The 112,400-nt window shown below is 69.8% G+C and carries 113 protein-coding genes and 4 tRNA genes (2 of these 117 only partly in view); 88 read left to right on the forward strand and 29 right to left on the reverse strand.

Features of this window, described 5'->3' with window-relative positions; genetic code table 11:
* Positions 1 to 71, forward strand: partial view of a zinc metalloprotease HtpX gene (gene htpX, locus M8C13_RS11445; RefSeq protein ID WP_252480507.1) — the 3' end only. The gene continues 805 nt to the left of window position 1, outside the view; only the last 71 of its 876 coding nucleotides appear in the window; its start codon lies off the left edge, out of view; the stop codon is at positions 69 to 71.
* On the opposite strand, the gene rfbA is transcribed toward htpX, so the two are convergent.
* Entirely contained in the window at positions 65 to 955 is an 891-nt protein-coding gene (gene rfbA, locus M8C13_RS11450; protein ID WP_252480508.1) for a glucose-1-phosphate thymidylyltransferase RfbA, read from the reverse strand. The two genes, htpX and rfbA, sit on opposite strands and share 7 nt — an antisense overlap.
* A 128-nt stretch (positions 956 to 1,083) precedes the next feature.
* Positions 1,084 to 1,575 (reverse strand): YajQ family cyclic di-GMP-binding protein, encoded by a 492-nt coding sequence (locus tag M8C13_RS11455; protein ID WP_252480509.1) that lies wholly within the window; start codon positions 1,573 to 1,575, stop codon positions 1,084 to 1,086.
* A gap of 142 nt (positions 1,576 to 1,717) precedes the next feature.
* On the opposite strand from M8C13_RS11455, the gene M8C13_RS11460 reads away from it, so the two are divergent.
* The 3 genes from M8C13_RS11460 (at position 1,718) to M8C13_RS11470 (ending at position 3,729) form a co-directional block, all read left to right on the forward strand.
* Positions 1,718 to 1,798 (forward strand) — tRNA-Tyr (locus M8C13_RS11460).
* A gap of 168 nt (positions 1,799 to 1,966) precedes the next feature.
* Positions 1,967 to 2,476 carry a sigma-70 family RNA polymerase sigma factor gene (locus M8C13_RS11465; RefSeq protein WP_252480510.1) on the forward strand — a complete coding sequence of 170 codons (510 nt, stop codon included), beginning with the start codon at positions 1,967 to 1,969 and terminating at the stop codon, positions 2,474 to 2,476.
* Positions 2,473 to 3,729, forward strand: coding sequence for a hypothetical protein (locus tag M8C13_RS11470; RefSeq protein WP_252480511.1), 1,257 nt, complete (start codon positions 2,473 to 2,475; stop codon positions 3,727 to 3,729). Before M8C13_RS11465 ends, M8C13_RS11470 begins: the two co-directional genes overlap by 4 nt.
* Positions 3,730 to 3,792: 63 nt before the next feature.
* Here M8C13_RS11470 and M8C13_RS11475 read toward each other — a convergent pair whose 3' ends face one another.
* Positions 3,793 to 4,323, reverse strand: coding sequence for a hypothetical protein (locus tag M8C13_RS11475; RefSeq protein WP_252480512.1), 531 nt, complete (start codon positions 4,321 to 4,323; stop codon positions 3,793 to 3,795).
* A 346-nt stretch (positions 4,324 to 4,669) separates the two neighbouring features.
* Here M8C13_RS11475 and M8C13_RS45050 point away from each other — a divergent pair, with 346 nt between their 5' ends.
* Positions 4,670 to 5,506, forward strand: a complete 837-nt coding sequence (locus M8C13_RS45050; RefSeq protein WP_305883947.1) for a DivIVA domain-containing protein — start codon at positions 4,670 to 4,672, stop codon at positions 5,504 to 5,506.
* On the opposite strand, the gene M8C13_RS11495 is transcribed toward M8C13_RS45050, so the two are convergent.
* Together M8C13_RS11495 and M8C13_RS11500 are read right to left on the reverse strand one after the other, a co-directional pair.
* Positions 5,503 to 5,754 (reverse strand): hypothetical protein, encoded by a 252-nt coding sequence (locus tag M8C13_RS11495; RefSeq protein WP_252480513.1) that lies wholly within the window; start codon positions 5,752 to 5,754, stop codon positions 5,503 to 5,505. The two genes, M8C13_RS45050 and M8C13_RS11495, sit on opposite strands and share 4 nt — an antisense overlap.
* A gap of 122 nt (positions 5,755 to 5,876) precedes the next feature.
* Positions 5,877 to 6,650 (reverse strand): aldo/keto reductase, encoded by a 774-nt coding sequence (locus M8C13_RS11500; RefSeq protein ID WP_252480673.1) that lies wholly within the window; start codon positions 6,648 to 6,650, stop codon positions 5,877 to 5,879.
* Between the two features lie 443 nt (positions 6,651 to 7,093).
* Here M8C13_RS11500 and M8C13_RS11505 point away from each other — a divergent pair, with 443 nt between their 5' ends.
* The 6 genes from M8C13_RS11505 to M8C13_RS11530 all read left to right on the forward strand — a co-directional run bounded on the left by M8C13_RS11505 (position 7,094) and on the right by M8C13_RS11530 (position 11,381).
* The gene (locus M8C13_RS11505) at positions 7,094 to 9,739 is read left to right on the forward strand and encodes a bifunctional diguanylate cyclase/phosphodiesterase (protein ID WP_252480514.1); all 2,646 of its coding nucleotides are present in this window, start codon (positions 7,094 to 7,096) and stop codon (positions 9,737 to 9,739) included.
* 94 nt (positions 9,740 to 9,833) lie between these two features.
* Positions 9,834 to 9,906: transfer RNA gene (locus M8C13_RS11510), tRNA-Thr, on the forward strand.
* 74 nt (positions 9,907 to 9,980) lie between these two features.
* Positions 9,981 to 10,054: transfer RNA gene (locus M8C13_RS11515), tRNA-Met, on the forward strand.
* A 150-nt stretch (positions 10,055 to 10,204) separates the two neighbouring features.
* Entirely contained in the window at positions 10,205 to 10,369 is a 165-nt protein-coding gene (gene rpmG, locus M8C13_RS11520; protein ID WP_252480515.1) for a 50S ribosomal protein L33, read from the forward strand.
* 104 nt (positions 10,370 to 10,473) lie between these two features.
* Positions 10,474 to 10,947, forward strand: a complete 474-nt coding sequence (locus M8C13_RS11525; RefSeq protein ID WP_252480516.1) for a MaoC family dehydratase N-terminal domain-containing protein — start codon at positions 10,474 to 10,476, stop codon at positions 10,945 to 10,947.
* Positions 10,944 to 11,381: a MaoC/PaaZ C-terminal domain-containing protein gene (locus tag M8C13_RS11530; protein ID WP_252480517.1), complete on the forward strand. Its 438-nt coding sequence runs from the start codon at positions 10,944 to 10,946 to the stop codon at positions 11,379 to 11,381. Before M8C13_RS11525 ends, M8C13_RS11530 begins: the two co-directional genes overlap by 4 nt.
* 77 nt (positions 11,382 to 11,458) lie before the next feature.
* Here M8C13_RS11530 and M8C13_RS11535 read toward each other — a convergent pair whose 3' ends face one another.
* Positions 11,459 to 12,661: a pyridoxal phosphate-dependent aminotransferase gene (locus M8C13_RS11535; protein WP_252480518.1), complete on the reverse strand. Its 1,203-nt coding sequence runs from the start codon at positions 12,659 to 12,661 to the stop codon at positions 11,459 to 11,461.
* A gap of 212 nt (positions 12,662 to 12,873) precedes the next feature.
* Here M8C13_RS11535 and M8C13_RS11540 point away from each other — a divergent pair.
* The 5 genes from M8C13_RS11540 to rplA all read left to right on the forward strand — a co-directional run bounded on the left by M8C13_RS11540 (position 12,874) and on the right by rplA (position 15,619).
* Positions 12,874 to 12,946, forward strand: a tRNA-Trp gene (locus M8C13_RS11540).
* A 34-nt stretch (positions 12,947 to 12,980) separates the two neighbouring features.
* Complete coding sequence (secE, locus tag M8C13_RS11545) at positions 12,981 to 13,379, forward strand: preprotein translocase subunit SecE (protein WP_252480519.1); 399 nt, start codon at positions 12,981 to 12,983, stop codon at positions 13,377 to 13,379.
* Between the two features lie 71 nt (positions 13,380 to 13,450).
* On the forward strand, positions 13,451 to 14,257 hold the full coding sequence (gene nusG, locus M8C13_RS11550; protein WP_252480520.1) for a transcription termination/antitermination protein NusG: 807 nt from the start codon (positions 13,451 to 13,453) through the stop codon (positions 14,255 to 14,257).
* Positions 14,258 to 14,375: 118 nt separating this feature from the next.
* The gene (gene rplK, locus M8C13_RS11555) at positions 14,376 to 14,810 is read left to right on the forward strand and encodes a 50S ribosomal protein L11 (RefSeq protein ID WP_185000499.1); all 435 of its coding nucleotides are present in this window, start codon (positions 14,376 to 14,378) and stop codon (positions 14,808 to 14,810) included.
* Between the two features lie 92 nt (positions 14,811 to 14,902).
* Positions 14,903 to 15,619: a 50S ribosomal protein L1 gene (gene rplA, locus M8C13_RS11560; RefSeq protein ID WP_252480521.1), complete on the forward strand. Its 717-nt coding sequence runs from the start codon at positions 14,903 to 14,905 to the stop codon at positions 15,617 to 15,619.
* 64 nt (positions 15,620 to 15,683) lie between these two features.
* On the opposite strand, the gene M8C13_RS11565 is transcribed toward rplA, so the two are convergent.
* On the reverse strand, positions 15,684 to 16,319 hold the full coding sequence (locus tag M8C13_RS11565; RefSeq protein WP_252480522.1) for a hypothetical protein: 636 nt from the start codon (positions 16,317 to 16,319) through the stop codon (positions 15,684 to 15,686).
* Positions 16,320 to 16,375: 56 nt separating this feature from the next.
* Here M8C13_RS11565 and M8C13_RS11570 point away from each other — a divergent pair, with 56 nt between their 5' ends.
* The 14 genes from M8C13_RS11570 (at position 16,376) to M8C13_RS11635 (ending at position 29,585) form a co-directional block, all read left to right on the forward strand.
* Positions 16,376 to 16,912 (forward strand): DUF6886 family protein, encoded by a 537-nt coding sequence (locus tag M8C13_RS11570; protein WP_252480523.1) that lies wholly within the window; start codon positions 16,376 to 16,378, stop codon positions 16,910 to 16,912.
* Positions 16,913 to 17,138: 226 nt separating this feature from the next.
* A complete protein-coding gene (rplJ, locus tag M8C13_RS11575) occupies positions 17,139 to 17,705 on the forward strand; it encodes a 50S ribosomal protein L10 (protein ID WP_252480524.1) in 567 nt (188 codons plus the stop codon).
* A 61-nt stretch (positions 17,706 to 17,766) separates the two neighbouring features.
* Positions 17,767 to 18,153: a 50S ribosomal protein L7/L12 gene (rplL, locus tag M8C13_RS11580; protein ID WP_252480525.1), complete on the forward strand. Its 387-nt coding sequence runs from the start codon at positions 17,767 to 17,769 to the stop codon at positions 18,151 to 18,153.
* A 247-nt stretch (positions 18,154 to 18,400) separates the two neighbouring features.
* Entirely contained in the window at positions 18,401 to 19,525 is a 1,125-nt protein-coding gene (locus tag M8C13_RS11585; protein WP_252480526.1) for an ABC transporter ATP-binding protein, read from the forward strand.
* On the forward strand, positions 19,522 to 20,310 hold the full coding sequence (locus M8C13_RS11590) for an ABC transporter permease (protein WP_252480527.1): 789 nt from the start codon (positions 19,522 to 19,524) through the stop codon (positions 20,308 to 20,310). Before M8C13_RS11585 ends, M8C13_RS11590 begins: the two co-directional genes overlap by 4 nt.
* Positions 20,310 to 21,149: an ABC transporter permease gene (locus tag M8C13_RS11595; RefSeq protein ID WP_252480528.1), complete on the forward strand. Its 840-nt coding sequence runs from the start codon at positions 20,310 to 20,312 to the stop codon at positions 21,147 to 21,149. Before M8C13_RS11590 ends, M8C13_RS11595 begins: the two co-directional genes overlap by 1 nt.
* The gene (locus M8C13_RS11600) at positions 21,146 to 22,510 is read left to right on the forward strand and encodes an MCE family protein (protein WP_252480529.1); all 1,365 of its coding nucleotides are present in this window, start codon (positions 21,146 to 21,148) and stop codon (positions 22,508 to 22,510) included. Before M8C13_RS11595 ends, M8C13_RS11600 begins: the two co-directional genes overlap by 4 nt.
* On the forward strand, positions 22,507 to 23,532 hold the full coding sequence (locus M8C13_RS11605) for an MCE family protein (RefSeq protein WP_252480530.1): 1,026 nt from the start codon (positions 22,507 to 22,509) through the stop codon (positions 23,530 to 23,532). The genes M8C13_RS11600 and M8C13_RS11605 overlap by 4 nt, the downstream gene beginning before the upstream one ends.
* Positions 23,529 to 24,512, forward strand: coding sequence for an MCE family protein (locus M8C13_RS11610; protein ID WP_252480531.1), 984 nt, complete (start codon positions 23,529 to 23,531; stop codon positions 24,510 to 24,512). The genes M8C13_RS11605 and M8C13_RS11610 overlap by 4 nt, the downstream gene beginning before the upstream one ends.
* A complete protein-coding gene (locus tag M8C13_RS11615) occupies positions 24,509 to 25,696 on the forward strand; it encodes an MCE family protein (RefSeq protein ID WP_252480532.1) in 1,188 nt (395 codons plus the stop codon). Before M8C13_RS11610 ends, M8C13_RS11615 begins: the two co-directional genes overlap by 4 nt.
* On the forward strand, positions 25,693 to 26,874 hold the full coding sequence (locus M8C13_RS11620) for an MCE family protein (RefSeq protein ID WP_252480533.1): 1,182 nt from the start codon (positions 25,693 to 25,695) through the stop codon (positions 26,872 to 26,874). The genes M8C13_RS11615 and M8C13_RS11620 overlap by 4 nt, the downstream gene beginning before the upstream one ends.
* Positions 26,874 to 28,130 carry an MCE family protein gene (locus M8C13_RS11625; protein ID WP_374213058.1) on the forward strand — a complete coding sequence of 419 codons (1,257 nt, stop codon included), beginning with the start codon at positions 26,874 to 26,876 and terminating at the stop codon, positions 28,128 to 28,130. Before M8C13_RS11620 ends, M8C13_RS11625 begins: the two co-directional genes overlap by 1 nt.
* A 17-nt stretch (positions 28,131 to 28,147) precedes the next feature.
* Positions 28,148 to 28,696 (forward strand): hypothetical protein, encoded by a 549-nt coding sequence (locus tag M8C13_RS11630; protein ID WP_252480535.1) that lies wholly within the window; start codon positions 28,148 to 28,150, stop codon positions 28,694 to 28,696.
* A gap of 13 nt (positions 28,697 to 28,709) precedes the next feature.
* Positions 28,710 to 29,585, forward strand: coding sequence for a hypothetical protein (locus M8C13_RS11635; protein ID WP_252480536.1), 876 nt, complete (start codon positions 28,710 to 28,712; stop codon positions 29,583 to 29,585).
* On the opposite strand, the gene M8C13_RS11640 is transcribed toward M8C13_RS11635, so the two are convergent.
* From M8C13_RS11640 to M8C13_RS11655, 4 genes are read right to left on the reverse strand one after another with little or no spacing between them, the layout of a single operon-like run.
* A complete protein-coding gene (locus M8C13_RS11640; RefSeq protein ID WP_252480537.1) occupies positions 29,586 to 30,593 on the reverse strand; it encodes a hypothetical protein in 1,008 nt (335 codons plus the stop codon). It lies immediately after the preceding gene.
* Positions 30,590 to 30,898 (reverse strand): hypothetical protein, encoded by a 309-nt coding sequence (locus tag M8C13_RS11645; RefSeq protein WP_252480538.1) that lies wholly within the window; start codon positions 30,896 to 30,898, stop codon positions 30,590 to 30,592. Before M8C13_RS11645 ends, M8C13_RS11640 begins: the two co-directional genes overlap by 4 nt.
* Positions 30,898 to 31,344, reverse strand: a complete 447-nt coding sequence (locus M8C13_RS11650) for a YbaB/EbfC family nucleoid-associated protein (RefSeq protein WP_252480539.1) — start codon at positions 31,342 to 31,344, stop codon at positions 30,898 to 30,900. The genes M8C13_RS11645 and M8C13_RS11650 overlap by 1 nt, the downstream gene beginning before the upstream one ends.
* Positions 31,341 to 32,471 carry a DUF6346 domain-containing protein gene (locus M8C13_RS11655; protein WP_252480540.1) on the reverse strand — a complete coding sequence of 377 codons (1,131 nt, stop codon included), beginning with the start codon at positions 32,469 to 32,471 and terminating at the stop codon, positions 31,341 to 31,343. The genes M8C13_RS11650 and M8C13_RS11655 overlap by 4 nt, the downstream gene beginning before the upstream one ends.
* A gap of 461 nt (positions 32,472 to 32,932) precedes the next feature.
* Between M8C13_RS11655 and M8C13_RS11660 the strand changes: the two genes are divergently transcribed.
* The 4 genes from M8C13_RS11660 (at position 32,933) to M8C13_RS11675 (ending at position 44,123) form a co-directional block, all read left to right on the forward strand.
* Positions 32,933 to 33,298, forward strand: a complete 366-nt coding sequence (locus M8C13_RS11660; protein ID WP_252480541.1) for a hypothetical protein — start codon at positions 32,933 to 32,935, stop codon at positions 33,296 to 33,298.
* Positions 33,299 to 33,323: 25 nt separating this feature from the next.
* Positions 33,324 to 35,843: a helicase-associated domain-containing protein gene (locus tag M8C13_RS45055; RefSeq protein ID WP_305883948.1), complete on the forward strand. Its 2,520-nt coding sequence runs from the start codon at positions 33,324 to 33,326 to the stop codon at positions 35,841 to 35,843.
* Between the two features lie 783 nt (positions 35,844 to 36,626).
* Positions 36,627 to 40,112, forward strand: coding sequence for a DNA-directed RNA polymerase subunit beta (rpoB, locus tag M8C13_RS11670; protein WP_252480542.1), 3,486 nt, complete (start codon positions 36,627 to 36,629; stop codon positions 40,110 to 40,112).
* A gap of 99 nt (positions 40,113 to 40,211) precedes the next feature.
* Positions 40,212 to 44,123 carry a DNA-directed RNA polymerase subunit beta' gene (locus tag M8C13_RS11675; protein ID WP_252480543.1) on the forward strand — a complete coding sequence of 1,304 codons (3,912 nt, stop codon included), beginning with the start codon at positions 40,212 to 40,214 and terminating at the stop codon, positions 44,121 to 44,123.
* Positions 44,124 to 44,211: 88 nt separating this feature from the next.
* Here M8C13_RS11675 and M8C13_RS11680 read toward each other — a convergent pair whose 3' ends face one another.
* From M8C13_RS11680 to M8C13_RS11710, 7 genes are read right to left on the reverse strand one after another with little or no spacing between them, the layout of a single operon-like run.
* Complete coding sequence (locus M8C13_RS11680) at positions 44,212 to 45,318, reverse strand: ADP-ribosylglycohydrolase family protein (RefSeq protein ID WP_252480544.1); 1,107 nt, start codon at positions 45,316 to 45,318, stop codon at positions 44,212 to 44,214.
* Positions 45,315 to 47,312 (reverse strand): glycohydrolase toxin TNT-related protein, encoded by a 1,998-nt coding sequence (locus M8C13_RS11685; RefSeq protein WP_252480545.1) that lies wholly within the window; start codon positions 47,310 to 47,312, stop codon positions 45,315 to 45,317. Before M8C13_RS11685 ends, M8C13_RS11680 begins: the two co-directional genes overlap by 4 nt.
* A 6-nt stretch (positions 47,313 to 47,318) precedes the next feature.
* Positions 47,319 to 48,311 carry a type VII secretion system-associated protein gene (locus M8C13_RS11690; RefSeq protein WP_252480546.1) on the reverse strand — a complete coding sequence of 331 codons (993 nt, stop codon included), beginning with the start codon at positions 48,309 to 48,311 and terminating at the stop codon, positions 47,319 to 47,321.
* 3 nt (positions 48,312 to 48,314) lie between these two features.
* Entirely contained in the window at positions 48,315 to 49,319 is a 1,005-nt protein-coding gene (locus tag M8C13_RS11695; RefSeq protein ID WP_252480547.1) for a nucleoside hydrolase, read from the reverse strand.
* Positions 49,312 to 57,870: a hypothetical protein gene (locus M8C13_RS11700; protein ID WP_252480548.1), complete on the reverse strand. Its 8,559-nt coding sequence runs from the start codon at positions 57,868 to 57,870 to the stop codon at positions 49,312 to 49,314. Before M8C13_RS11700 ends, M8C13_RS11695 begins: the two co-directional genes overlap by 8 nt.
* Before the next feature lie 44 nt (positions 57,871 to 57,914).
* Positions 57,915 to 58,232 (reverse strand): hypothetical protein, encoded by a 318-nt coding sequence (locus M8C13_RS11705; RefSeq protein ID WP_252480549.1) that lies wholly within the window; start codon positions 58,230 to 58,232, stop codon positions 57,915 to 57,917.
* Complete coding sequence (locus M8C13_RS11710) at positions 58,232 to 58,750, reverse strand: YbaB/EbfC family nucleoid-associated protein (protein ID WP_252480550.1); 519 nt, start codon at positions 58,748 to 58,750, stop codon at positions 58,232 to 58,234. The genes M8C13_RS11705 and M8C13_RS11710 overlap by 1 nt, the downstream gene beginning before the upstream one ends.
* Before the next feature lie 410 nt (positions 58,751 to 59,160).
* Between M8C13_RS11710 and rpsL the strand changes: the two genes are divergently transcribed.
* The 30 genes from rpsL (at position 59,161) to M8C13_RS11860 (ending at position 78,079) form a co-directional block, all read left to right on the forward strand.
* Positions 59,161 to 59,535: a 30S ribosomal protein S12 gene (rpsL, locus tag M8C13_RS11715; protein WP_086785056.1), complete on the forward strand. Its 375-nt coding sequence runs from the start codon at positions 59,161 to 59,163 to the stop codon at positions 59,533 to 59,535.
* Positions 59,535 to 60,005, forward strand: coding sequence for a 30S ribosomal protein S7 (rpsG, locus tag M8C13_RS11720; RefSeq protein WP_252480551.1), 471 nt, complete (start codon positions 59,535 to 59,537; stop codon positions 60,003 to 60,005). Before rpsL ends, rpsG begins: the two co-directional genes overlap by 1 nt.
* Positions 60,006 to 60,093: 88 nt before the next feature.
* On the forward strand, positions 60,094 to 62,193 hold the full coding sequence (gene fusA / locus M8C13_RS11725; protein ID WP_252480552.1) for an elongation factor G: 2,100 nt from the start codon (positions 60,094 to 60,096) through the stop codon (positions 62,191 to 62,193).
* Positions 62,194 to 62,372: 179 nt separating this feature from the next.
* Positions 62,373 to 63,566: an elongation factor Tu gene (gene tuf / locus M8C13_RS11730; RefSeq protein WP_252480553.1), complete on the forward strand. Its 1,194-nt coding sequence runs from the start codon at positions 62,373 to 62,375 to the stop codon at positions 63,564 to 63,566.
* Positions 63,567 to 63,960: 394 nt separating this feature from the next.
* The gene (gene rpsJ, locus M8C13_RS11735; RefSeq protein WP_003938093.1) at positions 63,961 to 64,266 is read left to right on the forward strand and encodes a 30S ribosomal protein S10; all 306 of its coding nucleotides are present in this window, start codon (positions 63,961 to 63,963) and stop codon (positions 64,264 to 64,266) included.
* Positions 64,267 to 64,314: 48 nt separating this feature from the next.
* Positions 64,315 to 64,965 carry a 50S ribosomal protein L3 gene (gene rplC / locus M8C13_RS11740; protein WP_252480554.1) on the forward strand — a complete coding sequence of 217 codons (651 nt, stop codon included), beginning with the start codon at positions 64,315 to 64,317 and terminating at the stop codon, positions 64,963 to 64,965.
* Positions 64,965 to 65,657 carry a 50S ribosomal protein L4 gene (rplD, locus tag M8C13_RS11745; RefSeq protein WP_252480555.1) on the forward strand — a complete coding sequence of 231 codons (693 nt, stop codon included), beginning with the start codon at positions 64,965 to 64,967 and terminating at the stop codon, positions 65,655 to 65,657. The genes rplC and rplD overlap by 1 nt, the downstream gene beginning before the upstream one ends.
* Positions 65,654 to 65,953, forward strand: coding sequence for a 50S ribosomal protein L23 (gene rplW / locus M8C13_RS11750; RefSeq protein ID WP_252480556.1), 300 nt, complete (start codon positions 65,654 to 65,656; stop codon positions 65,951 to 65,953). The genes rplD and rplW overlap by 4 nt, the downstream gene beginning before the upstream one ends.
* 21 nt (positions 65,954 to 65,974) lie before the next feature.
* Positions 65,975 to 66,808: a 50S ribosomal protein L2 gene (rplB, locus tag M8C13_RS11755; RefSeq protein WP_247755555.1), complete on the forward strand. Its 834-nt coding sequence runs from the start codon at positions 65,975 to 65,977 to the stop codon at positions 66,806 to 66,808.
* Between the two features lie 18 nt (positions 66,809 to 66,826).
* Entirely contained in the window at positions 66,827 to 67,108 is a 282-nt protein-coding gene (rpsS, locus tag M8C13_RS11760; RefSeq protein WP_252480557.1) for a 30S ribosomal protein S19, read from the forward strand.
* Between the two features lie 40 nt (positions 67,109 to 67,148).
* Positions 67,149 to 67,565 carry a 50S ribosomal protein L22 gene (gene rplV / locus M8C13_RS11765; protein ID WP_252480558.1) on the forward strand — a complete coding sequence of 139 codons (417 nt, stop codon included), beginning with the start codon at positions 67,149 to 67,151 and terminating at the stop codon, positions 67,563 to 67,565.
* On the forward strand, positions 67,565 to 68,404 hold the full coding sequence (gene rpsC, locus M8C13_RS11770; RefSeq protein WP_252480559.1) for a 30S ribosomal protein S3: 840 nt from the start codon (positions 67,565 to 67,567) through the stop codon (positions 68,402 to 68,404). The genes rplV and rpsC overlap by 1 nt, the downstream gene beginning before the upstream one ends.
* Positions 68,405 to 68,407: 3 nt before the next feature.
* Positions 68,408 to 68,827, forward strand: a complete 420-nt coding sequence (rplP, locus tag M8C13_RS11775) for a 50S ribosomal protein L16 (protein WP_185000430.1) — start codon at positions 68,408 to 68,410, stop codon at positions 68,825 to 68,827.
* The gene (gene rpmC / locus M8C13_RS11780; RefSeq protein WP_185000428.1) at positions 68,827 to 69,084 is read left to right on the forward strand and encodes a 50S ribosomal protein L29; all 258 of its coding nucleotides are present in this window, start codon (positions 68,827 to 68,829) and stop codon (positions 69,082 to 69,084) included. Before rplP ends, rpmC begins: the two co-directional genes overlap by 1 nt.
* Positions 69,081 to 69,359 (forward strand): 30S ribosomal protein S17, encoded by a 279-nt coding sequence (gene rpsQ / locus M8C13_RS11785; protein ID WP_252480560.1) that lies wholly within the window; start codon positions 69,081 to 69,083, stop codon positions 69,357 to 69,359. Before rpmC ends, rpsQ begins: the two co-directional genes overlap by 4 nt.
* An 84-nt stretch (positions 69,360 to 69,443) precedes the next feature.
* Complete coding sequence (gene rplN, locus M8C13_RS11790; protein WP_209707277.1) at positions 69,444 to 69,812, forward strand: 50S ribosomal protein L14; 369 nt, start codon at positions 69,444 to 69,446, stop codon at positions 69,810 to 69,812.
* Position 69,813: 1 nt separating this feature from the next.
* Entirely contained in the window at positions 69,814 to 70,128 is a 315-nt protein-coding gene (gene rplX, locus M8C13_RS11795; RefSeq protein WP_252480561.1) for a 50S ribosomal protein L24, read from the forward strand.
* Between the two features lie 2 nt (positions 70,129 to 70,130).
* Complete coding sequence (gene rplE / locus M8C13_RS11800) at positions 70,131 to 70,694, forward strand: 50S ribosomal protein L5 (RefSeq protein ID WP_252480562.1); 564 nt, start codon at positions 70,131 to 70,133, stop codon at positions 70,692 to 70,694.
* 3 nt (positions 70,695 to 70,697) lie between these two features.
* On the forward strand, positions 70,698 to 70,883 hold the full coding sequence (locus tag M8C13_RS11805) for a type Z 30S ribosomal protein S14 (protein WP_185000420.1): 186 nt from the start codon (positions 70,698 to 70,700) through the stop codon (positions 70,881 to 70,883).
* Positions 70,884 to 70,971: 88 nt separating this feature from the next.
* On the forward strand, positions 70,972 to 71,370 hold the full coding sequence (rpsH, locus tag M8C13_RS11810; protein ID WP_247755558.1) for a 30S ribosomal protein S8: 399 nt from the start codon (positions 70,972 to 70,974) through the stop codon (positions 71,368 to 71,370).
* Positions 71,371 to 71,385: 15 nt separating this feature from the next.
* The gene (gene rplF, locus M8C13_RS11815; RefSeq protein WP_252480563.1) at positions 71,386 to 71,925 is read left to right on the forward strand and encodes a 50S ribosomal protein L6; all 540 of its coding nucleotides are present in this window, start codon (positions 71,386 to 71,388) and stop codon (positions 71,923 to 71,925) included.
* Positions 71,922 to 72,329, forward strand: coding sequence for a 50S ribosomal protein L18 (gene rplR, locus M8C13_RS11820; protein WP_252480564.1), 408 nt, complete (start codon positions 71,922 to 71,924; stop codon positions 72,327 to 72,329). The genes rplF and rplR overlap by 4 nt, the downstream gene beginning before the upstream one ends.
* Positions 72,330 to 72,363: 34 nt before the next feature.
* Positions 72,364 to 73,005 (forward strand): 30S ribosomal protein S5, encoded by a 642-nt coding sequence (gene rpsE / locus M8C13_RS11825; protein ID WP_247755561.1) that lies wholly within the window; start codon positions 72,364 to 72,366, stop codon positions 73,003 to 73,005.
* Positions 73,006 to 73,010: 5 nt separating this feature from the next.
* Entirely contained in the window at positions 73,011 to 73,196 is a 186-nt protein-coding gene (gene rpmD / locus M8C13_RS11830) for a 50S ribosomal protein L30 (RefSeq protein WP_252480675.1), read from the forward strand.
* Positions 73,193 to 73,639 (forward strand): 50S ribosomal protein L15, encoded by a 447-nt coding sequence (gene rplO, locus M8C13_RS11835; RefSeq protein ID WP_252480676.1) that lies wholly within the window; start codon positions 73,193 to 73,195, stop codon positions 73,637 to 73,639. Before rpmD ends, rplO begins: the two co-directional genes overlap by 4 nt.
* A gap of 275 nt (positions 73,640 to 73,914) precedes the next feature.
* Positions 73,915 to 75,228, forward strand: coding sequence for a preprotein translocase subunit SecY (secY, locus tag M8C13_RS11840; protein ID WP_252480565.1), 1,314 nt, complete (start codon positions 73,915 to 73,917; stop codon positions 75,226 to 75,228).
* Positions 75,228 to 75,779 (forward strand): adenylate kinase, encoded by a 552-nt coding sequence (locus M8C13_RS11845; RefSeq protein WP_252480566.1) that lies wholly within the window; start codon positions 75,228 to 75,230, stop codon positions 75,777 to 75,779. Before secY ends, M8C13_RS11845 begins: the two co-directional genes overlap by 1 nt.
* A gap of 13 nt (positions 75,780 to 75,792) precedes the next feature.
* The gene (map, locus tag M8C13_RS11850) at positions 75,793 to 76,584 is read left to right on the forward strand and encodes a type I methionyl aminopeptidase (protein ID WP_308202790.1); all 792 of its coding nucleotides are present in this window, start codon (positions 75,793 to 75,795) and stop codon (positions 76,582 to 76,584) included.
* Between the two features lie 187 nt (positions 76,585 to 76,771).
* Positions 76,772 to 77,455, forward strand: coding sequence for a response regulator transcription factor (locus M8C13_RS45395; protein WP_252480567.1), 684 nt, complete (start codon positions 76,772 to 76,774; stop codon positions 77,453 to 77,455).
* Positions 77,456 to 77,497: 42 nt separating this feature from the next.
* The gene (locus M8C13_RS11860) at positions 77,498 to 78,079 is read left to right on the forward strand and encodes a peptidase inhibitor family I36 protein (RefSeq protein ID WP_252480568.1); all 582 of its coding nucleotides are present in this window, start codon (positions 77,498 to 77,500) and stop codon (positions 78,077 to 78,079) included.
* A gap of 49 nt (positions 78,080 to 78,128) precedes the next feature.
* Here the strand turns inward: M8C13_RS11860 and M8C13_RS11865 are convergent, their stop codons facing one another.
* Positions 78,129 to 79,157 (reverse strand): CU044_5270 family protein, encoded by a 1,029-nt coding sequence (locus M8C13_RS11865; protein ID WP_252480569.1) that lies wholly within the window; start codon positions 79,155 to 79,157, stop codon positions 78,129 to 78,131.
* Positions 79,157 to 79,717: an RNA polymerase sigma factor gene (locus M8C13_RS11870; RefSeq protein ID WP_252480570.1), complete on the reverse strand. Its 561-nt coding sequence runs from the start codon at positions 79,715 to 79,717 to the stop codon at positions 79,157 to 79,159. The genes M8C13_RS11865 and M8C13_RS11870 overlap by 1 nt, the downstream gene beginning before the upstream one ends.
* A 154-nt stretch (positions 79,718 to 79,871) precedes the next feature.
* Here M8C13_RS11870 and M8C13_RS11875 point away from each other — a divergent pair, with 154 nt between their 5' ends.
* From M8C13_RS11875 to truA, 9 genes are all read left to right on the forward strand, one after another.
* Positions 79,872 to 80,060 carry a hypothetical protein gene (locus M8C13_RS11875; RefSeq protein ID WP_252480571.1) on the forward strand — a complete coding sequence of 63 codons (189 nt, stop codon included), beginning with the start codon at positions 79,872 to 79,874 and terminating at the stop codon, positions 80,058 to 80,060.
* Between the two features lie 258 nt (positions 80,061 to 80,318).
* A complete protein-coding gene (gene infA, locus M8C13_RS11880; RefSeq protein WP_029136093.1) occupies positions 80,319 to 80,540 on the forward strand; it encodes a translation initiation factor IF-1 in 222 nt (73 codons plus the stop codon).
* 55 nt (positions 80,541 to 80,595) lie between these two features.
* The gene (rpmJ, locus tag M8C13_RS11885) at positions 80,596 to 80,709 is read left to right on the forward strand and encodes a 50S ribosomal protein L36 (protein ID WP_010148647.1); all 114 of its coding nucleotides are present in this window, start codon (positions 80,596 to 80,598) and stop codon (positions 80,707 to 80,709) included.
* 182 nt (positions 80,710 to 80,891) lie between these two features.
* Positions 80,892 to 81,272, forward strand: a complete 381-nt coding sequence (gene rpsM, locus M8C13_RS11890) for a 30S ribosomal protein S13 (protein ID WP_252480572.1) — start codon at positions 80,892 to 80,894, stop codon at positions 81,270 to 81,272.
* 31 nt (positions 81,273 to 81,303) lie between these two features.
* Positions 81,304 to 81,711 carry a 30S ribosomal protein S11 gene (gene rpsK, locus M8C13_RS11895; RefSeq protein ID WP_252480573.1) on the forward strand — a complete coding sequence of 136 codons (408 nt, stop codon included), beginning with the start codon at positions 81,304 to 81,306 and terminating at the stop codon, positions 81,709 to 81,711.
* A gap of 22 nt (positions 81,712 to 81,733) precedes the next feature.
* Positions 81,734 to 82,339, forward strand: coding sequence for a 30S ribosomal protein S4 (gene rpsD / locus M8C13_RS11900; RefSeq protein WP_252480574.1), 606 nt, complete (start codon positions 81,734 to 81,736; stop codon positions 82,337 to 82,339).
* A 134-nt stretch (positions 82,340 to 82,473) separates the two neighbouring features.
* Complete coding sequence (locus M8C13_RS11905) at positions 82,474 to 83,526, forward strand: DNA-directed RNA polymerase subunit alpha (RefSeq protein WP_252480575.1); 1,053 nt, start codon at positions 82,474 to 82,476, stop codon at positions 83,524 to 83,526.
* Between the two features lie 63 nt (positions 83,527 to 83,589).
* Entirely contained in the window at positions 83,590 to 84,147 is a 558-nt protein-coding gene (gene rplQ, locus M8C13_RS11910; RefSeq protein WP_252480576.1) for a 50S ribosomal protein L17, read from the forward strand.
* Positions 84,144 to 85,004 (forward strand): tRNA pseudouridine(38-40) synthase TruA, encoded by an 861-nt coding sequence (gene truA / locus M8C13_RS11915; RefSeq protein WP_252480577.1) that lies wholly within the window; start codon positions 84,144 to 84,146, stop codon positions 85,002 to 85,004. Before rplQ ends, truA begins: the two co-directional genes overlap by 4 nt.
* Positions 85,005 to 85,025: 21 nt before the next feature.
* Here the strand turns inward: truA and M8C13_RS11920 are convergent, their stop codons facing one another.
* Both M8C13_RS11920 and eccE read right to left on the reverse strand, forming a co-directional pair.
* Entirely contained in the window at positions 85,026 to 85,751 is a 726-nt protein-coding gene (locus M8C13_RS11920) for a hypothetical protein (RefSeq protein ID WP_252480578.1), read from the reverse strand.
* Positions 85,748 to 86,977 carry a type VII secretion protein EccE gene (eccE, locus tag M8C13_RS11925; protein ID WP_252480678.1) on the reverse strand — a complete coding sequence of 410 codons (1,230 nt, stop codon included), beginning with the start codon at positions 86,975 to 86,977 and terminating at the stop codon, positions 85,748 to 85,750. The genes M8C13_RS11920 and eccE overlap by 4 nt, the downstream gene beginning before the upstream one ends.
* A 278-nt stretch (positions 86,978 to 87,255) precedes the next feature.
* On the opposite strand from eccE, the gene eccB reads away from it, so the two are divergent.
* From eccB to M8C13_RS11940, 3 genes are all read left to right on the forward strand, one after another.
* Positions 87,256 to 88,818, forward strand: coding sequence for a type VII secretion protein EccB (gene eccB / locus M8C13_RS11930; protein WP_256508917.1), 1,563 nt, complete (start codon positions 87,256 to 87,258; stop codon positions 88,816 to 88,818).
* A gap of 83 nt (positions 88,819 to 88,901) precedes the next feature.
* Complete coding sequence (locus M8C13_RS11935; protein ID WP_252480580.1) at positions 88,902 to 89,222, forward strand: hypothetical protein; 321 nt, start codon at positions 88,902 to 88,904, stop codon at positions 89,220 to 89,222.
* 2 nt (positions 89,223 to 89,224) lie between these two features.
* On the forward strand, positions 89,225 to 90,328 hold the full coding sequence (locus tag M8C13_RS11940; protein ID WP_252480581.1) for a hypothetical protein: 1,104 nt from the start codon (positions 89,225 to 89,227) through the stop codon (positions 90,326 to 90,328).
* Positions 90,329 to 90,381: 53 nt separating this feature from the next.
* Here the strand turns inward: M8C13_RS11940 and mycP are convergent, their stop codons facing one another.
* Positions 90,382 to 91,809, reverse strand: coding sequence for a type VII secretion-associated serine protease mycosin (gene mycP, locus M8C13_RS11945; RefSeq protein WP_252480582.1), 1,428 nt, complete (start codon positions 91,807 to 91,809; stop codon positions 90,382 to 90,384).
* 8 nt (positions 91,810 to 91,817) lie between these two features.
* Positions 91,818 to 93,194: a type VII secretion integral membrane protein EccD gene (eccD, locus tag M8C13_RS11950; RefSeq protein ID WP_252480583.1), complete on the reverse strand. Its 1,377-nt coding sequence runs from the start codon at positions 93,192 to 93,194 to the stop codon at positions 91,818 to 91,820.
* A 241-nt stretch (positions 93,195 to 93,435) separates the two neighbouring features.
* On the opposite strand from eccD, the gene eccCa reads away from it, so the two are divergent.
* The 5 genes from eccCa to M8C13_RS11975 all read left to right on the forward strand — a co-directional run bounded on the left by eccCa (position 93,436) and on the right by M8C13_RS11975 (position 100,430).
* Entirely contained in the window at positions 93,436 to 97,452 is a 4,017-nt protein-coding gene (gene eccCa, locus M8C13_RS11955; RefSeq protein WP_252480584.1) for a type VII secretion protein EccCa, read from the forward strand.
* Positions 97,453 to 97,465: 13 nt separating this feature from the next.
* A complete protein-coding gene (locus tag M8C13_RS11960; RefSeq protein ID WP_252480585.1) occupies positions 97,466 to 99,199 on the forward strand; it encodes a type VII secretion-associated protein in 1,734 nt (577 codons plus the stop codon).
* The gene (locus tag M8C13_RS11965; protein ID WP_252480586.1) at positions 99,196 to 99,642 is read left to right on the forward strand and encodes a hypothetical protein; all 447 of its coding nucleotides are present in this window, start codon (positions 99,196 to 99,198) and stop codon (positions 99,640 to 99,642) included. Before M8C13_RS11960 ends, M8C13_RS11965 begins: the two co-directional genes overlap by 4 nt.
* Positions 99,643 to 99,773: 131 nt before the next feature.
* Entirely contained in the window at positions 99,774 to 100,088 is a 315-nt protein-coding gene (locus M8C13_RS11970; protein ID WP_252480587.1) for a WXG100 family type VII secretion target, read from the forward strand.
* A 60-nt stretch (positions 100,089 to 100,148) separates the two neighbouring features.
* Complete coding sequence (locus tag M8C13_RS11975) at positions 100,149 to 100,430, forward strand: WXG100 family type VII secretion target (protein WP_252480588.1); 282 nt, start codon at positions 100,149 to 100,151, stop codon at positions 100,428 to 100,430.
* 56 nt (positions 100,431 to 100,486) lie between these two features.
* Here M8C13_RS11975 and M8C13_RS11980 read toward each other — a convergent pair whose 3' ends face one another.
* Together M8C13_RS11980 and M8C13_RS11985 are read right to left on the reverse strand one after the other, a co-directional pair.
* The gene (locus tag M8C13_RS11980) at positions 100,487 to 103,696 is read right to left on the reverse strand and encodes a BTAD domain-containing putative transcriptional regulator (protein WP_252480589.1); all 3,210 of its coding nucleotides are present in this window, start codon (positions 103,694 to 103,696) and stop codon (positions 100,487 to 100,489) included.
* Positions 103,697 to 103,766: 70 nt separating this feature from the next.
* The gene (locus M8C13_RS11985; protein WP_256508918.1) at positions 103,767 to 104,357 is read right to left on the reverse strand and encodes a GGDEF domain-containing protein; all 591 of its coding nucleotides are present in this window, start codon (positions 104,355 to 104,357) and stop codon (positions 103,767 to 103,769) included.
* Positions 104,358 to 104,552: 195 nt separating this feature from the next.
* Here M8C13_RS11985 and M8C13_RS11990 point away from each other — a divergent pair, with 195 nt between their 5' ends.
* The 7 genes from M8C13_RS11990 to M8C13_RS12020 all read left to right on the forward strand — a co-directional run bounded on the left by M8C13_RS11990 (position 104,553) and on the right by M8C13_RS12020 (position 110,060).
* On the forward strand, positions 104,553 to 105,005 hold the full coding sequence (locus tag M8C13_RS11990; protein ID WP_252480591.1) for a helix-turn-helix domain-containing protein: 453 nt from the start codon (positions 104,553 to 104,555) through the stop codon (positions 105,003 to 105,005).
* A 13-nt stretch (positions 105,006 to 105,018) separates the two neighbouring features.
* Positions 105,019 to 105,537, forward strand: coding sequence for a hypothetical protein (locus M8C13_RS11995; RefSeq protein ID WP_252480592.1), 519 nt, complete (start codon positions 105,019 to 105,021; stop codon positions 105,535 to 105,537).
* A gap of 17 nt (positions 105,538 to 105,554) precedes the next feature.
* The gene (locus tag M8C13_RS12000; protein ID WP_252480593.1) at positions 105,555 to 106,652 is read left to right on the forward strand and encodes an MAB_1171c family putative transporter; all 1,098 of its coding nucleotides are present in this window, start codon (positions 105,555 to 105,557) and stop codon (positions 106,650 to 106,652) included.
* A 289-nt stretch (positions 106,653 to 106,941) separates the two neighbouring features.
* Entirely contained in the window at positions 106,942 to 107,385 is a 444-nt protein-coding gene (gene rplM, locus M8C13_RS12005; RefSeq protein ID WP_252480594.1) for a 50S ribosomal protein L13, read from the forward strand.
* Positions 107,382 to 107,978, forward strand: a complete 597-nt coding sequence (gene rpsI / locus M8C13_RS45400) for a 30S ribosomal protein S9 (RefSeq protein ID WP_252480595.1) — start codon at positions 107,382 to 107,384, stop codon at positions 107,976 to 107,978. The genes rplM and rpsI overlap by 4 nt, the downstream gene beginning before the upstream one ends.
* Positions 107,979 to 108,082: 104 nt before the next feature.
* Positions 108,083 to 109,420 (forward strand): phosphoglucosamine mutase, encoded by a 1,338-nt coding sequence (glmM, locus tag M8C13_RS12015; RefSeq protein ID WP_252480596.1) that lies wholly within the window; start codon positions 108,083 to 108,085, stop codon positions 109,418 to 109,420.
* A gap of 208 nt (positions 109,421 to 109,628) precedes the next feature.
* Complete coding sequence (locus M8C13_RS12020) at positions 109,629 to 110,060, forward strand: hypothetical protein (protein WP_252480597.1); 432 nt, start codon at positions 109,629 to 109,631, stop codon at positions 110,058 to 110,060.
* A 4-nt stretch (positions 110,061 to 110,064) separates the two neighbouring features.
* Here M8C13_RS12020 and M8C13_RS12025 read toward each other — a convergent pair whose 3' ends face one another.
* The 3 genes in view from M8C13_RS12025 to M8C13_RS12035 are tightly spaced (each overlapping or abutting the next) and all read right to left on the reverse strand, a layout consistent with a single transcriptional unit that may run on beyond the window.
* Positions 110,065 to 111,006, reverse strand: a complete 942-nt coding sequence (locus M8C13_RS12025; protein WP_252480598.1) for a beta-ketoacyl synthase N-terminal-like domain-containing protein — start codon at positions 111,004 to 111,006, stop codon at positions 110,065 to 110,067.
* The gene (locus M8C13_RS12030; RefSeq protein ID WP_252480599.1) at positions 111,003 to 112,211 is read right to left on the reverse strand and encodes a beta-ketoacyl synthase; all 1,209 of its coding nucleotides are present in this window, start codon (positions 112,209 to 112,211) and stop codon (positions 111,003 to 111,005) included. Before M8C13_RS12030 ends, M8C13_RS12025 begins: the two co-directional genes overlap by 4 nt.
* Positions 112,208 to 112,400, reverse strand: partial view of an acyl carrier protein gene (locus M8C13_RS12035; protein WP_252480600.1) — the 3' portion only. Its footprint extends 86 nt past the window's final position; 193 of the gene's 279 nt are visible here — the last part of the coding sequence; its start codon lies off the right edge, out of view; it ends in the stop codon at positions 112,208 to 112,210. The genes M8C13_RS12030 and M8C13_RS12035 overlap by 4 nt, the downstream gene beginning before the upstream one ends.

Below are 112,400 nucleotides of genomic sequence, written 5' to 3' on the forward strand. Positions count from 1 at the left end.
ACCCGCCGATCGAGGACCGGATCCGGCGGCTGGAGGAGATGGCCCGCAGCGGCGGCTACGGCCGCTACTGAGCCGCCGGGCTGGCGCCGGCGTTGAGCGCCACGTCCATCACGTACTGGCCGTAACCCGACTTGGCCAGCGCCGCGCCCAGCGCGTAGCAGGCGTCGGCGTCGATGTAGCCCATGCGCAGCGCGATCTCCTCGAGACAGGCGATCCGCACGCCCTGCCGGTGCTCCAGCACCTGCACGAACTGCCCGGCCTCCAGCAGCGAGTCGTGCGTGCCGGTGTCCAGCCAGGCGAAGCCGCGGCCCAGGTCGAGCAGCTTGGCCCGGCCCTGCTTGAGGTAGGCCAGGTTGACGTCGGTGATCTCCAGCTCGCCCCGGGCCGACGGGGTCAGCTCCTTGGCGATCCGGACCACCTCGTTGTCGTAGAAGTACAACCCGGTGATCGCCCGGTTGGACCGGGGCCGCTTCGGCTTCTCCTCGATGGAGACCAGGTTGCCGTCCGCGTCCGCCTCGCCGACGCCGTAGCGCTCGGGGTCCTTGACCGGGTAGCCGAAGAGCACACAGCCGTCGAGGCCGCCGACCAGCTGCTGGAGCTGCCGGGAGAAGCCCTGGCCGTAGAAGATGTTGTCGCCGAGCACCAGCGCCACGTCGTCGTCGCCCACGAAGTCGGCGCCGATGATGAACGCCTCGGCCAGCCCGTTCGGCTGGGGCTGCTCGGCGTAGGACAGGCGCAGCCCGAACTGGGAGCCGTCGCCCAGCAGTCGCTGGAACATCGGCAGGTCGGCGGGCGTGGAGATGAGCAGGATCTCCCGGATGCCGGCCAGCATGAGCGTGGACAGCGGGTAGTACACCATCGGCTTGTCATAGACCGGCAGCAGCTGCTTCGACACCGCCTGGGTGATCGGGTGCAGCCGAGTCCCGCTGCCCCCGGCCAGGATGATCCCCTTCATCGCCCCCACCTTGTCCTACCGACGCTGGTGAAAACCACGGTAGTCCAGATGGGTGGAGCTGCGGTTGAAGAGTGTTCGATGCCATCCCCGCTTGGCCGCCCCGGCGCGCGGCCGGGGCGGCCCGCGCGTCAGCGGTAGTTCGTGAACTGCAGCGCGATCCCGAAGTCCTTGGACTTGAGCATCGCGATGACGTCCTGCAGGTGGTCCTTCTTCTTGCCGGTGATCCGCAGCTGGTCACCCTGGATCTGCGCCTGGACGCCCTTGGGACCCTCGTCCCGGACCGCCTTGGCGATCTCCTTGGCCTTGTCCGATGCGATGCCCTCGATGACCTTGCCGGTGACCTTGTAGATCTTCCCCGACAGCTGCGGCTCGCCCACCTCGAACGCCTTGAGCGAGATCCCCCGCTTGATCAGCTTCTCCTTGAGCACCTCGATCGCCGCCAGGCACCGTTCCTCGGTCTCCGCCTGGATCGCGATCCCGTCCTCACCGACCCAGTTGACCTTCGCGTCGACACCCCGGAAGTCGAACCGGGTGGACAGCTCCTTGGTGGCCTGGTTGACCGCGTTGTCCACCTCCTGCCGCTCGACCTTGCTCACCACGTCGAATGACGGGTCCGCCACGTTGCCGCACCTCTCCCAGCTGTGAACTCAAGCCCCCGAAGAGGCTCCTGAGGGCCAAGACGGTACCCGCTGGATACCCGCTTGCACGCCCCTGCCCAGGGGTATGTAAGCTGCTTCCTGCAGCCGAGAGATCAGCTGCACTGGCAGGTTGCCCGAGTGGCCAAAGGGAGCGGACTGTAAATCCGTCGCGAAAGCTCCGAAGGTTCGAATCCTTCACCTGCCACACCAGCGAGAACACCCCCGTGACCGGTAAGAACAGGTCACGGGGGTGTTCTCGTTTGTTCGCACGCTGAGCCAGTCACGTCACCCGAATGGGGTGGCAACCGTTCCGTGCCTTCACCGGGTCTAGGGCCTGTAGGGGGAAGGTCCAGGCAACGGGAGGGGGTGTGCGGTGGAGGCCGACGGGGAGTTCGACGACTTCGTCCGGGAACGGTACGAACAGTTGTTGCGCTACGCCCTGATCCTGACCGGCAGCCGGTGGGACGCCGAGGAGGTCGTGCAAGAGGCGCTGTTGCGCTGCCTGCGCCGATGGCGGCGCGTCGTCGCGGACAACCAGATGGCCTATGCCCGCAAGGCGGTGCTGCACGAGTTCCTCCGCGCCGCCGCCCGCAAGCAGTGGCGGATCACCCCGGCGCCTGAGCGAGTGGAGGACTTCTCGCCGTCGGTGGCCGAGCGTGGCGACGTCCTCGCGGTGCTGCGACTGCTGCCGCCGAGACAACGGGCCGCGGTGGTGGCCCGGTTCCTCTTCGACCTGTCCGAGCCTCAGGCCGCCAGGGAGCTCGGCTGCACGGTGGGCACGGTGAAGTCGCTGACCAGCAGGGGACTGGCTCGGATCAGGGAGTCGTGGGGGGTGCCGCCGGGGAGCGCGCTGCCCGTGGGCAGGGGGAGGGAGTTGTGGTGAACGCACCGGAACAGGACCTGGTGGAGTCGCGGCTGCGGGTGGAGCTGGCCACCGCGCGGCTCGGGCCCGAACTGCGGGCCGGTCAGGTGGACGAGGTGATCAAGGCATGCCGTCGCAGGCGGTCCGAGCAGCGCAGGCAGCGGGTGGCACTGCTGGCCGTGGTGGCCACCGTGGTCCTGACGACAGCCGGCCTCTGGTCCGTCCTGGGCGGCGCGCCCGCGCCGGAGCGGGTGACGGCGGCGGCTCCAGTTGGTCAGTGGCCGGCCCGCGGCGAGCTGGCGGCGGACCAGGACCTGTCGCGGCGAGCCGAACAGGTGTGGCGGCAGGCCGGACGCGGCATCGCCCAGGCCGACCGGGTGCACCTCCTCTTCGCCCAGGCCTCCACCGGCCTGCGGCGCAACGTGCTGGTGGTCGCGCTGTCCGCGTCCGGACCGGACGGCCGCACCAGGGTGGCGTTCGTGACCAGCGCGCTGACCGCCCGGCCACCGGACCGGGAGCGCCTGCTGCTCCGCGCGGTGGCCGAGGTCAGACCGGAGGTGTCCGCGATCGGTTTCGCCGCCGCACAACCCGACCGGCAGGACGAACCGGCTGCCGAGGGGGAGGTCCTCACGTTCGCGCTCGCGGCCCCCGGCAAGGACGGGCTCGGCTTCACCACCAGCGCCGTGGACCATGAGCTGACCGACGGCAACCGGTCGGCCGACGCCGCGATCTGGGCGGTGCTGCCCGCCGGAGCCGGCGCCTGGAACACCCGGCTCACACTGTCCTCCGGGAGCACGCGGACGACGGAGCCGCTGGCCGCCGGCACCGCGGACCCGGCGGTCCAGGCAGGCACGCTGGAGGCGCTGACCGGTCCCGGTACGGCGCGGATCCGCCCCGAACCGGGCCACCCGGTGGCCATCGGAGATCTGGTGGCTGGCCCGACCGGTCTGGTCGGTGTGGTCAGTGCGGTCGAAGGGGACACGGCCACGGTGGACACCGGTCTGACGGCCCTGCCGCCGGGCAGCCGCGTTCAGGTCGCGATCTCGGGCATCCCCGGTTCATTGCGTCCCGGGGCCCGCGGCGAGCTGCTGTTCGAGCCCAGCGGTGGCACCGAACCGGCGGCGGGCAACCGCGTGGTGCTCACCGACCCCGCCCGGCCGGGACTGTTGGTCAACCTGGGCAGACTGGCCAGCGGCGCCGGTGCCTGGCGAGTGGACCGGCTGGCCGAACCGGATCGCGGCGGGACCGTGGTGATCATCAGCGGTCGCCGCTGAGCGACAGGGGTGTGGGGCAGGCCCAGCGAGCCTGCCCCACACCGGGAACCAGTCGTGAGTCGATCAGTTCTCCGTGGCCGAGCCGTCACCCTTGATCGTGCTCGGGCCAAACGACTTGACCAGCTTGAAATAGTGTTCGTGGTCCAGTCTCAGTGCGGTCCAGCAGTATCCGCGGTAATTGCCGTCCATCAGATAGCCGATATCGGAACCGACCTGCGTGTCCCAGCCATCGGCGTCCCACATCTGGACCGTGAGAGTTTTACCCCAGTCGTCGGGGTTGGTCGTACTCGTCATGCGGAGTGCGACGCACGCCTTTCCGTGCCCAGACGGCCAGAAATTGCGCGAGTCCAGCGTGCGGGCGAAGTTGAAGTTGTAGTTGAACGGCAGCCGGGTCGCCGTGACGGACCGGTCGCCTCCGGAGACCTTCGGTGCTTCCCCCTCCACCAGCTCGATGACCGGCACACCTGGGAGATGGCCGGTGGACACGATCTGGGCCTGCTCCACTGGCCGGGGTGCGGAGCCCTCGGCGAGCGCCGCACCAGGCGCCACCACTGTGGTGATGACCGCGGCAATACCGATAGCGGCCGTGCACACGCGACTTCTCAATGACATGAGAAAACAAACCCCCCTGAAACATGCGGTCAACTACGCGCGCAGCTGACCGATTCGCCCGGCTGACAATCGGGCAACCCCCTGTGATCGCCCGTCATGGGCATTAGCGAAGTTAGTGGAGCGATTCTGGCTGTGGTGCCCCCATTCGAGTGAACGAGCGTTGCCAACAATGCGAGTGGTTTAGGCGGCCCATCACCACGCCCTTGGGCGGCGGGTGAACCGTCTGCCGCCGCCATCCGTATGGGGGTGTGTGGCTGGGCCGACAGGCGGAGTTCCGTCGTGTCGAAACCGGGGCAGTATGGCCGCACTTAGGTCTCCTGGAGGCGCCATGACGCTGACTCCCGAGGACGTGCGTGATGTCCGGTTCCACCGGCCGCCGTCGGATGTGAAGGGGTACGACGAGCCGCCGGTGGACGCGTTCCTGGCGCGGATCGAGGACACCCTGCGCGGGCAGGACGGCATCACCGCGCAGGACGTGCTGAAGGTGCGGTTCCCGCCGGCGCCGGTGGACGGCAACGGTTACGACCGGGACGAGGTCGAGCTGTTCCTCGATCTGGTGGCCACGGTGCTGGAGAAGCGGGCGCTGGCCGAGCAGGGCAGGCTGACCGCCGCGGACGTGGCCGAGGTCGGGTTCCAGCGGCCCAAGCCGGGCGCGGTCGGCTACGACGAGCGTGAGGTGGACGCCTTCCTGGCGCGGGTGCAGGCGACCCTGCGCGGGGCGGATAACCTGACGCCGCAACAGGTTCAGGCGGTGGAGTTCTCGGCGGCGCCGGTGGGGCGGGGTGGCTACGACCGGGGCGGGGTGGATGCCTTCCTGGACCAGGTCGCGGTGGCCTTGCAGCGGGCCGCGGCGCCCCGGCCCCAGCTGGTCCCGGTGCGCGGTGGCCCGTCCCCGGCGGCGCTGACCGCCGAGGACGTGCACAACGTCGGGTTCCACCTGGCCGGGGGCGACCGCCGCGGCTACGACGAGGACGAGGTGGACGCCTTCCTGGACCGGATCGAGGGCACCCTGCTCGGCGCGGACACGCTCACCCCGCACGACGTGCGCCGGGTCCGGTTCACCGAGCACACCGGCTCCGGCTACGACCCGGACGAGGTGGACGCCTTCCTCAACCTGGTCGAGGTGCACCTGCGCCGCCGCTACGGCCAGAAGAACACCGGCTAGAACCGGGGCAGCTTCATCAGCTCGCCCGCCTCGGTGCTGAGGTACCGGCCGCCGGCCGCCGTCACCTCCACCTTGTTCCAGCCGCTCCAGACGAACATCCGCCAGCCGCGGCGGAGGCGGCTGACCATGGTGGCCGTGCTGTCGGTGTCCCACTCACTGCTGTTGTCGGCGTTCTGCCAGCGCACCGACTGGATGTGCCGGTAGGTCTCGCCACCGCTCAGGTGGATGTGCGTGATGCGAACCTCCACGAAGCCGGACCTCCTGTTGATTGTTGATCTCCAGGTGGTCTGTCCATCGTGGACAGTCGTGGCGGGGTTAACCGGCGTCACCGTCCTGTGTCCTGGCCGTTGCCGATCGTGTCCGGGCCGTGTCAGGGCCGTGCCGGACCGCTGCCCGCGCCGGTGCTGATGATCGCCTCGGTGATCTCCGCCAGGTCCGCCTCGGCCAGCGCCAGGTTCGCGGTCAGCCCCGCGCCGGTGAAGTGGTCGCTGCGCGAGCGCCAGTCGTCAGCGGGCAGCGCGGCCGCCCGTTCCCGGCTGAACGCGCCGGTGAGCAGACCGGCCTGCATCGGGCTGTAGACGATCACCCCGGTCTCGTGCGCGGCGCACCACGGCAGCTCCTCGGCGGCCGCGTCCCGCTGGATCGCGGAGAACGGCGGCTGCCGGGTGTCCACGTGCCCCAGCTTCTCCGCCAGGGTCAGCTGCTCCGCACTGTGGTTGGACAGTCCGGCGGCGCGGATCTTGCCCTCCGCCTTGAGCTCCAGCAGCGTCTGCCAGTACTCCTCAAGGCTCGTGCCGTCCCTGGCCGGCCAGTGCACCTGGTACAGGTCGATCCGCTCCGTGCCCAGCCTGCGCAGCGACCCCTCCACCTCGCGGCGGATGCTGGCCGGCGCGGCCACGGCGGTGGGCTCGGTGGCCGGGTACGGGCGCTCGGCTGCCGGGATGTCCCGCAGCGCGGCCGCGACGACCTCCTCGGAGTGGCCGAGGCCGTACACCGCGGCGGTGTCGATCCAGTTGACGCCGCTGGCGACCGCGTGCCGGATGGCGGCGATCGAGTCGGCGTCGTCCTGGGCTCCCCAGGTTGCGGAGGCCTGCTCGTCAGGGCCGACCGTTATAGAGCCCAGCCCGCGCCGCCGATGGCCCAGGCGCCGAAGCCGACCCTGGTGATGTTCATGCCGGTGCGGCCGAGGGGGACGGTGGGAAGTGCTCCGCTTGTCATGTGGCCGATTCTTCTTCGAGACATTCCCGCAGTCCAATAGGAGAAAAAGATGCCATTGAGCAGTTGAGGTGATGAGCGTGCGGCCGTCCGGGGTGCCGCTGAGCTGTGGCCGAAACCACGCGGAGTGACCCTTGTGGTGGCCAGACGTTCACACTCAGGGCCGGTTGACCTTCATCTGATCGGGCTAAGTTGCAGGTCAAACCCCCCGGTGTCATTGCGTTGCTCCCCCATCTGTGACACCACTACCCGGGCGCCTTCGCCAGTTGGGTGAGAACGCTCCGTCATCGCTCTGGTCAAGCGGCCGTACGTCAGTCACGATCGGCTGTTGATGCGGTTTGCAAGCTGCAAATCGAGGTGTAAGGAGGGTGGATGTCGGATCGCCGACGGCCACTGGACCCGGACTCGCCCCCTGACGCACCGCGTCCGCTGGCGAGCCCGTTGGACCACGCCGCCCGCGGCCGGGCGTTCACCCGGTTCTCCATGGTCGTGCTGCTGGTCGGCGTCAGCGCCGCGGCCGCGGTCTCCTACTGGCTGCCCACCGAGCTCGACCCGCAGCTGCTCTGGATCGGCCCGCTGCTGGCCGCGGCCTTCCTGCTGGCCGAGCAGCTGACCATCGACGTCGACGTGCGCACCGTCGGCTGGACCATCTCCTTCACCGAGATCCCGTTGGTCATCGGCCTGCTGGTGGCCCCGTTCGAAGTGGTGCTGGCCGCGCACCTGGTCGCCGGGCTCGGCGCCCAGCTGGGCAGGCGCGGCGGTGACCACGTGATCTACAACGCCGGCGTGATGTGCCTGGAGATCGCGGTCCCGTTCACCGTGGCCACCCTGGTGCAGCGCGCCATCACCGACGGCCCGCAGTGGCTGGGCGCGGTGTTCGGCACGGTCACCTCCCCACTGGTCAGCGTGATCTTCGCGCTGGCCGCGGTGTACGTGCTCGGCGGCGAGATGCGGGTGGCCGGCGCCGCCCGGCTCGGCCTGCGCACCCTGGTCATCGGCCTGCTCAACACCTCCACCGGCCTGGTCGGCTACGAGATCGTGCGCAGCACCGCCTGGGGCTGGGTGCTGGTGGTGCTGGTCTCGGCCGCGCTGGTGCTGCTCTACCGCGCCTACTCCGGCCTGCTGCGCGACCAGCGCGACCTGGAGGCGCTCAGCGACGTCAGCCTCACCGTGGCCCGCTCCGGCCAGCAGGCGGTCAGCAGACCCACCGGCGCGGACAACGGCTACACCGAGCTGCACACCCCGACCAGCACGGTCGAGTGGCAGCAGATCGCCGAGCGCATCCGCGAGCAGCTCAACGCCACCAGGGTGGTGCTGCACCTGCGCCCCGACCCGCCCGCCGGCGTGCGCAGCCTGGTCGCGGGCGAACCGCTGCCCGAGGGCGCGCCTGCCAACGACGCGGTGGAGCTGCGCGACGACCCGATGCTGCAGCTGCCCGGCAGCCACGTCCGCTACTTCCGCACCGTGGACGCCGCCGACGACGTGCGCGAGGCGCTGACCCGGCGCGGCGCGCACGAGGCGCTGGTGGTCCCGCTGCGCGGCGCGCACCAGCTGCTCGGTGCGGTGGAGACGCACGACCGGCTCAGCCGCTGGCGCGGGTTCGGCCGGGCCGACGTCCGGTTGCTGCGCACCCTGGCCAGCCACCTGGCCACCGCGCTGGACAACCGGCGGCTGCTCGCCCGGCTCCGGCACGACGCCTACCACGACCCGCTGACCGGCCTGCTCAACCGGCCCGGCCTGCGCGAGGCCGCGGCCGAACCGCTGCGGCAGTCCCCGCGCTCGGTGGTCATCCGGCTGGACCTGGACGTGCTCAGCCAGGTCAGCGACGCGCTCGGGCACGCGTGGGGCGACCGGATGGTGGTCGCCGCCGGCCGCCGCATCCGGGAGGCGCTCGGCGCGGACGTGCCACTGGCCAGGCTGGAGGGCGGCACCTTCGCCGCGCTGCTGGTCGACTGCACCACCGAGGCCGCGCACGGCATCGCGGAGAAGCTGCGCGCCCAGGTCGCCGCGCCCTACCCGGTGGAACGGCTCACCGTGGAGGCCACCGCGGTGGTCGGCTACGTGCCCACCATCGCCGAGGACGGCAGCCCGGTGCGGGACGTGGACACCCTGCTCCAGCACGCCGACGTGGCCGTGCGCGCGGCCCGCTCCAGCGGGGACTCGGTGCGCAGCTACCTGCCCAGCATGACCCAGGGCTTCCTGCGCCGCTTCCAGCTGGTCACCCAGTTCCGGCACGCGCTGGACAGCGGCCAGGTGCAGGTGCACTACCAGCCCAAGGTGGCCCTGCCCAGCCGCGAGGTGGTCGGGGTGGAGGCGCTGGTGCGCTGGGTGCATCCGGAGTTCGGCCGGGTCGATCCGGACGAGTTCGTGCCCGCGGTGGAGGCCACCGGCCTGGTGGACGCGCTCACCGGGTTCGTCATGGAGTGCGCGCTGATCCGCATCCGCAAGTGGCTGGACCGCGGGCTGCGACTGTCCGTCGCGGTCAACCTGTCCGTGCGCAACCTGGAGGACGAGACCTTCCCCGACAAGGTGGCCGACGCGCTGAGCAGGCACGACGTGCCGCCGCGGCTGCTGACCTTCGAGCTCACCGAGTCCGGCGTGATGGCCGACCCGGAGCGCTGCCTGCCGGTGCTGCGCAGGCTGCACGGGCTCGGCGTGGTGCTGGCCGTCGACGACTTCGGCACCGGCTACTCCTCGCTGGCCTACCTGCGCCAGCTGCCGGTGGACGAGGTCAAGATCGACAAGAGCTTCGTGCTCGGCATGGGCACCGACCTCGGCGACCTGGCCGTGGTCCGCTCCATCGTCGAGCTGGGCCACTCCCTCGGCCTGCAGGTGGTCGCCGAGGGCGTCGAGGAGGACGCGGCAAAGGAGGCGCTGGTGCGCATGGGCTGCGACATTGCCCAGGGCTACCTGATCTCCCGGCCGCTGCCGGAGGACCGCTTCGAGGCCTGGCTGCGGGCCCGCACGGTGCGCGCCAGGGGCCGTCACGACGAGATGGTGCTCACGTTGGTCAGGTGACCCACCCCCCGATTTCGCTTCTGGGGGAGGGCTGTTGTAAAGTTCTCCACGTCCCGCTCGGAGGGCCCGAAGCGCCAAGCAGGACAAGCGCAACGCCCCAATAGCTCAGTCGGTAGAGCGTCTCCATGGTAAGGAGAAGGTCTACGGTTCGATTCCGTATTGGGGCTCTACGGGTGGGCCGGGGTGATCATCCAATGATCGCCACGGCCTGTCCGTGTGAGGGGACCTGGTCTCCTCGGATAGCGGTGTAGCTCAGCCTGGTAGAGCAAACGGCTCATAATCGTTGTGTCGCCGGTTCAAGTCCGGCCACCGCTACGCGAGATGGGTGAGCCCTGTCTGCCTTGCGGCAGACGGGTCTCGCTTCGCATCACACTGGGGGCCGAGCCCCCAGACCCCCAGCCGGGGGTGTGCCCCCGGACCCCCCGTCGTGTGGCGGGGTCGTTTTGTCCTTGGGAGGGCTGCCTCGTGGCTTCTACTGATGTTCGGCCTAAGATCACCTTGGCCTGTGAAGAGTGCAAGCATCGGAACTACATCACCAAGAAGAACCGGCGTAACGACCCGGATCGTCTGGAGATCAAGAAGTTCTGCCCTAACTGTGGCACGCACCGTGCGCACAAGGAGACTCGCTGAGTGTAGGGCCCCGGTGTGGGGTATTGAACACTTAAGTCTGCAGGCTGAGAAGCTGCCCTGTTCGGAGCAGGGCAGCTTTCTTGTTACCGGGTACTCTGCCCGCCGTGGCGCTTAACCAGTCTTTCGTAGGACGCTCATACCGGCTTCCGTGGGTTTACGAAGTCGGCCGCGAGAGTATCCGTGACCTCGCTTACGCGATCGGTGACCTGAACCGGGCCTACCGGGATCCCGAGGTCGCCAAGAGCTTCGGGCACTCCGACATCGTCGCGACCCCGACGTTCGCGACCGTGCTCGCCGTCCGCTCCCACCACGTGGTGACCGACGACCCCGAGCTGGGCCTGGACTACAGCCGGATGATGCACAGCAGCCAGCGGTTCATCAACCACCGCCCGATCAAGCCGGGTGACCGGCTGATCTGCGAGCTGCACGTCGACGACATCTCCGCCCGGATGGGCAACGACTACATCACGCTGCGCTCCGAGCTGCTGACCGAGGACGGCGAGGCGATCTGCACCGCCATCGCCACCCTGATCGTCCGCGGCGAGAAGCCGGTGGCCGAAGGGGGAGCCTCCGCATGAGCATCGCGACCGCGCTGCCGCGCTACGACGACGTCGAGAAGGGCTTCCAGCTGCCGCCGTTGCAGCTGAAGATCACCCGCCGCGACCTGGTCCGCTACGCCGGGGTGTCCACCGACTGCAACACCATCCACTGGAGCGACCGGGCCGCCAAGGCCGCAGGCCTGCCAGGGGTGGTCGCGCACGGGCTGCTGACCATGGCCATGGTGGCCAGGATCGTCTCCGACTGGACCGGCGACCCGGCCGCGATCATCGACTACCAGGTGCGCTTCGGGCGTCCGGTGGTCGTGCCGGACGACGACGAGGGCGCCACCGTGGAGGTCGTCGCCAAGGTCGGCGAGAAGCGCGATGACAACACCGTGCGGGTGGACATCACGGCCAAGTTCGCCGGGCAGTCGATCTTCGGGCGGGCTTACGCCATCGTGCGCCTGGCCTGAGCGGGCAAGGGCGGAGCGAACAGCGCCGGGAAGGGGCACATCGGCCAGCGTGGCCGGTGTGCCCCTTTTCCGTGTTGTCAGCGGGCCTCGGCCAGCAGCTCGCCGAGGCGGGTCACGCCGGTGACCAGGTCCTCATCACCCAGGGCGTAGGAGAGGCGGAAGTAGCCGGGGGTGCCGAAGGCCTCGCCGGGCACCACCGCGACCTCGGCCTCCTCCAGGACCAGCTCGGCCAGCTCCAGGCTGGTGGCCGGGCGGCGGCCGCGGATCTGCTTGCCGAGCAGCTCGCGCACGCTGGGATAGGCGTAGAAGGCGCCCTGCGGGGCCGGGCAGGTCACGCCGGGGATCTTGGTCAGCAGGTCCACCATGAGCAGCCTGCGGCGGTCGAAGGCCGCGCGCATCTCCGCCACCGCGTCCAGCGGGCCGGACACCGCGGCCAGCGCGGCCCGCTGGGCCACGTTGGCGACGTTGGAGCACAGGTGCGACTGGAGGTTGGTCGCGGCCGCCACCACGTCGCTGGGGCCCAGCAGCCAGCCGGCCCGCCAACCGGTCATCGCGTAGGTCTTGGCCACGCCGTTGACCACCACGCAGCGGTCGGCCAGCTCCGGCACGACCACCGGCATCGAGACGTGCTCGGCCCCGCCGTAGACCAGGTGCTCGTAGATCTCGTCGGCGAGCACCCAGATGTCGTTGGCCGCGGCCCAGCGGCCGATCGCGCGCACCTGCTCCGGCGGGTAGACCGCACCGGTGGGGTTGGACGGCGAGCAGAACAGCAGCACCTTGGTCCGCGGCGTGCGCGCGGCCTCCAGCTGCTCGACGCTGGCCAGGTAGCCGCTGGACTCGTCGGTGGGCACGACCACCGGCACGCCGCCGGCCAGCGTGATCGACTCCGGGTAGGTGGTCCAGTACGGGGCCGGCAGCAGGACCTCGTCGCCGGGGTCGAGCAGGGTGGCGAAGGCGGTGTAGACGGCCTGCTTGCCGCCGTTGGTGACCAGCACCTGGTTCGGCTGGAGGTCTAGTCCGGAGTCGCGCCTGGTCTTGTCCGCGATCGCGGCGCGCAGCTCGGGCAGGCCGCCGGGCGGGCTGTAGCGGTGGTTGCGGGTGTCCCGGCAGGCCGCCTCGGCAGCCGCGACGATGGGTCCGGGGGTGGGGAAGTCGGGTTCGCCCGCGCCGAAGCCGATCACCGGCCTGCCCTCGGCCTGGAGGGCCTTGGCCTTGCTGTCGACGGCGAGGGTGGCGGACGGGGCGATGCCGCCGATCCGCGCTGAGATGCGTGCGCCCATGACCGGCATCGTGGCAGAGCGCACGGGGGGCGCGGCGACCGCTTTTCGGGCGTCGACACCCCTTCCGACCACGCGGTTGGGGACTTCGGTGAGGTGTGCTCTACACTCATCGAACTGGGACGTCCGAACACCGAGCCCCACGCCCCACGTGGGGGTGGTGGAAGACGGCCTAAATCGCGGTTGCGGGCCTGTAGGCTGGGCAGTGATTGCGAAGGGGCGTAGCTCAATTGGCAGAGCAGCGGTCTCCAAAACCGCAGGTTGCAGGTTCAAGTCCTGTCGCCCCTGCGTCAAAGTGGTCGGTCGAGCGAAGGGCGGCGGCGTGAGCGAAGACCGCGAGCAGGAAACGCGGCCGGAGGACGAGAAGAAGGACTCCTCCCGCCCTGTTACCGCCGCGTCGCGGCGTGAACGTCGTGCCTCCGCCCGGCCGGAACGGGCTCGTCCCGCGAAGAAGGCCGACGAGTCCGAGGCCAAGGGCGCCAAGGGCAGGCCCACGCCCGCCCGGCGGACCAAGGAGAGCAAGGGCAACCCGATCAAGCGGATCGGGCGCTTCTTCCGCGAGGTGTTCTCCGAGCTGCGCAAGGTCATCTGGCCGACGCGCAAGCAGCTGGTCACCTACACCGCCGTGGTCCTGGTGTTCGTCACCTTCATGGTGGCGCTGGTCACCGGCCTTGACCTGGCCTTCGTGCAAGGCGTGACGTGGTTGTTCGACAACAAGTGACGCCCGCCCGCTGGGGTCGGCGTGAGGTCGTCGGCCACACGAGCAACGTTCGATAGGAAGCGAGACCGACTGTGACCTCACACGACGGCGGCCAGGAAGTGGCCGGCGTGACCGACGAGCAGGAGCACCCCGGCATCGAGGGTGACTCCGCGCAGGTCGAGCACGCTGGTTCGGACGCCGAGGAGTCCGCTGAGGTCGCAGACTCGGAAGACGAGGTCACCGAGGAGACCGCCGAGGAGGCGGAGCTCGCCGAGCCCGCCGCCGAGGAAGGCGACCCCGCCGACGAGCTGCGTGAGGCACTGCGGCACGCGCCCGGCGACTGGTACGTCGTGCACTCCTACGCCGGCTACGAGAACAAGGTCAAGGCGAACCTCGAGACCCGGATCCAGACCCTGGACCAGGAGGACTACATCTTCCAGGTCGAGGTGCCGACCGAAGAGGTCACCGAGATCAAGAACGGCCAGCGCAAGCTGGTGCAGCGCAAGGTGCTGCCCGGCTACATCCTGGTCCGCATGGAGCTGACCGACACCTCGTGGAGCGCGGTGCGCAACACCCCCGGTGTCACCGGCTTCGTCGGCGCCACCTCCAAGCCGTCCCCGCTGACGCTGGACGAGGTGCTGAAGTTCCTGCTCCCGCGGGTCGAGCAGGCCAAGCCCGAGAAGGGCGGCAAGCAGACCACCGCGACCGCCGCCAAGCCCACCGTCGAGGTGGACTTCGAGGTCGGCGAGTCGGTCACCGTCATGGACGGGCCGTTCGCCACCCTCCCGGCGACCATCAGCGAGGTCAACGCGGACGCGCAGAAGCTCAAGGTCCTGGTGTCGATCTTCGGCCGCGAGACTCCGGTCGAGCTGTCGTTCACCCAGGTCTCCAAGATCTGACCGCGCCGCCTCGGCAGGAGGCGCGGCGGCCGCGCCGGGGTCAGGCAAACCTCGACGTGGACATCCGGTGGGCACCGTGGCTCGGTGCCCACCTCAACACGGCAGAAGGAAAGACGAGATGCCGCCCAAGAAGAAGAAGCTGACAGCGATCATCAAGCTGCAGATCACCGCCGGTCAGGCGAACCCGGCACCGCCCGTTGGCCCCGCGCTGGGTCAGCACGGCGTCAACATCATGGAGTTCTGCAAGGCCTACAACGCCGCGACCGAGTCGCAGCGTGGCACCGTGGTGCCGGTCGAGATCTCCGTGTTCGAGGACCGCTCCTTCACCTTCGCGCTGAAGACGCCGCCGGCTGCCCGGCTGCTGCTGAAGGCCGCGGGCGTGGAGAAGGGCAGCGGCGAGCCGCACAAGACCAAGGTCGCCAAGGTGACCATGGACCAGGTGCGCGAGATCGCCCAGACCAAGATGGTCGACCTCAACGCCAACGACATCGACCAGGCCGCGAAGATCATCGCCGGTACCGCCCGCTCCATGGGCATCACCGTCGAGGGCTGAGTTCCCGCCGTTCTTCGCACCACCTGATCACCCCGTGGGAGAGCCAGGCGCTGGCTCGCTACCACAACTGACCTGAAGAAAAGGACAGCACCATGAAGCGCAGCAAGGCCTACCGCCAGGCAGCCGAGCTGATCGACCGCGACCGGCTGTACAGCCCGCTCGAGGCCGCTGAGCTCGCCAAGGAGACCTCCAAGGTCAAGCTGGACGCGACCGTCGAGGTCGCCATCCGCCTCGGCGTGGACCCCCGCAAGGCCGACCAGATGGTCCGCGGCACCGTGAACCTGCCGCACGGCACCGGCAAGACCGCCCGCGTCATCGTCTTCGCCGTCGGCGACAAGGCCGCTGAGGCCGAAGCCGCTGGCGCGGACGCGGTCGGCTCCGAAGAGTTGATCGAGCGCATCCAGGGCGGCTGGCTCGACTTCGACGCGGCGATTGCCACCCCGGACCAGATGGCCAAGGTCGGCCGGATCGCCCGCATCCTCGGCCCGCGCGGCCTGATGCCGAACCCGAAGACCGGCACCGTCACCCCGGATGTCACCAAGGCCGTCAACGACATCAAGGGCGGAAAGATCAACTTCCGCGTTGACAAGCAGGCCAACCTGCACCTGGTCATCGGCAAGACCTCCTTCGACAAGGACAAGCTGGTCGAGAACTACGCGGCCGCGCTGGACGAGGTCCTCCGCGCCAAGCCCTCGGCCGCCAAGGGCCGCTACGTCAAGAAGGTCACCTTCAGCACCACCATGGGCCCGGGCATCCCGGTCGACCCGGCCCGCACCCGCAACCTGCTGACCGACGAGGCCACCGCCTGATCGGCCGCAAACCCGGAACGGGGCGCTCTCCGCGAGGAGGGCGCCCCGTTTTCGTTCGTCCGGCTCAGCCGGTCAGGCAGTCGGCCGTCTCCTTCTCGTGCCCGGTGATCAGCCAGCCGCCATCGCCCTGCTTGGTCAGGATGAACACGCCGAGCCGCTCCCCACCGGTGACACCCAGGTCGCAGGAACGGACCTCCGAGGTGCTCCCGCTGGTGAAGGCGGCATTGTCCGGGATGTCCGGGTTTGCGTAGCGGGCCTTGTCGGTGACCTTCGCCGCGGCCGCCTGCGCCGCCTGCGCGCAGTCGGCGACCCCGAAGCTCTTCGCGAACGCGGCCTTGCCCGCCGCGGAGAACACCGCGCAGGCCTGCTTCGGATCACCGGCCACGTAGTGGTAGACGGTGCGCACCGCCTCCTTGGGCGAGGTCTGCTGCACGGTCTGGTCCTGCTGCCCCGCGCCGCCGTTGGACCCCCCGCCGCCGCGCAGCGGGCTGTCCTCGCAGCTGAAGAAGTAGAAGTAGGCGAGGATCAGCACCGCCGCGATCACCCCGTACTTGATCAGCCGGTTGCGCCAGGTCCGCTGCTTCGGCAGGCGTTTTTCCAGGCGCTGCACGATGCGGTCTTCGACCTCTCGCAGCTCCAGCTCGCGCTTGTCCACCTCACGCTTGGCCGGGGTGCCCTGGTCATCGAACTGTCGGTCCACCACTACCTCCTGTCCTGACACATGGTGCCGTCTCGGTCACCCGGCATGCTGACCTGGTGGCCGAAGCACCCGTATGGCACTTCTCCGAGGACCCCGGCATCACCGAGTTCCGCCCGCACCGCGCGCCCACCGCCCGCGATCCCGAGCCCGCGGTGTGGGCCGTGGACGAGGTCAGGGCCAGCGACTTCTGGTTTCCGAGGGACTGTCCGCGGGTGTTGTTCCGGCCGGAGCCGGGGCGGCAGCCCTCGTCGGCGGCGCTGGCGCTGCTCGGTGGGGCGCGGCAGGTCGCGGTGGTGGAGTGGGGGTGGTGGGCGCGGGTGTGCGGGGTGCGGCTGTTCCGGTACGCCTTCGCGCCGGGGCCGTTCCGGCGGTGCGCCAACCCGCGCTGGTACCTGACCGCGCGGGAGGCGGTGCGGCCGCTGGCGGTGGAACCGGTGGGGGATGTGGTGGCGCGGCACGCGGCGGCCGGGATCGAGCTGCGGCTGGCGCCGAACCTGTGGCCGGTGGCCGGGCTGGTGGAGCGGAGCGGGCTGGAGTTCTCCATGATCCGGATGCGCAACGCCCTGCCCCGCCCGGCCGATTTGGAGCCTTGACAGGCCGTCGCGTAGTCTGGTCGCAGTTCCACCAAAGACCGCTGGTCTTTCCCTGTCCGGTTCTCCGGACCGGGAGACGAAGGCCCCGTGATCACGAGGGCGGCCCGCGCAGGAGGACGAGGCAAGTTTCGCGCGTTCGTTCGCGCGTCTTTCACGCCCCGTGCCTGTGCGCCGGGGCGTTCGTCGTCTCCGGGCCCCATTCATAGAGCTTGGAGAGGAGGCGACCATGGCGAAGCCCGACAAGGTTCAGGCCGTCGCCGAGATCACGGAGAAGTTCCGTGGTAGCTCGGCCACGGTTGTCACCGAGTACCGCGGGCTCTCCATGGCGCAGCTGACGGAGCTGCGTCGTGCCCTCGGTACGGGCACCACGTACACCGTCGCGAAGAACACGCTGGTGAAGCGTGCCGCTGAGGATGCCGGCATGGCCAGCCTCGCGGACCTGCTGGTCGGCCCGACCGCGATCGCCTTCATCGAGGGTGAGCCGGTCGACGCCGCGAAGGCGCTGCGCAACTTCGCGAAGGACAACAAGGCCCTTGTCATCAAGGGTGGCTTCATGGAGGGCAAGCCGCTCTCCATCGATGAGGTCAACCGAATCGCGGACCTCGAGTCCCGTGAGGTGCTGCTCGCCAAGCTGGCGGGCGCGATGAAGGGCAACCTGGCCAAGGCCGCCGGTCTGTTCGCCGCTCCGGCGTCGCAGGTCGCGCGTCTGGCGCAGGCCCTGGCGGACAAGCGTGCTGCGGAGGGTGGCGCCGCGGCGCCGGCCGACGCCGCCGACGCGCCTGCCGAGAGCTGACCAAACACCGAACCGCGCCGCGTGATCACCGCGTCGCAACGTATTTGAGAGGAACGCCACAATGGCGAAGCTCAGCACCGAAGAGCTGCTCGACGTCTTCAAGGAAATGACCCTGCTCGAGCTCTCCGCGTTCGTGAAGGAGTTCGAGGAGACCTTCGAGGTCACCGCCACCGCGCCGGTCGCCCTTGCCGCCGCCGCCCCGGGCGCCGCTCCGGCCGAGGCCGCCGAGGAGCAGGACGAGTTCGACGTCGTCCTCGAGTCCGCCGGTGACAAGAAGATCCAGGTCATCAAGGTCGTGCGTGAGATCGTCTCCGGCCTGGGCCTGAAGGAGGCCAAGGAGCTCGTCGAGGGCGCGCCGAAGCCGGTCCTGGAGAAGGTCGCCAAGGAGGCCGCCGAGGCCGCCAAGGAGAAGCTGGAAGCCGCTGGCGCCAAGATCACCGTCAAGTGATCCGAGCGGCTTCGGCCGCTTGAGCACAGCAGCGTAGCTACGCAGCGGGGCGGGTTCCCTACCGGGAGCCCGCCCCGCTGTCGTGTGTGCGCGCCTTGTCCGATCGCGTTATACACCTGTGACCGCTAACCCAACTGGGCAGTAACTTGCTGCGGCAACGCTCGTTGCACCAGTGTGACGCCGGTCGCTACGGCGTCGATCTGTCCCTGGGCAGGCACGGACGAGCCGCAGTGAAGCGGGAGGTGCGATGGGCGTCGAGGTGGTCGTCGAAGGCCTGAGCAAGTCCTTCGGCAGGCAGGCCATCTGGGGAGATGTCACGCTGACCTTGCCGCCGGGCGAGATCAGCGTGCTGTTGGGCCCCTCGGGTACCGGAAAGTCGGTCTTCCTCAAGTCGCTCGTCGGGCTGCTCCGGCCGGAACACGGCCGAGTGATGATCAACGGCGTGGACATCTGCAGCTGTTCCGAGCACAAGCTGTACGAGATCCGCAAGCTCTTCGGCGTGCTGTTCCAGGACGGCGCGCTGTTCGGCTCGATGAACCTCTTCGACAACATCGCCTTCCCCTTGCGTGAGCACACCCGCAAGAGCGAGGCCGAGGTGCGCCGCCTCGTGCTGGAGAAGATGGAGATGGTCGGCCTCATCGGCGCGGAGAAGAAGCTGCCCGGTGAGATCTCCGGCGGTATGCGCAAGCGCGCCGGCCTGGCCCGCGCGCTGATCCTGGACCCGGAGATCATCCTGTTCGACGAGCCGGACTCCGGCCTCGACCCGGTCCGGGTGGCCTACCTGAACCAGCTGATCGTCGACCTCAACGCGCAGATCGACGCCACCTTCCTGATCGTCACCCACGACATCGGCACCGCGCGCACCGTGCCGGACAACATCGGCATGCTCTTCCGCCGCGAGCTGGTCATGTTCGGTCCGCGCGAGGTGCTGCTGACCTCCACCGAGCCGGTGGTGGAGCAGTTCCTCAACGGCCGCCGCGAGGGCCCGATCGGCATGAGCGAGGAGAAGGACGCGGCCCAGGCCGCCGCCGAGCTCGCCGCCCTGGCCGCCAACGGCGGCAGCACCCTCGGCGGGCCCAAGGGCGGTGGCGGCACCGGCATCGTGCCGCAGATCGAGGTCAGCCCCGGCCTGCCGGTGCGGGCCGCGGTGCGCCGCCGCAAGGAGCGGGTGATGCGCATCCTGCACACCCTGCCGCCGATCGCGCAGCAGGCCATCGTGGCCAGCCTCACCCCGGACGAGCAGGCCTACTTCGGCGTCTACGCGGGTGCGGCCGCGCCGCGGCGCACGCAGCAGCTGACCCAGCCGCCCAGCCCGCAGTCCCGGGAGCCGTGGCAGCCCTCGCCGTGGACCAGGCCGGGAGGCCAGCCATGACCAGGCCCACGGCGAAGTTCCCCGGCGCGGGCGCGCTGGCCGAGACCGGCCGGATGTTCGCCCTCGGCCTGGACACCACCAGGGCGATGGTCAAGCGCCCGTTCCAGTTCCGCGAGTTCATCCAGCAGTGCTGGTTCATCGCCAGCGTCACCATCCTGCCCACCGCGCTGGTCGCGATCCCCTTCGGCGCGGTCATCGCGCTCCAGCTCGGCTCGCTGACCAGGCAGATCGGCGCGCAGTCCTTCACCGGCGCGGCCAGCGTGCTGGCGGTGATCCAGCAGGCCAGCCCGATCGTGACCGCGCTGCTGATCGCCGGCGCGGGCGGCTCGGCGATCTGCGCGGACCTGGGCTCGCGCAAGATCAGGGACGAGATCGACGCGATGGAGGTGCTCGGCGTCTCGCCGATCCAGCGCCTGGTGGTGCCGAGGGTGCTGGCCGCGATGCTGGTCGCCGTGCTGCTCAACGGCATGGTCAGCGTGGTCGGCGTGCTCGGCGGATACTTCTTCAACGTGGTCATGCAGGGCGGCACCCCAGGGGCCTACCTGGCCAGCTTCTCCGCGCTGGCCCAGCTACCGGACCTGTGGATCAGCGAGATCAAGGCGCTGATCTTCGGCTTCATCGCGGGCATCGTGGCCGCCTACCGCGGGCTCAACCCGGCCGGTGGCCCCAAGGGCGTCGGCGACGCGGTGAACCAGTCCGTGGTGATCACCTTCCTGCTGCTGTTCTTCGTCAACTTCGTGCTGACCACGGTGTACCTGCAGCTCGTCCCGGCGAAGGGCATGTGATGCCGACCCTCGGCGATCGGCTCCGGAACGCGGCGAACCGGCCCCTGCACGGCCTGGACGCGCTCGGCGACCAGCTGTCCTTCTACCTGCGGGCGCTGGCCTGGGTGCCGCGCGCGCTGCGCCGCTACATGCGGGAGACGCTGCGGCTGCTGGCCGAGGTCAGCTTCGGCAGCGGCGCGCTCGCGGTCATCGGCGGCACCATCGGCGTGATGATCGGCCTGACCCTGTTCACCGGCACCGTGGTCGGCCTGCAGGGCTACGCGGCGCTGAACCAGATCGGCACCTCGGCCTTCGCCGGGTTCGTCTCGGCCTACTTCAACACCCGCGAGATCGCGCCACTGGTGGCCGGCCTCGCGCTCTCGGCGACGGTGGGCTCCGGCTTCACCGCCCAGCTCGGCGCGATGCGCATCTCCGAGGAGATCGACGCGCTGGAGGTGATGGGCGTGCCCAGCCTGCCGTTCCTGGTGACGACCCGGATCATCGCCGGGTTCGTCGCGGTGATCCCGCTGTACGTGATCGGCCTGCTGACCTCCTACCTGGCCTCGCGCACGATCACGACCGAGTTCTACGGGCAGTCGGCTGGCACCTACGACCACTACTTCAACCTGTTCCTGCCACCGGAGGACGTGCTCTGGTCCTTCGGCAAGGTGCTCGTGTTCAGCGTGGTCATCATCATGACCCACTGCTACTACGGCTACCGGGCCAGCGGCGGGCCGGCCGGCGTCGGCGTCGCGGTCGGCCGGGCCGTGCGCACCGCGATCGTGACCACCGCGCTGCTGGACTTCTTCCTCAGCCTGGCGATCTGGGGCACGACGACCACCGTGAGGATCGCTGGATGACCGCTCGTTCCACCCTGCCCGTCCTGCGCCGCCGACTTCTCGGTGTCGTGTTCCTGGCGGTCATCGCACTGCTGCTCGGGCTGTCCGTGGCGGTCTACCGCGGCGACTTCGAGCGCACCGCGGCGGTCACGCTGCGCACCGACCACATCGGCAACCAGCTGATGACCGAGTCCGACGTGAAGGTGCGCGGGCTCATCGTCGGCGAGGTCAAGCGCGTCTCCAGCAAGGGCGACGGCGCCGAGCTGGAGCTGGCCCTGCAGCCGGACAAGCTGGCGCTGATCCCCAAGGACGTCACCGCCCGGCTGCTGCCCAAGACCCTCTTCGGCGAGCGCTACGTCGCGCTGGTACCCACCGGCAAGCCGGCCGGCGGGCACCTGGCCGCGGGCGATGTGATCAGCCAGGACCGCAGCAGCTCCGCGATCGAGCTGGAGCGGGTGCTGTCCAACCTGATGCCGGTCTTGCAGGCGGTGCAGCCGCAGAAGCTGGCCAGCACGCTCGGCTCGATGGCCACCGCGCTGGACGGGCGCGGCGACCAGTTGGGCGAGACGCTGACCCTGCTCAACCGCTACCTGCGCGAGCTGAACCCGGCGCTGCCCGACCTCAAGGCGGACATCACCGCGCTGGCCGATGTCAGCGGCACCTACGACAAGGCCGCGCCGGAGTTGTTGCAGGCGCTGGCCGACCTGACCACCACCACGAAGACGGTGGCCGAGCAGCGCACCAACCTGCAGACGCTCTACACCAGCGTGGGCAACACCTCGGCCGACCTCACCGGGTTCCTGGCCGCCAACCGCAACAACCTGATCAGGGTGGCCCAGGACAGCAGGCCGCTGCTGGACGTGCTGGCCAAGTACGCGCCGGAATATCCCTGCTTCCTCAAGGGGATGGCCGAGCTGGTGCCGAGGCTGGACAAGGCCTTCGGCAAGGGCACCAGCTCGCCCGGCCTGCGGATCACCATGGAGATCACTGCGAACCGTGGGAAGTACGTGCCGAACCAGGACGAGCCCCGTTACGGGGACAAGCGCGGGCCGCGCTGCTACGACATCCACCCGAGGCCCGAGCCGTTCCCGCAGTACCCGCCGGAGGGCCCAGTGAAGGACGGCAGCAAGCCGCCGCCCGCCGCGCGCAGCGCCAACGATGGCCTGAACCCGCCGATCAACGTGCAGAACGGCGGTCACGTGGCCCCGTCCGCGGCCTCCGGCGGTGTCGCGGACACCGGGATCGCGAACTCCTCGGCCGAACAGGACTTCCTGGCCGCGCTGATCGCCGGGCAGCTCGGCGTCGCGCCGCAGCAGGTGCCCAGCTGGGCCAGCCTGGTGCTCGGCCCGGCCTACCGCGGCACGGAGGTGACGCTGAAATGAGGGGACTCACCGCGCCGCTGGTCAAGTTCACCGTGTTCGTGGTGGTGACCGTGCTGGCCACCACGCTGCTGGCGATCACCATCGCCAACTCCGACCTGCGCGACTCAGCCGGCTACCTGGCCCGGTTCACCGACGTCACCTCGCTCAACCCCGGTGACGACGTGCGCATCGCCGGGGTCAAGGTGGGCGAGGTGGAGGAGGTCAAGGTCGCCGACCGGCGGCTGGCCGAGGTCCGGTTCTCCGTTGAGCAGCAACGGAAACTGCCCGCCACGGTGACCGCCACGGTCAAGTACCGCAACCTGGTCGGCCAGCGCTACATCGCGCTGGAGCAGGGCTCCGGCGGTGCGGGCACGCTGCCGCCCGGCGGGGTCATCCCGCTGGAGCGCACCCGGCCCGCGCTGGACCTGACCGCGCTGTTCAACGGGTTCAAGCCGCTGTTCCAGGCGCTCAACCCCGACGACGTGAACAAGCTGTCCTACGAGATCGTCCAGGTGTTGCAGGGCGAAGGCGGCACCATCACCAGCCTGCTCGCGCACACCGCCTCGCTGACCACCACCATCGCCGGCAAGGACAAGGTGATCGGCGAGGTGGTGGACAACCTCAACCAGGTGCTTGGCGCGGTCAACGAACGCGACCAGCAGCTCAGCGGCCTGGTCACTCAGCTCCAGCAGCTGGTTTCCGGGCTGTCCCAGGACCGCCAGCCGATCGGCGAGGCGATCACCGCGCTCGGCTCGCTGACCAACGCCACCGCCGGACTGCTGGACGGGGCGCGGGAACCGCTGCGCAAGGACATCGACCAGCTGGGCAAGCTGGCCAAGAACCTGGGCGACGGCAACGACATCGTGGAGGGCATCCTGCAGCGGATGCCGAAGAAGCTGGAGACGATCACCCGCACCGCGACCTACGGCTCCTGGTTCAACTTCTTCCTGTGCGAGGCCAGCGGCCAGGTCACCGTGCCGATCATCAACAAGCCGGTGGAGATCCCGGTCATGCCCAACACCCAGCCGAGGTGCAAGGCATGAAGCCCTTTCGCGAGCGCAACCCCATCACCATCGGCCTGGTCAGCCTGACCGTGCTGACCCTTGGCCTGCTCAGCGTGTTCTTCCTCGAGGACCTGCCCATCGTGGGCGGCGGCACCAGCTACCGGGCCCAGTTCAGCGAGGCCGCCGGGCTCAAGCCGGATGACGAGGTGCGGGTGGCCGGGGTCAAGGTCGGCAAGGTCGCCGACGTGGAGCTGGCGAAGGACCACGTGCTGGTCACCTTCCGGGTGGACGACGCCTGGGTCGGCGACCGCAGCACCGCGGCCATCAAGATCAAGACGTTGCTGGGCCAGAAGTTCCTCGCGCTGGACCCGCAGGGCGCCGCCCCGCTCAAGCCCAGCGAGGCGATCCCGCGCGAGCGCACCATGTCGCCCTACGACGTGACCGAGGCGTTCACCGGCCTGGCGAACACCGTCGGCCAGATCGACACCGATCAGCTGGCCAAGAGCTTCCAGGTCATCGCGACCACCTTCCGGGACACCCCGGATGAGGTGCGCGGCGCACTGGACGGGCTCAACGCGCTGTCCAAGACCATCTCCAGCCGGGACGACCAGCTGGCGAAACTGCTGGCCAACACCAACTCGATCAGCAAGACGCTGGCCGACCGCAACGCCGAGTTCGAGAAGCTGCTCGGCGACGGCAACAAGCTGCTGGCCGAGATCCGCAAGCGCAAGGACGCGATCAGCTCGCTGCTCGACGGCACCCGCAAGCTGTCCACCGAGCTGCAGGGCCTGGTGGCTGACAACAAGGACCAGCTGCGCCCGGCGCTGGCCCAGCTGGAGCGGGTGACCACCATGTTGCAGCGCAACCAGGACAGCCTCGGCCGCAGCATCAACCTGCTGGCCCCGTTCGTCCGGGTGTTCGCCAACACCCTGGGCAACGGCCGCTGGTTCGACACCTACATCTGCGGGCTGCTGCCGCCCTCGCTCGGCCCGATCAACCCGGAGGGGTGCCGCCCATGAGCACTCCGCTCAAGGCCAGGCCGGACCTGGCCCGGATCATCGCCTTCGGCGCGGTGGTGGTGCTGCTGCTCACCGCGACCCTGTGGTGGGTGCTGGCCCGCCCGGCCGGACGGCTGGTCACCGCGTACTTCTCCGCGGGCGTCGGCGTGTACGAGGGCGGCGACGTGCGGGTGCTCGGCGTGCGGGTGGGCACCATCGACAAGGTTGAGCCGCAGGGCACCCAGGTCAAGGTCGAGATGCGGGTGGACCGCGAGGTCGAGCTGCCCGCCCAGCCCAACGCCGCGGTGGTCAACCCGAGCGTGGTCAGCGACCGGTACGTGCAGCTGGCCCCGGTGTACACCGGCGGCCCGAAACTGGGCGAGAACACGGTGATCCCGCGCGAGCGCACGGTCACCCCGATGGAGCTGGACGAGGTCTACGGCAGCCTGGACAAGCTGACCACCGCGCTGGGACCCAAGGGCGCCAACAAGAACGGCGCGCTGTCCCAGCTGCTCGACGTCAGCGCGGACAACCTGGCGGGCAACGGCGCGAAGCTGCGGGACACCATCCGCGAGCTGGGCGACGCCGCGGGCACGCTCAACGGCGCGCGGGAGGACCTGTTCGGCACGGTCGACAACCTGCGCAAGTTCACCTCGATGCTGGCCGCCAACGACAAGCAGGTGCGCGAGTTCAACACCCAGCTGGCCGATGTGAACCGGTTCCTGGCCGGCGAGCGCGAGGACCTGGGCGCCGCGGTGCGCGAGCTGGCCGCCGCGCTGGTCAGCGTGGAGGGCTTCATCAGGGACAACCGGGAGCAGCTGAAGTCCAATGTGGACAAGCTGGCGAGTATCACCAAGGTGCTGGTGGACCAGCGGGCCGCGCTGGCCGAGGTGCTCGACGTGGCCCCGCTGGCCCTGGGCAACCTGCAGAACACCTACAACGCGGCCAGTGGCACCCTGGATACCCGGGCGAATATCAACGAGCTGACCAGGCCGCCGATCGTGATGGTCTGCGAGCTGCTCCGGCAGACCACGCCGAAGGAGCTGCCGCAGACCCTGGCCGACATCTGCGGCAAGCTCGCCGGGGTGGTCGACGGCGTGGTCAAGCTGCCCAGCGTGGCCGATGTGATCACCTCGCTCCAGCAGGGCAAGGTGCCGCAGCTGCCACCGCTGCTGGGCACGCCGCCCGGGAAGGGGCAGCGATGAAGACCACGCTCCGGATCGCCGGACTCGCGCTGACCGCCAGCCTGCTCGCCGGGTGCGGCATCGGCGAGTTCACCGGGCTGTACAACGTGTCCCTGCCCGGCGGGGCCGACGTCGGCGACCACCCGTACCGGGTCAAGGTGCGGTTCAAGGACGTGCTCGACCTGGTCCCGCAGGCCGGGGTGAAGGTCAACGACGTGCCGGTCGGCCGGGTGGAGAGCGTGGCGCTGGCCCAGGACGGCTGGACCGCCGAGGTCACCGTGCTGGTCAACGGCGAGGTGAAGCTGCCGGCCAACGCCGATGCCAAGCTCCGCCAGTCCAGCCTGCTCGGGGAGAAGTTCGTCGAGCTGGCCGCGCCCAAGTCCCCGCAGGGCAGCCTGGCCGACGGCGCGCTGATCCCGCTGGAGCGGACCAACCGCAACCCGGAGGTCGAGGAGGTCTTCGGCGCGCTGTCCCTGCTGCTCAACGGCGGCGGGGTGGCCCAGCTGCAGACCATCACCAGGGAGCTGAACAAGGCCCTCTCCGGCCGGGAGCCGGAGCTGCGCGAGCTGCTGGGCAACGTGGACAAGCTGGTCAGCACGCTGGACGGGCACAAGGGCGAGATCGCCCGCGCGCTGGACGGGCTGAACCGGCTCTCCGCCACCCTGGTCGGCCAGATCGGCAACATCAAGAAGGCGCTGGACGGGCTGGAGCCCGGCCTGAAGGTGCTCGCCGAGCAGCGGCAGCAGCTGGTCGGCATGCTGCAGGCGCTGGACCGGCTCTCCGGGGTGGCCACCGACGTGGTCAACCGCAGCAAGGACGACGTGATCCACGACCTCAGGGCGCTCACGCCCACCCTGCAGAAGCTCGCCGAGGCTGGCCAGAACCTGCCCAAGGGCTTCGAGGTGCTGCTCACCTTCCCGTTCCCGGACTCCGCGGTGGACGGCATCAAGGGCGACTTCACCAACCTGCACGCCAAGATCGACCTCGACCTGAGCCGCATCCTGGACAACCTGGGCAGCTCCCGGCAGGGCCTGCTCGGCCCGCCGTCCGCAGGGCCGCAGCAGCCTGGCGCGGCCCCGCCGCTGCTGCCCGGCCTGCCAGGGCTGCCCACCCCGCCGACGCCGAACCGGCCGGGCGGCGGGTCGCAGCAGGGCGGCCTCGGCGGCCTGATCGGCTCGCTGCTGGGCGGTGGTCGCTGATGATGACCAGCCGCATCCGCATCCAGATCATCGCGTTCGTGCTGATCGCCCTGGTCGGGGTGAGCTACGCCGGGGCCCGCTACGCCGGGATGGACCGGCTGTTCGGGCCGCGCGGCTACGTGGTGACCATGAAGCTGGCCGACTCCGGCGGCATCTTCACCAACGCCGAGGTGACCTACCGCGGCGTCACGGTCGGCCGGGTCGGGCAGCTGCGGCTCACCGACCACGGCCTCGAGGTCGAGCTGGACATCGACGAAGGCTTCGACCGGATCCCGGCCGACACCAAGGCCGTGGTGACCAACCGGTCCGCGGTCGGCGAGCAGTACGTGGACCTGCGGCCCAACACCGACACCGGGCCGTACCTGGCCGGTGGCTCGGTGATCAGCGTGGACCGCACCGCCACCCCGCCGCCGGTGGAGACGCTGCTGGCCAACCTGGACGGGCTGACCACCTCGGTGCCGCTGGACTCGCTGCGCACCGTGGTGGACGAGCTGGGCACCGCCTTCGACGGCACCGGGCCGCAGCTGCAGCGGCTGCTGGACACCACCTCGGTGTTCACCAAGGACGCGGTGAAGAACCTGCCGCAGACCCTGGAGCTGCTGCGCAAGGCGCGCACCGTGCTGGGCACGCAGAACCAGCAGTCCTCCTCGATCACCTCCTTCAGCAAGGACCTGCGGCTGCTGGCCGACCAGCTCAAGCAGTCCGATCCGGACCTGCGCAGGCTGATCGAGAACACGCCGAAGGCCACCGAGCAGGTCAGCGGGCTGCTGCGGGAGTCCGGCCAGGGCATCTCCGAGCTGACCGCGAACCTGCTCACCACGGTCGACGTCGCACTGCCCCGCAAGGACGGCCTGGAACAGGCCATGGTCACCTATCCGCTGGTGGTCGGCGGCGCGTTCACGGTGGCCCCCGGCGACGGCACCGCGCACTTCGGCCTGGCCATCAACCTGTTCGACCCGCCGCCCTGCACCAAGGGCTACGAGAAGACCAAGCGCAGGCCGGGCAACGCGACCGGGCCGATCGCGCTGAACACCCAGGCGTACTGCGCGGAGGGACCCGGCAGTCCGGTCGACGTGCGCGGGGCGCAGAACGCGCCTTACGGTGGCAGGCCGATGACCCCGCCGCCCTCGACCAAGCTGGTGGGCCCGGCCAGGCAGCCGCAGCCGGGCGCCGCGTCCGGCCTGCTCGCGCTGTTGCAGTTGCCAGGCAGCCAGGCGCCGCGCAGTCTGGCCCAGATGCTCGGCCTGTCCGGCTGAGCGAGCTTTGGAGCGTTATGACCGACCGATCCACTGATCCACGTCCCGGCACCGATCCACGCCGCGTGCTCGTGCTGGGCGCCACCGTGCTCGTCGTGCTCGCGGCCCTGTTCGCGGGCTGGTACGGGGTGTCGTGGGCGGCCGCGGGCTCCGACGACGGCCTGGAGTTCGCCAGGGAGCGGGACGAGGTGGTGCTGGTGGGTCAGCAGCACGTGGTCAACCTGCTGCACCAGGACTACCGCAAGTACGACGAGATCTTCGAGCAGCTCAAGACGGCCACCACCAGCCCGCTCAGCGAGGCGCTGGCCGCGGACAAGGAAGCCACCAAGAAGTACCTCAACGACCGCAAGCTGGTCACCACGGCCAAGGCCAGGGAGAGCGCGCTGACCGAGCTGGACCTGCGCGCGGGCAAGGCGAAGATGCTGGCCATCGTGGAGCTCACCGGCAAGTCCGGCGACGAGCAGCCCCAGGTCTCCACCGGCCGGGTCGCCGTCGAGCTGACCAGGACCCCCGACGGCTGGCGGCTGTCCGCGCTGGACGCCGTTCGCCCCGCACCGGCCGTCTGAGGAGGACCGAGCAGTGCCACCGATCCGCCGCAACCGCCCCACCGGCACCCCGGCCCGCCAGCCCAAGGTCGCGGGCACCCGGGGCCGCCCGGCCACCGAGCGCTTCGAGGACCCTACCGCCGCCCCCGAGGCGGAGGACACCGCCGCGCCCGCCCCCGCAGCGCCCGCGCCCGCCGAGGACACCGCCGAGGACAATGCCACCGCGGAACTCTCCGCGCGCGGCGTGCTGGAGCCCGAGGCCCCCGCCGAGCCGGAGCCCGCCCCGGAACCCACGGCGAAACCGCGTCCCAGCGCCAAGTCCGCCAAGCCCAAGCCCGCCCCTGAGCCCCAGCCCGACCCGGAAACCAAGCCCGACCCGGAACCCGACGCCGACCCCGCCGCGCCGCGGCGCTCGGGCTGGCTGCTGCCCGCCGCGCTGGTCCTGGTCGCGGCCGTGCTCATCGTGCTGGGCGTCTGGTTCCGCGCCGAGTACCTCCAGGCGGAAAGCGGCGGCAGCAACCAGGCGCTGGTGGACAACGCGCGCACCAGCGAGGTCGTCGGCCAGGTCACCAACGCGATCCAGACCGTGCTGTCCTACAACTTCGCCGAGCCGCAGAAGAACGAGGACGCGGCCAAGGCGGTGCTGATGGGCAAGGCCACCCAGGACTACGACACCATCCTGACCGGCCTGCGCAAGACCGGGCCGGAGCAGAAGCTGGTGTACAGCACCATCGTCCGCTCCGCCGCGGTCCGGGTGCTGGAGGGCGACCGGGCCATGGTCCTGGTCTTCGCCGACCAGCACAGCGAGCGCGCCAGCGACGGCTACCGCGGCGACACCGCGCTGCAAGTCGTGGTGAACATGCAGCAGGTCGACGGCAAGTGGAAGATCACCGAGATCCAGCCCCGCTGACTACTGGGGATGCTCGGCGTTCGTCCCCTCCTTGACGGCTTCCTTGGCCGCCACCGTGCCCTTGCTGCCTGCCACCTTGCCCACGGTGCCCAGGGCGTCGGTGGCACGCTTGCCGACGTTGTTCACCGCGCCGATGCCGCTGTCCACCGCGGCCCTGGTGGCCTTGGTGGAGGCGGCCGCGCCCGCCGCGCTGTTGGAGAACTTGCGGATGAACACGCCCAGCTGCTCGATCGCCTCGGTCAGCTTGCGCAGCTTGCCGAAGATCTTGCGGGCCAGCGCGCAGGCGTCGGCGATCGCGCTGGTGATGAACGCGGCCGCGGAGGCGCCGAGGGTGAACAGCGCGGTGAGCCCGGCGGCGATCAGCTTGCCGATCCACTTGCCGACCAGCTCGGCGATCAGGTCGAAGATCAGCCCGCGCACCGAGGCCACCGCGATGCCGGAGTACTCCACCACCTTCGCCGCGGACGCCGCCTTCTCGCTGGAGGCGCGCAGCGCGCTCACGTAGGCGGTGGCGGTCTGGTGGTAGATCTGGCCGGAGGGGGTCTTGGCCATCCAGGACTGCACCGAGGTCAGCTCGCGCTCGTAGTCGCTCGCCGCGCTGTTGAGCTCGTTGGCGATGTTGGTCCAGGTGCCCTTGAGCGCCTTCACCGCGTCCGGGTCGCCGGTGACCACCTCGATGCCCTCGCGCAGGAAGTCCACGTGCTCGATCAGCCAGCCCGCGGCGGCCTTGCCCAGCTCGCCGAAGGGGTTCATCACGATGCCGAGCACGTCCAGCGCGAGCACCGCGCCGTCGGTGACCGCCTCGGTGACGCTGAAGTCGGGTTCGCCGATCCGGCCGAAGTCGCCGATGGCCTCGTTGAGGCTGTCCGCGATCCCCGCGCCCTTGAGCGTGACGTTGCCCTGGAAGAAGCCGTGCTCCGGCTTCTCCTTCTCGATCAGGTCGTTGGTCTCCGGGTTGCTGTCCGCCTTGGGGCGGGGCGCCTGGACGCTCGGCGTGGGCTGGCTCATTTTCCGATCCCCTTGAACATCTGCGCCAGAGCCGCTTCGACCTGCTCGTAGCTGGCCCGGCAGTCCTCGACGCCCTTGCCGCAGACCCCGCCGGTCTCGCTCAGCGCGGAGATCATCTGGGCCACCTGGTTGCCGAGGCCGTTGACGAAGATCTCGCCGTACGGGTAGAGCAGCACGCCCCAGGCGGCGGTGTTGCGCGAGCCGTTCGCGGCCGCGCCCGCGGCCTTGTCCACCCGCGCGGTGATGGCCTCGACCGCCTTCGCGTGCGCCTGCAGCGCGGGCAGGTCACCGTGGATGCCGGCCATCACCAGCCGTCCTCTCGCATGATCGGGCGGCCGCCCTCGTCATCGCCGTCATCCGGTCGCCGCCGGGGTGGCTTGGGCGCGTCCTCTTCTGCAGGCTCCGGCAGGTTCTCCCGGACGAAGTCCATCGCCTCGGAGTCCTCGCCGACCACGGTGGCCATGATCGCCGCGGTCTGCTGGCCCGCCCTGCCCTGCGCCTGCCGGACCGTGGCCATGATCGCCGTGGCCAGCTCCTCGTGCCCGAGCCCGCTCGCCTTGGCGGTGAGCCGGAGGTCGGTGAGCACCCCGCCGGGGTTCACCGTGACCGTCACCGCGCCGTCCCGGCTGGTGGCCGTGGCACTCGCCGTGGCCAGTGCCTCCTTGGCCTGCTCGGCGCGGGCCTGCAACGCCTCGATCCTGGCCTCCTGCGCGTCCAGCCAGGCCATCGGATCGGTGATCGGTCGGCTCATCCGGCCGCCCCTCCCTGATCGGTGCTCTTCGGTGCCACCCCCGCACCCTGCGACTCCGACGAGGCCGAGGGCAATGCGGTTCCCTCGGTGGCGGTACCTCTGGGCCGGATCCGGTAGATGGCGAAGACGGCCCCGGTGACCAGCCCGATGAGCAGCAGCCCGCCCGCGATCTGGCCGAAGCCGACCCACCAGCGGACGGCGCCGCTCGGGTCGGGGTGGTCGGCGGGCACGGTCACCCAGTCCACGCACCGCCTGCCGCAGGAGACCTTCGCCGAACGCACCTCGACCTGGCCGCTGAGCTCGCGCAGCGACTCCACCTTGGTGCGGCCGGGTGGCAGCGCGCCGTCGCGCCACCGCACCTCGGCCGGGCACTCGTAGCGGGTGAACTCCACCAGCAGGAAGTTCCGGTCGGCCCGCCGGCAGTGGTCCACGGTGGCCGTGCCGGTCGCGCGCACCTCGGTGCCGGGCCGGACCCCTGCCTGGAAGTCGACCGCGTTGAGCAGCAGGATCCCGCCGACCAGCACACCGATGCCCAGGTAGACCACGAAGGCCGCGGCCACGTGCCGGGCGAGCCGTCGCTTTCGCCCGTCCGCCCGTGGTGGCCGAGGCCCGTTCAGCATTCCCACCAGCGGGAACACCGCGAGGATGATCAGCAAGAACAGCCCGGCCAAGCCCCACAGGTCGACCTCGGCGCGCACGCTCCTGCCCGCCTTCGGGTGGTCCACCGGCACCACGGTGGTGTCCGGGCAGCCCTGGCAGGCGCTGCCCGCGCCCTCCCGGACCGGCAGCCGCCTGCCGGAGATGTCGTGCCGGGACCAGACCACGGTCTCCCGCTCCAGGCCCTGCTCCGCGCCGCTGTCCCAGCGGACCTCGGCCGGGCAGGAATACGCGGTGAGCTCGGTGACCAGCAGGCTCCGGTCCACTCGCGCGCACTGCTCGACCTGGGCCGTGCCGGTGCGCAGGTCGTCCTCGGCCGGCGCGGCGCCCCGGTGGAACTTCGCCGCGGGTCCCGCCTGGAACACCAGCACCATCAGCCAGATCAGCACACCGAGCAGCGCCGCACAGCCCAGCCGGAAGAGCACCGCTGGCGGGCGCGATGGGCGCGCCTTCGCCGGTTGGTCGGTCACGCAGGCAGCGTAGGGCCAAGCCGGATCGGCCGGATGCACTCGATCGTGCGAGTCGCCAAGCCCGGTTTGCCAGGCTGGCACAGGGCAGAATCACGCGACCCCGAACGGCCCGCCCCGTGCGCCGGTCTCCCCGCCACCGCGCTCCCCGAACCGCCCGCCTGGCCCATTTCCGCAGCTCAGTGCCCCTTTCGTCACCCCAGTGCGGAATCACCCATTCGTGTCCCCCGCCAAAGTGGCCTTGCCAACCTGGCACAGCGCAGTCTCAGGCCATGCACCCCAGCCGAGACACCCGCCGCACCCACCCGCACCCCACCGGCGCGGGCCCCGCAACCGCCAGACCCCCGCCCCGCTACGACAAGTGGGTGAGTTCCTCGCGGTCGTGCCTGGTAGCACCAGCTCGGATTTGTGAAGTCCCGATCGGTCACGAAATGCTAACGGTGGCTGTGGCATAGTCGTCGCCCATGCGTGACTCCGAGCCCGACGGGATCACCGAGCTGACCGAGGAGCAGTTGGCGTTCCTCGCCGAGCTGCCCTCGGAGCGCAGACACGAACTGCTCGGCTGGTGGCACGCCCGGCGGGCGGCCCTGGTGGCGCTGCGCGAGGACGGCAGACGCTTCGCCGACCGGCTGGACGAACTGGTCGGCGAGATGCAGGCGGAGCTGGGCGATCAGCCCAACGAGGACGCCAAGGAGTCCTTCACCGACCTGCTCACCGGACTGGCGCTGATCGCCGAGTCGGGCCGGGCCTTCGCCAGGGACGACGTGGACAGCGCCGTGGAGCTCAGCTCAGTCGCCGGTGACTACATGCGCAGGGCAGGGGAGGACTGATCACAACGCGGGAGTAGGCAGGCCGATGAAGCTCAAGGAGTACCTGCGCGGTCTCGACCGGACGGCGCTGGTGCGGTTGTTCGAGCTCCGGCCGGACGTCCTGGTCGAACCCGCGCCCCGGTACTGGGATGGCCTGGCCAAGGCACTGTCCACCCGCACCTCGCTGGAGCTGGCCCTGCACGAGCTGGACCAGGACGCGCTGTCGGTCACCCAGGCCATCCAGGTGCTCGGTCCCTCGGCCACCCCGGCCGAAGTAGCCGGCACCCTCGCCTCACCCCGGCCGCTGGTCACCGCCGCACTGGCCCGCCTCACCGAGCTCGCCCTGGTCTGGCCGACCGCCGAGGGCCGGCTGGCCTGCCCACCCCGGCTGGCCACCTGGTGGACCGCCCCGCTCGGCCTCGGCGCCCCGCTCGCCGACCTGCTCACCCCCTACCCGCTGGCCGAGGTCCGCGCGCTGACCGCCCGGCACGGCCTGCCGGCCGAGGGCACCAGGGCCGCCCTGACCCGCAGGCTCGCCGACCACCTCGGTGACCGGTCCCGCCTCACCCGTCTGCTGGCCGACCTGCCCCGCCCGGCCGCCAAGCTGCTCACCGGCCTGCTCGCCGACCACCCCCGCGTCACCCTCACCGACGGTGAGCTGACCGACGAGGACCTGGCCGCCACCGTGGCCCCGCTGCTCGAGCTCGGGTTGCTGCTGCGCCGGGGCAAGTCCGCGGCCGAGGTCCCGCGCGAGGTCGGCTTCGCCCTGCCCGAGCACCGCCGCCGCTTCCGCCTGACCGGCCCGCCCCGTCCGGCCACCAGCCCGGCCAGCCCGGAGCTCGCGCGCAGCCAGGCCGCCGTGGCCGCCGCCGAGGCGGTCCGCCTCACCACCACCCTGCTGGAGCACGCCGAGGCCGAGCCCATCCCCGCGCTGCTCTCCGGCGGCATCGGCACCAGGGAGCTGCGCCGCCTGGCCAAGTCCTTCGGCTGCCCACCGGAACACGCCGCCCTGTGGCTGGACCTGGCCTACGCCGCCGACCTGCTCGGCCACCACCGCGCAGGCCACCACCTGGACAGCTACGCCCCCACCGCCGCCTACGACGACTGGCGCACCCAGCCCGCCGCGCACCGCTGGACCACCCTGGTCCGCACCTGGCTGACCCTGCCCGAGGCCCCCACCCACCGCCAGACCCCCGACGGCCGCACCATCCCGCCCACGGTGCCCAACCCCGGCCCCGCCAAGGCCCAGCGCCACGCCATCCTCACCGCCCACGCCGGCCTCGCCCCGGAGCAACGAGCCGCCGACCCCGCCATCCTGGCCCAGCTCGCCTGGCACGTCCCCCTGCTCATCACCACCGACCACACCAGGGCCCTGGCCCAAGCCACCCTCACCGAAGCCCGCCTGCTGGGCCTGCTCTCCGAAGACCAGCTCACCGAAGCCGGCCACGCCCTCCTGGCCGCCACCACGCGCCACCCACACCCCCAGCCCACCGCCCCGGGAACAACCCACGCCCGCACAGCCGAGAAACCGGCGGCCCCCGCACCCGCCGCTTCCCCGCCGCTCCGCGCCGCCTCGCTCGAAGGCGAGCGCACGGAAGCCGTCGGGCCGCCCGTCACCCGCACGCCCAGCCCGGATCCCGAAGCCGCCCTGCTCGCCGCCGCCACCGCCCTGCTCCCCGCCACCGTCGGCACCGCCCGCCTCCAGTCCGACCTCACCGCCATCGTCACCGGCGACCCGGCCCAGCACCTGGTCCGGCTGCTCGACACCGTCGCCGACCTGGAGACCAACAGCGCGGCCCGGGTCTGGCGGTTCTCCGCGGCCAGCATCCGGCGCGCCCTGGACACCGGCGCCACCGCCGACGGGCTGCTCGCCGACCTGGCCGAGGTGGCCGACGGCGGCGTGCCCCAGCCGCTGGCGTACCTGGTCCGGGACGTGGCGCGGCGGCACGGGTCGATCAGGGTGGTGGACGCCGGGTGCGTGATCCACACCGCGGATGGGATCCAGGCGCTGGAGATCATGAACTCGCGGCCTGCCGAGCGGCTGGGGTTGCGGCAGGTGGCGCCGACCGTGCTGGTCAGCCCGCGGCCGCGGCCGGAGAGCCTGGCCCAGCTGCGGCGGGCCGGGTTCACCCCGGTCGGCGAGGACGCCACCGGCAACGAGGTGCCCGAGGCGCAGGAACCCCGGCGCGGACGGGCGCAGCCCGCGCCCTGGCGGCCCGAGGACCACGCCGCCACCCCGGCCGCGCTGGCCGAAGCCCTCGCCGAAGCGCCCGTGGTGGACGGGCCCCTGGACCCGGACCGCCACCTGCGGTACCAGGCGCCGGACCTGCCCGAGCCCGACCGGGGCTGGCTGGCCGCGGCCATCAGCACCGGCGGGCCGGTGGAGATCTCCTACCGGAGCCCGGACGGGCCTGCCAGCCCGCGGGTGGTCAGCGATCTGACGCTGGAGCACGGCGTCCTGCTCGCCTGGTGCCACCGGCACGAGACCGAGGCGCAGTTCCTCGTGGAGCGCATCGCCTGGGCCCGGCCCATCTCCGGGCCGGTGGCCGCTGGACGGCCGCGTTGACCTGCGGCGATGGGGTGAGGGCTGGCAATTGCCCCTAGTCAAGCGCCAGTTGGCGCATGGCCGAGGGGCCGGGAAACCGGTATCCTTGATCAAGTTCACTGGGCAGGGTTTCCGCGGTCGGGGACAGCGCAGGACCGGCCGCGTGGGTTCGCTGGGAGTTGCCGTTCGGCGACGCGGAGTGCGCGTTCTCCGAACCGGTGGCGCTGGTGACCGGGGCCGGCTGGGGTCCGGGTCACAAATCGATCAAGGTCTGGGCTGCTGACCGGGTCGGGGTCACCCAGTCGAGGGTGCGACGAGCGGTCGCTGGCGGCGGGTGGAGAGTCCTCCCCGTGACGTCAGGACGCAGCGTGACCAGGGGAATTCGTGCGGTGAGCGGTCGTTCTGGTCGGCAAGCGGACCAGTGTGACGTTCCCCAACCCCTCTCGGCAAGGCCGGAATCGGGTATAGAAAACCCGCTCTTCGGGTACTTCTCCACAGGATGACCTGGTCAAACGGTTACGTGAGGTGAGTTGGCCCTGCGCCAACGGAGTGATCACCGCGTGGCATCTTGACTGCGGGCTGCGGTGGGTTCACTCTGTCCGTAAGCACGAGTTCGGGTGTCCAGTCTGGACCCCGCTCGACAGCCGCCGTCTGTGTGGCTAGACTGCCACTTTGCGCTGTCCATTTTCTGTTCACCCTGCCCAGGGTCCCGAGATGATGGCCGCGCCGCACCCTTGACAACTGCACCGGCGCGCAAGCTCCGGGGCAGCTTCCAGCCAGCAACAGTCCCTGGAAGGACGCATCTTGGCAGTCTCCCGCGCGACCAAGGCCACTGCTGCGACCAACTCCACGTCGGGGATCCCTGGGGCGCCGAAGAGGGTTTCGTTCGCGAAGATCCGCGAACCACTCACGGTGCCCGATCTGCTCGACCTGCAGATTCAGTCCTTCGAATGGCTCGTCGGCGCCGACGAGTGGTTCCAGCGCCGTATCGATGCCGGCGATGAGGATCCGATTGGCGGCCTCGCTGAGGTCCTCAACGAGATCTCGCCGATCGAGGACTTCTCGGGATCCATGTCCCTCTCCTTCTCCGACCCGCGCTTCGACGAGGTCAAGGCCTCCGTCGAGGAGTGCAAGGACAAGGACATGACGTACGCGGCCCCGCTGTTCGTCACCGCGGAGTTCACCAACCACAACACCGGCGAGATCAAGAGCCAGACGGTGTTCATGGGTGACTTCCCCGTGATGACCGACAAGGGCACGTACATCATCAACGGCACCGAACGAGTCGTGGTGTCGCAGTTGGTGCGGTCCCCGGGTGTCTACTTCGACACTTCTGTCGACAAGACCACCGACAAGGACGTGTTCAGCGTCCGCATCATTCCGAGCCGGGGCGCCTGGCTGGAGTTCGACGTCGACAAGCGCGACACCGTCGGTGTCCGCATCGACCGCAAGCGCCGTCAGCCCGTCACCGTGCTGCTGAAGGCCTTCGGCTGGACCGCCGAGCAGATCCGCGAGCGGTTCGGTTTCAGCGAGACCCTCATGGCCACGCTGGAGAAGGACCACACCGCGGGCCAGGACGAGGCGCTGCTCGACATCTACCGCAAGCTGCGCCCTGGCGAGCCGCCGACCAAGGAGAGCGCGCAGACCCTGCTGGAGAACCTGTTCTTCAAGGAGAAGCGCTACGACCTGGCCAAGGTCGGCCGGTACAAGGTGAACAAGAAGCTGGGCCTGGACCAGCCGTTCACCACCGGTGTGCTCACCGAGGACGACATCGTCACCGCGATCGAGTACCTGGTGCGCCTGCACGCGGGTGAGACGTCCATGACCGCCCCCGGCGGTGTGGAGGTCCCGGTCGAGGTCGACGACATCGACCACTTCGGCAACCGGCGCCTGCGCACGGTCGGCGAGCTGATCCAGAACCAGATCCGGGTCGGCCTCTCCCGCATGGAGCGCGTGGTCCGCGAGCGGATGACCACTCAGGACGTCGAGGCGATCACGCCGCAGACCCTGATCAACATCCGCCCGGTGGTGGCCGCGATCAAGGAGTTCTTCGGAACCTCCCAGCTGTCGCAGTTCATGGACCAGACCAACCCGCTGGCCGGCCTGACGCACAAGCGGCGTCTGTCCGCGCTCGGCCCGGGTGGTCTCTCCCGTGAGCGGGCCGGCCTCGAGGTGCGCGACGTGCACCCCTCGCACTACGGCCGCATGTGCCCGATCGAGACGCCGGAAGGCCCGAACATCGGCCTGATCGGCTCGCTGTCCTCCTTCGGCCGGGTCAACCCGTTCGGTTTCATCGAGACCCCGTACCGCAAGGTCCGCGAGGGCCGGGTCACCGACGAGATCGACTACCTGACCGCGGACGAGGAAGACCGGTACGTGAAGGCCCAGGCCAACACGCCGATCGACGCGGACGGGAACTTCCTCGAGGACAAGGTCATGGTTCGCCGTAAGGGCGGCGAGCTGGACCTGATCCCGCCGAACGAGGTCGACTACATGGACATCTCGCCTCGGCAGATGGTGTCCGTGGCGACCGCGATGGTGCCCTTCCTCGAGCACGACGACGCCAACCGCGCGCTCATGGGCGCGAACATGCAGCGTCAGGCCGTGCCGCTGCTCCGCTCCGAGTCGCCGCTGGTCGGCACCGGTATGGAGCTGCGCGCCGCGGTGGACGCCGGCGATGTGGTGGTGGTCAGCAAGGCCGGTGTGGTCGAGGAGCTGTGCTCCGACTACATCACCGTGATGGCCGACGACGGCACCCGCCAGACCTACCGGCTGCACAAGTTCCGCCGCTCCAACCAGGGCACCTGCATCAACCAGAAGCCGATCGTCAACGAGGGCGACCGGGTCGAGGTCGGGCAGGTCATCGCGGATGGCCCGTGCACCCAGAACGGCGAGATGGCGCTGGGCAAGAACCTGCTCGTGGCGATCATGCCGTGGGAGGGTCACAACTACGAGGACGCGATCATCCTGTCGCAGCGCCTCGTGCAGGACGACGTCCTGACCTCGATCCACATCGAGGAGCACGAGATCGACGCCCGCGACACCAAGCTGGGCGCCGAGGAGATCACCCGGGACATCCCGAACGTCTCCGAGGAGGTCCTGGCCGACCTGGACGAGCGTGGCATCATCCGGATCGGCGCCGAGGTCCGCGACGGCGACATCCTGGTCGGCAAGGTCACGCCCAAGGGCGAGACCGAGCTGACCCCCGAGGAGCGCCTGCTCCGCGCGATCTTCGGTGAGAAGGCGCGCGAGGTGCGCGACACCTCGCTGAAGGTGCCGCACGGTGAGACCGGCAAGGTCATCGGCATCCGGGTGTTCTCCCGCGAGGACGACGACGAGCTGCCCCCGGGCGTGAACGAGCTGGTCCGGGTCTACGTGGCGCAGAAGCGCAAGATCCAGGACGGCGACAAGCTCGCCGGCCGGCACGGCAACAAGGGCGTCATCGGCAAGATCCTGCCGGTCGAGGACATGCCGTTCATGGAGGACGGCACCCCGGTCGACATCGTGCTGAACACCCACGGTGTGCCCCGTCGTATGAACATCGGCCAGATCTTGGAGACCCACCTCGGGTGGATCGCCAAGCAGGGCTGGAGCATCGACGGGAACCCGGAGTGGGCCGCCAAGCTGCCCGAGGAGCTCTTCCAGGCCGACCCCGGCACGAACACCGCAACCCCGGTGTTCGACGGCGCCCGCGAGGACGAGATCACCGGTCTGCTCGGCTCGACCATGCCCAACCGCGATGGTGAGCGGATGGTCAAGGGCGACGGCAAGGCCCAGCTGTTCGACGGCCGCAGCGGCGAGCCGTACCCGTACCCGACCTCGGTCGGCTACATGTACATCCTCAAGCTGCTGCACCTGGTCGACGACAAGATCCACGCCCGGTCCACCGGCCCGTACTCGATGATCACCCAGCAGCCGCTCGGTGGTAAGGCGCAGTTCGGTGGCCAGCGCTTCGGCGAGATGGAGTGCTGGGCCATGCAGGCCTACGGCGCTGCCTACACGCTGCAGGAACTGCTCACGATCAAGTCTGATGACGTGATCGGCCGCGTGAAGGTCTACGAGGCCATCGTCAAGGGCGAGAACATCCCCGAACCCGGTATCCCGGAGTCGTTCAAGGTGCTGCTCAAGGAGCTGCAGTCGCTGTGCCTCAACGTCGAGGTGCTCTCCAGCGACGGCGCTGCCATCGAGATGCGCGACGGCGACGATGAGGACCTGGAGCGCGCGGCCGCGAACCTGGGCATCAACTTGTCCCGGTCCGAGTCGCCTTCGGTCGACGACATCGTCAACTGACCTCGCCGCCGGCGTGGGACGGGCTGATCGCAAGCCCAGCCCGTCCCACCCCGGCCCGACTCAGCCTCTGAACCCGAACTATCAAGGGGAAGAACCGACGTGCTAGACGTCAACTTCTTCGACGAGCTCCGCATCGGACTGGCTACCGCGGACGACATCCGGCAGTGGTCCTTCGGCGAGGTCAAGAAGCCTGAAACCATCAACTACCGCACCCTGAAGCCCGAGAAGGACGGACTCTTCTGCGAGAAGATCTTCGGTCCTACCCGGGACTGGGAGTGCTACTGCGGTAAGTACAAGCGCGTCCGCTTCAAGGGCATCATCTGCGAGCGCTGTGGCGTCGAGGTCACTCGCGCCAAGGTGCGCCGCGAGCGGATGGGCCACATCGAGCTGGCCGCCGCGGTCACGCACATCTGGTACTTCAAGGGCGTCCCGAGCCGGTTGGGCTATCTGCTCGACCTGGCCCCCAAGGACCTCGAAAAGATCATCTACTTCGCCGCCTACGTGATCACGTCGGTGAACAAGGAGATGCGGCACAACGACCAGGCGACCCTGGAGAACGAGATCCAGGTCGAGCGCAAGCGCATGGAAGACAAGCGCGACGCCGACCTGGAGGCCCGCGCGCAGAAGCTGGAGGCCGACCTCGCCGAACTTGAGGCCGAGGGCGCCAAGAGCGATGTGCGCCGCAAGGTCAAGGAGGGCGGCGAGCGTGAGATGCGCCAGCTCCGGGACCGGGCCGGGCGCGAGATCGACCGCCTCGACGAGATCTGGGACACCTTCGTCAAGCTGGACGTCCAGCAGCTGATCGCGGACGAGATGCTCTACCGCGAGCTGATCGACCGCTACGGCGAGTACTTCACCGGCGGCATGGGCGCGGAGGCCATCCAGCAGCTGCTGGGCACCTTCGACGTCGACGCCGAGGCCGACAAGCTGCGCGAGACCATTCGCAGCGGCAAGGGCCAGAAGAAGCTGCGCGCGCTCAAGCGGCTCAAGGTGGTGGCCGCGTTCCAGGCCACCCGGAACAACCCGCAGGGCATGGTGCTGGACTGCGTGCCGGTCATCCCGCCGGACCTGCGTCCGATGGTGCAGCTCGACGGTGGCCGTTTCGCCACCTCCGACCTGAACGACCTGTACCGCCGCGTGATCAACCGCAACAACCGCCTCAAGCGACTGATCGACCTCGGCGCGCCCGAGATCATCGTCAACAACGAGAAGCGGATGCTGCAGGAGGCCGTCGACGCGCTGTTCGACAACGGCCGCCGTGGCCGGCCGGTGACCGGGCCGGGCAACCGCCCGCTCAAGTCGCTGTCCGACCTGCTCAAGGGCAAGCAGGGCCGGTTCCGTCAGAACCTGCTCGGCAAGCGTGTCGACTACTCCGGCCGTTCGGTCATCGTGGTCGGCCCGCAGCTGAAGCTGCACCAGTGCGGCCTGCCCAAGCAGATGGCGCTGGAGCTGTTCAAGCCCTTCGTGATGAAGCGGCTGGTCGACCTGAACCACGCGCAGAACATCAAGTCCGCCAAGCGGATGGTCGAGCGTCAGCGGCCGCAGGTGTGGGACGTCCTCGAAGAGGTCATCACCGAGCACCCCGTGCTGCTGAACCGCGCGCCCACGCTGCACCGGCTGGGCATCCAGGCCTTCGAGCCGCAGCTGGTCGAGGGCAAGGCCATCCAGCTGCACCCGCTGGTGTGCGAGGCGTTCAACGCGGACTTCGACGGCGACCAGATGGCGGTGCACCTGCCGCTGTCGGCCGAGGCCCAGGCCGAGGCCCGCATCCTGATGCTGTCCAGCAACAACATCCTCTCGCCCGCCTCCGGGCGGCCGCTGGCGATGCCGCGTCTGGACATGGTCACCGGTCTGTTCCACCTGACCAAGCTGCGCGAGGGCGCCAAGGGCGAGGGCGGCGCGTACTCGTCCCCGGCCGAGGCGATCATGGCCTACGACCTGGGTGCGCTGCACCTCCAGGCGAAGATCAAGATCCGGCTCACCGACCGGCTGCCCACCCGTGGCACCGAGCCTGAGGGCTGGGAGCCGGGTCAGGCCTGGCTGGCCGAGACCACCCTGGGCCGCGTGCTGTTCAACGACCTGCTGCCGGCGGACTACCCGTTCATCAACCGTCAGCTGCCGAAGAAGAGCCAGGCCGAGATCATCAACGACCTCGCCGAGCGGTACCCGATGGTCACCGTCGCCCAGACGCTGGACAAGCTGAAGGACGCCGGTTTCTACTGGGCCACCCGCTCCGGTGTCACCGTGGCGATCTCCGACGTGGTGGTGCCCGAGGCCAAGCAGGGTCTGCTCGACGGCTACGAGGCCAAGGCCGACCAGGTGGAGAAGCGGTACCAGCGCGGTCTGCTGTCCAAGACCGAGCGCAACAACGAGCTGGTGCAGATCTGGACCCAGGCGACGAACGAGATCGCCCAGGTCATGGAGGACAACTTCCCCGACGACAACCCGATCTCGGTGATCGTGAAGTCGGGTGCGGCAGGCAACATGACCCAGGTCCGCCAGCTGGCGGGCATGAAGGGTCTGGTCAGCAACACCAAGGGTGAGTACATCCCGCGGCCGATCAAGGCGAACTTCCGCGAGGGCTTCTCCGTGCTGGAGTACTTCATCTCCACGCACGGCGCCCGGAAGGGTCTGGCCGACACCGCGCTGCGCACCGCCGACTCGGGTTACCTGACCCGTCGTCTGGTGGACGTCTCGCAGGACGTCATCGTGCGCGAGATCGACTGTGGCACCGAGCGGGGCATCATCATGCCGCTCACCGAGCCCACGGCCGACGGCGGTTACGTCAAGCACCGCCACGTGCAGACCAGCGTGTACGCCCGTAACGCCTCCGAGGACATCTTCGACGGCGAGGGCAACCTGCTGATCGGCAAGGGCGCCGACCTCGGCGACCCGGCGATCGAGACCCTGGTCCGCGCCGGGGTGTCCAAGGTCAAGGTCCGCAGCGTGCTCACCTGTGAGTCCGCGGTCGGTGTGTGCGCGACCTGCTACGGCCGCTCGATGGCCACCGGTCAGCTGGTGGACGTCGGCGAGGCCGTCGGCATCGTGGCCGCGCAGTCCATCGGTGAGCCCGGCACCCAGCTGACGATGCGTACCTTCCACACCGGTGGTGTGGCGGGCGACGACATCACCGCTGGTCTGCCGCGTGTCCAGGAGCTGTTCGAGGCTCGCGTGCCCAAGGGCAAGGCGCCCATCGCCGACGCCGACGGCCGCGTGCAGATCGAAGAGGGCGACCGGTTCCGCAAGATCACCATCGTGCCGGACGACGGTGGTGAGGAGATCGTCTACGACAAGCTGTCCAAGCGGCAGTGGCTCGCGACGATCAGCGTGGACGGCTCCGAGCGGGCGCTCCAGGACGGCGACCACGTCACCGTCGGCCAGCAGCTGCTGGAAGGTGCGGTCGACCCGCACGAGGTGTTGCGCGTCATGGGTCCCCGTGAGGCTCAGCTCCACCTGGTCCGCGAGGTGCAGAACGTGTACCGCACGCAGAGCGTGTCGATCCACGACAAGCACATCGAGACCATCGTGCGCCAGATGCTCCGCCGCGTGATCATCATCGACTCCGGTGCCACCGAGTTCCTCCCGGGCGCACCCGTCGAGCGCAGCGACTTCGAGACCCAGAACCGCCAGATGGTGGCCGAGGGCAACGAGCCGGCCTCTGGCCGTCCGGTGCTCATGGGCATCACGAAGGCCTCGCTGGCGACCGAGTCGTGGCTGTCCGCGGCCTCCTTCCAGGAGACCACGCGTGTGCTCACCGACGCCGCCATCAACGGCAAGAGCGACAGGCTGATCGGCCTGAAGGAGAACGTGATCATCGGTAAGTTGATCCCGGCTGGCACGGGCATCAACAAGTACCGCAACATCCAGGTGCAGCCGACCGAGGAGGCACGGGCCGCGGCTTACGCGATCCCGTCCTACGACGACGGCTACTACACCCCGGACGTCTTCGGCGCCGGCACGGGTGCGGCGGTGCCGCTCGACGACTACGACTTCGGCCGCGACTACCGCTGACGAAGCCAGTCACACACGGGGAAGGCCCCGCCACCGGAACTCGGTGGCGGGGCCTTCCCCGTTGTCAGGCGTTCTGAAAAGACACGGGCTAGTCGCCGAAGGGGAAGTTCTCCAGCCAGCCGGTGGTGCTCGGCGGGCGCGGGCCGAACTCCTTCACCGCGGCGTCGGCCAGGGTGGCGATCTCCTCGCCCAGCTCCAGGTCGCGCAGCAGCGGCACCGGGATGGTGGCGGTGAAGTCGAACAGCACGCCGTAGAGGCCGCCGGTGAGCGCGCCGACGGTGGAGCTGTTGCCGGAGTGCCCGACGGCCCTGGCGATGACCTGCTCGAAGCGGTGGTCCGACAGCGTGGCCCGCACCGCCATGGCCAGTGCCTCCGGCGCCAGCAGGCCCTCGCCCAGCTCCTGCACCGAGGCCGCGCTGACCTCGGCTTCCTCGCCCTGGTGGAACCAGTCCACCGCGGTCTCCAGTGCCGCGCTGACCGGCTCGTGGCCCGGCCAGCGGCGCAGCACCCGGACCGCGCTGTCCACCGCGCGTACCGGGTTGCCGATACCGCGCAGGATCCGGTTGACGATCACCGCGTAGGCGCCGGCCGACAGGTACGCGGAGGGGTGGCCGTGGGTCAGCGCGGCGATCCGCGCGCCCAGCTCGAACACCTGCTCCTCCGCCGCGCTCCACAGCGCCGCGGCCGCCGCCCTGGGCAGCACACCGCTTTCCGCGGAGTCGGTGACCGGGTGATCGAGGGAGCCGAACCGGCCGGTGCTCAGCACCTCCAGCGTGGTGCGGTCCGGCCAGCGCTTGGCGGCCAGCGCCGGGCGCGCCGGGAACCAGCCGTCCGCGCCGCCGACATCGGGCTGCTGGGTGCGCAGCCAGCGCCGCAGCGCGGCCTCGACCTCCGGCAGCGGGTCGGTCGCGCCGGTGCGCCTGCGCCGGAAGTGCGCCCGGATCAGCCCGTCCAGCACGAACAGCGACAGCTGGGTGTCCGCGGTGATCCGGCCCGCGCCGCCGAAGGCAGGCGGGTACTCCCCGGCGAAGGCCTCCCCGTGCGCGGCGGCGAAGGACTCCAGGCTCTCGAACTGCACGCCTGCCCCGACCGCGCCGCCGATGGCCTGCCCGGCGAAGCAGCCGATGACCGCCTGCCGCGCCCGGCCCAGCCGGTCGCCGCCGGGCAGCCCGGTCTCGGCGACGGGCGCGCTCACTGCCGTGCCTCGCCGGGCGGGATCTCCACGATCAGGCCGGAGGCCAGGTACTCACCCAGCGGCTTGGGCAGGAAGTACACCCGCGCGCCACCGGGCTGACGCTCATCCGCCCTGGTCACCGCGCCGAGCATCTTCCAGTCGCCGCCGGCCAGCCGGAAGCGGCCGTACGGCCCCTGCGCGAACTCCGGCGGCAGGGTGGTCCGCTCGAAGCCGGTGCCCGCGTCGAAGATGGTGTTGCCGTCCGGCCCGCCGAAGCGCTCGATCTCGTGGCCCTCGCGCAGGATCAGCGAGTCGATCTGGTCGTAGGCGGCCAGCCCTGGGTCCCCGCCCATGGCCTGGATGGGCGCCTCCTCCGGCAACAGCGGCTCGTCCTCGGCGCGCTGCAGGTTCGGGTAGTTCAGGTACAGCTGCCCGATCAGGTAGGTGGCGGCCTGGGACACGTCGTCGAAGCGCGCCTCCAGCTCCTTGCGCTGCTCGTTCGCCCACCACCAGAACACCGAGAACCGGTCGTCCCGCTCGCGCACCACGCACCAGGCCTCGTCGGCGTACTCGCCGAAGCTGACGTAGCGGCGGCTGACGCTGAACCGGACGCAGAAGTCCCGCACCGCGAACCGGGCCCGCTCCCAGTCGTCCTTGGCGCCGGGGTGCCGCTCCGGCATCTCCATGACCACCGAGGTCGCCTCCTGGGCGACCAGCTTGGGCACCGAGGCCGGCGGCTCGTAGAACCGGGACCGGATGTGGTTGACCAGCTCCAGCGGCGGGGTGACCCCGTGCTCGCGCAGGTAGTAGGCGAGCGCGCCGGGCCAGACCCAGCGGCCGTCGGTGTGGTAGGTCATCGGCACCAGCGACTCGCGCTCGGGGTGCAGCAGGTCCGGCGCGAAACCGCGCGAGGACAGCACGACCGGCGCCTCGCTCAGGTAGCTGATGACGTTGAGCCGCTCCTGCGCGGGCAGCACGGGCCGGTACGCGCGGGGCGGCTCGCCCTCGGCGAAGTAGTCGAACAGCCGGGCCATCGCCAGCTCCGACCGGACCGGCTTGCCGACGGTGCGGCCCGTCTCGCCGCTCAGGCTGGTCATGGCCTGGCGGACCAGCTCCTGCTGTCGCCGGTGCGCGGCCCGCAGCAGCCAGTCCGGGGTGTGGTCACTGGCCCGGGGCAGCGTCTGCAGCTCCTGCCGGTGCTCGGGGTCCAGGTTCAGGTACGCGGTGAACGGCCACTCCGGCTCCGCGTGGAACTCGAACTCGGCCACCGGTTCCGCGCCCGCGACCAGCCGGTAGTCGGCGGTGAACCAGGCGCCCGCGCCTGGCTGGTAGGTCGCCATCCGGAGCCGGTACAGCCACTGGCTGACCTGCGGTGGCGGCGACCAGTAGTACTCCTCGCCGTCGGCGAGGGTGACCACCGTGGTCAGCTGCATGTGGGCGGCCAGTGCGTGGCAGACCACCCCGATGGCCTGCCAGCCCGCCGGCGCCAGCGCGGTCAGCGCCGAGGTGAGTCCGGCCAGCAGCGGCGCCGGGTCCGGCTGGCCGGTGCCCGGCAGCTCGGCCTGCTCCACCGGCAGCGGGAACTGCCGCCAGTCGAGGGTCCCGCCCATTCCGGTCCAGCGGAGCTGCACGACCTTGCTGATCCGCTCGAACGGCTTCTGACCGCGGATGAGGGACCGGTCGTAGATCTCCAGCCCGCGCTGGGCCGCCGACTCGGTGTCCAGGGTCAGGCCGCCCGGCCAGACCACGGGCACCAGTTCGGTCTGCTCGTCGTAGCCGACCTCGTACGGCTCGTCGTCGATGAAGCCGATGGTCTGCAGCTCGAACCGCGACTCCAGCAGCGGGGCCTCCACCGGCCTGCCGAAGGTGCCGTCGGGCAGGCGCTCGAAGTCGCCCTCGGGCGCGCCGCCGTCCAGCGGCGCCAGGTAGAGCTGCTTGCCCAGGCGTCGCCGCAGGTACGGCGTGTCCTGCCAGTAGGCGAACTCGCCGTTGTAGGTCCGCTGCTTGATGATCATCTTCGGTCAGCTCTCCCCTTGGGCGGGCACGCCCCGCACTCCGTCGCCGGCGCCCGCGGCGAAGTCGATCAGATCCTGGAGCGGGATGGTGGCCGACAGCGCGCCCGCCACTCCCGCGTTGAGGCGGAGCCGCACTCCGCCGAGGTCCAACAGCTGGTCGCCGCGGGCCTGCTGGCACCGGGTCCAGCTCTCCGGCAGCCGTTCCGCCGAGGTGCACACGTCCAGCACCAGCCCGCCGGCCTCCTCGGCCAGGAACAGCTCGCCGGGGTGGTCCGGGTACTCGACCATGACCAGCTCCCAGCCGAGCAGGGTGCGCAGCGCGGTCTCCCTCGGCCCGTAGCCGGAGAGGGCCAGCTCAAGATCGCGTTCCAGCTGGTTGGTCGGCCGGGGCCAGCCCAGCGCCTGCGGGCCCGGCCGGTAGCCGGGGTTCGGCGCCCACTCGCCGAAGTTGCCGTCCTCGTCCACCCGGTAGCCGCCGCGCACACCCCAGGGCGGCACCACGCCGTTGGTGTCGAACTCGGCGTCCACGGAGTACAGCCAGCTGTTCGGCTGGTGCCGGGCCACCGCGCGCATCTCCTCGGTGACCTCCGGCGGCTCGCCCACGGCCGGGGTGTGCTCTTCGGAGAGTGCCTCCTGCTCGGCCACGGTGCCGACCAGCGCGGGATCGGCCGGGCCGAACAGGAACAGGCTCGCGCCGACCGCGGTGGCCTCCGGGTGGTGCACCTCGGTGCCGCTGGACCAGTTGCGGACCTGGCCCAGGCAGACCACGTCCCGCCGGGCGCCGTGCACGGCCAGGAACCAGTCCGCCGCCTCCAGCTCCCGCCGCACCCGCAGCAGCGCCTCGAACACGTCGTGCGCGGTGGCCTCGGCCACGCCCCACGGCCCGTGCACGCGCACCGAGGCGTCCTCGGTCTCGCCGCCGCGCCGGTACTCCACCCGCGCGGGGACGAGCTCCGCCCCGCGGAAGGCGGTCACCTCGATGCTGTGCGAACCGGCCATCGGCTACCTGGTCACCGTGGTGCCATCGAGCAGCGCGTCGAACTTCAGGCCGAGCCAGCGGTTGAACGCCGGGTAGTCCGCGGCCCTGGTCAGCAGCACCTCGGCGCCGCCCTCGGCCAGGCTCATCCGGCCGATCTCGTCCAGCACCACGGTCCTGGCGACCAGGCGGACGAACGGCAGTCGCAGCGCGGCGGTGAGCGTGAGGCCGTCGTGCTGGATGGTGCCGGGGTGGAAGCGGGTGAACCACTGGCCCAGGTGCGCGGCGAGCAGCCTGGCCCACACCGGGGCCTCCGGCGCGGCCAGCCGCCGGTGCAGGTCCTCGCTCGCGCGGATCTCCAGCTCGGGGGTGAAGGTCACGTCGGAGAGCACCAGGCGCGGCTGGTTCGCCCTGGCCAGCACCACCCTGGCCGCCTCGGGGTCCATCCGCACGTTGTGCTCGGCCCGCTCCGGGTCGCGGTAGTTCAGCGCCCCGCCCATCTGGGTGATGACCAGCCGCTCGGCCAGTTCGGGGCGGGTGGTGAGCACCTCGGCCAGGTTGGACATCGGGCCGAGCCCGGCCCAGCGCACCGGTCCCTGGTAGCGGTCGCACACCGCGGTGACCGCGTCCACCACGTCCTCGCGCTGCGCGGGCACCTCGGCGGGTACCAGGCCGTCGATGCAGTCCAGCCGGGTGTTGCCCAGGTCCCGGCCGGTCACCACGGCCACCTCGGGGCGGCCCAGCAGGTCCAGCAGCAGCCGGACGAACCGGGCGCGACGGCCGCCGGGCAGCTCGTCGGTGGTCACCACCAGGGTCAGCTCGGGCAGCGTGGCGGCGGCGACCAGCGCGATCGCGTCGTCCGGGTCACCGCCGGCGTCGGTGTCCACGATCAGCGGGGCGCCCTGCTGCGAGGCCGGGAACGGCGCGTCCAAGCCGGGGGTCTCCGGCAGGCCGAACCGGGTGTTCAGCTCGATCAGCGCCTGGCGCGCCTCGTTGATGTCGTAGTCGAAGTCCTCGCTGATCTCACCCACCGGTTGACCCCTCCAGCATCGCGGGGTTCTCCTCGAACGCCTGGGCGAACTGCTTGCGCTCCTGCTTGGAGCCGCACTGATCGTAGGCGGCCCACACCCGCTGGGCCTGCTCCCCGGTCAGCCCGGCCGAGTCGATGACGGCCATGATCTGGTTGACCGACTTCTTGTCGTGCCTGCGCACCAGCGAGTCCATCACCCGCTCGAAACGCGGGTCGGCGGCCTCGTCCTGGCCGACCCAGGAACGCACCCCGTCCCGGCCGTGCTCGGCCGAGGCGGTCAGCTCGCCCCGCCAGTCCGCGCCCTCGGCCCGCCGGTTCGCCACGTGCGCGGCGCAGTCGCCGACCGCGCGCAGGTTGACCTCCATCGCGCCCTCGCGCACCGAGGGGTCGGTGAACGGCGCGGCCACCCGCAGCGGGTTGAGCCCGGCCAGCGGGTCGGCCTCCTGCCGCGAGGGCACCTGGGCCGGGCCCTCCGCGCCCACCCCGCGCGGGCTGGACAGGGTGCCGTGCAGGGTCTCCTCGATGACGCCGATCGCGTCCTGGTGGGCGAAGGTGCGGCTCGGGTCGGTGGGCAGCTCGTCCAGTGGCTTGCCCTGGCCCTCATCGGGCCCCAGGTCGACCGCGTAGCCCTTCTTGTGGTCCGGGTGCGGGTCGGTGGGTTCCTGGCCGTGGAAGGCGTAGTGGCCCTGGAAGCTGGCCTCGTCGTAGATCGCGGAGAGCAGTTCCTGGACGGTGCCCTTGTAGCTGGTGTCCACCAGGCTGATCGAGGCCCCCGCCTCGTCCACCGGCACACCGCTGGCGCGCAGGTAGTCGGTGAGGCGTTCGTAGGCGCCGTCCACCAGGCTCTCGTCGATCTTGCGGCTGTCCCGGAAGGCCTCGATGCCCTCGAACGGCCTGCCGGTGCTGCGCTCGACGTCGAGCACCGCGGTCTCGGCCACCGCCCTGGAGAGCACCACCTCGCGGCAGTGGTCGGCGAAGAAGGCCGGGTCCAGGGTGCGCGCGGCCAGCGCCAGGCTGTGCCCGTCCCGGCCGAGGAAGACCACCCGGTGCTCGGGGTTGTCCGCGACCATCTCGCGCAGGTCGTCCATCATCCGCACGGCGAGGTCGACGATCACCGGCGCGGTGTACTCCCTGGCCACCTCGTAGGAGTCGGCCAGCGCCGCCCGCTGTTCGGGGTCGGTGATGCCCAGCCGGTCCGCCGCGGCGTCCACGGCCTCGTCCCGGCGGGCCTCCGCCTCCGGGTCGCCGACGCGCTCGGACAGCGGCGGCTCGGGCTCGGTCGAACCGTCCTGGGTGTCGGCGGTCGGGTCCCCGACGGTGGCTTCGTCCTCGGCCGCCCGGTCCACGGCAGGCTCGTCCGCGCCCGGTTCCGTCGCCAGAGTGTCCACTGTGGACTCAGCGGCGGATTCCGTTGTGGCGTCGGCGTTCTCCGGCGTGCCGTCACCGCTGCCCGATTCCGGGTCCGGCATGGCGAAGGCCGGTGGCGGCGGTGGCGGTCCGCCCGGCGGCGGTTCGGCGGTGCCGGTGGCCGTCGGCGGGTCCTCCGGGTCGTCATCGCCGCGGTCGGCCGGGGGAGCCGCCTCCGCCTCGGCCGCGGCCTTGGCGGCCTGGAAGTCGGCCACCCGCTGCTCCTGCGCCCGCGTGTAGGCCTCGCCCTCAGCGGTGAGCTTCCACTGGCCGGTGGCCGGGTCGTACGCGCCGAGCAGCCTCGACTCGCCATCGCGGCCGGTCAGCCAGATCTCCGCCGGCTCGGTGAACGGGTGTGGGGACAACTCGAACTCGGGCACCGGGTTGTCCCGGCTGCCGGTGAACCCGTGCCCGGCGAACGGCGGGTCGATGCTGGAGCTGCCACCCATCGGGAACGGGAGGCTGGGGTCGTGGTTGCCGTAGGCGATCGGCATCGCCTCCAGCGGCGTCCGCTGCCGGGAGGTGCCATCCGGCTCCTCCACCGTGCCCGGCTCGAACGGGAACCGCAGCGAGACGATGCTGTCGTCGTTCATGTCGTACGGCGGCCGCCCGTTGCGGCCTTCGTAACCGGGGTCGGTGTAGTCCAGCCGAAGGCCCTCGATCACCTCGCCCGGAGTGCGCAGGTGTGCCACGTCGCTGTACCTGGCGGTGAAGCCCTTGGTCTCGTTCGGCACACCGAACCGGCCGGCCTGCGGGTCCGGCGGTGGCGGGATCACCTTGTTCAGCAACAGGTTCGTGGCCGCCTCCGCGGTCAGCGCACGCTGGAGCAGCTCGCCGGGAGCCGCCGTGACCTGGTCCCGGATCGCCTGCATGACCTTGGCGTCCTGCGGGGTGAAGTCCTCGATCGCGGTGTTGCGGATCCGGTCGAAGTCGGCTCTGGTGATCTCCATTTCCAGCCTGGCGCCTGCCGCCGCGAGCAGGTCGTCGAGCTGGGCCGGGAACCCATCGGAGCTGTCCAGCTGCGCGTGCGCGTACTGGGTCTCGTAGTCGGTGCCGTCGGTGAACGTGTAGTGCTCGCCCGGCACCGGATCGGCCTGCCTGCCATCCGGCGGGTCCACCGACTCCGGCGCGCTGTCGCTGTCCGCACCGCGCTGGAACGCCCCGGCCCCGGGATCCTGCGGGCCCTCGGGACCCCACACACCAGGGTCGCCCGGCACGAAGCCGCCGTGGTGGCGGTGCTCGTTGCCCCTGGGGTCGACGGTGACCCAGTCGCCGTTCGGCGGCCAGCCGGGTCGCGGCGGCGAGCCGTCGCTGGCGATGTTGCTGCTGGCGAAGACGTTGCCCTTGGTGTCGACCCAGACGTCGGACCGGCTCGCGGTGACCGGGACCTTCAGCGCCGCGGCCAGTTGCGCGGCGAACTGGTGCCCGGTCTGGCAGGACAGCAGCCGGATCGGCTGGCCGTTCCAGTCCGGGTTGGCCCTGATCACCTCGGCCAGCGTGTTCGCGTCCACCCGGCCGCGGCCGAACTGGACCGAGTTGGGGCCGCCGTGCAGGTCGACGGTGAACCGGTGCGGATCCGGCCGGACCAGCCGGGCGGAGTCCAGGTGCGCGCCCTGGTGCGGCGGGTAGATCGACATCCCGGACCTGGTGCGGTGCATCAGGTCCAGGTCGCCGTCGCGCAGCCCCAGTGATTCCGGGTCCCGCCGGAAGTTCAGCAGCTCGCCGAGCGGCCGTTCCCTGCTCGGCCGCGGCAGGGCCTGGTCCGACGGCGGCTGGACCTGCTGGCTCGGCTGCGCGTTGAGCTGGGCCTGCTCCGCCTTCCAGTGCTTGAGCGCGATCTCGTCCCGGGGATCGATCTCGTCCCGCCGCGCGCGCTGCTCCAGCTCGCGCATCTTGGCGTCGTAGTTCGCCCGGTCCTGCTGCGCCTGCCGCTCGGCCTGCACCCGAGGGTCGACGTAGTCGGAGCCGACCGGCCCAAAACTCGTCGGCTGCGAGCGGTCCATGCCGAAGTCGGTGCGCGGATCCCGCTGGCTGCCCTGGTCCAACCGGTTCGGCTGGAACACCGGCGCCGGCGGGCGGGGCGGCGGGGCGTCGAAGCGCGGCCCGGCGAAACCAGGCGGCGGCATGGTGTGGCCCGGCGGAATCCGGCCGGGAGGCATCCGGCCGGGCGGCGGCACGGGCGGGCGGCCGGTGTTGTCCCGGTTCGGGAAACCGGCGGGAGCGTCCCGGCGCGGCCCACCGGCCGGCGGCAGGTCGCGACGCGGCCCACCGTCGTGCCGGGGCGGCATCGGCGGGTTGCCACCCTGACCCGGCGCCATCGGCGGCAGGTCCCGGCGCGGCCCGCCGGTGCGCGGCGGCATCCCACCCTGGTTCGGCGGGAACCCACCGGGCGGCGGCGCGAACCGCTGCCCCTGCGGCGGCATACCCCTCGGCGGCGTCGGCGCGTTCGGGTCCACCTGGCGCTGCGGCCCGCCGGGCGGCGGGAAACCCTGTGGCGGCAAGGAAGTCCGGCCATCACCGGGGCGCGGGAAGCCCTGCGGCGGGGTGGCCGCGTTCGGGTCCACTGGCCGCCCGGGCGCACCGAACTGCGGCCTGCCCTGGTTGGGATCGAACCGCGGACCCTCCGGCGGGAGGGTGTGCCGGACCATCGGTTGTCCGGGCTGGCGCAGCGGCTGGACCGGGGCGTCCTGCCGGGGCGGTCCCGCCTCGGGACGCGCGCCGGGCGGCGGCAGATCCGGGCGAGCGCCACCGGGAGGGGGCAGGTCGGACCGGACTGGGCCGCCCGCTGGGGGCAGATCGGAGCGGACTGGGCCGCCCGCTGGGGGCAGGTCTGAACGGGCCGGGCCGCCCGCCGGTGGCAGATCCTGGCGGACCGGACCGCCGGCTGGCGGCAGATCCTGGCGAGTGGGTCCGCCGGGGGGCGGCAGGTCTTGGCGAGCCGGTCCGCCCGCTGGGGGCAGGTCGGACCGGACCGGTCCGCCCGGTGGCGGCAGGTCGGGCCGAGTTGGTCCGCCCGGAGGTGGCAGGTCTGGCCGAGCCGGGCCGCCGGAAGGGGGCAGATCAGTGCGAGCCGGACCGCCAGGAGGGGGCAGGTCGGCGCGAGCCGGTCCAGCGGCCGGCGACAGATCTGGCCGGGTCGGGCCGCCTGCTGGTGGCAGATCGGATCGGACCGGTCCGCCGGTTGGCGGCAGGTCCGCGGGCGCGGCCGGCGACAGGTCGGGGCGAGCGGTGCCGGGAAGAGGTCCGGCCGAGGGCTGGACGGGCGGTTCCTGCCGCGGCGGCGCTGGTGGCGCTTGTGGCGGGGCGTCCTGGCGGACCGTCTGGCTCGGCGGCGGCACGTCCGGCCGGTCCGGCACCGGGACGGGAGCGTCCAGGCGGGCCGACAGCGGGCTCAGCCGGTCGCCGGTGACCAGGGTGTCGGCCAGCGTGGACTTCGGCGCCGGGACATCCGGCAGCTTGGCCATCGGCGGGTTGACCAGCGAGCCGTCCGGGTTGCGCGGGGTGGGCACCTCGGTCATCTCGATGACCCAGCGGCCCTTGGCGTCCTGGTACCTGGCGGTCACCTCGAAGCTGGTGCCCGGCGCGAACAGCACCTCGCCCTCGGACTTGAGCGCGGCCGTGGTGATGTCCCGGCCGGTCAGCGAGTTGATCACCATCTTGACCTGGCCGCCGACCGGGCTGCGCTCACCGGCAGTGGTGCTGGTGAAGGAGCGTTCGGTGACCACCGACCCCGGCTCGTAGCCCTGCACCATGAGGTCGATGTGCGCCGGGTTGTCGAAGTAGACGTTGCGGGTGACCCGGCCCTCGAAGGCAGGCATCTCGTTGAGCGCCGAGGTGATCATCCGGATCTGGCCGTCGAACTTGGCCAGCGCCTCGGGATCGCCGTGCCGCAGCGCCGCGTTCAGCTCGCGGAAGGAGTGGTCCACCGTGTAGCCGAACAGGGCCGCGACCTGCTCCGCGGGCACCCGCTCCAGCAGCGCGCGCAGCTCCGGCCGGGACTCGGCCAGCTCGCGCATGTCCGCCATGTCCTGTGCGAACAGTTGACGCCCGTAGTCGGAGGCGAGCATGTGCTCGAGATCGGCCTGGCTCGCCTGGTAGTCCGGGTTGCCGAGGTAGTCGCCGTCGGGCGCGAACTCCTGCGGACGGTCCTCTGTGGACTCCGGAAGCGGATCCGGATCGGCTTGCGGCTGCTCGACATCCGGTCGCTGAGTGTCCACAGTGGACGACTCATCAGGTCCACTGTGGACGGTGTCGGGCGGCTCCGGCGGACTGCCCGGTGGCGGGGTGGCGTGCGGCTGCGGCGGCTGGAACCGGCGCGGGTCCATCGAGCTGTTCGCCGGCTCGTGCTCGCCGCGCCGCCAGACCTCGCGCGGGCTCGTGCTGGGCGGGTTGTCACCCCAGGTCGGCGCGTGGCCGGGCGGGTGCGGCTGGTTGTGCGGCTGGCTGGTGCCATCCGGCCGGAAGGTGGCCCACTCGCCGTTGGGCGGCCAGCCGGGGCTGTACTCGCGGCCCGGCCGGGTGTCCAGGTGCGCGCTGCTGGCGAAGACGTTGCCGTTGGCGTCGACCCAGGCGTCCTTGGTCGGGGCCAGCACCTCGACGCCGAGCTCGCGGGAGAGCTGGGCGGCGAACCCGTCCTCGCCGCCACCGGTCTGGCAGGAGATCAGCCGGATCGGCTGCTGCCCGTCCCAGTCCGGGTTCGACCGGATGATGTCGGCCAGGTCGCGCGCGGACAGCTTCTGGTCGCCGACCTTGACCTGGTTCGCCGAACCGTGCAGGTCCACGGTGAACCGGCCAGGATCGGCCGCCACCCGCATGCTGGCGTGCGAACCGGAGGAGAACCGGTCCTCGAAGGCGTGCAACACGATCCCGGCCTGGGACCGCTGGATCTTGGGCTCCAGCCCGGCCAGGTGGTCCGGCAGCGGCGCGGGCCTGCGCGGCGCGGGCCCCTCGTCGGCGGTCACCGGCGCGGGACGCGCTGGCGGCTGCTCGCCCGGCGAGACCGGACCGTGCTGCGGCGGACCGGCCGGGCGCGTGGGCGGTTGTGCGGCCGGGCCGTCCACCTGGATCGGCGGCGTGGTGACCACAGCCACGTCCGGGGTCATGACCGGGGCGCCGTCCTGGCGCAGGGTCATCGGCGGCGCGGGCGGCGGCGGAGCGGGAGCTGGGCCGGGACCGGGCGTAGGGCCGAAGCCCGGTCCGAAACCGGGGCCGAAGCCCGGGGCCGAACCGGGACGGCCCACGACTCCGCCCGGCACCGGCTGCACACCGACGTGGCCCGCCGGCGGGTGCGCGCCCGGGGCGGGCTGCGGGCCGGGGGCGTGGCCGGGCTGGCCGCCGGGGGTCGGCGAGGGACCCGGACCAGGTGTGTGGCCGGGAGTGGGACCGGAGCCCGGCGTCGGGCCAGAGCCGGGTGTGGGGCTGGTGCCCGGTGTAGGGCCAGAGCCAGGTGTGGGGCTGGTGCCGGGCGCGGGACCGGAACCGGGTGTGGGGCTGGTGCCCGGTGTGGGGCCAGAGCCGGGAGTGGGGCTGGTGCCGGGTGTGGGGCCTGAGCCGGGTGTCGGGCCGGATCCGGGTGTGGGGCTGGTGCCGGGCGACTGGCTCGGCCCGGAGCTCGGGGTCGGGCCGGGGCCCGAGGTGTTCGGCGAGTGCGCCGGCCCGGAGCCCGACGGCGAGGGACCGCCGCCCGGGGTCGGGCTGGGGCCGCCACCCATCGGCGGCGTGCCACCCATCGGCCCGCGCGGCGCGGGCGTGCCGCCGCCACCCGCAGGCGGCTGACCGCCCGGTGGCGGCGCGCCCTGCGGCTGCTGGCCGGACGGGCCGAACTGCGGCTGCTGCTGTTGCTGCTGGTGCGCCGGACCCTGCGCGGGCTGGCCCTGGGGACCGCCGTCGCTCTGCGGGCGCACCGGCGGGGCCTCTGGCGGGGCGACGCCGGAGGTCGAGGTGCTGTCCTGGTTGCCGCGGGGAGCCGGTCCGTCACCCGAGCCGCCGCCCGGTCCGCCGCTGTGCGCGCCGCCGGAGCCGCCGCCGGAACCACCGCTGAAGCCGGAACCGCCGGGTCCGCCGCCCGAGCCGCCGCCCGAGTCACCGGAACTGGAGCTGGAGCTCGGACTCGGGCTGGGGCTCGGGCTGGGGCCGGAGAGGTCCGGCGCCGGTGGTGCCGACGGGGGCGCCGCGCGGCCGCCGTCGCCGGTGCCGCCCGCGTTGCCCAGGTTGGTGTCCAGCGAGGCCAGGTTGGCCATGGACCTGGCGTCGAAGCTCTCCTTGGCGCCGCCGAGGCCGCCGGAGACCGCGCCGGAGGTGCCGCCGAGGGCCACGTCCTTGAGGTCGAAGTTGCCGCTCAGCGCGCCTTCCGCGGCCGCCGAGCCCATCCCGGTCAGGCCCTCTTCCAGCGCGTTCTTGCCCATGGTCTTGCCGATGCCGTCGCCGACGCCGTCACCGAAGGCCTTGCCCATGCCGCCGCTGACCGCGCCGCCGACCAGGCCGGAGATCGCGCCGGACTTGGCCGCGTCCAGGGTCAGGCTGGTGTCCCAGGAGTCGCGGCTGCCCTTGGCCATCTGGAACAGCTGCACGCCGGCGTCGATGGCCACCCCCGCGGCCACCTCGATGCCCACGTTGATCACCAGGCGGCGCAGCAGGTTGGTGCCGAAGCGCTGCACGATGGTCTGGATCAGCCTGCGGAAGATGCCCTGCACGACCACCCTGGTCGCCATCTGGGCGACCGGGATGCCCGCGGTGCTCGCGCCGAAGCTGACGAAGGCGGCCGCGATCATGGCCGCGATCTGCGCGGCCAGCAGGATCAGCGCCGCGATGATGGACAGTTTCGCGTACTCGACTTGCAACGAGCAGTTCTTGCAGGCCGAGCTGAGCGTCTTGGTCAGCTCCTGGAGCTTGGGCAAGGCGCCCTCGCCGCCCTGGGCCAGCTTCTTCCAGAACTCGTCGAAGGCCTTGGCCGCGTCGCCCTCCATGTGCGAGCGGGCCTCACGGACGGCGTTCTCGGCGTTGCGCAGCGCGCTCTCGACGTCGCCCGAGGCCTTCTCCCACGCCTGGCTGAGCCGCATCAGCGCGGTCTCGTCACCCTCCGGCCACTCCGAGCCCACCACGATGGGCGCCAGCCACTGCAGCCAGCCAGGCAGTTCGATTCCCACGAGCTCGTGCTCCCCATCCCGCCGCTAGCGGCGCGCGCCCCTGCTCAACTGCCACTCGCCTTGAGGTTCGCCGCGCCGCCGGTGTCGGCCTGCTCCATGGTGGTCGCCTGGTCGTTGAGGCCCTTGGCCACGTTGATCAGACCCTGCGCGACGTCGGCGATGCCCTTGCTGACCGCGTCCGCGGCAGGCACGTAGTCCTTGGCGAAGGCCTGGCCGGACTCGTCGTTGCCCCAGCACTGTCCCTCACCGGTCAGCGCCGACTGCAGGCTGGTGGCCGCCTTGGCCAGGTCGTCGCCGACCCGGCTGAGCCTGCCCGCCCCGGCCCGGATGCCGTCGGCGTTCTGCCGCGTCTTGCCGGACATCACCAACCGTCCTTCCGGAACACCGACCCGTAGCCGTCCTCGTCCTCCTCCGACTCCGGCCTGCGGTGCGCCGGTTTCGTGTTCTCCGTCACTTCTTCCATCGGCGGGATCCGGAGCAGGTCCTGCAGCGAGGGCGCGCCGGGCAGCAGGTCCGGCAGGTCGATCATGGGCTCGTCCTCGGTGGCCAGCGGGGCCAACTCCTCCTGGATCTGCTCCTGCGCGTTGGCCGCGGCCTCGCGCACCACGCCGGTGATCGTCCTGGCCAGGCTCTCCGGGGTGACCCGCTCGAAGGCGCGCGGCGAGAGGGTCAGTTTGCTCAGCACGCCGTTGGCCCCGACCGTGGCGGTCACCACACCATCGGGTGAGCTGGCCTCGCCCACCACGGCGGCCATCCTGGCCTGCGCCTCGCGCAGGTTGTCGGTCTTCTCCCGCAGGTCACGCATCATGTCGTCGACGCGATCGCGCAGCTGGGCGTTGCGTGCCTCCAGCTCGGCGTTCTCTGCGTCGAAGTCGAACATGCGGGTACTCCTAGTGCTGGTGGGCCACCGCGGCGGCGGGCGGGGTCACAGGGAAGCTACCGTGAAGCCGGTTACGGTGTGCGTCGATCCGGCGCATCCACACCCGTCACCACCTGCGCGGGGAGTATCCACAGGCGGGGCGGCCCCCGTTTTGACCCTCCAGGTAGGAGCCAGGTATCTTTGCTACTCGTGCCCGACTTGCGTCGGGCCGCTCCGCGTGCCTGAGAGGCGCAGCTCGTGTGTCGCAGCCGGGCTGACTTCTAGGCGACACGCGCGGAATCCTCCCAATCCCAGTGGGACGTCTCAGGTGGAAATGGGGCGCGGAATCGGGCGACACGCCCGACCTCGGGTTACGGAGGAGCCCCGCATAACCACCGGACACACCAGAGGCGAACAGAGAAAGACGGTCCATGCCCACGATCCAGCAACTGGTCCGCAAGGGCCGGCAGGACAAGGTCACGAAGACCAAGACCGCGGCGCTCAAGGGGAGCCCGCAGCGGCGCGGTGTGTGCACCCGCGTCTACACCACTACCCCGAAGAAGCCGAACTCGGCGCTGCGCAAGGTCGCTCGCGTCAAGCTGTCCAGCCAGATCGAGGTCACGGCGTACATCCCCGGTGAGGGCCACAACCTGCAGGAGCACTCGATGGTGCTCGTGCGCGGTGGCCGTGTGAAGGACCTCCCCGGCGTTCGCTACAAGATCGTGCGCGGTTCGCTCGACACGCAGGGCGTGAAGAACCGCAAGCAGGCTCGCAGCCGGTACGGCGCGAAGAAGGAGAAGAGCTAATGCCTCGCAAGGGTCCTGCCCCCAAGCGGCCGCTGATCTCCGACCCGGTCTACAGCTCCCCGCTGGTCACCCAGCTGATCAACAAGGTGCTTGTCGACGGCAAGCGGTCGGTCGCGGAGAAGATCGTGTACAAGGCGCTCGAGGGCGCCCGCGAGAAGAACAGCGCCGACCCGGTCGTCACCCTCAAGCGCGCGCTCGACAACGTCAAGCCGACGATCGAGGTCAAGAGCCGTCGTGTCGGTGGCGCCACCTACCAGGTGCCGGTCGAGGTCAAGCCTGGGCGCAGCACCACCCTCGCGCTCCGCTGGCTGGTGAGCTTCTCCCGTCAGCGCCGTGAGAAGACCATGGTCGAGCGCCTGATGAACGAGCTGCTCGACGCCAGCAACGGTCTCGGGGCGAGCGTCAAGCGCCGCGAGGACACGCACAAGATGGCCGAGTCCAACAAGGCCTTCGCGCATTACCGCTGGTGATGACGTGGCGGATGGGGCCGACAGGCGCCATCCGCCTTCCCGCGCTTGACAACGCGCGCCTCACGCAATCAGGAAACGAGGAAGACCCGTGGCACGCGACGTGCTGACTGACCTGGCCAAGGTCCGCAACATCGGGATCATGGCCCACATCGACGCGGGCAAGACCACCACGACCGAGCGCGTCCTGTACTACACCGGTGAGAACTACAAGATCGGTGAAGTGCACGACGGTGCGGCGACGATGGACTGGATGGAGGAGGAGCAGAAGCGCGGCATCACGATCACCTCCGCCGCGACCACCTGCTTCTGGAACAACCACCAGATCAACATCATCGACACGCCGGGTCACGTCGACTTCACCGTCGAGGTGGAGCGGTCGCTGCGCGTCCTGGACGGCGCCGTCGCGGTCTTCGACGGCAAGGAAGGCGTCGAGCCCCAGTCCGAGACTGTGTGGCGCCAGGCCGACAAGTACGACGTGCCGCGTGTCTGCTTCGTCAACAAGATGGACAAGCTGGGCGCCGACTTCTACTTCACCGTGCGCACCATCAAGGAGCGTCTGGGCGCTAAGCCGCTGGTCATCCAGCTGCCGATCGGCGCGGAGAGCGACTTCGAGGGTGTCGTCGACCTCGTCCAGATGAAGGCCCTCACCTGGCGTGGCGACACCAAGAAGGGTGAGGACTACGCGGTTGAGGACATCCCGGCCGACCTGGCCGAGCGTGCCGCGGAGTACCGCCTCGCGCTGGTCGAGGCCGTGGCCGAGACCGACGACGCGCTGATGGAGAAGTACCTCGAGGGTGGCGAGTTCACCATCGAGGAGATCAAGGCCGGCATCCGGCACATCACCATCAACAGCCAGGCCTACCCGATCCTGTGCGGCTCCGCCTTCAAGAACAAGGGCGTGCAGCCGATGCTGGACGCGGTGGTCGACTACTTGCCGACCCCGCTGGACGTGCCGTCGGTCAAGGGCACGCTGCAGGACGGCGTGACCGAGGCGGTCCGCAACGCGGACTCCTCCGAGCCCTTCTCGGCCCTCGCGTTCAAGATCATGACGCACCCGTTCTTCGGTAAGCTGACCTACATCCGGGTGTACTCGGGCAAGGTCGCCGCGGGCGCTCAGCTGATCAACGCGACCAAGGACCGCAAGGAGCGTCTGGGCAAGCTCTTCCAGATGCACGCGAACAAGGAGAACCCGGTCGACGACGCGACGGCCGGCCACATCTACGCCGTCACCGGTCTCAAGGAGACCACCACCGGCGACACGCTGGCCGACCCGCAGAAGCCGATCATCCTTGAGTCGATGACCTTCCCGGACCCGGTCATCAAGGTCGCGATCGAGCCGAAGACCAAGGCTGACCAGGAGAAGCTGGGCATCGCGATCCAGAAGCTCGCCGAGGAGGACCCGACCTTCCAGGTCCAGCTCGACGAGGAGACCGGTCAGACGGTCATCTCCGGCATGGGTGAGCTGCACCTCGAGGTGCTGGTCAACCGCATGAAGAGCGACTTCAAGGTCGAGGCGAACGTCGGCAAGCCGCAGGTCGCCTACCGTGAGACCATCCGCCGCAAGGTGGAGAAGTACTCCTACACGCACAAGAAGCAGACCGGTGGCTCCGGCCAGTTCGCCAAGGTGATCATCACCGTCGAGCCGCTGGACACCGCCGAAGGTGCGATGTACGAGTTCGACAACAAGGTCACCGGTGGCCGCATCCCCAGGGAGTACATCCCCTCGGTGGACGCGGGCGCGCAGGACGCCATGCAGTACGGCGTGCTCGCGGGCTACCCGCTGGTCGGTGTCAAGGTGACCCTGATCGACGGCGCCTACCACGAGGTCGACTCCTCGGAAATGGCGTTCAAGGTGGCCGGTTCCATCGCGCTGAAGGAGGCTGCCCGTCAGGCCAGCCCCGCGCTGCTCGAGCCGGTCATGGCGGTCGAGGTGACCACGCCCGAGGACTACATGGGTGAGGTCATCGGCGACCTGAACTCCCGCCGTGGGCAGATCCAGTCCATGGGCGAGCGCAGTGGTGTCCGCGTGGTCAACGCGCTGGTGCCGCTGTCGGAGATGTTCGGGTACGTGAGCGACCTGCGTTCCAAGACGCAGGGTCGCGCCAACTACTCGATGCAGTTCGACTCCTACGCCGAGGTTCCGCAGAACGTGGCGAAGGAGATCATCGCGAAGGCGACGGGGGAGTGACCCCGGGAGCCGGCCCGGTCTCGACCTGAGGCCGGGCAGGCTCCAGCCGGAACCGCACGTCCCGTGTGGGCCAAAATCGGGGAGCCTTCCCCAGGGTCCGCACTCCGGCCCTGATATCGCCGGACCGACCACGATCAGTTGGCACGGCGGCAAGACAAGAAGTCCAGGAGGACAATCCAGTGGCGAAGGCGAAGTTCGAGCGGACGAAGCCGCACGTCAACATCGGAACCATCGGTCACATTGACCACGGGAAGACCACGCTGACCGCGGCCATCTCGAAGGTTCTGCACGACAAGTACCCGGACCTGAACCCCTTCACGCCGTTCGACGAGATCGACAAGGCGCCGGAGGAGAAGCAGCGCGGTATCACCATCTCGATCGCGCACATCGAGTACCAGACCGAGAAGCGCCACTACGCGCACGTGGACTGCCCGGGTCACGCGGACTACATCAAGAACATGATCACCGGTGCCGCGCAGATGGACGGCGCGATCCTGGTGGTGGCCGCCACTGACGGCCCGATGCCGCAGACCAAGGAGCACGTGCTGCTGGCCCGTCAGGTCGGCGTGCCGTACATCGTGGTCGCCCTGAACAAGGCCGACATGGTGGACGACGAGGAGATCCTGGAGCTCGTTGAGCTCGAGGTGCGCGAGCTGCTCTCCGAGTACGAGTTCCCGGGCGACGACCTCCCCGTGGTCCGCGTCTCCGCGCTGAAGGCGCTGGAGGGCGACAAGGAGTGGGGCGAGAAGCTCATCGGCCTCATGGACGCGGTGGACGAGTCCATCCCGCAGCCGGAGCGCGAGATCGACAAGCCGTTCCTCATGCCCGTCGAGGACGTCTTCACCATCACCGGCCGCGGCACCGTGGTGACCGGTCGTGTTGAGCGTGGCGTCATCAACGTCAACGAGGAGGTGGAGATCGTCGGCATCAAGGAGAAGTCGGCGAAGACCACCGTCACCGGTGTCGAGATGTTCCGCAAGCTGCTGGACCAGGGCCAGGCCGGTGACAACGTCGGTCTGCTCGTCCGTGGCATCAAGCGCGAGGACGTCGAGCGCGGCCAGGTCATCTGCAAGCCGGGTTCGGTCACCCCGCACACCGAGTTCGAGGCGACCTCCTACATCCTGTCCAAGGACGAGGGTGGCCGTCACACGCCGTTCTTCAACAACTACCGTCCGCAGTTCTACTTCCGGACGACTGACGTGACCGGCGTGGTGACCCTCCCCGAGGGCACCGAGATGGTCATGCCCGGCGACAACACCGCCATGAAGGTCGCGCTGATCCAGCCGATCGCCATGGAGGAGGGCCTGCGCTTCGCCATCCGCGAGGGTGGCCGCACCGTTGGTGCGGGCCAGGTCACCAAGATCGTCAAGTGATGTCAGGGGGAGAGGCGGCGTGAGCTGCCTCTCCCTGTCACGGCCCCGATTTGGATCGCCATACTCCGGTGTGGCATCCTGTATGGGTTGCTCGTTGGGGCGGCCAGGCAAGATGGATCGTCTGGCCGCCCCACCACGAGTAGTCCCGCGTTCGTGAGGCTTAGCTGCTTTGCGTACGTAGCCAGGACAGCAGGACCCGGGCCTAGCGGCCCATCCCACAGGTTCAAGTCAGTGGGACCGGTCTGTGCCTCACGGCGCGACACGCCCGACCGCGTGGACCGGGAACCGTGACATCTCAACAGAGGCGGCGCCTGGCGCGGCCAAGACCCCCGAGCGGGCCAAGGCACAGCTGGCCAGCACCGCAGCGGTACGAGAAGAGGAACGGCAAGCCACCATGGCGGGACAAAAGATCCGCATCCGGCTCAAGGCCTACGACCACGAGGCGATCGACGCGTCCGCACGCAAGATCGTGGAAACCGTGACGCGCACCGGCGCTCGCGTGGTCGGGCCGGTGCCGCTGCCCACGGAGAAAAACGTCTACTGCGTCATCCGCTCCCCGCACAAGTACAAGGACTCGCGGGAGCACTTCGAGATGCGCACCCACAAGCGTCTGATCGACATCCTCGACCCCACGCCGAAGACGGTGGACGCGCTCATGCGCATCGACCTGCCGGCGAGCGTCGACGTCAACATCCAGTAATAGCCGGACGCACCGTTCGATTTTTGGGGCGAGGAAGTAACGAGACCCATGTCTGACAGGCAGATCAAGGGGATTCTGGGCACCAAGCTCGGTATGACCCAGGTCTTCGACGAGAACAACCGGATCGTTCCGGTGACCGTCGTGAAGGCCGGGCCGTGCGTGGTGACTCAGGTCCGTACGCAGGAGAATGACGGCTACTCGGCCGTCCAGTTGGCGTTCGGCGCCATTGACCCCCGCAAGGTCAACAAGCCGGTGAGCGGCCACTTCGCCAAGGCCGGCGTGACTCCGCGCCGCCACCTGGTCGAGGTGCGTACCACTGACGCCGCCGAGTACGAGGTCGGCCAGGAGATCACCGCTGAGCTGTTCGAGGCCGGCGCCGTGGTCGACGTGGTCGGCACCAGCAAGGGCAAGGGCTACGCGGGTGTCATGAAGCGGCACGGCTTCGCTGGCCTCGGCGCGTCCCACGGCACCCAGGCCAAGCACCGTTCGCCCGGTTCCATCGGTGGCTGCGCCACCCCTGGCCGAGTGTTCAAGGGCGTGCGCATGGCCGGCCGTATGGGCAGCGCCCGCGTGACCACCCAGAACCTGACCGTGCACCGCATCGAGGCCGAGACCGGCCTGCTGCTCATCAAGGGCGCCGTTCCCGGCCCCAAGGGTGGACTGGTGCTGGTCAAGACGGCCGCGAAGGGTGGTGCGTGATGACCGTGAGCGTTGACGTCCGGACCCCGGACGGCAAGACCGAAGGCACCATCGAGCTGCCCGCGGAGCTGTTCGACGTTCAGGCGAACATCCCGCTGATGCACCAGGTGGTGACCGCGCAGCTGGCCGCCAAGCGGCAGGGCACGCACAGCACCAAGACCCGTGCCGAGGTCTCCGGCGGTGGCAAGAAGCCGTACCGGCAGAAGGGCACCGGCCGCGCCCGTCAGGGTTCGACCCGGTCCCCGCAGTTCTCCGGTGGTGGCATCTCGCACGGCCCGAAGCCGCGGGACTACTCGCAGCGGACGCCCAAGAAGATGAAGGTCGCCGCTCTTCGTGGCGCCCTCTCCGACCGGGTGCGCAACGGCCGGCTGCACGTGCTGACCTCGCTGGTCGAGGGCGACGCGCCGTCGACCAAGGGCGCTCGCCGCATCATCGAGTCCATCAGCACCGGCAAGCGCACGCTCGTCGTGGTGACTCGTGCGGATGAGCTCACCTGGGTGAGCCTGCGCAACCTGGACAACGTCCACGTGCTCGTGCAGGACCAGCTGAACACCTACGACGTGCTCGTCAACGACGACGTGGTGTTCACCAGGGACGCACTGGCGCTCTACATCGCCGGTCCGACCTCGGGCCACTCGGTCAAGGCCAGCGCTCGCGCCAGCGAGGTCGTCGCAGAGGAGGGTGACAAGTGATCCCCGATTACCGCGACATCCTGCTCGCTCCGGTGATCTCGGAGAAGAGCTACGGGCTGCTCGAAGAGGGTAAGTACACCTTCCTCGTGGCTCCCGATGCCAACAAGACCGAGATCAAGATTGCTGTCGAGAAGGTCTTCGGTGTGAAGGTCGTGTCCGTGAACACGATCAACCGCCAGGGCAAGCGCAAGCGGACCCGCACCGGGTATGGCAAGCGCAAGGACACCAAGCGCGCGATTGTGACGCTGTCCGCCGAGAGCAAGGCCATCGAGATCTTCGGCGGCCCGGCCGCCTAAGGGATTGAGGACGCGTTAGAGATGGGCATCCGCAAATACAAGCCTACGACCCCGGGTCGTCGTGGCTCGAGCGTCTCGGACTTCGCCGAGATCACTCGTTCCACCCCGGAGAAGTCGCTGATCCGCCCGCTGCACGGCCATGGCGGCCGTAACGCGCACGGCAAGATCACCACGCGGCACAAGGGCGGCGGTCACAAGCGTGCTTACCGGCTGATCGACTTCCGCCGGGCGGACAAGGACGGCGTGCCGGCCAAGGTCGCGCACATCGAGTACGACCCCAACCGCACCGCACGCATCGCGCTGCTGCACTACGTGGACGGCGAGAAGCGTTACATCATCGCGCCGAACAACCTGCGCCAGGGCGACCCGATTGAGAACGGCCCCAAGGCCGACATCAAGCCGGGCAACAACCTGCCGCTGCGCAACATCCCGGTCGGCACCGTGATCCACGCGATCGAGCTGCGGCCCGGTGGTGGAGCCAAGATCGCCCGTTCCGCGGGCGCCAGCGTTCAGCTGGTGGCCAAGGACGGCCCCTACGCCCAGCTGCGGATGCCCTCGGGCGAGATCCGCAACGTCGACGTGCGCTGCCGCGCCACCGTCGGCGAGGTGGGCAACGCCGAGCACCAGAACATCAACTGGGGCAAGGCAGGCCGCATGCGCTGGAAGGGCAAGCGCCCGACCGTCCGTGGTGTGGCCATGAACCCGGTCGACCACCCGCACGGTGGTGGTGAGGGCAAGACCTCCGGTGGTCGCCACCCGGTGAACCCCGCTGGTAAGCCCGAAGGCCGGACCCGCCGCCGCAAGGCAAGCGACCAGCTCATCGTCCGGCGTCGTCGCACCGGTAAGAAGCGCTGAGCAGGAAGGGAGTGAAGGATGCCTCGCAGCCTGAAGAAGGGCCCCTTCGTTGACGACCACCTGCTCAAGAAGGTGGACGCGCAGAACGAGGGCAGCAAGAAGACGGTGATCAAGACGTGGTCCCGTCGTAGCACGATCATCCCGGACATGCTGGGTCACACCATCGCGGTGCACGACGGCCGCAAGCACGTCCCGGTGTTCGTCACCGAGTCCATGGTCGGGCACAAGCTGGGCGAATTCGCCCCTACCCGCACCTTCAAGGGCCACATCAAGGATGACCGCAAGTCGCGTCGCCGCTGACGCGGCCAGTGACACGAACAAAGAGCAAGGGGTAACAGCAATGGGTAACGATGCCGCAGGCGTGGAGCAGCTTCCGCGCGCAGTGGCGCGGGCCCGCTACGTCCGCATGACGCCCATGAAGGTGCGTCGCGTGGTCGAGCTGATCAAGGGCCGTAACGCCCAGGAAGCCCTGGCCGTGCTCCAGTTCGCGCCGCAGGCCGCAAGCGGTCCGGTGGCGAAGGTGCTCGCCAGTGCCATGGCCAACGCCGAGAACAACCTCGAACTCGACCCCGACACCCTCTGGGTGAGCGCGGCGTTCGTTGACGAGGGGCCGACCATGAAGCGGATCCAGCCGCGCGCCCAGGGGCGCACGTTCCGGATCCTCAAGCGGTCCAGCCACATCACCGTCGAGGTGGAGTCCCGTCCGAAGGTGGTCAGCAAGGCTCGCAAGTCCAGCGTGAAGGGGAGTGGCCGGTAGTGGGCCAGAAAATCAACCCGCACGGCTTCCGGCTGGGAATCACCACCGACTGGAAGTCCCGCTGGTACGCAGACAAGCAGTACGCGGAGTACGTCGCGGAGGATGTCAAGATCCGCAAGATGTTCGCCCGCGGCATGGAGCGTGCCGGTATCTCGAAGGTGGAGATCGAGCGCACCCGGGACCGGGTTCGCGTCGACATCCACACCGCTCGGCCCGGCATCGTCATCGGTCGCCGCGGCGCGGAGGCCGACCGCATTCGCGGTGCGCTGGAGAAGCTCACCAAGAAGCAGGTCCAGCTGAACATCCTCGAGGTCAAGAACCCCGAGTCGGACGCCCAGCTGGTTGCCCAGATGGTCGCCGAGCAGCTGTCCAACCGCGTGTCCTTCCGGCGCGCGATGCGCAAGGGCATCCAGTCCGCCATGCGCTCGCCGCAGGTCAAGGGCATCCGGGTGCAGTGCGGTGGCCGCCTCGGCGGTGCCGAGATGTCGCGCTCGGAGTTCTACCGCGAGGGTCGCGTCCCGCTGCACACGCTGCGCGCGGACATCGACTACGGCCTCTACGAGGCGCGCACCACCTTCGGCCGGATCGGCGTGAAGGTGTGGATCTACAAGGGTGACGTCATCGGCGGCCGTCGCGAGACCGTCGCCGCCGCGGCACCGGACAACCGCGCCCCGCGGCGCGAGCGTCCGAGCCGTCGTCGCTCCGGCGCCTCCGGCACCACGCCGACGAGCACCGAGGCCGGGCGCGCCGCGGCCGAGGCCGCGACCGAGCCGGTCGACACCACCCCCGCCGCGGCCGAGTCCGGCAACGGCAGCGCGGCTGAGAAGACGGAGGGCTGAGTCGTGCTCATCCCGCGCAGGGTCAAGCACCGCAAGCAGCACCACCCCGGCCGCTCCGGCGCCGCAAAGGGTGGCACCAGGGTCACGTTCGGCGAGTTCGGCATCCAGGCTCTGGAGCCGGCCTACGTGACCAACCGGCAGATCGAGTCCGCTCGTATCGCCATCACCCGGCACATCCGCCGTGGCGGCAAGGTCTGGATCAACATCTTCCCGGACCGTCCGCTCACCAAGAAGCCTGCCGAGACCCGCATGGGTTCCGGTAAGGGTTCGCCGGAGTACTGGGTGGCCAACGTCAAGCCGGGTCGCGTCGTCTTCGAGATGAGCTTCCCGAACGAGACCGTGGCTCGCGAGGCGCTCCGCCGCGCGATCCACAAGCTTCCGATGAAGTGCCGCATCGTCACGCGTGAGGGTGGTGAGTTCTGATGGCAGCGACGAACACCGCTTCCGAGCTGCGTGAGCTCACCAACGAGGAGCTCGTGCTGCGTCTTCGGGAGGCCAAGGAGGAGCTGTTCAACCTCCGCTTCCAGATGGCGACCGGGCAGCTCGACAACAACCGGCGTCTGCGTGCCATCCGGCACGAGATCGCCCGTATCTACACCGTGATGCGGGAACGTGAGCTGGGCCTGTCCGTCTCGCCGGACGAGGTCGCGGCATCCGCTGAAGGTGAAGGTGCAGCATGAGCGAGAATGTCGAGAGCACTGAGGTGCGCAACAACCGTAAGACCCGTGAGGGCTACGTTGTCGCGGACAAGATGGACAAGACGATCGTGGTCGCGCTCGAGGACCGCAAGAAGCACCCGCTGTACGGCAAGGTCCTGCGCACCACCACCAAGGTGAAGGCGCACGACGAGGCCAACACCGCGGGCGTGGGTGACCGCGTGCTGCTGATGGAGACCCGGCCGCTGTCGGCGACCAAGCGCTGGCGGCTCGTCGAGGTCCTGGAGAAGGCCAAGTAACACCACCGCCCCGCGCGAGCGGGGCGGGACCGCGCGTGTCAGGTCGGAAATCTGGCACGCCAGTATGGGTCAAGGAGAAGGTAAGTGATTCAGCAGGAGTCGCGACTGCGCGTCGCCGACAACACGGGTGCGAAGGAAATCCTCTGCATCCGCGTTCTCGGTGGTTCGTCGCGTCGCTACGCGGGTATCGGCGACGTCATCGTCGCCACCGTCAAGGACGCGATCCCCGGCGCCAACGTGAAGAAGGGTGACGTCGTCAAGGCGGTCATCGTTCGCACGGTCAAGGAGCGCCGCCGTCCGGACGGTTCCTACATCCGGTTCGACGAGAACGCGGCCGTTCTGATCAAGAACGAGACCGAGCCCCGCGGTACCCGCATCTTCGGCCCGGTCGGCCGCGAGCTGCGGGACAAGAAGTTCATGAAGATCATCTCGCTGGCGCCGGAGGTGCTCTGACATGAAGATCAAAAAGGGCGACACGGTCGTCGTCATCGCCGGCAAGGACAAGGGCGCCAAGGGCAAGGTCATCCAGGCCTACCCGGACACCGACCGCGTCCTCGTCGAAGGTGTCAACCGGATCAAGAAGCACACGCGGGTCTCGCAGACCCAGCGTGGCGCCCAGACCGGCGGCATCGTGACCCAGGAGGCCTCGATCCACGTGAGCAACGTGATGGTCGTGGACTCCGACGGCAAGCCCACCCGCGTTGGTTACCGCACCAACGACGAGGGTCGTCGCGTCCGTATCTCGCGGCGGAACGGTAAGGACATCTGATCATGACGACCGCAGAGAAGATCGCTCCGCGGCTCAAGGGCCGCTACCGCGAGGAGATCACGGGCGCGCTGCAGGAGCAGTTCGTCTACGCCAACCGGATGCAGATCCCCGGCCTGGTGAAGATCGTCGTGAACATGGGTGTCGGTGACGCCGCCCGCGACGGAAAGCTGATCGAGGGCGCCATCCGCGACCTGGCCACCATCACCGGCCAGCGGCCGGAGGTGCGCAAGGCGCGCAAGTCCATCGCGCAGTTCAAGCTCCGCGAGGGCATGCCGATCGGCGCCAAGGTCACCCTGCGCGGCGACCGCATGTGGGAGTTCCTGGACCGGCTGCTGACCATCGCGCTGCCGCGTATCCGTGACTTCCGCGGTCTGTCCCCGAAGCAGTTCGACGGCAACGGGAACTACACGTTCGGTCTGAACGAGCAGTCGATGTTCCACGAGATCGACCCCGACTCGATCGACCGTCCGCGCGGTATGGACATCACCGTCGTCACCACCGCCGGCACCGACGAGGAGGGCCGGGCGCTGCTGAAGCTCCTGGGCTTCCCGTTCAAGGAGAACTGATTCATGGCGAAGAAGGCGCTTGTCCAGAAGGCCGCGCGCAAGCCGAAGTTCAAGGTTCGGGGTTACACCCGCTGCCAGCGCTGCGGCCGTCCGCACTCGGTCTTCCGTAAGTTCGGCTTGTGCCGGGTGTGCCTCCGCGAGATGGCCCACCGGGGCGAGCTTCCCGGCGTGAGCAAGTCCTCCTGGTGATCCAGGCTGCTTGGCCCACGCCCCGCTGATTTCCACTTCGCCGTAGGCCCGTGCGGGAACCCCGGCGAGAAAGGTTGACAAGGTCACCATGACGATGACCGATCCGATCGCAGACATGCTCACCCGTCTGCGCAACGCCAACTCGGCGTACCACGACCAGGTCGTGATGCCGCACTCGAAGCTGAAGGCGTCGATCGCCGACATCCTGCAGCGCGAGGGCTACATCTCCGGCCACCGGACCGAGCAGGGCGAGAAGAGCCAGCATCTCGTCGTCGAGCTCAAGTACGGCCCCAACCGTGAGCGGAGCATCGCCGGCCTCCGGCGCGTCTCCAAGCCCGGTCTGCGGGTTTACGCCAAGTCCACCAACCTGCCGAAGGTGCTGGGCGGGCTGGGCGTTGCCATCATCTCCACGTCGACCGGTCTGCTGACCGACCGGCAGGCCAACAAGCAGGGTGTGGGCGGGGAAGTCCTCGCCTACGTCTGGTAAGGGAGGGGAGTAGACATGTCGCGTATCGGTAAGCTCCCGATCCCCGTGCCCGCCGGTGTGGACGTCAAGATCGACGGCCCCAGCATCACCGTGAAGGGCCCCAAGGGCACTCTCGCGCACACCCTCGTCGAGCCGATCCTGGTCGAGCGGGACGAGGATGGCGTGCTCCAGGTCAAGCGCCCGAACGACGATCGCCGCAGCCGCGCGCTGCACGGTCTGTCGCGCACCCTGGTGAACAACATGGTCGTCGGTGTGACCGCGGGCTACGAGAAGAAGCTCGAGATCCACGGCGTCGGTTACCGCGTGGCGCTGAAGGGCTCCGAGCTGGAGTTCGCGCTCGGCTACAGCCACCCGGTGAAGGTGACCCCGCCGGAAGGCATCACCTTCGTCGTCGAGTCCCCCACCCGGTTCTCGGTCCAGGGCATCGACAAGCAGCAGGTCGGCGAGGTTGCGGCGAACATCCGCAAGCTGCGCAAGCCGGACCCGTACAAGGGCAAGGGCGTGCGCTACGCGGGCGAGAACATCCGCCGCAAGGTCGGAAAGACGGGTAAGTGAGCATGAGCGAGACAACAACCGTCAAGCGCAAGCGCGCAGGCAAGGACGTCTCCACCCTGCGTCGCGTGGCCCGTACGCGCCGGCACTTCAGGCTCCGCAAGAAGATCAGCGGAACCCCGGAGCGCCCGCGTCTGGTGGTCACCCGGTCCTCGCGGCACCTCGTCGCGCAGGTCATCGACGACCTCGCCGGTCACACCCTGGCCTCGGCCTCCACCCTGGAGGCGGACATCCGCGCGCTGGACGGCGACAAGAAGGCTCGCGCTGCCAAGGTGGGCGAGCTGGTCGCGGCCAGGGCCAAGGAAGCCGGAATCGCCAAGGTCGTCTTCGACCGGGGCGGCTACGACTACCACGGCCGCATCGCCGCGCTGGCTGACGCCGCGCGCGAGCACGGGCTGGAGTTCTGAGAGTCATGCAGAGCACTGAAGGAAGGAACGCCTGATGCCGGGACGTACACGGCAATTCGGCGGCGGCCAGGGCGGTCCGGGTGGCCAGGGCAACGAGCGTGGCGAGCGGCGTGACCGCCGCGACCGTCGCGACTCCGGTCGTGGCGGAGCTCCCCAGGAGAAGAGCCTGCACATCGAGCGCGTGGTTGCGATCAACCGCGTCGCGAAGGTGGTCAAGGGTGGTCGTCGTTTCAGCTTCACCGCGCTGGTGATCGTGGGTGACGGCGACGGAATGGTCGGCGTCGGCTACGGCAAGGCCAAGGAAGTTCCGGCCGCCATCGCCAAGGGTGTCGAGGAGGCGAAGAAGAGCTTCTTCCGCGTCCCTCGCATCGCGGGCACCATCCCGCACCCGGTCCAGGGCGAGGACGCCGCCGGCGTCGTGCTCCTGCGCCCGGCCAGCCCCGGTACCGGTGTCATCGCCGGTGGCCCGGTGCGTGCCGTGCTGGAGTGCGTGGGCATCCACGATGTGCTGAGCAAGTCGCTGGGTAGCGACAACGCCATCAACATCGTGCGTGCCACCGTCGCCGCGCTGAAGATGCTGCAGCGCCCTGAAGAGGTCGCCGCGCGTCGTGGCCTGCCGCTGGAGGACGTTGCTCCGGCCGGCATGCTGCGGGCCCGAGCTGGACAGGGGGCGTGATCCTCGTGGCCAAGCTCCAGATCACCCAGCTGCGCAGCACCATTGGTTGCAAGCAGAACCAGCGCGACTCGCTTCGCACCCTGGGTCTGCGCAAGATCCGCCAGTCGGTGGTCCGTGAGGACAGCCCGCAGGTTCGTGGCCTCGTCCACACCGTGCGGCACCTGGTGGCGGTCGAGGAGGTCGCTGACTGATGACTATCAAGCTGCACCACCTGCGTCCGGCCCCTGGCTCCAACACCGCCAAGACCCGTGTTGGTCGTGGTGAGGGTTCCAAGGGCAAGACCGCGGGTCGTGGTACCAAGGGCACCAAGGCGCGCAAGAACGTCCCCGCGCGCCTGGAGGGTGGGCAGATGCCCATCCACATGCGGCTGCCGAAGCTCAAGGGCTTCAAGAACCCGTTCCGCACCGAGTACCAGCCGGTCAACGTGACCGACCTGGCCCGGCTGTTCCCCGAGGGGGGCGCCATCGGGGTGGAGGACATCGTCAACGCCGGTCTGGTCCGCAAGGGCAAGCTGGTCAAGGTCCTCGGCGACGGGGACCTGGGCGGGGTCAAGCTCGACGTCACCGCGCACAAGTTCTCCCAGAGCGCGATGGACAAGATCAACGCAGCTGGTGGCTCCACCACCGTGCTGTGAGCTGTTAGCTCGTGGAACGGGCCGGCGGGGCGACCCGCCGGCCCGTTCCAGTTTGCGGCCCGGTACTCCGTTCCACGCATTCCCAAGGTCAATCCGACGGTAGGGGTGGGCACGGAGATCCAGGCTGTTAAAGTCGTCAGCACGCTTCGCGCTGTGGTGGTGCGATGCGTCCCTGGACTGCGCGAGTTCCGCTCGCCAGGTGAGGTACAGCCGGCCAGCGGGCCGGGTCCGTCAGTAGTCGGCCAACCGGGCCGGCCACGCCGAGGAGGTCTTGCGTGCTCAGCGCCTTCCGCTCGGCTCTTGCGACGCCTGACCTACGCCGCAAGATCCTCTTCACCCTCGCGCTCATCGCGGTCTACCGCCTGGGCGCGACCCTGCCGTCGCCAGGGGTCTCCTACCCCAACATCCAGGAATGCATCCGGCAGGCCGAGGGTGACAACGCCAACAACATCTACACCCTGCTGAACCTGTTCAGCGGCGGTGCGTTGTTGCAGCTGTCGATCTTCGCGCTGGGCATCATGCCGTACATCACCGCGAGCATCATCATCCAGCTGCTCACCGTGGTCATCCCGCGGTTCGAGCAGCTGCGCAAGGAGGGTCAGGCCGGTCAGGGCAAGCTGACCCAGTACACCCGCTACCTCACCATCGCGCTGGCCATCCTGCAGGCCACCGCGTTCACCGCGCTCGCGGTGCGAGGTCAGCTGTTCCAGAACTGCACGCTGGACATCATCCCGGACAAGGGCATCTTCGGCCTGATCGTCATCGTGATCACGATGACCGCGGGCACCGCGGTGATCATGTGGCTGGGTGAGCTGATCACCGAGCGCGGCATCGGCAACGGCATGTCCCTGCTGATCTTCACCATGATCGCGGCCCGGATCCCGGCCGAGGGCGCCAACATCCTGCGCCAGGGCGGCGTCACCTTCGCCATCATCTGCGTGTTCGGCCTGGTCATCATCGCCAGCGTCATCTTCGTGGAGCAGGCGCAGCGCCGGATCCCGGTGCAGTACGCCAAGCGCATGATCGGCCGCCGGATGTACGGCGGCACCTCGACCTACCTGCCGCTGAAGGTGAACCAGGCCGGTGTCATCCCGGTCATCTTCGCCTCCTCGCTGCTGTACCTGCCGGACCTGATCACCAGGCTGACCCAGGGCGCGGGCGAGGCGAGCTGGTGGCAGATCTTCCTGCGCGACCAGGTGGTCAACCAGCGCAGCTGGGTGCACATCACGCTGTACTTCCTGCTGATCATCTTCTTCACGTACTTCTACGTGGCGATCACGTTCAACCCGGACGAGCGCGCCGACGAGATGAAGAAGTTCGGCGGGTTCATCCCTGGTATCCGCCCCGGCCGTCCGACGGCCGAGTACCTGCAGTTCGTACTGAGCCGGATCACCCTGCCGGGCTCGCTCTACCTGGGCATCATCGCCGTGTTGCCGAACTTCTTCCTCGGTGTCACCGGCGATGGGCAGAACCAGAACTTCCCGTTCGGCGGCACCGCGGTGCTGATCATGGTCGGCGTCGGCCTGGACACGGTGAAGCAGATCGAGAGCCAGCTCATGCAGCGTAACTACGAAGGGTTCCTCCGCTAGTGCGACTCGTTCTTGTCGGCCCGCCCGGAGCGGGCAAGGGTACGCAGGCCACCGTGCTGAGTCAGAAGCTCGGTGTGCCGCACATCTCCACCGGCGAGCTGTTCCGGTACAACGTCGGCCAGGAGACCGCTCTGGGCAAGGAAGCCAAGCGCTACCTGGACGCCGGTGAGCTGGTGCCGGACTCGGTCACCAACTCGATGGTGCGGGAGCGGTTGGCCGAGGCGGACGCGGTGAACGGCTTCCTGCTGGACGGCTTCCCGCGCAACACCGCGCAGGCGGACGTGCTCGGCCAGATCCTCAAGGAGAACGACGAGGCCCTGGACGCGGTGCTGGAGTTCGCGGTGGCGGAGGACGTCGTGGTGGAGCGGCTGCTCGCCAGGGGCCGTTCCGACGACAACGAGGAAGTCATCCGGCGGCGCCAGCAGGTGTACCGCTCGGAGACCGCGCCGCTGCTCGACTACTACGCGGACATCCTGCTGAAGGTGGACGCGGTCGGCACGGTCGAGGAGATCACCGGCCGCGCGCTGGACGCGCTCAACAACCGTAGGTAGAAGGGCGGGGCCCGTGCTCAGGCGCGGACGCGGAATCGAGATCAAGACTCGCACCGAGCTGGAGGCCATGCGCGCCGCCGGCCTGGTGGTGGCACGCACCCTGGCCGCGGTCGCTTCGGCGGCCAAGGCCGGGGTGAGCACCGGTGAGCTGGACGAGCTGGCCGAGCAGACCATCCGGGACGCGGGCGCGGTGCCCTCGTTCAAGGGCTACCACGGCTTCCCGGGCTCGATCTGCGCCTCGGTGAACGAGCAGGTCGTGCACGGCATCCCGAACCGGGAGCAGGTGCTCGCCGACGGCGACCTGCTGTCGGTGGACTGCGGCGCGATCCTGGACGGCTGGCACGGCGACTCCGCGGTCACCCTGGCCATCGGCACGGTGACCGAGCAGGAGCTGAAGCTGTCCAACGCCTGCCGGGAGTCGATGATCGCCGGTATCGCCGCGGTCCGCCCGGACAACCGGCTCAGCGACATCAGCCACGCCATCGAGACCGCGGTGGCGGCCGCGGCCAAGCGGGACGGGCTGGCCTACGCCATCGTCGCCGACTACGGCGGCCACGGCATCGGCAGCCAGATGCACATGGAGCCGTTCCTGCCCAACCGCGGCAAGCCGGGCAAGGGCCCCAAGCTCAAGGTCGGCATGGCCATCGCGGTCGAACCCATGGTCACCCTGGGCAGCGACGACACCATCGAGCTCGAGGACGGCTGGACCGTCATCACCGACGACGGCTCCCGCGCCGCCCACTGGGAACACAGCGTCGCGGTCACCGAAGACGGCCCCTGGGTGCTCACCGCCCTGGAGGACTGACCCACAGCAGCATCGCGCGACGGCGCCCGGCGGCTTCGGCCCCGGGCGCCGTTGCGCTCTTCAGGTCATTCCGCCTGCTGTGCCACGACAGCGCGAGTTCGCGTGCGCCAAGCTCCGCGTGAACCCGCGGCAACCGTCGTGGGCAAGGGGGGACAGGCACGTGGGAGCGTTCGATGAAGGACGCCGGGTGGGCGTCAGGGTGTTGCTGTGCTTGCGTTATCGCGCCTGGCGGCGCAGCGTCCGCGCGGAGCTGGCCGCCGCGCCCGGTCTGGTGGTGGTCGGCGAACTCGGCAGTGCGGCCAGGCTGGCCGAGGAGACTCGACGGCTGGCCGCGGACGTGGTCGTCGCCGAGGACGAGTTGCCGCTCACCGCGGAGCTGGTGCGCGGGCTCCGGTCCGAACTCGGTGTCGGTGTGGTCGCCCTGCTCGCCGGACGGAGCGATGAGCACCTCGTCGAGCTGTTGCGAGCCGGGGTGCGTGGCCTGGCCGACGCCGACGTCAACCTGGGTGACCTGGCACAGGCGGTCGCCGCGGTCGGCCGGAACAACGCCTGGTTCACCGGTCCGCTGGCCACGCGGCTGGTGGAGCTGGCCGCCGCGGCAGGTGAAGGCGCCACGTCACTGGTGGCCAACGCGGGGCTCACCGCGCGTGAGCGTGAGGTCATGCTGCTGCTCACCGCCGGACTGTCCAACGCGGACATGGCCGAGCGACTGTCGATCACCGTGCGCACCGTGAAGTACCACGTGTCCAATGTGCTCGGAAAGCTCGGCCTGACTGGACGCGGGCAAGTTATCGCACTGGCCAATCCTGTTCTTGCGGACAGGCTGAGAACCGATCTCCGGGACAGGGGCAAAATCGCCGATTGTCGCTAATTTCTTCTTGTCAGACCAATGTTTCAGGGGGGTTCGATTAGAATGCGACAGCGGCTGGTCGCGGTGCTCGCCGGCGCGGTGGTCATCGCGACCGGTGTGACGGCTCCGGCCTTGGCTGCCGAGCAGGCCGGGCCAGTGGGCGCGACGGCTCAGTTCGAGGGCAGGCAGATCAGCCTGGCGCAGGGCTGGGGCGAAGCGAGATCGTGCGTGGTCTTCTCCGATACCGACACGCGGTGTTTTCGCACCAACGCCGAGGCCAACGCGGCGGTCGGCTGGGACAAGGCCACGGACTCGAAGGTCGTGTCCGTGGCGAAAGCCCGCGGGGTCGCGCCAGAGAGCGTCACGGATATCAACGACTGCGCGAACCTGTGGTTCTGCCTGTTCGAGCACGAAAACGGTCACGGTCGCCGGCTGATCTTCAATGAGGAGAAGTGGCACGACCTCGCGATCTGGAACTTCCACTACAAGATGTCCTCGTACCACAACCGGCAGATCCGGTGGGACAACGGCGGCCTCGAGTACCACCTGCCCGGCGGGGCCAGGCAGGTGGATGTGGAGTACTGGGAGCTCAGCCCCTCCGTCGGTGGTGAGTACAACGACCGAGCCCGGCTGGTGCACGGCTGAGGCATGAGTGACGCCACGGGCGCGGACTTCCCCGCCCGTGGCGTCGTGCTCACCGTGGACCTGCCGCGTGTTCGGCGATCAGGTAGACCTCGTAGCTGATGACCGCGGGCACCCGCACGTTGAGCTCGCCCGGATCGGAGACCAGCATCTCCTCCCGGTCGAGGACGCGCCCATCGGCCGGGTCGATGACCAGCGTCCGGCGGGCAGGCAGCCCACTGGTGTCGGTCAGGGTCACGCTGTGACCGCGACGTCCGGCGCGGTCGGTGGTCATCCCGTCGTAGGTGAAACCGGAGGTGTCCGCCAGCGCGCGGAGCAGCCAGGCGCGTTGGCGCGGGAGCAGGACGTGAGTGCGTGCCGCGTCGGTGGCCGCGGCGAAGGCGCGGAACGGCTCCTTGGCGAAGTCGAAGCCCCGGCGCAACCAGTCCGCGAACCGAGCGGCGTCGGCAGGCGGCGGACCGTCGAAACCTTCGTCCCGTTCGCCTGGTCCGAACCGCTGGGTCTTGGGCGTCATGTCCCAGCCAGGGGAGCCCTCGCTCAGCCAGCGTTGCCGGTCCTCGGCGGAACTGAACACCGGCTCCTTCACCAGCTTCCGCTCGTAGCCGGAACCGTCGGGGAACCGCCACCGATCCAACTCGCCGGGGATCACTGCCGACACCGTGCCGGTGCGGTCGACCTGGCTGTTCAGGTACCAGCTCTCCATCCGAAGGTGCTCAGCCAGACCGTCGGTACTGGGCTCGGGTAGACCTTCGGTGACCGCGGCCAGGTCCCGAAGGAGGTCGGCGGCAGAACGGCCCGGATCGGCCGGGGGCTCGACGACCAGCGGCGCTGGTGTCACGGCGTGCGCTCGCGGCCCGGTCCCCGGCAGTAGAACGGCTCCTACCACCACGGTGACCGCGGCCGCCGCGGCGAGCAGCAGAACGCGCCGTGGCCGGATGCCGGGCGTGCGGACCGGCGGCCCGGAGCCGAGGATGCGGTGCAGGTCGGCTGCGCGTTCGGCTGGACCCGGGGCTGGCTGGTGGCCAACCGCGGGATCCAGTCCGGCGATGAGCTGGCGCAGCTCGTCTCGTGTTCGTGTCATCACTCGCCTCCGGTCCGGAACAGCGGGGTGGAGAGGTCGACCAGTTCCTTGGCGCGCGACCGCGGGGCGGTGACGACCATTTCCCGCCGCAGCCTGCGCCGCAGGCGGTGCAGTCGCATCGCCAGCGCGGCCGGGCTGCAGCCCAGCGCCAGGGCCGCGTCCGTGGTGGACAGGCACTCCCAGGCGATCAGTCGCAGTGCCTCGCGGTCGGGCTCCGGCAACCGGTCGAACCAGGCCGCCACCGACACCCGCACGGCGGTCTCCTCGGCGTGGTTCGGCGTCTCGGCAGGGCCGGTGTGCCGGGCGATCCGGTCGAGCAGGCTCCGTGCCCGTCCCGCGCTGCGGAACTCGTTGGCCAGCACCCGGCGCGCGACCCCGTAGAGCCACGGCAGCGGTTTCCTGGCTCGTTCCACCTCGGCGAACCGGCGCCAGCCGATGAGGAAGACCTCGGCGACCGCGTCCCGGCACTCGACATCGGGCGCGCGGCGGCGGACGTACCGGGCGATGTCCTCGTAGTGGCGCTGGTACAGCGCGGTGAAGCGCTCCTCCGGGCTCGTCATGGCACCCCCTCCTGCCTTGTCTGTGTCCGGACCTGCACGGGGTGTAACAAGGCCCGCCCAGGCGCTGGGCCGACCGAGCTCCCTCTCAGGGACCCCCTCGAATCCCCATCGGGGATGACGCCTGGTGACGGGGCGTGCTGCCACCCTGGCTGGCGTGAGCGAATCAGTGCGGACCTGGCTCATCGCCAGCGCGATCATGGTCGCGGTGTGGGCCGGCATGGCGCTGGTCACCGGCGAGGGGATCTACCCCTGGTTCCTCTGGCCGGTGGGCATCTGGGGGGCCATCGAGCTGTTCAGCTGGATGAGCAGACGTGGTGAGCGGCAGCGTGGCGAGCGCGGCTGAACCACCCCGGTTTGGAGACCAGCGCATACTGCGCCTACACTGGAGCGACGGCGCATCTCGTTGTGCCCGTTCCGACGTGCCCGTGGCTGTTCCTCAGCTGCCTGGCGACCGGTGTTCCGCACTTCTGGTGCTCACCCGGCGGTCATCCAGGGTCTCGAAGGTAGCGGGCCCCTCGACTGTCCGTACACCGCCTGATCAGGGGTCTTTCCTAGTCTGATCGGGTTTGCCAGATCATCACTGTCACGAAACGCGGAGGACATGGGCAAGAAGGACGGGGCCATTGAAGTCGAGGGCCGCGTAGTCGAGCCGCTCCCCAACGCGATGTTTCGCGTCGAGCTGGAGAACGGCCACAGGGTCCTTGCACACATCAGCGGCAAGATGCGGCAGCACTACATCCGCATCCTGCCCGAGGACCGGGTAGTCGTGGAGCTTTCGCCCTACGACCTGTCCCGTGGCCGCATCGTCTACCGCTACAAGTGACCTCCACGGTGTCCTGGTGCCCCCAGGACACGCGGCCAAGCAGGAGTGCACGACCGTGAAGGTCCAGCCGAGCGTCAAGAAGATCTGCGACAAGTGCAAGGTGATCCGCCGTCACGGGCGGGTCATGGTGATCTGCGAGAACCTGCGTCACAAGCAGCGTCAGGGCTGATCACCCGCACTTCGGGTCGCTGATCCGGACGACAAAACCACACAAGCCTCCCCGAACCTGTCCGGCACCGCGGTGCCGCGACTGACCCCCGGTCTCCAGGCCGGGGCCCATGAGTAGTCGAGTCGACTCGTGGGGCGGTCGGGGAGAAGACCTGGAGATACGACGAAGGAGAAAGTCGCCGCATGGCACGACTCTCTGGCGTCGATCTTCCCCGCGAGAAGCGGTTGGAGATCGCGCTGACCTACATTTTCGGCATTGGCCGTACGCGCTCCCGGGAGATCCTGGGCGCGACCGGCCTGAGCGCCGACCTGCGTGTTCGCGAGCTCTCTGACGACGACGTCGTCAAGCTCCGCGAGTACATCGAGAACCACTTCAAGGTTGAGGGTGACCTCCGCCGCGAGGTTCAGGCCGACATTCGCCGGAAGATCGAGATCGGCTGTTACGAGGGGCTGCGGCACCGCCGCAACCTGCCCGTGCGGGGCCAGCGCACCAAGACCAACGCGCGTACCCGCAAGGGCCCGAAGAAGACGGTCGCCGGCAAGAAGAAGGCCGGAAAGAAGTAAGACCTCGCGCTAGCTAGGAGATCACCGCAACATGCCACCGAAGTCCCGTACGGGCGCCGGGGTCAAGAAAATCCGGCGCAAGGAAAAGAAGAACGTCTCTCATGGGTTCGCCCACATCAAGAGCACGTTCAACAACACGATCGTGTCGATCACGGACCCCGCGGGCAACGTGATCAGCTGGGCGTCCGCAGGCCACGTCGGCTTCAAGGGCTCCCGCAAGTCGACGCCGTTCGCCGCCCAGATGGCCGCGGAGAACTGTGCCCGCAAGGCCGCTGAACACGGCATGCGCAAGGTCGACGTGTTCGTGAAGGGCCCTGGCTCTGGCCGGGAAACCGCGATCCGTTCCCTCCAGGCCGCTGGTCTTGAGGTCGGCACTATCCAGGACGTGACCCCGCAGCCGCACAACGGCTGCCGCCCGCCCAAGCGGCGCCGGGTCTAAGCGCGGGAAGGAGTAATTCACGATGGCTCGTTACACCGGTCCCGCGACTCGTAAGTCTCGTCGGCTCAAGGTTGACCTCATCGGCGGCGACCGCTCCTTCGAGCGCCGTCCGTACCCCCCTGGCCAGCACGGCCGGACTCGCATCAAGGAGTCCGAGTACCTGCTGCAGTCGCAGGAGAAGCAGAAGGCTCGCTTCACCTACGGCGTGCTGGAGAAGCAGTTCCGTCGCTACTTCGAGGAAGCGCGTCGCGTCACCGGCAAGACCGGTGAGGCGCTGCTGATCATCCTCGAGTCGCGGCTGGACAACGTCGTGTACCGCGCCGGCCTGGCTCGTACCCGGCGTCAGGCGCGCCAGCTGGTGGCCCACGGCCACTTCCTGGTCAACGGCAAGAAGGTCAACATCCCGAGCTTCCGGGTGTCCCAGTACGACATCATCGACGTGAAGCCGAAGTCGCTGCCGACGCTGCCGTTCCTGGCCGCGAAGGAAGCCCTCGGCGACCGTCCGGTGCCGGCCTGGCTCCAGGTTGTTCCGTCGACGCTGCGTGTGCTCGTGCACTCGCTCCCGGTCCGGGCTCAGATCGACACCCCGGTCCAGGAGCAGCTCATCGTCGAGCTCTACTCGAAGTGACGTGTACCGGGGCGGCTGTCTTGCGACAGTCGCCCCGGCACTGCGTCTCCACCGGCAGCACGAAGGGTGTGCCGCCGGGGCAAGGCCCAGTACGGCGTCAAATAGCGGGCGCCGACAGGTAAAGGAGTTCCACAGTGCTTATCTCCCAGCGGCCCACGCTGGCCGAGGACACGGTCAACGAGACCCGCTCCCGGTTCGTCATCGAACCGCTGGAGCCGGGCTTCGGCTACACCCTCGGCAACTCGCTGCGGCGCACGCTGCTGTCCTCCATCCCGGGGGCAGCGGTGACCAGCATCCGCATCGACGGCGTGCTCCACGAGTTCACCACGGTGCCCGGCGTGAAGGAGGATGTCACCGACATCATCCTGAACCTCAAGGAGCTGGTCGTCAGCTCCGAAGAGGACGAGCCGGTCACCATGTACCTGCGCAAGCAGGGCCCCGGTGAGGTCACCGCTGGCGACATCGTGCCGCCGGCCGGTGTCACCGTGCACAACCCCGACCTGCACATCGCCACCCTGAACGGCAAGGGCAAGCTGGAGATCGAGCTCGTTGTCGAGCGCGGTCGCGGCTACGTCCCGGCCATGCAGAACAAGCAGGCCGGCGCCGAGATCGGCCGGATCCCGGTCGACTCGATCTACTCGCCGGTGCTGAAGGTGACGTACAAGGTCGAGGCCACCCGTGTCGAGCAGCGCACGGACTTCGACAAGCTGATCCTGGACGTGGAGACCAAGCCGTCGATCACCCCCCGCGACGCGGTGGCATCGGCCGGTAAGACCCTCGTCGAGCTGTTCGGCTTGGCCCGTGAGCTCAACGTCGACGCCGAAGGCATCGAGATCGGCCCCTCGCCCGCCGAGGCGGACACCATCGCGGCGTTCGCGATGCCGATCGAGGACCTGGACCTCACGGTCCGTTCCTACAACTGCCTCAAGCGCGAGGGCATCCACACCGTTGGCGAGCTGGTCTCGCGCAGCGAGGCGGACCTGCTCGACATCCGCAACTTCGGTGCCAAGTCGATCGACGAGGTCAAGCTGAAGCTGGCCGGCCTTGGGCTCGCGCTCAAGGACAGCCCGCCCGGGTTCGACCCGTCCGCCGCGGCCTCGGAGTACACCGGTGAGGGTTGGGCAAGTGGGCACGTCGACACCGTCCACGACGATGGCCAGGACTACGCGGAGACGGAGCAGCTCTGAGCTGTCCGTCCACTGTGGACGCTGACACGTCACAGCGTTGAGCTTGATCTAGAGGAGTAACCGATGCCCACGCCCACCAAGGGAGCCCGGCTCGGTGGGTCCCCGGCCCACGAGCGGCTGCTGCTGGCCAACCTGGCCACCCAGCTGTTCCAGCACGGCCGGATCACCACCACCGAGGCCAAGGCGCGGCGGCTGCGCCCGCTCGCCGAGAAGCTGATCACCAAGGCCAAGCGCGGCGACCTGCACAACCGCCGCGAGGTCATGCGCACCGTCCGCGACAAGGACGTGGTGCACAAGCTGTTCGCCGAGATCGGCCCGCACTTCGCGGAGCGTCCCGGCGGCTACACCCGCATCATCAAGTCGATGCCGCGCAAGGGCGACAACGCCCAGATGGCGATCATCGAGCTGGTGGGCGAGAAGACCGTCACCGCTGAGGCGGAGAAGGCCCGCGGCACCAAGTTCGCCAAGGACGCCCCCAAGGCCGACGCGGTGACCGGTACCGAGGTCGTCGAGGCCGAGGACACCAAGGTCGAGGACACCAAGGCGGAGACCGCCGAGGAGCCCAAGGCCGAGGAAGCCAAGGCTGAGGACGCCGAGAAGGCCGACGACGCCAAGAAGTGACGACTGAGCTCCAGTCCGCCGAGCCCGCCACCCCCGCTGGGGATGGCGGGCTCGTGCGCGTTCGCCTCGACCTCGGCTACGACGGCACCGACTTCTCCGGCTGGGCCAAGCAGCCCGGCCGCCGCACCGTGTGCGGGGTGCTGGAGGAAGCCATCTCCCGGGTGCTGCGCAGGGAGATCACGCTGACCGTGGCCGGGCGCACCGACGCCGGGGTGCACGCCACCGGCCAGGTCGCCCACCTCGACCTGCCTGCCGAGTCCGATGTGGACGGTCTGCCGCGCAGGCTGGCCCGGCTGCTGCCCGCCGACGTGCGGGTCTTCGCCGCCAGGGTGGTCAGCGCCGACTTCGACGCCCGGTTCGCCGCGCTGCGCAGGCACTACGAGTACCGGGTGGGCACCGCGCCCTACGGCGTGGACCCGCTGGACGCCAGGCGGATCGTCTCGGTGCCCCGCCGGCTGGACCTGGCCGCGATGAACGAGGCCGCCGCCCTGCTGCTCGGGGAACGGGACTTCGCCGCCTTCTGCAAGCGCAGGGAGGGCGCCACCACGGTCCGGGAGCTCCAGCGGCTGGAGTGGCGCGCGGAGAGCGAGCACGTGCTCCTGGCGGCGGTGTCCGCGGACGCGTTCTGCCACTCCATGGTGCGCAGCCTGGTCGGCGCGCTGCTCGCGGTCGGCGACGGCCGCAAACCGGTGAGCTGGCCAGCCGAGCTGCTGCGGTCCACCGAACGCGCCAACGGCGTCACGGTGGCCCCCGCGCACGGGCTGGTGCTGGTCAGGGTCGACTACCCGGAAGACGCCGAGCTGGCCGCGCGGGCCGAGCTGACCCGCAACGTGCGCGCGGTGCCCGGCTGCCGCTGAGACGGCAGCCGGGATCGCACGTCAGTCGCCGCGGCGGACCGGGCCGAGGATCTGCTGTTCCTTCGGCGTGGTCACCAGCCGCAGCGGGCGCCACAGGTTCGCGCCCAAGGCCACCACGCCGTCGTCCTTGAGCTGGGTCAGCTGGTTCACCATCGGCGGCGGCAGCCGCCAGATCCGGCCGGCCAGCTGGGCCTGGCCCACCGGCAGGCGCTGCATCAGCACCAGGTCGGCGTTGTTCGCCGTGGCCGAGGCCTGCGGGTGCAGGTAGGGCAGCACGTACAGGGTGGTCTGCCAGGCCGAGCGGGGCGGGAACATCTCCTGCGGCACCGCGCCGCCGTCGTGCACCACCAGCAGCGGCCCGTCCTCCGAGGCCCTGGGCAGCTCGATCGGGGACAGCCTGCGGATCTGCACCAGCGGCATCTGCTGCGCCTCAGGGCCCTGTCCGGCGGCCCTGGTGAGCACCTGCCAGGCCTGCGGGCGGCCGGTGGCGATGACCACCCAGGCGCCGATGGCCATCGCGCGCAGCGCCACCTGGCGGGCCAGGTAGAGCCCCCCGACCGAGACGATCCGGGTGGGCTGGTTGCGCATCACCGACACGGTGAGCGGCTCGCCCTTGATCCCGGAGCCGAGCACCATGCCGCCGCGGTCGCCGGTGGGGCTGATCGCGTCCAGCATCTCCGGCGCGACCAGGAACTCCGGCGCGACGCCGAGGTCGGCCGCCTTGTTCTCCATCATGCGGCTGCTCATGTGTTCCCTCCCAGCGGCAGCGAGGCGGCGAAGGCGTCCAGCTGCTGGCCCTTCAACGGGGTCAGGCTGATGCCGATGTGGTTGCTGACCTGCTGCAGCCTGGTGTGCGCCGCGTCCAGCTCGGCGGGGTTGCGGGCGCTGACCCGCACCAGCCCGCGCAGCCCGACCTGGCCGGGCTCGCCGCTGGGCGCGATCGCCACGGACACCGTGGAGGACAGCGCGCGGATCCCGGTGAGCACGTTCAGGCTCTGCGCCACGCCCTTGGTGGACCAGCCGGTGACCGCGTAGCTGGCGTGCCCGATGCCACCGGCGGTGACCCCGGTCCAGCGCTCGATGAGGCTGACCGGCTTGCCGGTGCCGGTGGCGCTGCTCAGCTCCGCGGCCGAGGTGGCCGAGCGCAGCAGCTCGTCGGCGTCCAGCGGCCGGATCGGCACGCCGCGGGACTCCAGCGCGTTGCGCACCCGGGAGACCGCGCCGATCAGCGCGCGATGCGCGCCGACCACGCCGCCGCCGCGTTCCCGCACCGCGGCGGGGCAGCGCTTGGGGTCCAGCCGGACCGCGATCCAGGTGGTGCGCCGGGCGGCCGCGGGCAGCGGGCCGAGCACCTCCAGGTAGGAGGCCAGCGCGGGCGAGGACGGCGGCAGGGCCGCGCTGCCCGGGTAGCAGTGCGTGACGACCTGGATGGAGTCCAGCACCACACCGCGGTCCTCAAGACAGGGTGCGAGCGAGCTCAGCGGCAGCGGCGGGGTGGCGCCCACGTGCGAGACCATCTGCGGCGCCGGGTCGACCAGCAGCAGCGCGGTCCAGGTGCCCTCGTGCCAGGCCAGCCCGATCGGCCGGTCCTCGTGGTCCTTGCTGTGCGCCACCACCAGGTCCGGGAAGGCCAGCCGGAGCAGCCCGACCCGGACGTCCTCGGTGCCGGTGACCTTGGCGTCGGTGTCGGCGGCGGAGAGCGCCTGCTCCGGCGGCACCGGGTGCGCGACCCTGGTGTGCGAGCGGAAGCGGTAGCTGGTGGTCAGGCTGATCCACTGGGTCAGCCAGCGGCCGCGCACGCGGGTCAGCGCCAGGATCAGCGCCAGCCCGGCCACGCCGGCGGCCACCGGCAGCAGGGCGGTGTTGATCGCCAGCAGCACCAGCCCGAGGGCGCCGCCGATCTCCAGCACGACCAGGTTGGCGACCGGCAGCGCCCCGAGGGTGGCGCCGACCTCGCGCCGCCGGGCGCGCATCACGGTGCGCACCGCACCGGCCATGGCCGCCGGGCTCGGCGGCGCCGGCGGACGCTGCTGGGCAGACTGAGGTGTGGTCACGGACATCCGCCCTCTGTTGTTCCCCTCGTGGGCACGAAACGCTCCCTGATGGACCTGGCAGGTGGCAGCCGGTGGACGATGTGCGTGCGCCGGGCTCCGCCGAAGGAGTGTCGGGTTCCCCCAACCGCACCCACGCGACCCGCCGATCCGGCTATCCTGCCGAACCGTACCGCGACCGGGAGAGCAGCAGGCCGAGAATGCCCTCAACACCTACCACCAAGTCCCAGGTTCACGCGTACCAGTTCGTGATTCGCAGGATGGAATCCGCGCTGGTCCGCAAGGACGCGGTGATGTTGCACGAACCGACCCGCACCCAGACACGCGCGACCGTGGTCGGGGCGATCCTCGCCGCGGTCTGCTGCCTGGGTTTCATCGTCTGGGGCTACCTGGACCCGACCGGTAAAGCGCCGCCGGAGAACGGCATCGTGATCAGCAAGCAGTCCGGCGCCGTGTACGTGGCGATGAACAACCCGACGAAGATGCTGGTCGCGACCCCGAACCTGGCTTCGGCCCGGTTGCTGCTGGTGGCCATGGGCGGTAGCGCGGGGCAGGCCACCGCGCCCGTGACGGTGGACGAGGCCTCGCTCACCGGGGTCTCCAGGGGCGCCTTCACCGGCATCCCCGGCGCGCCCGAGCTGCTGCCGACCGGCGAGCAGATCGTTTCACCCGATTGGGGCGTCTGCGATCAGCTGACCGTGGACCAGGCCCAGGTGAAGGGTGAGGAGAAGCCCGCGATCGACACCACCGCCTTCGGTGGGGTGACCAACCTCGGCCGCAAGCTCAAGGACGAAGAGGGCCTGTTGTTCAAGGCCCCCAACGGCAGCCACTACCTGGTCTTCGCCAGCGACCCGGCCAAGGGCCTGCCGGGCGCGGGTGCGGTGCGCGCCAAGATCGACATGGGCAACAAGGCGCTGATGAACGCGATGCGCATCTCCAACCCGGTGCCGCGGCTGGCCTCCTCCGCGTTGATCAACTCGATCCCGGAGGTCAAGGAGCTCAAGCCGCTGGAGATCAGCGACAAGGGCAGCAGCATCACCGCCTACCCCGCGCCCAGCGGCCGCAAGGTCGGCGAGGTGGTCCGGGAGCAGCGCGCGGACGGCAGCTTCGGCTACTACCTGCTGCTCAAGGACGGCGTGCAGGAGATCCCGCTGGCGGTGGCCGACCTGATGCAGACCGCCTCCGGCAGCAGCTCGGCCTGGGTCACCCTGGGGCCGGGCGCGGTGAGCAACCTGCAGCGCAGCAACACCGCGATCGACATGAAGGACTACCCGAGGGTGGTCCCGAAGATCGTCGGCGTGCTTGAGCAGGGCACCACCTGCCTGAACTGGGGCGTGCAGGGCGGCAAGCCGGTCACCTGGGTCGGCCTGGCCAATGCCACGCCCACCCCGGACCCGAAGCTGAAGCCGGTCGAGCTGGCCCAGGCCGACGGCAGCGGGGACAAGGTCGACAAGTTCTTCATGCCGCCGGGCAAGGCCGCGGTGGTGCGCAGCACGACCTCGGAGAACAACTTCGGCTCCGGCCCGATCTTCCTGGTCTCCGACCGCGGCGTGCGCTTCGGCATCCCGAACCAGAAGGTCGCCGAGGGACTGGGGCTGGGCGCCGACTACCGGCCCGCGCCCGAGGTCATCCTGCGCACACTGCCGACCGGGCCCATCCTGGATCCGAAGGAAGCCGCCCGGATCTTCGACACCGTGCAGGTGGACGAGACCGACCCCAAGCGACGGGTGATGCCCTCGCAGAACGCGCAGCCCGGCGGCTGAGCCGGCCCGCCCCGGCGGGAACCGGACACCCGGGCGCATCGTCGGAGTTCGTGCGGACGGGCAGGCGAGAACTGGGGGCTGGAATGGCCAACAAGGTCAGAGTCGACACCGACTGGCTGAGCGGGTACGCCAAGCAGGTCGCGGCGGCCGGTGACGAGCTGGGCCGGGCGGCGGGCACGCTCGGCGCCAGCCCGCTCGGCCCGGAGGCCTTCGGCGAGCTGGGCAGGCAACTGCGCACCGCCGAGTCCTACGCCAGGGCCGCCGAGCTGCTGCGTGGCCAGCTGGCGCGCGCGGGCGAGGTGCTGCGCTCGGCCTCCGGTGAGCTCGGCGAGGTGGTCAAGCACTACCAGGGCGGCGAGTCCGACAGCGCCAGCGGCCTGCGCCGCACCGAGGGGAGGCGCTGAGCATGGACTTCAGCTCGCTGCGCGCCCACCCCGAGCCGCTGACCGTCCCCCGGGACAGCGGGCCGGACGGCCGCGCCGCCGCCCGCGGCCTGGACGACCACCTGAACTACCTGTCCCGCACCGCCCGCCAGCTCGGCGTCGCCGACCCGGTCGAGGAATATTTCGGCCCGGTGGTCGGCCAGTGGAACGACATGCACGCCGAGGCCGCCCGCTGGCGCGCCGCGGCCCGCAGCCTGGAGGACGTCTCGGCCAGGGTGACCAAGCCGCTGGGCGGCCTGGACTCGGTCTGGGACGGCGCGGACTCCGACGCCTTCCTGGACCACATGCGCAAGGTCGGCCTGGCAGGCGGCGGCGTCTCCGATGCCATGGTCGCCCTCGCCGACGCGCTGGACGCCACCGCGGACGGCCTGAGCCAGATCGTGCGCGACCTGGTCGAGGTGCTCGCCGACAGCGCGGAGAACGTCTCGGCCGCGATGGTCGTGCCGGTGCAGGGCGAGGTCAGGGCCAAGAAGTACCTGGACGACCAGCACCGCCCCACCAAGGAGCTCTTCGAGGCGGCCCGCCAGGTCCTGGAGGCCCTGGTGGGCCTGTGCGACGGCTTCGAGCAGGCCGACGCCTTCGCCGCCATCAAGCTCACCCACACCATGCCCGCAACCAACTGGAACTTCGACGCCCCCAAGCCCCCAGCCCCCACCGAGGAGGGCACCAAGGCCGCCAAGGGCGGCGGCGGGGCCGGTGGCGGCGGAGGCGGTGGCTTCGGCGGTGGCGGAGCAGGCGGCGGTGGCCTCGGCGCTGGCGGCTCCCTCGGCGGTGCGGCCTCGGCGCCCCCGGCCCCGCCACCCGGCGGCGCGGCGGCGGCGGTGCAGGGGCCTTCGGCCAGCCCGCAGCCCGCGGCGGCGGCCGCCGGGCCGATGGGTCCCGGCGCGGGCGCGCCACCCGCGGGCGGCATGGGCGGGATGATGCCGATGGGCGGCATGATGGGCGCCGGTGGCGGTGGCCAGGGCGGGGACCAGGAGCACAAGTCCAAGACCAGGGTCACGGCCAGCTCGACCGAGCTGTTCGGCAAGCCGAAGAAGGCCGCGCCCCCGGTCATCGGCGAGGACTGACAAACCTCGGGGCTCCCGCTCGGCGAGCAGGAGCCCCGAGGGCGGAACAGGTCTCAGTGCAGGGGTCGCAGGGCGGACTCTTCCTCGCCCTTCCGGTTGCGCTGCACCGTGTGCATGACGAACAGCGTCAGCAGCAGCAGTCCGAGCCCGCCGCCCGCGCCCGCGAGCGCGACCACGATCGGCGTCCAGTTCTTCTCCAGCGGCGGCTTCAGCGCCATGGTGTCGCGCAGTGCGGGCGAGGGCCGCACACCGGCTTCCTCCGGCAGCACCGCGGTCAGCGCGGCGATCGGGTCGACCATGCCGTAGCCGAGGTAGAAGTCCCGGCCGTCCTTGCCCGCCGGGTGCTGCGCGGTCTGCTGGAGCCGGGACATCACCTGGTAGGCGTCCAGGTTGGGGAACCGCTCCCGCACCAGCGCGGCCACCCCGGCCACGTACGGCGCGGCGAAGCTGGTGCCCTGGATCTCGGTCGGGTTGCCGCTGTTGTCCAGCATCCGGTTGGCCAGCTTGGTCGCGCCCCGGCCGGGGTCCAGCGAGGTGATCTGGGTGCCCGGTCCGGCGATGTCCACCCAGGGACCGCCGATGGAGAACTCGGCCGCGCTGCCGTCCCGCTTGACCGCGCCCACGGTGAGCACGTCGTCGTCGAAGAAGGCGGGGCTGGTGACCACCCTGGCCCGGCCCGGCTCGTTGTTGTTCTTGCAGCTGCTCTTGTCGTTGCCGGAGTCGGTGTTGCCGGCCGCGACCACGATGACCTTGTCCTTCTCCTTCACCGCGTACCGCACGGTGGCCCGCAGCATGGGCTGGTCGGCCAGCGTGCCGACCGCGCCGCAGATGGTCTCGGAGATGTTGATCACCGTGACCTCGGGGTCGTCGGCCGCCCTGCGGATGGCCTGGGCCAGCGTGCCGACCCGGCCCGCGGACTTGGTCACCCCGTTGCTGTCCTTGGCCTGGAAGAACGGGTCGGTCTGGCGGAAGGCCAGGATCTCCGCGTCCGGCGCGACGCCCTTGAAGCCCTCGGTGCTGTCGTCGTTGTTCGCGGCGATGATCCCGGCCACCAGCGTGCCGTGGCCGTTGCAGTCCTCGGTGCCGTTCCGGCCGTCCTGGACGTAGTCGCCACCGCCCTGCAGCCGGTTGCCCAGCCGGGGATGCGGGTTGACCCCGGTGTCGATGACGGCGACCTTCTGCTTCTTGCCGGTGGCGAACCGCCAGGCCTTCTCGAACTGGAGCACCATCTGGCCCCACGGCCGTTCCTCAACGGTCAGCCCGTTGTTGCCCGGCTGGATGCAGCCCTGTTTGGCCTCGTAGGTTAGATCCCTCACCGCAGGCCCGAACGGTGCGGGGGTGCCCAGGGGCGGGGGCTTCGGGAACTGGTCGTCCGGCTTGGCCAGGCCCGAGGGGGTCGGCTGCTGGGCCTGGGCGACCCACAGCGGGTTGAGCGTGAGCAGGGTGGCCGCGACGCCGGTGAGCGCCGCGGCTCGCCGCAACCGCCGCATCACAGCGCTCGCATCGCGGAGTACAGCTCCATGACCGCCAGGGCCAGCGGCAGCACGGCGGCGATGAAGATCGCCTCGGCCACGTCGACCGAGCGGCGCATCGGCGGGGAGAAGCGCTGTTTCGGGAACACCACGCCGAGCACCAGGCCGAGGGTGGCCAGCGCGATCAGCGTGCCGAAGACCCACAGCAGCTGGCCGAACGGGCTGGCGGTGAGCATCCAGCCGACCAGCAGGCCACCGGCGGAGAGGATGCCGGTGGACAGCAGCGCCACCGCCTGGCTGCCGTTGGCGTAGGTGCGGGCGCGCAGCAGCAGCACCGCGGTGACCACCGCGCCGAAGATCGGGCCCCAGAACTTCGGCATGGTTTCGGCCAGCACGGCGCCACCGGCGGCGACCAGGCCGCAGCCGATGATCATGCCGGTCATGTACTCGTGGGCAAGGCCCGCGCGGCGCTCGATCACCTCGTAGTCCGGGAAGCCCTGGTCTTCCTTGAGGTCCTCGGCGTTGCTCGGCACGTGCGGCAGCGGGATCTTGGCCATCTTGATGGTCATCTGCGGCAGCGTGGACAGCACCACCAGCGCGGCCGCGGCGGCGCCGGCGCCGAAGCCGTGCGGCGGGTAGTCCACGAACATCGCCACGGTGGAGGTGAGCAGGCCGAGCACGCCGACGGTGACCGCGGCGATGAACACCGACACGCCCGCGCCGATCACCATCAGCGCCGCGCCCGCGACCACCGCGACCAGCGCGAAGCCGAGCAGCAGGTTGGCCGCGCCCGGACCGCCGGGCACCGCGTACAGACCGGCCACGAAGCCCATCGGCAGGCCACCGGTGGCGGCGATGATGATGCCGGTGGTGGGGGCGGCGTAGGAGCGCACGACCACCGCGCCGACGATCACCGCGACGACCGCGGCCACGCCCGCGGTGATCGCGGCGGCCAGCGGGTAGGCGGTGCCCGCCAGGCCGACGGTGACCGCGGCGGCCAGGAAGGCCAGGCCGCCGGCCCAATGCCCGAGCTTGCGCGCGGTCTCGGCGTCCCAGGCCCGGAAGCTGGCCGGGTCGGCGTCGGCGATCGCGTCCACCACGTCGTCGTAGAGCGCCTTCGGCGGGTTCTCCACCCGCCGGCGCAGCTGCAGGATGTCGCCGTCGACGACCGCGAGCGAGGCGAGCGTGCGACCCGGCTCCAGCGGGTCCTGGCCGATCTTCGCCAGGCACCAGCCGCCGTGCCGGACGCCGCCGTCCGGGCTGTTCTCCTGGGCCATCTCCAGCAGCATCGGCAGCAGGTCCGCCACCGCGACATCCGCGGGAAGCGCGACGTCGATGCGCGTTCGCGGTGCCACCACGGTCACTCGGCTGAACACCGTCGTCCCGGTCGCCACCAGGCGCCCCCTTGTTCTGTACTCGGGTTGGTCTCTGCTCGTGCCGAGTCATTCGTACCCGGTTCGGGGCGCATTGCCCGAACTGGCCCTAGCGGTCGGCAAGCGCCCCTAGTATGGCCGCACCGGTGATGCCAGTACCCCGGGTTCGGGTGGAATGGGGTAGGAAAGTCTCCCTGGGCCCCCGTACGGGTGGCACGTGACCGGTTTGGCCGATGACGAGCGACTAAGAGGTATCCGTTCGGTGAGCACGCTTCAGTTCAAGCGTTCGCCGCGGCTCAGCCCGCCGCGACCCCCCGGCGGCGAGGTTCACCTGGAGCCGCCGCCCGAGGTGCCCAGGGTCATCCCCGGCAACATCTTCATGAAGGTCCTGCCCTTCGTGATGATCGTCGCCTCCGTCGGCATGATGATCTTCATGTTCCAGACTGGCGGGAAGAACCCCCAGTCGCTGCTCTTCGGCGGCATGTTCCTGATCTCGACCATCGGCATGATGGCCGGTGGCGGCATGGGCGGTGGCGGCAAGGGCCAGAAGAAGGCCGAGATGAACGAGGACCGCAAGGACTACCTGCGGTACCTCGGTCAGATGCGGCAGCGGGCCCGCGAGGCCATCGCCGAGCAGCGCGCCGAGCGCGAGTGGGTGCACCCGGACCCGAAGATGCTGTGGTCGCTCACGGCCAAGAAGAGCCGGCGCATGTGGGAGCGCAGGGCCAACGACCCCGACTTCGTGCACGTGCGCATCTGCGTGGGCACCCAGCGGCTGGCCACCCGCCTGGTCCCGCCGCAGACCGGCCCGGTGGACGAGCTGGAGCCGATCTCCACGCTGGCCCTGCGCCGGTTCGTGCGCGCGCACTCGCTGGTGCCGGACCTGCCGATCTCGATCACCATGCGCGGGTTCGCCGCGATCAGCCTGCACGGTGAGAAGGAGCTGACCCGGCCGCTGGCCCGCGCCATGCTGGCCCAGCTGACCACCTTCCACACCCCGGACGACCTGCTCATCGCGGTGGTCACCGCGGGCAAGACCAAGGCGGAGTGGGAGTGGGCGAAGTGGCTGCCGCACGCCCAGCACCCCAAGCTGGTCGACGGCATCGGCCAGCTGCGCATGATGGCGGGCTCGCTGGCCCAGATCGAGGCCTGGCTGGACCAGCTGGAGCAGCCGCTGCGGGACCGGCAGCGGTTCACCCGCAACGCGCCGCCGAGCACCGACGAGCCGCACATCGTGATCGTCATCGATGACGGTGAGGTCACCCGCGAAGAGAACATCCTGATGACCGAGGGGTTCACCGGCGTCACGCTGCTGGACCTCTCCGACAGCCTCGGCTCGCTGGCCTCCCGCCGCGGCCTGCGCCTGGTGGTCGAGCCCACCCGGCTCGGCGCGCGCAGCGCCAGCGGGGTGGAGTGGTTCGGTCAGCCGGACGCGCTCAGCGTGGCCGAGGCCGAGGCGCTGGCCCGCAAGCTCTCCCCGTACCGCACCGCCACCGGCGGCGGCGAGTCCAACGAGGACGAGCCGCTGCTGAGCTCCAACGTCGGCCTGTTCGAGCTGCTCGGCCTGCGCGACCCGATGACCTTCGACATCGCCCAGGCCTGGCGGCCCAAGCCGATCAGCGACCGGTTCAAGGTGCCCTTCGGCGTCGGCGAGTTCGGTCAGCCGGTGGAGCTGGACATCAAGGAGGCCGCGGTCGGCGGCATGGGCCCGCACGGCCTGTGCATCGGCGCGACCGGTTCCGGTAAGTCGGAGTTCCTGCGCACCCTGGTGCTGGGCCTGATGGCCACGCACTCCTCGGCCCAGCTCAACCTGATCCTCATCGACTTCAAGGGTGGCGCGACCTTCGCCGGCCTGGACGGCGCGGCGCACGTCGCGGCGGTCATCACCAACCTGGCGGACGACCTCACCATGGTCGACCGCATGCGCGATGCCATCGCCGGTGAGATGAACCGGCGGCAGGAGTCGCTGAAGAACGGCGGCAACTTCAAGAACGTCTGGGACTACGAGGCCGCGCGCGAGAAGGGCGCCGACCTCGACCCGCTGCCCGCGCTGTTCATCGTCATCGACGAGTTCTCCGAGCTGCTCTCCGCCAAGCCGGACTTCATCGACCTGTTCGTCGCGATCGGCCGCCTCGGCCGCTCGCTGCAGATCCACCTGCTGCTGGCCTCCCAGCGGCTGGAGGAGGGCAAGCTACGCGGCCTGGACACCCACCTGTCCTACCGGGTCGGCCTCAAGACCTTCTCCGCCTCGGAGTCCCGCGCGGTGCTCGGTGTGCCGGATGCCTACGAGCTGCCGTCCATCCCGGGTTCCGGCTACCTGAAGTACGGCGCCACCGAGCCGATGATCCGGTTCAAGGCCTGTTACGTCTCCGGCCCGTACCGCCCGCCGGGCATGCAGGCCGTGCAGACCTCCGCGCCGGTCGGCGGCGACCGCAGGCCGAAGCTGTTCGTGCCGGACTTCGTGGAGATCCCGAAGGAACCGGTGCGGCCGGTGCTGGAGGACAAGCCCAAGGAGGAGAAGAAGCCGGACGCCCCGGTGGAGCCCTCCGAGCTGGACATCGTGGTGCAGCGCACCAAGAACCAGGGCCCCAAGCCGCACCAGGTGTGGCTGCCGCCGTTGCTGGAGCCGCCGACCCTGGACCAGCTGCTGCCCATGCTCGCCCCGACCGAGGACCGGGGGCTCACCTCGCCCGGCTTCTTCGGCAACGGGCGGCTGACCGTGCCGATCGGCGTGGTGGACAAGCCGTACGAGCAGCGGCGCGACCTGCTGTGGGCGGACCTCTCCGGCGGCGCCGGGCACATGGCGGTGGCCGGTGGGCCGCAGTCCGGCAAGTCGATGGTGCTGCGCACCCTGGTCATGTCCATGGCGCTCACGCACACGCCGCAGGAGGTGCAGTTCTACTGCCTCGACTTCGGTGGCGGCACCATGGGCTCGCTGCAGGGCCTGCCGCACGTCGGCAGCGTGGCGGGCAGGCTCGACCCGGACAAGGTGCGGCGCACCCTGGCCGAGGTCGTCTCGCTGATGAACGAGCGCGAGCAGCGGTTCCGCGACCTCGGCATCGACTCGATGGTGGAGTTCCGCAACCGCAAGCGGCGCGGCGAGATCCCCGGCGACCTCTACGGCGACGTCTTCCTGGTCATCGACGGCTGGCTGAACTTCAAGCAGGAGTTCGAGAACCTGGAGATGCAGGTCGTCAGCATCGCCTCCCAGGGTCTGTCCTTCGGCGTGCACGTGGTCATCGGCGCGACCCGCTGGGCGGAGATCCGGCCCGCGCTCAAGGACCTGCTCGGCACCCGGTTCGAGCTGCGCCTGGGTGACCCGAGCGAGTCCGAGGTGGACCGCAGGGTCGCGGTGAACATCCCGCAGAACCGGCCCGGCCGCGGCCTGTCGGTGGAGAAGCTGCACTTCCTGGTCGCGCTGCCGCGCATCGACGCGATGCCCTCCGCCGAGGACGTCGGCGCGGGCATCACCGACGCGGCGCAGAAGGTCACCGCCGCCTGGCGGGGCCCGGCCGCGCCGAGGGTGCGCATGCTGCCCGACCTGCTGCCCTACGAAGAGCTCCAGGTCAACCCAGAGCTGCCTCGCCACATGGTGCCGATCGGCATCAACGAGGACGACCTGGCCACGATGTACCTGGACTTCGACGCCGAGCCGCACTTCCTGGCCTTCGCCGAGCGCGAGACCGGCAAGACCGCGCTGCTGCGCAACATCACCAAGGGCATCTGCGACCGGTACACGCCGAAGCAGGCGCGGATCATCATGGTCGACTACCGGCGCACCATGCTCGGGTTCGTGCCCGACGAGCTGCTGCTGGCCTACGCGGCCTCGTCCAACCAGCTCGGCGGCATGGTCAACGACATCAAGGCGTCGATGACCAAGCGGCTGCCCGGTCCGGACGTCACGCAGGAGCAGCTGAAGAACCGGTCCTGGTGGACGGGTCCGGAGCTGTTCCTCATCGTCGACGACTACGACCTGGTCGCGCCGCAGGGCAACAACCCGCTCGCCCCGCTCTCGGAGTTCCTGCCGCAGGCCAAGGACGTCGGCCTGCACGTGATCCTGGCGCGGAACTCCGGTGGTGCGAGCCGGGCGATGTTCGACCCGATCATCGGCAAGATGCGCGAGCAGGCCAGCCCGGGCATCGTGATGAGCGGCAACCGGGACGAGGGCGCGCTGCTGGGCAACGTGAAACCGTCCCAGATGCCGCCGGGACGAGGCACCCTGGTCAGCCGCAAGGCCGGTCAGCAGCTCGTCCAGGTCGCCTTCCTGCCCGGAGACTGAGAGAGAGGGCTCGTTGAGCCTGCGCGTCGCGATCGACTTCGGGACCTCCAGCACCTGTGTCGCGGTGTCCGTCGACGGGCGGGAACCGCAGATCGTGGTGGTGGACGGCGCCGACTCGGTGATGCCGTCCGCGGTGTACGCCGCCGCGGACGGCACGCTGTTCGTCGGTCACGAGGCCGAGCGGCAGGCCGCGGTCGACCCCTCCCGGTACGAGCCGAACCCGAAGCGGCGCATCGACGAGGGCGAGCTGCTGCTGGGCACCACGGTGCTGCCGGTGCTCGACGTGGTCCGCGCGGTGCTGGCCAGGGCGGTCGCCGAGGCCAGGCGGCTGGCCGGCGGCGCGCCGGTGGACCTGCTGGTGCTCACCCACCCCGCGGACTGGGGCGCGATCCGCACCAGGGTGCTGCGCCAGGCGGGCAACCGGCTGGCCAACGAGCTGGTGCTGGTGCCGGAACCGGTGGCGGCCGCGGTGTTCCACTCCGCGGGGCACGTGCTGGCCGACGGGGCCGCGCTGGCCGTGCTGGACCTGGGCGGCGGCACGGTGGACGCCAGCGTGGTGCGCAGGCAGGGCGAGTCCTTCCAGGTGCTGGCCACCAAGGGCGACCCCGGCTTCGGCGGCGCGGACATCGACCAGCTGCTGCTCGAACACGTCGGCGCGCTGGTCTCCGCGGTGGACGCCGACGGCTGGCGCTCGCTGGTGGAGGGCCGCGAGCTGGCCGACCGCCGGCGCAGGCGGGTGCTCCGCCAGGACGTGCGCGGCGCCAAGGAGACCCTGTCCCGGCACGCCTACACCGACGTGCCGCTGCCGCCCCCGTTCCCGGACGCGCACGTCACCAGGGCCGACCTGGAACGCCTGATCCACGCCCCGCTCTCCCGCGCCGCCGAGCTGGTGCAGGCCACGGTGCACAACGCGGGGCTCAGCTCGTCCCAGCTGGCCGCGGTCTTCCTGGTCGGCGGCTCCAGCCGGATCCCGCTGGTGGCCCGCCTGGTGCACGAGTCGACCGGAATAGTCCCCACGACCCTGGACCAGCCGGAGACGGTGGTGGCCCGCGGCGCCCTGCGTGCGGTCGCCGCCGACCCGCACCGCACCGCCAAGCTCCCGCCCGCACCGCCACCACCCCCGCGCCCGCCCCAGCCGCTCTACACCCCGCCACCCCCGCCGCCACCACCCCCGGCCAAGTCGGCGAAGGCGCCATGGCTGATCGGCGGCGCGGTGGTCGCCGCGGTGGCCGCGGTCGCCGTCACGGTCGCCCTGACCACCGACGGCAGCCCCGAGACCACTCCCACCACCGCGCCCAGCCAGTCTCCGGCCGCGCAGCAGATCGCCCAGTACAGCTACCGGTTCACCCTGCCCGAGGGCTGGTACCAGGCAGGCGGCGACGGCCCGACCCGCAAGGTCCAGCTCCGCCCGGACGGCCAGACCAGCGGCGCGGACGTGGTGGCGGTGGAGGAGCGGGCGCTGACCTACGACAGCACCACGGACCGTGACCGCGCGCTGCGCGAACTCCGGACGGAGTACGAGAAGGCCGCGGACAACGGTTACTCCGGGTTCAACCAGAGTCATCAGTTCGCGGGAAAGGACGTCGTCTACTACCGGCGCACCGTGGGTGATGCGACAGTGGACTACTACGTGGTGTTCCAGGGCAAGGCCCAGGTCACGGTCGGTTGCCAGTCCTCGGGCGGAGGACGGGAACGGGTGCGCGCGAGCTGCGAACAGGTGGTCGGCACCCTGACAGTCTCAGGTTGAGCAGCGGTAAGAAGGGCAACAGCACGATGGGGGACCAGTTACCCGTGCACGAGGTCATCGCCCGGTTCCGGGCAGAGGTGAACGCCGCGGTGGACCGGGGCAGCCGCGCCGCCGCGGACGCCAGGGAGCACAGCGACGCCTTCCGGTCCCAGACCAGGGACCTGGCCGAGGACGTCCGCAAGGGCAAGCTCACCCCCACCCGCGAGGACCTGACCAAGCCCACGGCCCGCACCGCCGCCACCGACTTCCGCACCGCCCAGCGCCTCCCGGTCGAAGACCTTCCCGATGGCGAACAATTGCTCGCCCCACCCCCACCCCCGCCATCCCCCGATCAGGGAACGCAAAAGCAAACAAAGGGCGCCAACGCCTGGCCGTCCCGAATGCAAAACCCCCGCCGCACCGGCGATGACGAGGACTTTTCCCAGGAGCAAATCCTCTACTGACCCCGGGTTCCGCCCCGCGACGTTTACTGTCGCAACGGCTTCCCGGAACCTGACAACGCGATGGAACCGACCATGGCAGTGTCAGCGTCACAACGATGTCCGACAGAACAACCCACTAGGGGGTTCCTCAAATGGCAAGTGGATACGGTCTTGACGCCGAAGGCATGGCGAAGGCTGCCGTCGATGTCGACAAGGTGAACAACGAGATCACCTCCGACCTGCGCTCCCTGGAGAACCAGCTGGAGCCGCTCGTCAACGTCTGGCGTGGCGCGGCCGCTACCTCCTTCGCCAAGCTGCTGGAGCAGTGGACCACCGAGACCAACAACCTGAACAGCGCGCTGGGCGGCATCGCGGCCACGCTGAAGGAGCAGTCCGGCGGCTACATCCTCCAGGAGGAGGAGGCCGCTTCGAGCATGTCCAGCATTGCCGCTGGCCTCGACGGCTGATTTTCCCGGCTTCCGCCAATCCGCTCACATTCTTCGTAACGCTTGCCAAAGGGGTAAAAAGTGGAGATCAAGGTTGATTTCGGCCTCATCCAGGAGGGCCAGACCGGCTGCCAGCGCGCCGCGACCAACATGCAGTCCAAGCTCGACGACCTGAAGGCCAACCTCGCGCCGCTCGTCGCTACCTGGGAAGGCTCGGCCGCCGAGGCGTACAAGGGGCACCAGGAGAAGTGGGACCGCTCCGCGCAGAAGCTGCAGGAGATCATCAACAAGGTCGCCATCGCGCTGGGCACCGCCCACGAGGCCTACCAGGGCAACGAGCAGAAGGCCGCCGGCTCCTGGTGACCAAGCTCTAGCCTGACGACTTCTGGCCCCGAGGCGACTACCGCCTCGGGGCCAAGTCATGTCCGAGGACGGCCCCGCTGGGTGAGCAGTTCACTGACCTCGGCTGCCTGTGGCATGCCCATCTCCGTGAAGAGTTCCAGACTCTGCCGGTAGTACGCTTTGGCATCACTCGACTGCCTGGTCGCATCCGAGTTCTTTCCCAACAGGAACAGTGTCTGGGCTGTTACCGGCCGCTGACCGGTCCGTCGGCAGACTTGAAGCGCTTGGTTGGCGTGTGCCTGGCACTCTCCGTGCCTTCCTCGCTCATACTCGGCTGTCGCGACGGCTAAGTGAAATTTTCCGGTTGCTGACTCAAAGCCGCGTTTGTCGGCGAATTGCAGGCCTCTTGTGGCATAGTTAACGGCCGCCGTGAAGTCGCGTTCGGCGATGGAGCTTAGGGCGAATACCAGATCGGCGAGTAGGACGCCTTCTGTGTAGCGATTTTGTGTCGCAATTTCTGCGGCCTGGCGACAGTATGTCGACGCCTCGGAGTATTGGTTTCTTTCCAGTGAGATTTCGGCGAGCAGAAGTAGTGTTCGAGATTCTAGCCAGGGGATTTTCTTCTCTTTCGTCAGCTTGCTGGCATGAGTCACCAGTGCTGTAGCGGAGTCCAGATTACCTAGCGATGCCTCTGCTCGGGCGAGCCACTCTCGTAGCGTTACTGCTGATTCTGGAAGACGATCAGTGGGGTCTTGTGTCATAAGTTCGTTCAGTAGTTCTACGGCTTCATTGAAGAGTCCCAGATTTACCATGTAAGAAGCTTTATTGATATGAAGTAGGCGTTCGTTGATGCTGACTCCGAGGTCGATGGACAGTGCTATGCTTCTTTGTGTCAGATCAAGGGCTTCTTGAAATGCGCCAAGCTTCGACTGAATGGCGGCAAGATTTCCGAGAATGTAAGACTGGCCTACCTTGTGGTTCAACTCGACACAGATGTCAAGTGCTTCCCTGCTGTGCTGATCACTTTTCTGCAGGTTTGCGCATCGAAGATAAGAAAGGGCAAGTTTGCTGGCTGCTGTGGCTTGCCTCTCCCTGTCTTCAGTTTCCTTGTGGATATTTCGCGCCTCATCTAGGTAGCGAATGCTCAGCTCGTAGTCTCCGCTGCTGAGAAGCTCGTTTCCCATTCCCTCGAGCATGACCGCTTCGGCGGCGCGATCCCCTACCTTCCTTGCTTCGGTCAGGCCAACTTCGAGTGCGCGGAGATTCTCCAGGCTGTGTCGATAGGATGTCAAGTAGGTGTGTAAAGAATCTGCGAGAAGCCATGAATACTTTGTGGTTTCTGTGCCGGCAGCCGCCTCTAGTGCGGTAGTGATTGCTGTCAATTCGGCAGCGAGCCAGTCGTGCGCGGATTCCTTGGTCTTGATGTGTGTCGGCTCGTTCTCGGCATGGTGGTTCGTCGTGGGCAGCCTTACTGTTCCCGGGTAGAGGAGATCGGTTGCCCTGTTGGTGTTGTGTAGGTAGAACTCGTAGAGCCTCGTTTCGATTTCCAGCTGATCCTCAGGTGAGTGTTGGCGCTGTAGTAGCCCCCTTGCGTACAGCTGGATCAAGTCGTGGAAGTAATATCTTCCGGAATTTTGCTGGACCAGGTTCGCGGTCGCGAGTTCGATCATGAGCACTCGTGTCGCTGATTCGGACGAGCTGCTCAACGATGCTGCAGCTCGGACGGCGAAATCCGGTCCGGGAATCACGCTAAGCAATGGGAACAAGTTTTGAGCCTCGGGACTGAGAGCTACGTAGGAAAGATCGAATGTCGCCTGGACAGCGGCCTGTTCGTCGCCGGCTACGGCCAGGGCGGCAACTCGGTTCTCCGCGCGCAGCATGGTGACATAGGCGGTGATCCCGGTGCGGCGGTCGAGGATGTTCGCCGCGGCGATACGAATCGCCAAGGGCAGGTGGGCACACAACGTCGCAAGTTCCTCCGCTGCCGCCTTGGCTGAATCCACGGCGGCGCGGCCGAGCATGCGGGCCAACAGATCGTTGGCGGCTTTCCCGGTGAGCACGTCAAGAGTGAAGCGGTGTGAGTCCTGGAGCTCGGGTAGTTCGTTGCGGCTGGTGATCAGTGTCGCCGAATCGCCACTGTTGGGCAACAGGTCCCGGATCTGGCTGACCGAAGCGGCATTGTCCAAAACTAGTAGCATCTGGCGGCCGGCCAACGTCTTCTGGTACAGCGTGCGCAGTGCGGTGGGGTCGGCGGGTATCTCGTCCGATGGCACGCCCAAGCCACGCAAGAATTGGGACATCACCTGTTCCCGGGTGGCTGGTGAGCTGGCGGAGAAGCCGCGAAGGTTCGCATACAGCTGTCCGTCCGGAAAAAGTGCTCGGGTGAGGTTGCCCAGCCGGATTGCGAGTGCGGTCTTGCCCACGCCCGGCAGTCCGGAGATGACCACAGGAACCCGGTCGCGCAGCAGCTCGGTGATGTTTTGGAGCAGCTCGGCACGGCCGACGAAATCAGGGATGTCCAGCGGCAATTGGGAGGGGATGACGACAGGCCCGGTCGGCGCATGCGGGGCAGGTGCGACGTCCCCGGTAAGGATCTTTTGATGCAGTTCACGGAGCGTATGGCCGGGACCGACGCTCAGCTCCACAGCAAGAACGCGACTGGCTTCAGCAAAGGCTTCAAGGGCCTCCGCCTGTCGGCCGGCGCGGTACAGCGCCAGCATCAGCAAAGCCCAGAACTCCTCGTGGAGCGGGTTCTCCGCAGTGGCCGTGCGGAGTTCGGCGACCAGGTCCCCGCTGCGTCCCAGGTCCAGTTCCGCCGTGAACCGCAGTTCCAGTGCTCGGACCCGTTCTTGAGTCAAGCGGATGCCGTGGTCGGCACGTAGTGCGGAGGACGGCACGTCTCCGAACGGCTGGCCCCGCCATAGGATGAGTGCCTCGCCCAGCAGATCGACCCGCCGGTCTGCCCCGGTGAGCTGCGCAGCCCTGACCAGCTCGCGGAAGCGGAACACGTCCACCGACTCCGGTGCCACATCGGCCTGGTAGCCGCGGCCCGAGGTCCGGATCACCGCCGCGCCGAGCACCTGCCGCAGCCGCTTCACATAGGTCTGGATGGCCGCTTTCGGCCGGGCGGGCGGGTCGAAGTCCCAGAGGTACCCGGTCAGTTCTTCGACCGACACCGGTTCCCCTGGGCGCATCAGCAGGCTGGCCAGCAGGATTCGGTGTTTGGTCGCGCCGATCGTTCCTGCCGGTGTGAGCAGTGGTCCGAGCACGCCAAAAGCAGGCTTCATCAACAGCACCCCCCTGTCGAGATGCCGCGATGCTAACCAGGTTCAGCGTTGGGTGACCGGGGTTTCGCGGTCAGTCACCGGCCAGGGCGATCTGGTCGCGGCCGCTGCGCTTGGCGCGCAGGACGGCCGCATCGGCGCGGCGGACCAGCGACAACAGGTCGTGACCTGCCCCAGGGTCGTGGACCGCCACGCCGATGGAGGCGGCCATCCCAGTGATCACTACCGGCCTCCCGTCGGTAGAGATCACCGGGACGGCCATTTCCCTGATCTTGGCCCGGATCCGGCGTGCTGCCCTTATCGCCCGCTGCCGGTCGCTCGCCGGGAACAAGACCAGGAACTCGTCGCCGCCGTGACCGCCGTACCGCGCCGCGATACCGCTGTCATGGGCGACTGACCGTAGGACCTGACCCACCGCCTGGAGCACCGAGTCCCCGGCCAGGTGCCCGTGTTCGTCGTTGACCAGTTTGAACCGGTCCAGGTCGACTACCAGCAGGACGCTTTCCCGCTGACCCGCCTGGCGCAGTGCGGACGGGGCCTGTTCGGCCCAGCCCCTGCGGTCGAGCAAGCCGGTCAGGGGATCCGTCGCCCAGTAGCCGTAGGGCTGCCCGCAGGCGTGGCAGCTGAGGCCGTGGGCTGTGTCAGCCGTGGTTCCTGGATGCATCGCCGGATCGACCCCCACCGAGTTGGTCTCGCATGCCGGGCACGGTGTTGCGGTAGTTAGCCTGCTGGACGACGGTTGAGCTGAGTCAGTTCCGAAGTCTATGGTTGGTGTACCAGGGTTTCAACTGAGGAAAAAGCCGTCACCCGTATGGCCCTTTCTATCAGTGAATTCTTCGAAGTGGTCTGGGGAGGCCCGATGGCTGAGCGGGCAGGTCAGAGTCTGGCCGGCAAGCTGAACCACCTCTTCGCCGTGTCGGCGCCGAGGGTGGGGCAGGAGTACAGCAACGAGCACGTTGCCGCCGCCATCACGGCCAGTGGTGTGACGATCTCGCAGAGTTACATCTGGCAGCTGCGCAAGGGAAACAAGGACAATCCGACCTTCAAGCACCTGCAGGCGCTGGCGGGTTTCTTCGGAGTTCCTGTCAGCTACTTCTTTGATGACGAGGTTACGGATAGGGTCGATCGCCAGTTGGCCGACCTCAAGGAAGAGCGGACCAGGCTTCGCCAGCTAGCGGGCAGCAGCGAGGCGCAGCTGATGGCCATGCGCGCTGGAGAACTTTCTCCACAGGGACGCCGACAGGTGATGGACCTGCTCGACGTCGTCTACCGGCTCGAACAGGCCGAGCGGGGCGAGAACGCGGGCGGGTGAAAGGGGCGGTCCCGTGCGGGAACGCGATCTACGACGTCGGTGCCGGCGGTTGCTCAACGAACTGGACATCCGGCCACCGCTTGACGTCACCGAGTTGTGCCGCCGAGTGGGCGAACGGCGGGGCAAACCGATTCGCCTGGTGGCACATCCGATCCCGGTGCCGGGGCCCTTCGGGGTGTGGATCGCCACCGAGACAGCCGACTACATCCTCTACCAGGAGCGGACCACCAGGTCGCACCAGAACCACATCATCTTGCACGAGCTCGGCCACCTGCTGGCCGGCCACCGCAACGGTGAGGGCCAGGACGACCCGATGCTCAGCGAGCTGTACCCGGACATCGAGCCGGACGCGGTGCGCAGGGCGCTGCGCCGCACCAGCTACGACGACTCCCAGGAGCTCGAGGCCGAGACCGTGGCCACGATCATCCTGGAGTGGGCCTCGGTGCTGGACCGGGTCGCGCCCGGCGACTCGGCCGATGTCACCACCAAGCGGATCGAGAACGCGCTCGGCGACCGACTGGGCTGGTTGTGAACCCGATCACCATCGTCATGACGGTGTTGCAGGGCGTGCTGCTCTACGTCGCCCTGATCTGGAAGCTCTACCAGTTCAGCCGGGCCCCGCACGACCGCTCGCTGCGCATCGTGACGGTCTGCCTGATCGCGGCCGGGTTCGCCTACCCGCTCGGCCTGCTGGCCGGCAGCACCGCCGAGCCGACCATCCAGGTCGTCTTCTACAGCTGGGCGCAGTACAGCCTGCTGATGACGGTGATCTACACGCTGGTGCTGTTCTTCCTGTTCACCGCGCTGCCGCCGGCCCGGGCCAGGGTGCGGGCCTGGTGGCAGGCGGTGCCGCTGGTGGTCTGCCTGACCGGGCTGGCCGTGGTCACCTTCTCCGCGCCCGCCGATCCGGGGCCCGGCGGCTACTCGATCGCCACCGTGGCCGGGTTCTACCTCTTCGCCGACGCCTACCTGGCCTACGGCGTGGCCGTGGCGCTGCGCTGGACCAGGCGCTACGCCAGGGGCGCCAGCGGCAGGCTGCGCACCGGGCTGCTGATCACCTCGATCGGCGAGGTGCTGCTGATCATGGCCGCGGGCGGCACCTGCGTGACCGTCGCGCTGATGTGGGCCGGCGTGCCCATGCCGGACTGGACCAGGACGCTGTCCACGCTGATCCTCTTCCCCGGCATCCTGCTGTTCATCATCGGCGTCAGCTACCCGGGCATGCTGATGCGGCTGGCCGCGCTGCGGGTGTGGTGGCAGCACCTGCGGGTCTACCACCAGCTCCGTCCACTGTGGACCACGCTGCACCGGGCCTTCCCGCAGGACTCGCTGACCCGCGGCCCGGTCCGGCCGGTGTGGGACGTGCTGAGCCTGCGCGGGGTGCACCGGCGCTACTACCGGCGGGTGATCGAGTGCCGGGACGGGCTGGTCCGGATCAGCCCCTACCTGGCGCACGTGCGGGCCGAGCAGGAGGCGCTCTCGCTGGCCGAGGCGCTGCGGGCCGGGCTGCGCGCGCACGCCGAGGGCACCGAGGTGGCCCCGCAGGCCATGTCGCTGGCCCTGCCCGAGGGTGACGGCCTGGACGACGACGTGCGCGAGCTGCTGGCGCTGTCCACCGAGCTGCGCAGGGCCCCGGCGCTGGCCTGAACCGCCGGTGAACGGCCGGTGACGCTGCTCACCGGCCGGAGAGCCCCCACCCGTCAGCGGCGCGCCCGGCGTCATCTACACTGGTAAGGCCCGGTCACACCTGTGCAGTCTGGATCACGACGCCCGTTCGGGGCCGTTTTGACCCTCCGCAGGGCCAGCGGGTAACCTGATCCGCTGTTGTGCGGTATACGGTGCGACTAGGGTCCGCCGCGCGTTTTCGAGTTGGTCCTCCAGCTGAAACGCATCACCGCAGTGACATCCCGTGATGTGAGGACGACGAGGTAGACCCGTGCGCACGTACAGCCCGAAGCCCGGCGAGGTGAAGCGCACCTGGCACGTCATTGACGCCCAGGACCTGGTGCTCGGCCGGCTCGCCACCCACGCCGCGACTCTGCTGCGCGGCAAGCACAAGCCCATTTTCGCTCCGCACGTCGACACCGGCGACTTCGTCATCGTGATCAACGCGGACAAGGTGGCCCTCACCGGTCAGAAGCGCGACCAGGAGTTCGTGTACCGCCACAGCGGTTACCCGGGCGGTCTGCGCAAGCGCTCGTTCGGCGAGATGATCGACAAGCACCCCACCAAGCTGGTGGAGAAGACCATCAAGGGCATGCTGCCGAAGAACAAGCTCGGCAACGCGATGGGCAAGAAGCTCAAGGTCTACGCCGGCCCGGAGCACCCGCACGCGGCTCAGCAGCCGCAGCCGTTTGAGATCAAGAAGGTCGCCCAGTGACCGCGGCCGACGAGAACTTCGAGGAAGCCAGCGTGAGCACTGAAGAGACCGCCGCCGTCGAGGAGTTCGACGCGGCTGCCGAGGTTGTCGAGGACGCCGTCGCGCCCGAGGTCGAGGAGTCCGCTGAGGAGGTCGCCGCCGAGGAGACCGCCGACGTCGACGCCGACGCCGATGAGGCCGCCCCGGTCCGCGCGATCGCCGTGCCGTCCAAGCCGGTGCAGACCGTCGGCCGTCGCAAGGAGGCCGTCGTCCGCGTCCGCCTCATGCCCGGCAGCGGCAAGTTCACCCTCAACGGCAAGACCCTTGAGGACTACTTCCCGAACAAGGTGCACCAGCAGCTCATCAAGGAGCCGCTGGTGACCCTGGAGAAGGTCGAGGCCTTCGACATCTACGGGAACCTGCGTGGCGGTGGCCCCTCCGGCCAGGCAGGCGCGCTGCGCCTGGCGATCGCCCGCGCCCTGATCGAGGTTGACAGCGAGGACCGTCCCCCGCTGAAGAAGGCCGGCTTCCTCACTCGTGACCCGCGGGTCAAGGAGCGCAAGAAGTACGGTCTGAAGAAGGCCCGTAAGGCGCCGCAGTACAGCAAGCGCTGATTTTCAGCCGCAAGGCAACCAGCGGGAGCAGCTATCCGTATACGGAGAGCTGCTCCCGTTTTTTGTGATTCGCCGCCACCCAGCTTCCCGGAGGACCTCCCGTCATGGCCCGACTGTTCGGCACCGACGGCGTTCGCGGACTCGCCAACGCCGACCTGACCCCGGAGCTCGCGCTCTCCATCGCCGCCGCGGCGGCGCAGGTCCTGGCCGAACACGACCGCTCGCACCGCCCGGTCGCGGTGGTCGGCCGTGACCCGAGGGCCAGCGGCGAGATGCTGGAGGCCGCGGTGACCGCGGGGCTGGCCGCGGCGGGCGCGGACGTGCTGCGGGTCGGCGTGCTGCCCACCCCCGCGGTGGCCTTCCTGATCGCCGAGCTGGGCGCGGACCTGGGCGTGATGATCTCCGCCTCGCACAACGCGATGCCGGACAACGGCATCAAGCTCTTCGCCGCCGGCGGGCTCAAGCTGCCGGACACGGTCGAGGACGAGATCGAGGCCAAGATGGCCGACACCACGGCGAAGCGGCCCACCGGCGCCGGGGTCGGCCGGGTGCGCGAGGTGGCCGACGCGGGCCAGCGCTACGTGGACCACCTGCTGCTGGCCACCGGTCAGCCGTTGGAGGGCATCAAGGTCGTGGTGGACTGCGCCAACGGCGCCGCCGCCGCGGTCGCGCCGGACGCCTACCGCAGGGCGGGGGCCGAGGTCGTCGCGGTGCACGCCGACCCGGACGGCCTCAACATCAACGAGGACTGCGGCTCCACGCACATCGACGGCCTGGGCAAGATCGTGCTGGAACACGGCGCGGACCTGGGCATCGCGCACGACGGCGACGCCGACCGCTGCCTGGCCGTGGACGCCGACGGCAACATCGTCGACGGCGACCAGATCCTGGCCGTGCTGGCACTGGCCATGAAGGACGCAGGCGAGCTGGTCGAGGACACCCTGGTGGCCACCGTGATGAGCAACCTGGGCCTGCACCTGGCCATGCGCGAGCACGGCGTCACCCTGCGCACCACCGCGGTCGGCGACCGCTACGTGCTGGAGGAGCTGCGCGCCAACGGCTACAGCCTCGGCGGCGAGCAGTCCGGCCACGTGGTGCTGCCCAGCCACGCCACCACCGGCGACGGCCTGCTCACCGCGCTGCGCCTGATGGCCAGGATGGCGCACACCGGCAAGTCCCTGGCCGACCTGGCCGGGGTGATGCGCCGCCTGCCGCAGGTGCTCATCAACGTCAAGGTCACCGACAAGGCCGCGGTCGCCGCCGCCTCCTCGGTGGCCGGGGCGGTGGCCGAGGTCGAGGCCGAGCTGGCGGGCAACGGCCGGGTGCTGCTGCGCCCCTCCGGCACCGAGCAGCTGGTCAGGGTGATGGTGGAGGCGCCGACCCAGGAAGCGGCCCAGGACGCGGCCCAGCGGCTGGCCGAGGTGGTCGCCGCGGTGCGCTGACCACCCGGCGCGGTAGGTTCTGGAGATGATCGCGATCGGCGTGCCCGAACTGCTGTTGCTGATGTTCGTGCTGGTCATGGGAGTGGTGGTGCTGGTCGCCGCGGTGCTGGCCGCACGGCGGAAGCGGCGGCAGCGGTAAGGGCACACGCCCTGGCCGGAGCCGGGTACATTTCTCTCCCAGACGTGGAAAGACCCTGGGGGCCGTGAGATGAGTGTTGAGGACAGGCTGGCCGCCGCGCTGCGACAGCAGTACGAGGCCACCCGGGAGAACGAGCTGCTCAGGGACATGCGCGAGTCCCAGGCGGCCAAGATCAAGGCCGAGTCCAAGGAAGCGGTCGACCAGCAGGGCAAGGTCACCGACCGGATGACCGCGCACATCACCGAGCTGGCCAAGCGGCAGCGCCGCGGCGGTGGCTGGGCGACCAGTTCGGTGATGGACCGCGGCGACGGCCAGCTCCGCTTCGGCGTCGAGGACGAGGAGGAGGGCGGCTACCGGCCTGCCCCCTACGCCGCGCCCGTGCCGCCGCCCCCGCCACCTCCGCCGCCGGTGGCCCCGCCGCCGCCCCCGGTCCGGCGCGCACCCGCCCGCCGCCCGGCCGACGACGATGACGACTACGAGCAGCAGTCCTGGCTGAGCTGATCGGTCAGGGCAGGCGGAGCAGGGCCGCGACCACCGAGTGGTCCTGATCGGCCGAGACCACCACCGCCGGGCCGGTGCGCCCGGCGGTGAGCACGCCGATCAGCTGGAACAGTCCGGCCGCCGCGCCGGTGTCGCCGAGCAGCGCGGCCGGATTCACCGCGGTGGCGCTGGGGAACAGTCCGGACACCACCGCGGGGGCGCTGACCACCGCGACCTCGCCGGGATCGACCTGGTGCCGTGTCAGCAGGCGGCGCACGCAGTCGGCGGCCGCGTCTCCGACCCCGCCCACCATCGAGCCGAAGCCGAGCACCTCGGCCAGCACCGGCCGCTCGCCCGGTGGCTCCAGCAGCAGCACGCCCGCGCCCTCGCCCAGCGGACCGGCGGCTACCGGGTACTGCCCTTCCAGCCAGGCGCGTTCCGGGGTCAGCTCCTCGGTGCCGCCGACCAGGGCGCGGGCGCACTGACCGCCCTGGACGAGCCTGCTCGCGTAGCGCAGCGCGCCGAGCACGGCCGCGCGGCCACCGGCCACGGTCGCGTTCGGCCCGCGCAGGCCGTGCCGGATGGCGCAGATCGAGGCCGGGCCGTTCATCAGCGCGAACGGCACCAGGGACGGTTCGATGAAGTAGGGCCTGCGCCGGGTCAGCGAGCCGCGCACCACGTTGGCCTGGGTGTGCGCGCTGCCGCTGGTGGTGCCCAGCACCAGCGCGGTGTCCTCCCCGGCCAGGCCGGGGTGCGCGGCGAGCAGCTCGCCGACGGTGAGCACCGCCAGCGCGGCGGCCCGGTCCATCGAGGCGGTGCCCTTCAGCCCGAGCTCGCCCTGGATGTCCAGGTCCGGCACCGCGAACCCCTCCGGCGGCCTGCCCTCGCGCAGGCCGGTGAGCAGGGTCGCGGTCCGCAGGCCGAAGGCGGAGGCCGCGGCGTGCGCGGTGAGCGCCAGCCCGGTCACGCCGCCGCCCCGAGCAGCACGATGGCGTTGTTGCCGCCGAAGGCCAGCCCGTTGCTCTGCACCACGCGCAGCCGGGCGGGCACGCTGGTGTTGGGCACGCAGTCGATCGGGCACTCCGGGTCGGTGACCCGGTGGTTGATGGTCGGCGGGATGAAGCCCTCGGTGATGGCCAGCGCGCAGGCGGCCACGGACAGCGCGGTGGCCGCGCCCATGGTGTGGCCGAGCATCGACTTGAGCGAGACCGTGCGCGGTGGGCGCTCGCCGAAGACCTCGCGGATGGCGGCGGTCTCGGTGACGTCGTTGGCCTTGGTGCCGGTGCCGTGCGCGGAGATCAGGTCCACCTGCGCCGGCGTGAGTCCCGCGTTGGCCAGCGCGCGGGACATACCGCGGGCGATGCCGGAGCGCTCCGGCGCGACCTGGTGGTAGGCGTCGCAGCTGAGCCCGTAGCCGAGCAGCTCGGCGTAGATCCGCGCGCCCCTGGCCACCGCGGTCTCCCACGGCTCCAGCAGCAGCACCGCGGCGCCCTCGCCGGTCAGGATGCCCTGGCGGTCGGCGTCGAAGGGGCGGCACAGGTCGGGGGAGATGGTGCCGAGGCGGTAGAAGCTGGTGAAGGTGAGCCTGCACATGGCGTCCGCGCCGCCGCAGAGCGCGAAGTCGGCCTCGCCGGAGCGGATCGCGTCGAAGCCGTTGCCGATCGCGTAGTTGCCCGCCGAGCAGGCCGTGCCCAGCGTGCACAGCTCCACCTGGCGCAGGCCCAGCTCGGCGGCGATGTCCAGGCACAGCCGGGAGGCGGGCACCTGCGCGGCCAGCGCCGGGTCCCGGTGCCCGGCCTCGGCCCGCAGGTCGGCCTCGACCAGCCGTTCCAGGGTGGGCGCGCCGCCGTCGGTGGTGCCCATCGAGATCAGCCCGTACCCCTCGCGCAGCGCCGCCAGGTCCTGCCCGGCGTCGCGCACGGCCATCCCGGCGGCGGCCGCGGCGAACTGACCGGCCCGGCCCAGCTCGGCCGGATCGACCGTGTGCAGCCAGTCCGCCGGGTCGAAGTCCGCGACCTCGCAGCCGGTGGTGCGGTCGAAGCCCTGGGTGTCGAAGGCGCTGATCGGCCTGGCCCCGCTGCGGCCTGCGCGCAGCCCGTCCCGGAAGGCCCCGGCGCCGATCCCGATGCTGGAGACCACGCCGATCCCGGTGATCGCGACCCGCCTGCTCACGCCTGGCGCGCCCGGTCCAGCACGTCCAGCACGGCCTGCAGGTTGACCAGGTTCTCCAGCTCGGACTCGTCCACCTCGACGTCGTACTCGATCTCCAGGTTGGCCAGCAGCTCGATCAGCATCATCGAGTCGGCGCCCAGCTCGACGAAGGAGGTCTCGGGCTGGATCAGCGCCTGCTCGACCCCGAGC

Origin of the sequence: Crossiella sp. SN42 (assembly GCF_023897065.1) — a bacterium.
In the GTDB taxonomy this organism is placed as follows: Bacteria; Actinomycetota; Actinomycetes; order Mycobacteriales; family Pseudonocardiaceae; genus Crossiella.

Bases quoted from the DNA above. Each gene is read 5' to 3' on its own strand.
- rfbA (WP_252480508.1), bottom strand. From the start codon at position 955: ATGAAGGGGATCATCCTGGCCGGGGGCAGCGGGACTCGGCTGCACCCG.
- M8C13_RS45050 (WP_305883947.1), top strand. From the start codon at position 4,670: ATGACGCTGACTCCCGAGGACGTGCGTGATGTCCGGTTCCACCGGCCG.
- M8C13_RS11505 (WP_252480514.1), top strand. From the start codon at position 7,094: ATGTCGGATCGCCGACGGCCACTGGACCCGGACTCGCCCCCTGACGCA.
- M8C13_RS11530 (WP_252480517.1), top strand. From the start codon at position 10,944: ATGAGCATCGCGACCGCGCTGCCGCGCTACGACGACGTCGAGAAGGGC.
- M8C13_RS11535 (WP_252480518.1), bottom strand. From the start codon at position 12,661: ATGGGCGCACGCATCTCAGCGCGGATCGGCGGCATCGCCCCGTCCGCC.
- rplK (WP_185000499.1), top strand. From the start codon at position 14,376: ATGCCGCCCAAGAAGAAGAAGCTGACAGCGATCATCAAGCTGCAGATC.
- rplA (WP_252480521.1), top strand. From the start codon at position 14,903: ATGAAGCGCAGCAAGGCCTACCGCCAGGCAGCCGAGCTGATCGACCGC.
- rplJ (WP_252480524.1), top strand. From the start codon at position 17,139: ATGGCGAAGCCCGACAAGGTTCAGGCCGTCGCCGAGATCACGGAGAAG.
- rplL (WP_252480525.1), top strand. From the start codon at position 17,767: ATGGCGAAGCTCAGCACCGAAGAGCTGCTCGACGTCTTCAAGGAAATG.
- M8C13_RS11585 (WP_252480526.1), top strand. From the start codon at position 18,401: ATGGGCGTCGAGGTGGTCGTCGAAGGCCTGAGCAAGTCCTTCGGCAGG.
- M8C13_RS11590 (WP_252480527.1), top strand. From the start codon at position 19,522: ATGACCAGGCCCACGGCGAAGTTCCCCGGCGCGGGCGCGCTGGCCGAG.
- M8C13_RS11595 (WP_252480528.1), top strand. From the start codon at position 20,310: ATGCCGACCCTCGGCGATCGGCTCCGGAACGCGGCGAACCGGCCCCTG.
- M8C13_RS11600 (WP_252480529.1), top strand. From the start codon at position 21,146: ATGACCGCTCGTTCCACCCTGCCCGTCCTGCGCCGCCGACTTCTCGGT.
- M8C13_RS11605 (WP_252480530.1), top strand. From the start codon at position 22,507: ATGAGGGGACTCACCGCGCCGCTGGTCAAGTTCACCGTGTTCGTGGTG.
- M8C13_RS11610 (WP_252480531.1), top strand. From the start codon at position 23,529: ATGAAGCCCTTTCGCGAGCGCAACCCCATCACCATCGGCCTGGTCAGC.
- M8C13_RS11615 (WP_252480532.1), top strand. From the start codon at position 24,509: ATGAGCACTCCGCTCAAGGCCAGGCCGGACCTGGCCCGGATCATCGCC.
- M8C13_RS11620 (WP_252480533.1), top strand. From the start codon at position 25,693: ATGAAGACCACGCTCCGGATCGCCGGACTCGCGCTGACCGCCAGCCTG.
- M8C13_RS11625 (WP_374213058.1), top strand. From the start codon at position 26,874: ATGATGACCAGCCGCATCCGCATCCAGATCATCGCGTTCGTGCTGATC.
- M8C13_RS11630 (WP_252480535.1), top strand. From the start codon at position 28,148: ATGACCGACCGATCCACTGATCCACGTCCCGGCACCGATCCACGCCGC.
- M8C13_RS11640 (WP_252480537.1), bottom strand. From the start codon at position 30,593: ATGAGCCAGCCCACGCCGAGCGTCCAGGCGCCCCGCCCCAAGGCGGAC.
- M8C13_RS11645 (WP_252480538.1), bottom strand. From the start codon at position 30,898: ATGGCCGGCATCCACGGTGACCTGCCCGCGCTGCAGGCGCACGCGAAG.
- M8C13_RS11650 (WP_252480539.1), bottom strand. From the start codon at position 31,344: ATGAGCCGACCGATCACCGATCCGATGGCCTGGCTGGACGCGCAGGAG.
- M8C13_RS11660 (WP_252480541.1), top strand. From the start codon at position 32,933: ATGCGTGACTCCGAGCCCGACGGGATCACCGAGCTGACCGAGGAGCAG.
- M8C13_RS45055 (WP_305883948.1), top strand. From the start codon at position 33,324: ATGAAGCTCAAGGAGTACCTGCGCGGTCTCGACCGGACGGCGCTGGTG.
- M8C13_RS11685 (WP_252480545.1), bottom strand. From the start codon at position 47,312: ATGATCATCAAGCAGCGGACCTACAACGGCGAGTTCGCCTACTGGCAG.
- M8C13_RS11690 (WP_252480546.1), bottom strand. From the start codon at position 48,311: ATGGCCGGTTCGCACAGCATCGAGGTGACCGCCTTCCGCGGGGCGGAG.
- M8C13_RS11705 (WP_252480549.1), bottom strand. From the start codon at position 58,232: ATGTCCGGCAAGACGCGGCAGAACGCCGACGGCATCCGGGCCGGGGCG.
- M8C13_RS11710 (WP_252480550.1), bottom strand. From the start codon at position 58,750: ATGTTCGACTTCGACGCAGAGAACGCCGAGCTGGAGGCACGCAACGCC.
- rpsL (WP_086785056.1), top strand. From the start codon at position 59,161: ATGCCCACGATCCAGCAACTGGTCCGCAAGGGCCGGCAGGACAAGGTC.
- rpsG (WP_252480551.1), top strand. From the start codon at position 59,535: ATGCCTCGCAAGGGTCCTGCCCCCAAGCGGCCGCTGATCTCCGACCCG.
- rpsJ (WP_003938093.1), top strand. From the start codon at position 63,961: ATGGCGGGACAAAAGATCCGCATCCGGCTCAAGGCCTACGACCACGAG.
- rplC (WP_252480554.1), top strand. From the start codon at position 64,315: ATGTCTGACAGGCAGATCAAGGGGATTCTGGGCACCAAGCTCGGTATG.
- rplD (WP_252480555.1), top strand. From the start codon at position 64,965: ATGACCGTGAGCGTTGACGTCCGGACCCCGGACGGCAAGACCGAAGGC.
- rplB (WP_247755555.1), top strand. From the start codon at position 65,975: ATGGGCATCCGCAAATACAAGCCTACGACCCCGGGTCGTCGTGGCTCG.
- rpsS (WP_252480557.1), top strand. From the start codon at position 66,827: ATGCCTCGCAGCCTGAAGAAGGGCCCCTTCGTTGACGACCACCTGCTC.
- rplV (WP_252480558.1), top strand. From the start codon at position 67,149: ATGGGTAACGATGCCGCAGGCGTGGAGCAGCTTCCGCGCGCAGTGGCG.
- rpmC (WP_185000428.1), top strand. From the start codon at position 68,827: ATGGCAGCGACGAACACCGCTTCCGAGCTGCGTGAGCTCACCAACGAG.
- rpsQ (WP_252480560.1), top strand. From the start codon at position 69,081: ATGAGCGAGAATGTCGAGAGCACTGAGGTGCGCAACAACCGTAAGACC.
- rplX (WP_252480561.1), top strand. From the start codon at position 69,814: ATGAAGATCAAAAAGGGCGACACGGTCGTCGTCATCGCCGGCAAGGAC.
- rplE (WP_252480562.1), top strand. From the start codon at position 70,131: ATGACGACCGCAGAGAAGATCGCTCCGCGGCTCAAGGGCCGCTACCGC.
- M8C13_RS11805 (WP_185000420.1), top strand. From the start codon at position 70,698: ATGGCGAAGAAGGCGCTTGTCCAGAAGGCCGCGCGCAAGCCGAAGTTC.
- rpsH (WP_247755558.1), top strand. From the start codon at position 70,972: ATGACGATGACCGATCCGATCGCAGACATGCTCACCCGTCTGCGCAAC.
- rplF (WP_252480563.1), top strand. From the start codon at position 71,386: ATGTCGCGTATCGGTAAGCTCCCGATCCCCGTGCCCGCCGGTGTGGAC.
- rpsE (WP_247755561.1), top strand. From the start codon at position 72,364: ATGCCGGGACGTACACGGCAATTCGGCGGCGGCCAGGGCGGTCCGGGT.
- M8C13_RS11860 (WP_252480568.1), top strand. From the start codon at position 77,498: ATGCGACAGCGGCTGGTCGCGGTGCTCGCCGGCGCGGTGGTCATCGCG.
- M8C13_RS11865 (WP_252480569.1), bottom strand. From the start codon at position 79,157: ATGACACGAACACGAGACGAGCTGCGCCAGCTCATCGCCGGACTGGAT.
- M8C13_RS11870 (WP_252480570.1), bottom strand. From the start codon at position 79,717: ATGACGAGCCCGGAGGAGCGCTTCACCGCGCTGTACCAGCGCCACTAC.
- infA (WP_029136093.1), top strand. From the start codon at position 80,319: ATGGGCAAGAAGGACGGGGCCATTGAAGTCGAGGGCCGCGTAGTCGAG.
- rpsM (WP_252480572.1), top strand. From the start codon at position 80,892: ATGGCACGACTCTCTGGCGTCGATCTTCCCCGCGAGAAGCGGTTGGAG.
- rpsK (WP_252480573.1), top strand. From the start codon at position 81,304: ATGCCACCGAAGTCCCGTACGGGCGCCGGGGTCAAGAAAATCCGGCGC.
- rpsD (WP_252480574.1), top strand. From the start codon at position 81,734: ATGGCTCGTTACACCGGTCCCGCGACTCGTAAGTCTCGTCGGCTCAAG.
- rplQ (WP_252480576.1), top strand. From the start codon at position 83,590: ATGCCCACGCCCACCAAGGGAGCCCGGCTCGGTGGGTCCCCGGCCCAC.
- M8C13_RS11920 (WP_252480578.1), bottom strand. From the start codon at position 85,751: ATGAGCAGCCGCATGATGGAGAACAAGGCGGCCGACCTCGGCGTCGCG.
- eccE (WP_252480678.1), bottom strand. From the start codon at position 86,977: ATGCGCGCCCGGCGGCGCGAGGTCGGCGCCACCCTCGGGGCGCTGCCG.
- eccB (WP_256508917.1), top strand. From the start codon at position 87,256: ATGCCCTCAACACCTACCACCAAGTCCCAGGTTCACGCGTACCAGTTC.
- M8C13_RS11935 (WP_252480580.1), top strand. From the start codon at position 88,902: ATGGCCAACAAGGTCAGAGTCGACACCGACTGGCTGAGCGGGTACGCC.
- M8C13_RS11940 (WP_252480581.1), top strand. From the start codon at position 89,225: ATGGACTTCAGCTCGCTGCGCGCCCACCCCGAGCCGCTGACCGTCCCC.
- M8C13_RS11970 (WP_252480587.1), top strand. From the start codon at position 99,774: ATGGCAAGTGGATACGGTCTTGACGCCGAAGGCATGGCGAAGGCTGCC.
- M8C13_RS11980 (WP_252480589.1), bottom strand. From the start codon at position 103,696: ATGAAGCCTGCTTTTGGCGTGCTCGGACCACTGCTCACACCGGCAGGA.
- M8C13_RS11985 (WP_256508918.1), bottom strand. From the start codon at position 104,357: ATGCATCCAGGAACCACGGCTGACACAGCCCACGGCCTCAGCTGCCAC.
- M8C13_RS11990 (WP_252480591.1), top strand. From the start codon at position 104,553: ATGGCTGAGCGGGCAGGTCAGAGTCTGGCCGGCAAGCTGAACCACCTC.
- M8C13_RS12000 (WP_252480593.1), top strand. From the start codon at position 105,555: ATGACGGTGTTGCAGGGCGTGCTGCTCTACGTCGCCCTGATCTGGAAG.
- glmM (WP_252480596.1), top strand. From the start codon at position 108,083: ATGGCCCGACTGTTCGGCACCGACGGCGTTCGCGGACTCGCCAACGCC.
- M8C13_RS12020 (WP_252480597.1), top strand. From the start codon at position 109,629: ATGAGTGTTGAGGACAGGCTGGCCGCCGCGCTGCGACAGCAGTACGAG.